The sequence below is a fragment of the Sulfuricurvum sp. genome (assembly GCF_023229695.1).
GTDB lineage: Bacteria > Campylobacterota > Campylobacteria > Campylobacterales > Sulfurimonadaceae > Sulfuricurvum.
In genome coordinates this window covers 1-115,343 of record NZ_JALNYS010000002.1, presented here as the reverse complement: position 1 = coordinate 115,343, position 115,343 = coordinate 1, and the positions used below count along the sequence as shown (strand labels likewise).

Below are 115,343 nucleotides of genomic sequence, written 5' to 3'. Positions count from 1 at the left end.
TTTAGCATAGGGTATCCTTTTCGTTATACATAGTAACTGATGTTACGCACTTTCTGGGCGAAGCCCAGAAAGTGGCAGGGACAAATGTCCCTACAACCCCCTAAAGCTTCCCGTATCTTTCGGATACGGGAGAGTAACTTCCCTTGAAGTAGCTGTTAAGGCAAGGTGCGTAAGGTCAGATAATAAAGATTAAAAGCAAAAAACATTCCAAAAACTACCGATGCATCTGTAACGCTTTTTGGATCATCTCATCCACGGTCGTAATGGTTTTGGCATTGGCCTGATAGGCTCTTTGCATGACGATCATATCGGTGAGCCCGACATCCACACGGGCATTGGACGCTTCGAGATTACCGCTTCGGACGATTGCTCCGGTAACGGTATTGCCGTTTGCATCTCTCCAAAAGAGGGGCTTTCCGCTATTGCTGGTTTCTGTAAAATAGCTTCCCCCATCGCGATTCAACCCTTGATCGTTTTGAAAATGGTAGACGGCGACCCGCCCGATGGCACTTTCCCGTCCGTTTGAAAATCCAGCGAGAATGACGCCGTCGCTATTGATGCTGTAGCCGGTCATTATTCCACCGGCCAATCCATTACTTTGTGCCCCGCCACTGATCGGGAGTGCTCCGGTGGCAACGACGCCGGCGAATCCGTCTCCCAAACTGATGGATACAGGAGAACCGTTATTGTCAATCGGGGGGATAGTCAAACTGGTCAACCCCCCCGCCCCGTCAAAAATGGCTTGTCCATTTTGGGTGTCGTAAACAGTGGCACCGTCTTTGGACTCGGCGGTAGCGACAATGTCCCATGAGCTCCCTGTGGCCGGTTGCGTCGCACTGAGGGTATAGACCAGATGGATCCGGTTGGTTTCATTTTTGGCATTGATCACTTGGCCGTTCATCGCTCTGACGCTATTATCGCTCCCCAGGTTACCTAAAAAATTGATTTGGGTCGTCGGTTCTGCCGGGTACGATAAACGGGCCGGAAACTCCAGTGCCGTTTGTGCCGCGACGTCGCTTAACGAGAGGCTGGATGCCGGTTGATTGATCACATACGCTCCGCTGGTTCCGTTGGATGCCAAATCACCGTAATCGAATGCGGGATCAAAGGTAAAATTATTCAGCATCGTACCGGTCACGATCATTCCGTCTGCCGTCACCAACCGGGAAGTTGCGGAGGTGGGATCGCCGGGGATACGCTGATAGGCGTCGAAGGTAAAATGGCCGTCTCGGGTAAAATAGGTTTTCTCTTTGTCGACGGTGCCGAACCAGCCGTTTCCGTCCAGAGCGAGATCGGTATAGCGATCCGTTTGCATCAGATCCCCCTGGGCAAAACTGTAGCTGGTCGTTTGCAATTTGACACCCAACCCGATATCGTCCGTTGTCGGGGTATTTTCGGTACTGGACAAAGTAGCGCTCAGGAGATCGGAAAATTCGGTGGAACCGCTTCTGAATCCGGTGGTCCCCGTATTGGCTAAATTATCGGCGATAACATCCAATGCGTATTGATGGGTCTGAATTCCCGAGATTCCTGCATAATATCCCTGCATCATTTTTGTGCTCCTTCTGGGTCGATTTTAGTGGGTTGTGATCTCTTTGATCGTGCTCAAATCGACATAACTCGATCCGAGCTTGGCATAGGTTTTACCGTTGTCGAATTTGATGGATTCGATCGGATAGCGCCCCAACCGTGTTGATTCGCTGGTGCCGTCGGTTTTGGTGTAGGTGGATTCGATATAGTAGATTCCGTCTTTGAGATTGGCTCCGGTAGTGTCTTTACCGTCCCAGCTGTATTTGGCGACACCTGCATCGGTAGCACCGATTTGGAGGGTACGGAGTACTTTACCGTTGCCATCCATAATATTGATCTCCCCTTTTTGGGCGGCATTGGGCAAATAGAGTTCAAAATCGATCCCTTTCCCCTCCGTCAAACTCACTCCGTTACTCCCGGTATCGGCGATTTTACCGATAGCGGAGATACTTGAAAACTGCATGGATGCGGCGAGTGAGGATGCCAGCGTCGAGAGCGCTTTATTGGTATTTTCGCTGGACTCTAGTGTCGCGAGCTGAGACGTTTGCGCCAGAATTTTCTCGCTGTCCATGGGCGAGGTAGGGTCTTGGTATTTGAGTTCCAGCAAAAGAAGTTTTAAAAAGTCGTCTTTTCCTAAAACGCTTTTCGGATTGGTTGTACTGGTTGCGGTGGTCGTAGTGGCGGTTGTGGTGCCGGTTGCGTCGATTGCCATGATAGTCTCCTTAGTAGATTATGCGTAATGGGGTAGAATGATTTCAAGAGCGCTAAGCTGCTCATTGTTCAGCTCAAGCTGTTCGAGCGACTGGTACGATTTAAAAACATTTTGGTGCTGCTGCTGCTGATGGTGCTGCTGCGGGTTTTGGGATTGCCCTTCGCCGCCGGACATGAAATTCATCGTGGTGTTGGTGATCCCCTGATGGGCCAACTGCGCTTTGAGCTCAGTCGCATTTTGGGCTAGAAATGCGACACTGCTGATGGTATTGGATTGGATATTGACATGAACGTTGTTCCCCCTCTGAACGAGAGTAACCTCGACTTCACCGAGCTTTTCCGGATTCAGCTTCATGGTAAGACGGGTAAAGGGGGATTTGTAATTCTCGACCCCCTCTTTAAGATCGGCGGCGAAATGGCGCAACCCCTGGAGCGCTTCTTTTGCTTTGACTTCCAGCGCGTCGGCTTTTAGGGGTTGGCTGATTTTGGAGAGGTCGATATCGTTTTTGGTGAGGGATTCACCCTTTACCTCTTCCTCTTTCTTGGGTTCCCCCTGTAACAGAGCCATAAGGGCGTCGGTTTTAGAGGCCGTCTCCCCTTTTGATTCCACAGGCGGCTGCAGGGGCATCTGGGCAGAGGTGTTCTCCGGAGCGTGCAGGAGCGAGGAGAGAGATTGCATCGGCGCTCCCTCTTTTTTACCTTTATCTTTATTCGGTGTCGTGCCGGATACGCTCTCTAACCCCTGAAGCAAAGAGGAGAGGGGCTGATCGGGCTGGATTATTGTTTTGAGATCGTTTTTAACCGATGGATCTTTAAGAAGGCCGTTTTTGGAGGGGGCATCCAACCCTTTAAGGAGAGAGGAGAGGGTTGGTTCAGTCTCTCCCCGGCCGCTTTCGGTTTTGACGCTACTGTCGGATCCGGCCGCTTTTGATGTGTTCAAAAGGTGCGCGATACGTTCAAAAGGGGAGGCGATAGATGAGAATACCGGTGCCGACGAAGGTTCGGCATGCAACCGTTTTACCTCCAACAGGGGTTTGGTAAGGAGTGCCGGAGCTACAGCCGCTTTCTCTTCTTGTTCCGTCAGTACGGTGGAGAGGGTAAGGCTCTGAGGGTTAAGCCCCATTTTATCGGCAAGCTGTACCAATCCTCCCAACGTTTTCGGCAACCCTTTCGAAGGGAGAGAAATTTCGGGAGATGCTGCGGTGATCTCTTGTTTAAGATACTCTTTAGCCCGGTGCATCAATGTCCGGATCTGATCGTTGCCGAGGGATTCCAAGATCTCCTTGGAGAAGAGGTGCCGGGGGTCCTCATTGCCGGAGAGGAGTTGTTGCAAGGTAGTGCTTTTCTCCGTTTTTTTAGGATCGACAATCACATTGAAAGGGGTGGCGGTTTTTTCATCGGAGCTGCTTTTTTCACTTTTCATCCCTTCAGCGAGTGAGGCGAGAAGATTGGAAAAAAGATCAGAGGATTTGCTCTTTTGTTGGCTCTGCGTTCCGGTAAGCAGCTCTTGAAGAGCGGCTTTCGGATCGATATTGTTATTCTGCACCACCATAACGTGATCCTTAATGCGATAGGTAAATAGTAGAAAGCAATATGTATTCCATCTCTTAAATAGGTGATTTGTGGGTAATGGTGACATCGCTTAAACCATCCTTAAAATAAAAAAAGGTATAATTCGCGAAAATCATTGCCTACCTACAAGGATAATCAGTGCAAAAAATTCGTAACATCGCCGTCATCGCGCACGTTGACCACGGTAAAACCACGTTAGTTGACGGATTGCTCAAGCAATCCGGTACATATGGCAGCCACGAACAGGTGAATGAAAGAGCTATGGACTCTAACGCCCTTGAAAAAGAGCGCGGGATTACCATTCTTTCTAAAAATACAGCGATTCGCTTTGGCGATCATAAAATTAACGTTATCGACACTCCGGGCCACGCCGATTTCGGTGGAGAAGTTGAGCGCGTATTAAAAATGGTTGACGGGGCTTTGATCCTTGTTGATGCGTATGAGGGTGTTATGCCTCAAACGAAATTTGTTGTTAAAAAAATGTTGGCTCTTGGACTCAAGCCGATCGTTGTTATCAACAAAATCGACAAACCTTCCGCTGATCCTGAGCGTGTAGTCGACGAAGTATTCGACCTTTTCGTAGCGATGGATGCGACCGAAGATCAACTCGATTTCCCAATCATCTATGCAGCAGCTCGTGATGGTATGGCGAAACTCAATATGTCTGACCCTGATGGTGACTTCACGTGTTTGTTCAACACTATCCTAGAAAAAGTGCCTGAGCCTACCGGTGATCCTGAGAACCCAACACAATTACAAGTTTTCACATTGGACTACGATAACTACGTCGGGAAAATCGGTATCGCCCGTATTTTCAACGGACGCATTTCAAAAGGGGATAACATCCTCCTTGCAAAAGCGGACGGAGAAATGGTTAAAGGTAAAATTTCTAAATTGATCGGATTCATGGGTCTTAACCGTATGGAGATCCAAACGGCAGAAGCGGGTGATATCGTTGCCGTTGCCGGTATCGAAACCGTAGACGTCGGAGATACCATTTGTGATCCTAACAATCCGATGCCGCTTGACCCGATGCACATCGAAGAGCCTACGTTGACCGTTGTTTTCTCGGTTAATGACTCTCCGCTTGCAGGACAAGAGGGTAAACACGTTACATCAAACAAAATCCGTGAGCGTCTCGATTCTGAGATGAACACGAACGTTGCGATGCGTTACGAAACCATCGGTGAAGGTAAATTCCAGGTTTCAGGACGTGGAGAGCTTCAAATTACGATTTTGGCAGAAAATATGCGTCGTGAAGGTTTCGAGTTCGGTATCGGCCGTCCGGAAGTTATCGTACGTGAAATCGAAGGGGTCAAATGTGAGCCGTTCGAGCACCTCGTAGTCGACCTTCCTGCGGATTTTGCCGGAACGATCATCGAGCGTCTTGGCCGTCGTAAAGCGGAAATGACGGCGATGGTACCGATGGGTGAGGGCTTTACTCGCGTAGAGTTCGAAATCCCTGCACGTGGATTGATCGGTTTCCGTGGTCAGTTCCTGACCGATACCAAAGGTGAAGGGGTTATGAACCACTCATTCCTCGAATTCCGCCCTTATACCGGTTCTGTTGAGAGCCGCCAGTACGGAGCGCTTATCTCTATGGAAGACGGTGTTGCGTTAGCGTACTCATTGTTCAACCTTCAAGATCGCGGTGTATTGTTCGTCAACCCGCAAACAAAAGTGTACAAAGGGATGATCATCGGCGAACACAGCCGTACGAACGACCTTGACGTCAACCCGATCAAAGGGAAAGCACAATCAAACGTCCGTTCTTCCGGAGCGGATGAAGCGATTAAATTGGTACCACCACGCGATATGAACCTTGAGCGTGCATTAGAGTGGATCGAAGACGATGAGCTTCTCGAAGTAACACCGCTTTCAATCCGTATGCGTAAACGTTGGTTGGATCCAACCGATCGTAAACGTTACGCGAAAAAGTAATCTCCTCTCTGTCATACCGAACTTGATTCGGTATCCATCTTTTGTGTGGATTCCGTGTCATAGCACGGAATGACGGAAAAACTACTTCACTATCTCGTTTTCCTACCATCCTTTATTCTATCTCCTGTTCTACTTGCTTTTGTTATAATATTCAAAGTTATAAACGTAAGGTTTTAAAGGGATTGCAAATGGAAAAAGAGATAATACTCAGCCTCACAGCTAATTTTGAAGATTTCGTACAGCGGACGGAAGATGGTGTCGAATTTTGGTTGGCTAGAGATTTGCAAGAGCTTCTTGGTTATTCAAAATGGAGCAACTTTGTTAATGTAATCGCAAAAGCAAAAATAGCATGTGAAGTATCAAACCAGAATGTTTCCGATCATTTTGCCGACGTCGGTAAAACGATCGAAATGCCAAAATCTGCGGTCAAAGAGATAGACGATATTATGCTAACTCGTTATGCTTGCTATCTCATTGCACAAAATGGAGATAGTAAAAAGCAGGAGATCGCGTTTGCTCAAACCTATTTTGCGATGCAAACAAGAAAAGCCGAACTCATAGAACAGCAGATGTTGGAATCTGAAAGGGTACAGGCGCGTGCCAAGTTAGCACTAACAGAAAAAGAACTTTCACAAGTTATCTATGAACAAACAGGAAGAAATGATAATTTTGCCCTCATTCGAAGTAAGGGAGATCAAGCACTTTTTGGTCGGACTACTGCACAAATGAAAGAACGTTGGGGAATAAAAGAGACAAAACCTTTGGCGGATTTTATGCCTACGATTTTACTAAAAGCAAAAGATTTTGCCTCTGAGATTACCATCTACAATGCAAAAGAAAAACGGATGCACAATGAGCGGGAAATATCCAATGAACATATTACAAATAACGAAGCGGTAAGACAGACTTGCTGAGCAGAGGAATAGTACCTGAAAATATAGCACCGCAAGAAGACATCAAAAAAGTAGAAAGAAAGCTCAACACACAAAATAAAAAAGTACTTGCGACTAATGATACGCTAAATAAACAATAACCCTTTGATAGGCTCAGGGCGAAGAGAAAATACAAAGCTTATTTCGCCATCTCTTTCCCCGCAATCATCCCGCTGGCCCATGCAAAATTAAAGTTATACCCTCCGCGTTTCCCTACGACATCGAGTACTTCTCCCGCGAAATAAAGACCCTCTACGCGTTTTGATTCCATCGTTTTGTTATTGACCTGCGCTGTACTTACCCCGCCGCCGCTCACTTCGGCGTGTTTGAATCCGTGGGTATCGCTCACCTCAAACTTCCATTCACCGATCAGGTGGGCTATTTTTTTGATCTCTTTGGGATTTAGGGAGGATACGGCGGTAGAGAGCGCAATGGCGGCATCTTCAAGGAGGTAGGTCGCTATTTTGGCCGGGATCACTCCGCACAGGGCGGTATGGACGTCGTGCCTCGGGACGGAGGCGAACAGTTTTTCGATGATGTTTACAAGGCTCGCTCTGTCAAAGCGCGGGAGGAGATTGAGCGTTATACTAACGCGTTGTTTGTTAGTGAGGGCATAGGAAGCTTTCTGAGAGATGTCGAGGATAGCCAGACCCGAAATCCCGTAATTGGCAAAGAGGATATCCCCTTGGACTTTCTCTCTGGATTTTCCGTCGATGAAAAGGGTCACTTCGGCCGTTGTCTTGACCCCTGCCATTTTGTGGTGATTTTTGGAATCCAAATGGAGCTGTACCAAAGAGGGGTAGGTCGGGAGGATCTCATGCCCGAAACTTTTAGCGAATCGATACCCATCGGCGGATGAACCCAGCTGAGGCGCGGCTTCGGAGCCGGTCGCAATCAGTACTTTGTCAAAACGGTTTTTATCCACAGCGGTTTCGACGATAAAGCGGTTCTCTATTTTAGAGAGGGCCGTTACCGATACATCGGTGAGGATGTGCACTCCCGCTTCACTGACCGCGCTTTTAAATGCGATCAATACCGATTTGGCTTCATTGGAGAGGGGATAGCATCGCCCGTCCTCCTTGATGTCGAGAATGAGCCCTATGGAGTGGCAGAATTTTTCAAAATAGCCGAAATTGAGCTGTTTGAGAGGATAGGTGACGAATGAAGGGTCGGCTCCGGCGTAGTCGTCGGCTGAGGCGGCGGTATTGATGATATTGCATCGCCCGTTTCCCGAGGCTAATATCTTTTTCCCGACGCCGTTGTTATGCTCATAGAGGGTGACATCGGATCCGGCACGGGCTGCGGTCAGCGCTGCCATCAAACCGGCAGCCCCTCCGCCGATAATGGCGATGGTATTCATGGCCGTATTGTACCTGTTTTAGCGGGAAAATTTTAGGATTTCAGCCATTTGAAACGGGTGCAATGTTCCATGGGGCTTTTGGATTACAGCGTTATAAAATTGAAGGAGACGTTTACGAGATCTTCTTTGAAATCTTGTCCGAACTCTTCGGCCGTATCGTCTTCTTCGTAATGTTTCCAGTTGACGGTGACGGAGTTCATCTCGGTTACGTCTTCAAGGAGATTGAACAGATTGAAGAACACTTTGGTGCTTGCGCTGTTGAAATAGGTCAGAAAGAAATCAAATTCGAACGCTTTGCCTTCGGCATTTTTCAGATACGTTTCCAGCGGTTTGATGATCGGATCGTAAAACGCGTTCACGTCTTCCGGATACGATTCCCCTTCAAAACTGAAATAATTTTTGGTGGGGTCCAGGGTGATTTTCGGCGTTACCGCTGTTGCTTCGACGATTTGGGTAGTCATGGGGTGTCCTTTTTTAGTTTAGATTACTGACCTTACGCACCTTGCTTTAGCACGTGCGACAAGGGGAATTTTTCTCCCGTATCCGAAAGATACGGGTAGCTTTAGGGGGTTGTAGGGACTTTAGTCCCTGCCACTTTACGGGCTTTGCCCGAAAAGTGCCTAACATCAATTAAATTATTACTTTGAGTGCAAAACAGTCATAGGTATCGTCATCGTGGATGAAATCAAATTCAAAAGGCTCGCTTGATTTGCGCGCCATTTCGATGAATCCGATACTTGCCCCTTTGCTCCCCTGATCCGATTCGGACCGGATTTTCTCTTTGTAGAGCATCTTGAGATCCTCCTGCGACATGGATGAAAGTTCCGTCAGTTTCTCATGCAGCGCCGGAACTTTTGATTTTTCGATCCGGTTGGAACACATAATGTAAAATTTCTCATTTTCCGTTCCGATGACGATCGAGCCGTAACTGAGATTGGTGTCGTTGGTTTGGCTCAGCTGGTCGGCAGAGTAGCGGGTGATGTTTTGGGCCTGTTCGACAAACATGTACAACACTTTCTGGCTGACACCCATTTTGGTGTTTTCTGCCGTTAGCTTCTCTTTGATCATGGAGCTGATGGATACGATAATATCCTGTGACAAATATCCGTTGTAGCAAAATATCAGCTTATAGCCGTCAAACAGCGTTTTTAAATTTCGAAATTCGTTTAAGGTCATTGATTCTCCGGTAGTGTTAAATTTGAAACGCGATCATCGTGTTGTCGTCCCGCTGTGATTCATCTCCCTTGTAGCTGTAATAGCGTTCCAGAATGATCTCTTGCTGCTGCTGCATCGGTAATTGATGCACTTCCTGAATCGTCTCCATCAACCTTTTCTTGCCGTAGGCAATCCGTTTCGGACCGCCGATCTGATCGATCATCCCGTCGGTTGTCAGGTAAAAACGCATCCCTTTTTTTAGCTTCAAGGTATGATTGGTGAACGTCAGATTCATATCGCTGTGAACGTATCCCAGACTGTGTTTATCGGGCCGGATATGGTGCAGGTGCCCCTCCTCTGTGTAGAGAAGCGGGGTGTTCGCCCCCGCAAAGGTGATTTGGTCGTTTTCCAGATCAATATAACAAAAAGCTCCGTCCATGCCGTCGTTGGATTCGCTGGATGAATCGTATTGACCGAGGGTCTCTTTGACCAGCCGATTCATCTGGCTGAGCAGCGATGCGGGATCTTCGAGATGGCGGTGGTGGGAGAGGAGACGATCGAGTATCGAGATGACGACAAACGTCATCAGCGCACCGGGAACACCATGCCCCGTACAGTCGATGATGGCGACAAAAAAACCTTTGTCGGTCTTGTCTACCCAGTAGCAGTCCCCGCCGATGACGTCTTTCGGATTCCAGATGATAAACGCATCATTGGAAAAATGGTTCAGCATTCGGGGATCGGGGAGGAAGGAGCGTTGGATCCGGCTGGCATAATTGATACTGCTGCGGACCAGCGTGTTGATCTGTTCGAGTTCCAGATTGTTTTTCCGGATCAATTCGAAAGAGTGGTGAAGCGCTTGACGGGAGAGCTCGAAACTTTTTCCCACTTGTCCGATCTCATCGCTCCGCGTCCAAATGAAGGGTTCATCGAGTTTCTGGTTCGCCAGTGCATTGGACTGGGAGATGAGATCGCTGAAGGGATGAGTGATATCCTGTACGACCCGCTGCACCATTTTTTTGACGATCATCGCCCCCGCGATACTGATCGAAATAATCAGAAATAAAATGACTAAAAATTGGATTTGGGTCGTTGAGTAAAGATGTTGCGCGTTGACGATTTGGGTCTGCATCAGTTTGTTGAGCATCGGGGTCAGCTCTGAGACCGTGTAGGGGGCGTCGTCGGTTGTCCATGAGATAACCTCCATCAGCTGTTTATTATGGATGGCCAGAGTCAGCCGGTCCAGACTGCGAATCGATAGGGTGAGATATTTGTCGGTATCGGCTAAAAGCTCCCGCTCCTCTTGCGTCAGCTGCCCCGACGTATAGATTTTCCATGCCGTATTGATTTTTTCTCGTTCAAGAACGAGTTCGTTTTCAACTTTTTTATAGTCGGTTATTTTTCCCTCCGCAATGTCGCGTGCGGAAACCAGAACTTTCTGCTCAAACGACTCTTTGATGAGTCTCAGCTGCCCCAGCGGTTCGAGAGAATTTTCATTCAGCGAACGGATCGAAAAGTTGGAGATGAGCATTCCGATGACCCCGGCGATGATGGCACTGATGGCGAGTAGCTGCGTGAGCTTTACCAGATAATTGACTTTGTCGTTGAGTCGGGTGTTTTCGAGAGCGGTCGGGTCGAAACGGTGCATGAAGCGCATGGTAACCTTTGCCGGGTAAATGAATTTCAGCAAGATTCTATTGGTTTAGGATTACAAAAATGAAACAAAAATATAATAAATTGTTACGAAATTGAAATAATAATAGGGCATCTCTCCCCTCCGGATGGAGGAGCGTGATGATAAGATTACGAGATTTTTTGAGGGAAACGCAGAGCGGGTGCGCGCTTGGGTTACTCTCTCCCGTAGAGTTCGTTATAGAGTTTCATCGCGTAGCGGTCGGACATGCTGGCGATGTAGTCGCTGATGACGCGGTGCGGGTTTCGTCGGTCGCATTGTTCGAGATAATAGTGCGGAAGCATCTTGGGCTCTTCGCTAAGGGCATTGAAGAGGCCGATAATCGCCTGTTTTCCCGCAAACATTTTTCGAACGATGAGTTTGTGTTGGTAGAGCTCTTGATGCAGTGTTTTTTTGAGTTTTTTGATCTGCGTCTCCAGCGCCGGGTCAAATCCGATTCCGATCGGCTGCGCTGAGGGGAGCACGGAGGCTAACACACGGCTGTTATCGATTTTATCCCGCGAGTAGGCGAGGAGCGAATAGACCAGATGGTTGATGAGATGGGAACTAAAACGGTAACGGAACATTTCGTCTTCCTCTTCGCGGATCCCCTCTTCGTAGACTTTATCGAGGATTGTCCGGATCAGTTCGCTGGAGCGAAGGGTATCAAAGGAGATAAGTCCCGATGCAATGCCATCATCAATATCGTGGCTGATGTAGGCGATCTCATCGGCACGGTCGACGATCATTGCCTCGATACTGGGGTGGGTCCCCAGATCAAACACGTCGCTCACGGATGGGGGGAGAAAGGATTTGGCATAGGGGTAGGAGTGTTTGAGTATCCCCTCGAGTGTCGCGTAGGTGAGGTTCAACCCTAAAAAAGCTTTATACCGCTGTTCCAACAGCGTTACGACCCGGAAACTCTGGAAATTATGTTCAAAGCCGTGGGTGAACCCCCTTTTTTTCAAACACTCATCGAGGGTATCACCGCCGATGTGTCCGAACGGGGTGTGCCCCAGATCGTGGGCGAGGGCGATGCTTTCGGCCAGTGATTCTTGTAATCCGAGATGAGAACAGATGGAACGGGCGATTTGGCTCACTTCGATGCTGTGGGTGAGGCGGGTGCGGAAAAAATCCCCCTGCGAATTGAGAAACACCTGTGTTTTGTACTCAAGTCGGCGAAAGCTTCCGGAGTGGATGATCCGGTCGCGGTCACGGGCATAGGGGGAGCGAAAATCGTCGCTGATGGGATGAAAACGTTCTTCCGGGCGCATGGCTCTCTCTTGTAATGGTATACGATGATTATACCCTGCCTTCTGCCTCAAAGAGGCAAGATTTAGTGCCATAGCGGCCAGCGTAGTGCTTTGGGCTTTACTCAAAGCACGTTTGAGAGTTCCGCATGAACTCTCATAGGAATAGTTCGGGGGGATATTTGAATAACGGACCTTATGCACCTTGCCCTAGCAAGTGCGTCAAGGGGAACTAATACCAAACTTTATGAACTAGGCATACTCTCGTCAATCCGTGCTACGACACAAAATCCAATGCAAGAAATGGATCCCGTATCAAGTACGGGATGACAAAATGCGCATGTACAGTTAAAGATAGACGGTATTACAGGGGAGTTAATCTCCCGCATCCGAAAGATGCGGGTAGCTTTAGGGGGGGTGCAGGGGACATATTGTCCCCTGCCACTTTACGGGCTTTGCCCGAAAAGTGCATAATATCAGTGTTTAATAGAATATTGAGATTAGATTGACTATAATTCCGTCTCCACTTATTTATGGACAGTTGGCCGAGTGGTCGAAGGCGCACGCCTGGAACGCGTGTATAGGGCAACCTATCTAGGGTTCGAACCCCTAACTGTCCGCCATACCCCCCTAATATCCCCTATCGATCTATTTCCAAGAGACAATTTTTATGACTGCGACCGAAATGTGTCCTATTTAATCCGATACGGTACTCCTCGATACAATAAAATGACACAAATGTCACGATACGTGATTATTTATTAGATTATTTTTAAATAAAAATGTTAAAATAAAAAGTATAGATAAAAGGAAAAATCGGATAATGTTTAATAAAAAGAAAGAGTGGCTGGAAGAGATTGATGCATTGAAATCTCAAGTTGCAGAGCTTGAGAAACAACGCGAAAAGCTTTTTGAAGAGAACAGACGGCTTGAAAGCGACGTAAAGAAAGCCGAGGATGAAAAAGGATTATTCTATCTCATCCATAATCTAACGCAAAATCTTGTGGATGGTTCAGAAAATGATATGTCGCTGTTACAACAGGATCTAATCGAGAATGTCAAAGAGCTTGAAGAAATCGCACAATTAAATCAATGTAATCGTACCGCATCCAATGAGATTAATGAAGAGATTGTTGATTTATTAAAGACGCAGCAAGATTTGGTTATTAACATTAATAATAACTACACGTCAGTGTCTCAACTCAATGACAGCGTAGGGTCCATCAGTTCCGTTATTAATCTGATCAAAGACATTTCCGATCAAACCAATCTTCTCGCACTCAATGCCGCTATCGAAGCAGCACGAGCCGGTGAACACGGACGAGGCTTTGCCGTCGTTGCCGATGAAGTTCGAAAACTGGCGGAACGTACACAAAAAGCGACCCAAGAGGTTGCGATGAGCGTTCAAAGTCTGAAACAAAATGCGACAGAAATTTATGAACGTTCCAGCTCTATGGAGAGTATCTCCTCCTCCTCGACAGAGAAGCTGAGCCGTTTTCAATCCTCATTGAATGAACTTCAGAATCGTACCATTGATATTGACAATGATTCTTTGGATGTTTTATACTCAGTGTTTATCATTTTGGTCAAACTTGACCATTTTCTCTTTAAATCACGTGGGTACAAAGCCGTTTTCTTAAATCGTATTGACGGTCAGTTTGCGGATCATCACGGATGCAGACTCGGTCAATGGTACGATACCGGCAAAGGGAAGGAAATTTTTGGAAAAGTCCCGAGCTATTCTAAGCTTGATAGCCCGCATAAAATAGTACATGATCGTATCCATAGTGCCATTCGTTGTGTTGAAACCGGCACCTGTATACCGGAAGCAAAAAATGTAATGACCTATTTCAAAGAGGCAGAAACGGCGAGCAAAGATGTCTTTGCCCTCTTGACAACGTTATTAAAAGAAGAGCGTCAAAAACGAAAAGAATAGTAGCGCTATTGCTTATGCCCGCATCTTATCGGGCAGCGTCTAAGGGAAGGTAGGTCGCTACAAACGTTTTAAACAGATCGGCTTTGATCGGTTTGCTGAAATAGTACCCTTGTATCTCGTCGCACCCCTGTTCGCGAAGGTAGCGGAGCTGTTCGAGGGTCTCTACCCCCTCGGCGATCGTTTGGAGACCGAGGCTGTGGGCCATATTAATCACGGCACTGACGATCGCTTTATCGTCGGCGTCGGTCGTGATGTCGCGGACGAACGATTGATCGATCTTGAGTTTATAGATTTTGAATTGTTTGAGGTAGCTCAGCGACGAGTATCCGGTTCCGAAATCATCGATCGACATCCGGATGCCGCGCGCGTGAAAGTTGTTCATGATCGTGATGGCCGAGTGGGGGTTGTGTGTGGCCATGCTTTCGGTCAGTTCGAGTTCGAGATACTCTGCGGGGACGTTGTTCTCATGCAAAATGCGCGAAACGAGGTTGGGGAGATCGTGATGACGAAACTGGACGGTTGAGAGGTTGACCGACATGACGATCGGAGATTGCCCCCCCTCCATCCACTCTCTCACCTGCGCTATGGCGGTGCGCAATACCCACTCTCCGATCGGCAAAATGAGTCCGTTCTCTTCGGCTACGGGGATGAACTCGGCGGGAGAGACGTTGCCCAGCTCCGGATGATTCCAGCGGATCAGCGCTTCGGCCCCGATCACTTTCCCCGCTTGTATGGAAATCTGGGGCTGGTAGAGGAGATGAAACTCGTTGTTTTTTAAAGCGTTACGGAGGGCATTGTTCAATCGGAGATTGCGTAACGATGAGGTCTGCATCTCTTCGGTAAAAAATCGGTAGCCGTTGCGCCCCTCCTGCTTGGCACGGTACATTGCCGTATCGGCGTTTTTGGAGAGGGTTTCGATATCTTTGCCGTCGGTCGGGTAGATGGCGATACCGACGGAAGCCGATATGTTTAAGCCGTACTGTTCGATGTGATAGGGGTGGCTGATGGCTTCGAAGAGCTTTTGGAGGAGCCGCTCGGCTCCGTGGGCATCGGTATCGGAAAGGACAATGATAAATTCGTCTCCCCCCAACCGGGCGACGATATCGACGTCGCTGATCAGCGATCTAAACCGTTTGGCGGATTCGACCAGCATCCTGTCTCCGATCGTATGGCCGAGGGTATCGTTGATCTCTTTGAAATGATCAAGGTCCAGAAACATGACGACAAAAGGGGTGTTGTTTCGCTTGGAGAGGTTCAGGGTATGGTTAAAATAATTTTGGAGCTGGGCACGGTTGGGCAATCCGGTGAGCGAATCGAAATTGGCCAGATGGTAGATTTGCTCTTCGGAACGTTTTTTTTCGGTGATATCCTCTTCGATCGCCATATAGTGGGTAATCTTGCCGTCGGGTTGAAAAATGGGGGAGATATTGACCGATTGGATGTATTCGGTTCCGTCTTTGCTGCGGTTGATGAACTCGCCGTGCCATTTTTCGTGTCGGCGGAGGTGGTTCCATAAACTTTCATAGGTGGATCGGGGTGTTTTTCCCGATTGAAACAATCGGGGATTTTGGCCGATCACCTCGTCGGGAGAGTAGCCGTTGATAGTGTAAAAATTGGTATTGGCATACTCGATGTTTCCCATGAGATCGGTAATAATGATGGAGGCGGGGCTTTGCTCCACCGCTTGGGAGAGTTTGAAAAACTCGTTTTCCGCTCTCTTGCGCTCGGTAATGTCGATAAAGCTGCCGATGATCCCGACCACCTCCTCCTTTTCGTTGCAATAGGCCCGTTTGTAAAAAATACCGTCACGCATCTCATCGGTTATTTGATTCTGGAGTTGATATTCATACACCTGCGTACTCTGCGGACAGGCCAGAAGCTCCTGATCTTTGGCGGAGCAGGTGAGTGCAAATTCGGGGAGGGCGATATCAAAAACATTTTTACCGATAAACTCGTTTTTATCCAGACCGATGATATCGGCGAAGGCACTGTTGCACCCCAGATAGATCCCCTCTATGCTTTTATGATAGATCGGTATGGGGGAGTTTTCGAGGAGTGTTTCCAAAAAGATGTGCTGAGAGCGGAGATTTTTGTTGCTTTCGATCAACTCTTCTTCGAGTTTGGCTTTTTCCTCATTCATGATGAGATCGTCTCCGGTGAGATGGATACGGTGGAGGGTGATCTGATCGAATGTGCAGAGGGAGATGAGAATCTGTTTCTTCGGGGTCTCTCCCCTGAAAATCTCCCCGGATGTCGTTGTTCCGATAATGGTGGCATTGGGAAAGAATTCATAGATCGTCGCCGTGATCCGGCGTAAAAGTTCCGGATCGGCAAGGGTGTTGAAAATTTGGATTAATTGCGATTCAGAGGGGGTGAGAGAACACGATTCAAGCCAGCGGACGAGTGTCGCGTTATTCGCATAGTGCAGTGTAAAGTGACGCATTTTTCCCCTTGGTGATGGCGTAGTGTTCTGTGATAAAAAGTAGGGGTATTTTAACTCTTTTTCTGGGCAAAGTCCTCTGTTTTTGTGATATTTTTCCCCAAAAACAGAGGATCTTTCGGTATTTTTAACGTTAAACAACGTTGATGATGCATTGGGTGTTTTTATGCGGAGAGTATGTGATTAGATTGTGATTTATGCCGATGGAGACCGGATTTCAGGCGGGATGATAAAATCAGTTTTGATTGCCCCCTTCGGCTTTGGTGCATCCGCCCGCATGCGAATTTCGTCCCGGTTTGAAGGATGCATCGATAAAGTGAAATAGAAGATCAAATAAAATAGCCATATTAACCACAAACATTAAAAAGTCATCATTGCCGTTATCGAAAAGGTGCCGATTGAGATAAGGTAGTAGGTGAATACAAAACGAAACAGCGTTGCATTCCCCAAAAAAAGGACCAGAGCCGTTTTGGCAAGGGTATTGGTAATGATGGCAATGATAATCGCATAATGGGCGGTGGTTGCATCCAGAGAGTTTTTGGCTAAAGAGGAGAGGGAGAGGATGATCGCATCGACATCGGCAACCCCCGAGAGGGAGGCAACGGCGTAAACACCCATATCCCCGGCATATTGATTGGCGACTTTGATCAAAGCGAGGGTGATCCCGAAAATCACCCCCATCAATAAAGCCTCTTTGAGATCGAAAGGGTTTTTAAAGATGATATTCTGGGTAATCGGTTCGCGTTTGGTCGTGAGGTAAAGCATCCCGATATAAACGAATCCCATAACCGAACCGGCGGTAATGGGGAGGATAAAGGGGGTGATCAGAGGAGGATTGATGATCCACATCTCGAAGCCGGCACGAATCAGCATCATGGAGGAGGCCAATGCGATTCCGATGGCGAGATTTTTGGCTAAAAAACCGTTTTCATGGACCCGTCGGGCCATACTCATCGCCACGGCGGTCGAAGAGACAAGCCCGCCCATCAGACCTGCGGCAACGATCCCGTGGGTCGCTCCGAAAAAGCGGATGGCGATATAGCCGAAAAAGGAGATTCCCGCCACGAGAACGACCATGATCCAGATACGGTAGAGGTTGACGAATCCTCCCGCATCGATCGCTCTGTCGGGGATGATCGGGAGGATCGCAAAGGTCATGATCATAAACAAGATCGCGGCACTGAGATCTTTTTTGGTGAGAGTTTGTTCGTATTCCTGGATTTTGTCTTTGAGATTGAGGATGAGCAAAACGACCATGGTCAAAAACACGGGAAAAATGGTGGGGACGTAGGGGAGCATCGCTCCGATGATAAAGGTGACAAGTGCCGAAAATTCGGTCGTCGCCCCCTTGTCGGGCGCCGAAAAACTGTTAATGAGATACGCCGCAATGAGCAGTAATCCCGTAATGGCAGTCGCAACGGCAAGAAAATAGGGGGAATAGGATGAAAACCAGGAGGCAAGATAGCCAAAAAGGGCAATCATCGAAAAGGTACGGGCCCCTCCGAAATCTTTGGTTTTGTTGGCGTAAATGACATGCATTTCGCGCTGTAAGCCGATCAAAAATCCCAGTACCAACGAAAGGACGCTGTTTTGAATCACTATCGGTTCCATACTGTTATACCCCTTTTCGGTCCGCCTAAAACGAATCGGGAATCATTATAGCGTTTGGAGAATAAATTGTCCGACGGATTCGCTACAATGATGTGAATGAGTGAAAAAGGGGGATCCGTGACGATATTATTGACGGGGGCAACGGGTTATATCGGTAGACGGCTGAAGCATCGTTTGTTGAACGATGGGGATGTTACCCTGCGGTTGTTTGTCAAACAAGGACAGAGTGTTACCCAGCGAGAAAAAGTGGAGGTGGTCGAGGGGAATACCTTTGATCGTGAGAGTCTGGATAAAGCACTCAGGGGAATTGATTGTGCCTATTATCTGATCCATTCGATGGGGTCGGATAATTACCGGGAACTGGATCAGAAAAGTGCCCGCAATTTTCTCGACGCATGTATCCAAAACAAGGTGAAACGGATCATTTATCTGGGCGGTCTCGGGGAAAAAGAGAGTGCGAGTGAACATCTGCTTAGCCGTATCGAGACGGGGGAAATTCTCAGCTCTCGACCCGAGAGTATTCAGACACTATGGTTCCGTGCCGGGGTTATCATCGGATCGGGATCGGCGAGTTTCGAGATCATCCGAAATCTGGTCGAGAAGCTCCCGTTTATGATCACCCCCCAATGGGTCAACACCCTGTGCCAACCGAGTGCAGAACGTGATGTGATCGAATATTTGGCGCAGGCATCGAAGTTGAATACGGAGGAGAGTTGTGTGATCGATATCGGAAGCGAGATGATGAGTTACAAAAATCTTCTCCTCGGATACGCACGCGCCGTGGGATTGAAACGGACATTGATCCCCGTGCCGTTTTTTTCACCGAAACTCTCTTCGTACTGGCTCACGCTGATGACTCCTGTCCCCTACTCGGTCGCTTCGGCGCTGATCGAGGGGCTGAAGAGCGAAGTATTGGTGAAAAACGATCACGCTTCAACGCTCTTTTCGACGATCATACCGATGCGGTATGACGAAGCGGTCAAAGCCGCCGTCGAAGAGATTAAACATACCCAGATCATCAGCCGATGGTCGGACGCATCGGGTGAAGCGTGGGAGGTTAATCACTCCGATTTGGCGGACGCCGTGTTTACCGATCGGCAGATCATCCCTTTGGAAGGGATACCCGAAGAGAAGCTGTTCGCCACGATCTGCTCCGTCGGCGGTAATAACGGATGGTTTGGGTATGAGCTGTTATGGAAGGTGCGCGGCGTCATCGACAAGCTGTTTGGCGGATATGGCCTTTCGCGCGGCAGACGGGACCCCAAAATCCTTCGTCTCGGTGACAGTGTCGATTTTTGGAAGGTGGTCGATTTTCAAGAGAACAAGAGGCTTTTGTTGTTTGCCCAGATGAAGCTGCCGGGAAAAGCGTGGCTCGAATTTCTTATTAAAGAAAATAAACTCTACCAAACCGCCTATTTTTATCCCCACGGTCTGTTGGGGAGGCTTTATTGGTACAGTATGTTTCCGTTTCATTTGTTTATCTTTCGGGGGATGGCAAAGAATTTGATACGCAAAGCGCATAATAATCTCCCGCATCCGAAAGATGCGGGTAGCTTTAGGGCGTAACATCAGATAATTAAAGGGGTGATTATGAATAAATGGGGATGGAGGATGAGCGTGTTTTTGTTGCCGGTATTGGCGGAGGCGATGACTATCGGTCTGAATGTCCAAGTATCGGCGCTTCTGAAACCGGACGTTTTGCGAGGAGGCCTCAGTTTTGAGGAGGAGGGGAAAAACCAAAACACGATCAAAGATCATCTCAACATCATCGTCGCTGAAATGAAACGGATCGATCCGAGCGGACGCTATTGTCATGGGGGAGGGTATACCCTCTCTCCCCGTTACCGGTATAAAGAGAATACTCAGGAATTTATCGGCTACAGCGGGTATCTTACCTTCGGATGCGAATTTTTGAGTATCGATCAGTACAATGAGGTGAACACCGCGATTGATAAGGTCCGTTCCTCTACCGTCCGAAAGAATCAGGGGGCATTGAGTTGGGGCGTGAGTGCACTGCTGGAACGGGAAACGCAAAATAAGCTTCGTCTGGAGCTTTTACGCCGGGCGGAAACGCAGGGGAGAGTGTTTTCCAAAGAGACGGGGATGGTGTGCGAAACGGCATCCATCCATTTCGGCGCTGTACCGCGAGTCGTACCGATGCAGGTACGGGGGATGGCCCTGATGGACGCAACTCCTACCGAAAGCCCGATGGAGAGTGAGGCGGAGTCGGCGGTGGAAGCTTTTGTTGATTACAACTGCTCAAAGCGGGTTCCGTGAGTGAGGGTGCGGTGATAGAGACGCCGTGCGCCGAGAAGGTTTGCCAGTAGCAAAGTGAACATCATGGCTCCAAAGCCTCCAGAGACGCTCAAGGCGAGAGGATAAAGCGGCGAGATGACGGCGAAAGCGGCGGTAATGAGAAAGAGCCAAAAAACCCCTTTCGAACGATTTTGAGGGATAACATTGGACATGATGGGGGCATCCATGAACCCTTGTGCGCTAAGATGAAACCAGACTAAAAATGGGACGATTTTACTCATCATCCCTAAAATGATGGAGAGGGCAAAGAGGGAGAATGCGATCAGGGCGATCGATTCGGCGAGGAGGTTACCGCTCCACAGATAGCCGATATGAAAAATCAGCGCGAGCTGAAGCAAGGCAATCCCCATCCCCCAAAACCAGATACTCACATCGCTAACACGCCGTTTGCGCATCCGTAGCCGGAGTGCTGTCGTGACAACAAATCCGGTGAACAATGCCGCTACCATCATGTCAAAGACCCAAAGATAAGGGAGTGTCAAAAAAAGAAAAAGTATCTTCAGCAGAAGTGACCCGGCGATGATCCGAAAAACGTTTTGTTTGCACCAGGGGCTATAGGGGGTTGTGACGTAAAACATTTCGACGACCTGAAACGCAACGGCGATGATCAAGGGAGCAATCCATCCGATCAGCCCGAGTGAATAGTGGGAAGTTCGGATCGTATCGTGCGAAGGGGAGAATGTGGCATTGGCATACGAGACCGCCATGATAATCCCCAAAATAGCCGTCAATGCGAGCGCGATCAGGGAGAGTCTCATCCCTCTGAGGGTATCGTGGGTGATGCCTCCGAAGAGGAGAGGGAGGACGAGGTTGGCGGCATAGAGGACGGCGGCTCCCAGCATTACTGCGGCAATGACAAACAAAGGGGGGAGATCAAAAACAAACGCCCCTGCCAGAGAGAGGACGCCGATCGTAAAAAGGGTGTGAATAATCCAGCCGTTTCCGACCGGATAGGGGATCGGACGCCCCCCCAAGACGCTTTGCATCTGAAACAGTGCACCGATCATACTCATTGTAATGATCCCCAGAAACATCAGATGGATGGCGGCAAGCGATAAGGGGTGGTTTGGGGTGAGGATTTCGATGGGGGCAAACCCCATCAATGCGCTCAGGAGTAGGCCGAATAAGGGGACGCTCATGAAAAAGCGCAAGACGACGGAGATCGGGGGGGCCTGATCGAGTGACAACCCTTGATTAAACACGGTAGGATTCCAAATCGAGGGCAAGATCCCGGGTGATGTAGATATGCCAGACTCCGTCCGCATCGTTGAATGAGCGGTATTTTCCGCCGTTTTGGGTGATGATGATATACAAAGGGAGGGGTTCGCGCCGGTTCACCATGTGGATCACCTCCGAACCGCTCAACCGTTTAAACGCATCGACCGCCATCTCTAGCGGCAGAGGATGATCCAGTTCGCGGGTATCGAGGAGGATCATTGATCCATCGCTTTGAGGGTTTGAACCATCAGCTGTGCATCACTCCCCAATGCGCGGTCGATCATCGGATAGAGCATCTGCTCCTCTTTCATGTTGTGCTGCTGAAGCATGATCATCATCGATTCTCCGATACCGAAAAAATCGTTGAAACGGTTTTCATTTAACGCTAATTTCATCGATTCAAGAAGGCTGCGCAGCTGCTGATGTTCATACCGCATCATCTGGGTCGGCCCCCCCATCATCCCCGTCCGTTTTTCGAAGGTGATAAAGAGCTCTCTCTCTTCCATGTCGAAATGGTGCAGGGTTGTTTCGGAAAATCGGGAAAAAAGGTCTCTCCCTTTTTCAACCTCTTTTGCCAGCAGCGCACTCTCGCAATCAGCATACAAACAATCACAGCTGCGGTGATCATCACGCATAAATTCCAAAATCATCAGGGCACCTCTTTTTTTAGGAGTATAGCACTATTCGGATCCGGTTGCCTTGATAAATATCAAGGTTTTTTAGGGGACGGCATTTCATGGTTATGGGGGAAAAAATCGCCGAAATCTTTTATATAGACCGCCTTGATCCCCTGCCCCAGCTCATGAACGTCGGCATCGAGGCGGAGCCAGCGGTTGAGGGTGTACTGGATCAAGACGCTGGAGACGGTATCATTTTTATAGAGTACCCGGAGATCCTTATTAAGCCGCGCACCCACCTCAATCCCCATCCCTCCGGTTTGGGTCGTGAGGATGTTCATCGTATCGATCTGTATTTTGGTCGCACCGTTGATCAGCCCTTTGATCCCCGCACCCAGCATGAAATTGGTGGCGTCGGCACGGATCGTCTGGGTTCCGGTATCGCCGGTTCGGTTGGCCGTGTTCACGGTAGAGGTGCCGGTGTTTGCCGGACCGCCGAAAAGGATGTAGCTCATAATGTCGTTTTGGCTCATGACCGGATCGGAGTTGAACAAAAAGATCGGCGAATCGAGGGTATGGGTGACGTATATGAAGATTTTTTTGTAATCCACCTCATGGCCGATCGTCAGATTGAGATACGGATTCAGCGGAACGCCGCCGCCGAAATAGATTTCACTCGGTTTGATCTCGAAAAGCTTTCCTCCGGTGGTCGCCGTTCCGGAGGGGAGGGTGACCATCCCCAAAAGTTCTACCGGGCCGAGAGGATCTTTCCACACGGTAATATCGGGAACAAAGGTAACGTCAAGCTCTTTGGTCCGGTAGCGGAGCGCTCGGCGTGAGATGACGTGGAGGTTGATCGCGAGTTTGGTCGTGGTCGGAGGGCGGACATCCTGAATGATGATGATGTCTTCGTCCATGACTTTCAGCTGCTGAATCGGGAGATTGGTGATCGCCCCATCCAAAAGGGTGAGCTCGCCAAAGAGGGTTTGGTTGGCATCGCGGTCGCGTTCGAAGGTGATATCGGCGGCCATGTGGGCTTCCCCTTCGGGCCCTTTGTAGCTGAATCGCTCAGATCGCAGCCGCAGGGAGGTGCGCAGATCCTCCAGATGGATGACCCCGGTGAGGAGGAGGGTATCGTAGATCCATATCTGATCGACGATCAATTCATTGGTGTCCCCAAGATGGAGTTTGGAGAGTTTTTGAGTCTCGACGGTGTGGTCCGCAACGTCGAAACGGTAGGAGCTGACGGTGATATTCCCTTCGCTATAGGCGAGATTCAAATGGCCGTCGGTTCCGCTGAAGGAGCGTTTGGAGTCCATAACCGCCGCGTACCACGGAACGGTGATTTCACTGTCGATTTTGAGAGTTTTGTCGAAAGAGAGGTGGGTTTTGCTCCGTACTTCCGCATCGTAATACTCTTTTTCGTGCAGCTCCAGCGGCATGATTTTGGAAATGGAGGCAAACAGTGAAGGGGTGAGTGCATCGATCCACAGATCGTATTTCTCATTTAGCACGGAGGCTTTGAGATCAAAATAGTTCCCCAGATAATTTCCCGACCCCTCCATGAACGTATCGTCTCCGTTGAGCGAGAGGGCCAGCGCGTCTCCCGAGAGCTGAACGGCGTTGCGCTCGTTCTCCTGACGGAGTGAAAAGAAGAAATGTTCCGGCGGTTTATGACCCCAATTTTTCCATGTCGGGGCATCGGGGAGGAGGGTGAGGTTGCCGTCGATATCGCGAAAATTCTCCTGAATGACAAATCTTCCGTCCGCAATTGCGTGGTTATGGGCTATATGGGCAGACCCCTCTAGCCGCGATGAGGAGAGGGTGTACTCTCCGTGCGCTTCAAGCTGCAACGGCGATTTTTGGAGCACTTCGGGGAGGAAGGGGAGAAAGGAGAGGGTCTCGTGTGCCGAATGGACCCTATAAACGAATCGGTCGTAGTCGCCGCTGGCAAACGCGATTGCTCCGCCGTCGATCGTGAGATTCCCTTTTATCCCTTCCGGTGTATCGGTGATCTCTCCATAGAGCAGATGGGCGGGGAGGGGATGGGCGGAGGTAATGGCCCCCTCAAAGAGGGTGGTGGTTGTCCCGTCGAAGCGGTAGCGCAGCTGCTGGCGGGTATCCATCGTATCGTTGTTGCGGCGCAAAAGGTAATCGATACTGCTGTCGAAATAGTCGTTGAGATAACGGTAATCGAAATGGAGTTTGATCCCCGTGGCATGGATAAGGGGATCTTGCTTGAGAAACAGGGTATCAAGCCGGGTAGAGAGATCGGCCCGTTTATCGGAGAGTTCATGGATCGTGACACGAAGGGATGGGGGCAGATCGGTAAATTTTCCCGAATAGGGTTCCAGCGCTTTGGCGTTGGGGTAGAGGAGCCCCGATCCCTGGATGGCGTTATCTTTCACAACCCCCTCCAGGGCAGCGTCAGCATAGAGCGATTGGCACGTTGCACGAATGGAGGAGAAATTGAGCGACTTCCCGTCATAGGTGCCGTTTTTTGCCTGTATGTTGAGAGTGATGGGATAGGGACTGATAATCTGGAGATTGGTAAGGTCCACCTTTTTGAGGGCAAAAACGGGGAACGGCCACGGTGCGGAGCTGTCGCTGAGAAAATCTTCCGTATGGATTCGAAGACCGTCGATGCGGATCGAATCGACGGTGTGTTTCCCCTGTAGAATCCGGGTTAGACTGTAGTGGAGCGTTAGGGATTTGATTTCCAGCTTTTGGGTTTTGACCTCATAGAGGGTAAAGCCCTCAAGCAAGCTCCCTTTGGCGGTTTTGTAGTGTACCCCGAGCGGTTCGAGAAGATAGGCATTGATGATGGCCAGCCCATCGGAACGAAAGAGGAGATAGAGGATCAACGCTCCGATAAGAATCGCACTGATCAGGAGAAAATGGAGTGCCACGAAGAGGTGTATGATCCATCGGAGCCATTTGCGTGAGGAGAACCGTTTTTCCGGCAGGGGGGGGACGTGCGGGTTCAAAACAGCTCTCCGATACGAAAATGGATCGCGTATTGGGAAAAGTTATAGGGGTCGGCTCCGACGTCGATAGCGATCGGCCCGATCGGCGTGACGTAGCGCAATCCCCCTCCCACTCCCCAATACCCTTTGGTGTAATCGGGGATCGTTACGTCTGAGACAAAGGTCAAATCGTTAAATAACACCCCTCTGAATTCTCCGTAAATAGGAAAACGGTACTCGACGCTCCCCTCCATTAACGAGGCAAATCCGATCGGGTCTCCGCTGGAGGTTTTGGGCCCCAAATCCCGGTAAAGATAGGCACGGTTGGAATTCATCCCCCCCGCATAGAACCGGTACGAGGAGGGGATACGCCCATCGAGCAGGTGAAGCGAACCCCATTTGAGCTTTGCCCCCACCACCTGAGTGTCGAAACTTTTGATGTAGGCTCCCGAGAGGATCGATTTTAAATAGGTCGCATCGGAGAAGACCGGAGTGAGGAGCGAACCGGTCATTTTTGCGTTCAGCCATACCCCTTTGGTCGGATCGAGCGGTTTGTTGCGGGTATCGTAGTTGAGCTCTCCCAGCGGAGAGGTGATAAAGAGGACATTGTTGGGAAAGGTGACGATATCGGTGGAATTATAGGTCTGAATTCGATCGAATAACACCCCGACGAGCGCCGCTGTCGGGGTTTCTTGGTATTTGGCGGTAATTTTTTCGTAGGTACTTTCGGTTTTGTATCCGTCGAACAATTCATTCCGGTATCCGATGGATGCCCCTAATCCCCCCCGATTGGCAAGGGGGTATCCGAAGGTTCCGGAGGCTTCTTGTATGATCTGCGAATAGCGGGCATCCAGAGAGAGGGTCTTGAGATTGCCGAAAATATTACGGTGTTTTACCCCTGTTTGGGCGGTTATACCCTGATCGCTGCTGTATCCCAAACCGGCGGTGAAGCGGATCGGGCGTTCGGCCTCTTCGATATCAAGCGCGATGGGGACGATACTGCCGTTGTGGTCGTTGTCATTGATTAAAACACGGGCAATCGCCTCCTGGGCGTAGAGGGTTTCGTAGCTGAGGCGGATCGCTTCGAGATCATAAGGGTCCCCCTCTTTGAACCGGAGCATCGAGGCGACGAGAGTGCCGTCGATATTGGGGGTCGATTCGACGCTGATCGCGCCGAAGGTGCACTTCTCATTGGGGATCGCTTCGAAGACGAGATAGGCCAGATCGGTTTCGATATCCACCCAGGCTTTGGAATTAAATTCCGCGTTGCAGTAGCCGGCTCCGCCGTACCGTTTTTTGATGCGGCTCTTGGAATCGGCAAACTTCTCCTGATCGAGGAGTGCACCGCTTTTGAGGAGGATGTCCGATTCAATAGTGACAGGGCTATTGATCTGGATATCGGCAATTTTGATCGGATTGTTCTCTTCGATTATGATGGTGATGGCGGTATCACTCACTTTAGAGGCCACTTTGTTGTGATAATACCCTTTGGAACGGTAGTAGGCGGAGATGGCGGTTGCACTCTGTGCTGCGGCAATCGGTTCGAGGGAGGGCTCTTTTTCCCATACTTCAATGACATAGGGTTTGCGTAGCCCTATGGCCGTGTAGAGCGCATCGGAAGAAATTTTTTCGTTACCGACAAACTGAAGGGGGAGGGGAGCGCTGAAAAGGAGGGGGGCAAGTACGGATAAAAACAGTGCGTGCCGCATTCGCGCTCCTTGGATTGAAGTCTATATTTTACCCTAAAAAATGGTGATCGAGATACCCCAATGGGGTGGAGGCCGGGGTGGTGTCGAGAAGCGAACGGATCATCCCGATGGTTCCGCCGTGCGAACAGATCAGAATGGTTTCGTCGTTGGGAAGCTCCTCCAAAAAACTCTGAACCCGTTCTCGAAACATTTCCAGCGGTTCGTCGCAGACATACGCGTGCCAGCTCTCCATGGACTCCAAGGCTCGGGGGTCGAAATTTTCCATCCGTTCGATCTGCTCAAAGCTTTTTCCCTCGATCAAGGGTTTGAACCGCACTTCGCGAAGGCGCGGGTCGGTCGTAAAGTGCTCCATCCCCATACGTCGGAGTGTTTCGGTGCATCGGCACAGGTCGGATGCGTAGATACGGTCGAATTTTTGGTGTGCGAGTGCGGCGATTTTGGTTTCGTCGAAGAGGGTCGGATCGATGGGGATATCGGTGTGGCCGTTGTATCGCCCGTGATACTCCGCAGCGGGAGGGGCGTGGCGAAGGAGAATTATACCCATAGCCGCACGACCACCAGAATCAAGATCAGTTCGACAAGTTCAAGCGCCATTCCCAGACCGTCACCGTTGAGAAATCCGAGCGATTTGCGGGTGAGCGTCGCGGTGGTTACGGCGATCACGACCCCCAGCAGCAAAAGTCCCGCAAACGGCCACGAGAGGGTGAAGAGTCCGAGGGCTCCGTACAGGGAAACCATGACTATCAGGGGGATTGGCGAAAGGCTTGCTTTGAGCTGCGACACAAACGAGGAGCGAAATTCAACCACCCGAATCACAACGATCAGCGCTAAACGGCTGATGGCGGCAATCGCGATAAAAGGGAGAAAGAGATGGTGCATCAGCAGGGTCGAGAGGGCGGCGATTTTGAGGAGGAGGAAGCTCACTCCATACAGCACCCCCATCGCTCCGACGGTGGGTTCTTTGATCACGGCATAGGGGTCTTTTCCGCTGTGGGCGGCGTAGAGGGCATCGGCGACGTCGATGATGGCTTCGGTGTGGATAAATCCGTACAGCGCCATGTAGAGGACCGAGGCGAGGATCGCCGCGAGCCACCCCAACGGTGCGAGGGCTTCGAATATCCCGATGCTGACCCCTGCTAGGAGAATCCCCACAAAGGGGAGGGCGTAGAGCATCGAAGAGAGGACGTGCGGGTGGGAGAGATCATCCCCCTCGCGAAACCGGATCGGAAGGACCGTGAAATAGCTCAGGGCAAATTTGATCCCCAGATAGAAGTTATTCACAGGGGACCTCTTTCATGATGGTGAGCCAGTTTCGATCGAACACTTTTTTTATGTAGCTCTCACGGTGAGGGACGATACACCCCGCACAGTTTTGGTGGATCGCCTTTTCGCTGACATAGCGATCTCCGTCGGGACTTTCGATGGAACAGGTGCTAAAGAGGGTTTTATTCTCGTCGATTGAAAATCCCGCGTCGTTAAAGCGGAAATTGGGACAGGCACAGAGGTAGCAGTTGAGCTCAGGGGTATCGTGGCACTTTTTATTCTCTGCATAGAGGGGGCAGAAATCGCTCTCGTGCTGAACCATGTTTTCGAATCGAAAATATTCGATCACCTCCTCATCGCTTAGGTGGGTGAGGCGGTTCATAATCGCTTTGTGTTTTTGGGCGTGGGCGTCGAACCATTGCTTATAGGACATTGGGGTTTCCTTGTGTCTTCTTCCGAAATTGAAGCCAACTTTTAAAAAAGCTTGATTGCGGGAAGTTTACTTTGGAAATATTCTTGGGTATTTCGGCGCATACTGTCTCTTTAACTAATTTATTCACTTTAATGAATTCGCAAGGAATGTATGTTATTATCTGGCTTGAATTCACTACCCATCGGTGGTTGAATCTATCGAGGTTTCGGTCGCAGAACCAGCGTAGCAAATCAGCGACCAGAATCACTCTCATTTCAAATAATCCAAACATTCTTTTTTATCCCATAGTGGTGAGCTTTTAATTTTGCTAATACTATTATCAGCTTCATAGCAAGTGACAAAATTTCCTTTTAGTACTCCACTCTTATTTAAGCTCAAGCGAATCACAACGACAAAATCGCCATACACAACGCTTACTCTTCCATCAGGCTTATATTGTTTAGTTTTAAAATCCCAACCTTGATATAAAACTGCATTTGGATTTTCAAGTGTATCTTTGATCCAATTAATCCGTTTAGCCCGTTCGTCTGAAAAGGTGTCCTTTGAGCCTCTTCGGTCACTGCTCTCGTAAAATGCATGTTCAAATTTATCTTTTCCAAAAAAGACGTTTATCCCGTCAAATGTCATAATCGGTCTTTGGCAATAGTTCACTTCATAGTGAGTTTTATATTCTACTGGTGTATCATACTGAACAAAAGGTGGCGCCATTACCAACCACCGTCAAGTCGAATATTGAAGACATTGAATTTATCCTCATTTTTAACAGTGGGTTGGATGGTATGTCCGAGGTGTTTCTCTAAATGTTCTATGACAGCTATCTTTGCAGAATTTTTATGCGTTATGTTGTTGATTTGACTGCTAGCTGCTCCCAAAAGAAAATCTGTCATTTGAATTAAAACTACTTCACGAGAAGGAAGAGCTTGAACCCGTTCAATATAAGCATTTAAGTTAACACGATCCAAAAAGTCACGTAAAGTATTTAAACGTGAAAGATCACGATTCACTTTTACGTCACAAAAAATAGAGTATTCATTAAAATCAAGAATCCATTTTTCGAGGAGAAAATAATAGAACTTGTAAAAACCGAGCTCCTTGTCATTTCCATGATACGCCCAGTTAACTTGTTTCGGATCAACCCCAATACACCGAAATCTCATTTGCATTCCGAATGAGAAAAATAAATCAATTAGATCGAGGTAAAATGCCTCTTGTGACGGTGATACTTTCGTCCATTTGATTTCGCCCCAACAATTGTACTTTTGGCGGAGTTCTTTGATATGTGTTTTGATACTCTCTTTGCTTTCAGCCTCAATCCATAGACTTCCTATCATGAGGCGCTTGTCTATGGGTTTAGTCGTTGTAAAGAGATCAGGTAATGTTTCATCGCAATAAACATTAAATTTCATATCCACACTCGCTTTCATGGACGACTAATGTCAAATCCAATACAATACTGATATTGTAGCCCAAGATCTCCTCTCCCGTCTTAGTGCGGTGAAGAGCTTGGGATTAATTCTTTCTTCTATAAAAACTCTCAAATCTGTAAGTTGCTTTTTTGAAAAAAAAAACAATTGCTAATTCCAATCCCTACTTTTCGACACCACAGAAAAAAGAAACTATGATAGTCAATTCTGTCTATACTTCCGCTAAAGTCGGGTTCTAAAACAACAAATGGACAAATGTCCCTTTGACATGCTCCTTTATATGGAGTCAATGAAACGACTGCAGTGATACTGAAGAACGGAGTTAAATGCAAAGTGGGGACAAAGCAAGGATAAACGTCTGCATAACTTTAGTTATGCAGACGTGCTCTGCTTATTGTAAATTTGCGGTGAGCGGAGTCGCTTGATTGTACGTGATGGAAGATATGGTATTGCAAAGCCCTACCAGCGTTTGCCAATCTTGATTGGCCATGTTTAAATCGGTTTGCAGCTGACCGAGATTTAAGGGGGTGGTATCGCCCTGGCAGTTTTGCAAATCGGTAAGAACGGTATTGATTTCAGACTCCAGCTCACTCCACACTTCTAAAATAAGATCCACCTGAGTCCCTGCCGCTTCCGACAAAACGATTAACGCGTCAAGCTGCGTGTTCAGGAGTTTTAAACTGGCCACTTGCTGGGTCAATGCATTCATTTCAGCGGTATCTTTATTGACCTCATTGGTGAGATTCGATATTTCGACGGAAGCGGCAATCATCGTGGCGATTCCGGCTATAGCGGATACAATACCAAAAGCCAATCCGAATCCAAATGTAAAAACCGCAATCACGGCACCGGCAAAAAATCCGATACCCGCCGCAAGTCCTGCCACGGTCATAACGGTTTGCCACGTTTTGATTTGTTCTTGTAATGAGGCGATATCGTCTTCCAGTTTTTGAATCTGCGCCTGATCAACGCCAATGGTTGATAAAGAGTCCGCAACCGCTTTCGACATGATGGCGGAATCCGCCGTTAAGTTGTTGCTAAAGTCGAGAATATTTTGTTGAAACGTAACGGCAGTTTGGGAATACCCTTTGATTTGACTGATCATGCCATTGAGAATTTTCTGAAGTTGAGCGATCGCTGCCGCATTGGTTGGATCGGCTAATAGCACACCTATCAACGAATTGATCGTAGACATGTTCGAATTGAAGGCAATCCCGTAGCCCGATATCGCATTGGGAATACTGACTAAGTTTGTCGCAATTGAGTACCAGCCGTTAGCGTGAATTTGAGCATTGCTGAAAGCCGTTTGAAAAGGGGGGTACCACGACGGTATCGGTGCGGGGATTGTAGGTAATGTCGTTTGGGTAATACCCAAAACATAACTCATTACATCGTTATTGGCATTAAAGGCATTCACAAGTTGCTGTTCAATGGGAATGGTATCCTCCACGTTATTAGCGGCAACCAAAGTAGCACTTGGTATGTGTTGCAAGGAGGCTAGACTGATGTTCTGTACGTTGGATGCTAAGGCAAACGGGAAAAAACGTTTTTTTTGAGCGCTCATAAAATAACTCCTTCGTTAAGTGCTATCCCTCCGGCGGGTTAAAAACCGTACCGATCCATTTCAAAAAAGAATCAGGGGATTGATAGCATTCGTCAGTTTTGCTATCGGAATAATCCGGCTCACAGCAAGCAGATCATGATAACGGACAAAATATACCGATATTTATGTTAAAAATAATATAAAAAACCAGCCATAGTTCGTAATAATTTGGTAATATTCTATGAATAGCTATTTTTTGTGTATTGTTGTTATAATATTGTGATAAAAAAAAGGTTATTCCAAAGCGTTGAGGATCCTCTCCCTATCGATCTCGCCTCGCATCGTCGTAATAAAGTTATCGAGGGTCGTTTTCTTATACGCTTCAAATTTTTCATCCTCGAAAAGTCCGTGGACAAACGTCCCTTTGATATGATCCTTATGATACGAGAGGGGATATTTCATACTCACTCCGTGATGGATTTCAAAACCGTTTATCGTGCGGCCGAAGAGGAGATATTCCCCTTTTTTGAGCACTTTTTCTTTTTTGAATACGATCACATCATCGATAAATCCGAGCGCGTCTTCGTGACTCGGTTCTGAGGTTTCGACACTCCCCTCGTCGATGATGGTTTCAAACATCATCTGATACCCGCCGCATATCCCCAGCATCTCTTTGTGTCGCTCTTTAAGTGCGTCGAATAACCCCGTTTTTTTGAGCCACCGTAGATCCTCGATCACCCGCTTGCTCCCGGGGAGGATGATGAGATCATAGTTCTCCAGCGCCACATTGGAGGTGATGAACTCGACAAAGACGGTCTCGTCGGCGATGAGGGGTTCGAAATCGTTGTAGTTGCTCATCGTCGGATAGTTGATGATCCCGATTTTTTGTGCGGGGTGAGGTTTGTTCTGGACGAAATTTTTGAGGCTCTGGGAATCTTCGAATCCGAGGTTGAGGCTAAGATAGGGAAGAACACCGAGAACGGGGATACCGAAACGCTCTTCGATGATCTTCACCCCCTCATCAAAAAGGGTTCGATCTCCGCGAAATTTGTTGACAATGACCCCGATCACATTGGCCCGCAGAGATTCGGGGAGGAGATTATAGACCCCCCAGATCGAGGCGAACACCCCCCCTTTTTCGATGTCGGCGACGAGGATGATCTTGGTATTGTACTTTTCGGCGATATAGATATTCGAGAGGTCTTTGTCCATCAGATTCAGCTCGACGGGACTCCCCGCCCCCTCGCAGACGAGACACTCATACCGTTCGCTCAAATATTCGAAGCACTCGTTTACGGCGGGTTTGAGGGTGTCGAGATCGCGGTAGTAGTCGCGAACCTCTTTATCGGTTACCACTTCCCCTTTGACGATGAGTGAGGCGCTATTTCCGTGCCCCGATTTGAGGAGGATCGGATTGAGGTGGTAGCTCGTCGGAAGTCCCAGCACTTCCGCTTGAAAATACTGAGCGATAGCGATTTCGGACCCGTCATCACAGACGCGGGAGTTATTGGAGACGTTTTGGGCTTTGAACACCCCGACGTTGATCCCCCTCTCTTGCAGAAGCCGCCCGATGACAAAGGTCAGAGTCGATTTCCCCGCATCGCTGGAGGTACCGAAAATGGAGATGGATTTCATGAAATGGCTCCTAATGCCAGAATGGTGATGAGAACGGTATCGATTCGGGGTCGGAGGGAGAGGGCGCGGCGAACATCGTCTGCACTGATCGCTTCGCGCCCCTCACCAAAAAAGGGTTTGGCTTTGAGAACTCCGAAATAGGAGGTTGGACCTCCCAGCGACACATCCAGCGACAATGCCATTGCCGCAATTGGGTATCCCGCGTTGGGACTCTCGTGCAATGCCCCGTAACGCCAAGTCTGTCTGAGCTTTCCGAGTTTGCCGAAAAGGGTCAGTATGATCATCGCCGTGATGCGGGAGGGGATATAGTTGGCGATATCGTCCAGCCGTGCGGCTGCTTTGCCGAATTTTTCGTATTTTTCGCTCCGATACCCCACCATCGAATCGAGGGTATTGACCGCTTTGTAGCAAAACAGCCCGACCAAACCGAAAACTAACAGATAAAACAGAGGGGCGATCACTCCGTCGCTCAGATTTTCAGCATAGGTCTCGATGGCGGCTTTGTTGATCTCGCTCTCACTGAGGTTTTCGGTGTCGCGGCTTACCAAATATCGGATACTTGAGGGGTCGTTTAATACCCCTTGCACACTCGTGTAGAGCATTTTCCCCGCGATCCCGCTCGAGGCTATGATCCCCAAAATCCACGGATTGTCGATCAGCAAGATCGGAGTGACGAGTGCTAACACGGTGGCTAACAACCAAAACACGAGCCAAAATCCACGCAGGATGCTGTCGCGGTAAAACCGCTTTTCAAAAGCAGTGATAAAATCCCCCATCAATACGACCGGATGGCGGATGAATGTGAACTCACCGAAGAGTCGGTCGGTGAGGTAGGCGATGAGGGCGATGTCAAAGAACATAATTGATCATCTTTTTAATTTCGATACGTTCACGGTGAGATGGAGAATTACTCACCCTCATCTTCCTCTAACAGTTTTTGGAGTTCTTCTTTATTGGGCAATACGGTCAGATATTTACTCGCATAAATTTGATTGTTGTCTTTTGGCAATGTCATTTCTACGAGAGCTTCACTCTTGTCTTTACACAAAATAATGCCTATTGTCAGATTTTCATCTTCTGTTTTCTCAAATCGGTCGAAATAATTGACATACATCATCATTTGACCGATGTCTTGATGTTTCAGCTCACCGATTTTCAAATCGATAACGACGAACGATTTTAACAACCGATTATAAAAAACTAAATCAACAGCAAAATGCTTTTCATCTATCGTGATTCTTTTTTGTCTTGCTACAAAGGTGAACCCTTTGCCCAGTTCCAATAAAAAGTGCTCCAGCTTATCGATCAGTCGAGTTTCTAGGTCGCTTTCGCTATACGATGAGTGCATTGGTAAACCGACAAATTCTAAAACATACGGATCTTTTATCATATCGTTTACCGATTCGATCACATAACCTTGTGTGGATAGCTCTTTGACTTTTGATTTATCCAAGCTGAGTTTCAGCCTCTCATAAAGTCCGCTGTCAAACTGCCGTTTCATCTCCCGCAATGTCCAACTGTTTTGAATAGCCTCTATCTCATAAAAATCTCTTTCCTCTTGATGATCGATACGCGTCAAAAAAAGGTAATGCGACCAACTGAGTTTGAATTTCGGAGACACTGTCTCGGATTTTTGAAATGCAAGATAAAATCGTCTCATATTTTCCAGATTATCAACCGAAAACCCTTTTCCGAATTCTCTGCCAAGCTCGTCCGAGAGAGTTTTTAAAATAGCTTTTCCGTACGCAGCTCGCAACGCACCATGTTGCTCTTCTTCAATAATCCGTTTTCCGATCTCCCAGTATGTTTGCGTCATCGTAGTGTTAATCGTACTGTAGATGTGTGATCTGGCGTGATGAAGCAGCGCTTTAATCTCGTCGTAAAAGTGATTTGATTTTTCGATATTTCTCATTTATTCCCCTCCACAATCTTCACGAGCACTTTTTTTGTCTGTTTTGCTTATTGTACCCTCTCTCATCTCAGAAGTAATATTTGTGATCGCTATTTCAAACCGTTTCAATTCCGAAACACTTTTCACCGCAATCCGCACATATCGCTCATCCAAAAAGTCAAAGTTAGAACAATCGCGCACCATGATACGATGCGGAATAAGCTTCTCCTGAAACTCTTTTGCATTCATATGAGCGAGACGGACAAGGAAAAAATTTGCATCGCTCTCAAACACCTCCTCAAACAGAGCGGAAAGATCGAGGAGAGTTTTCAGATACCTTTTCGCTTCGTCATTGAGCGCATGTGAACGTGCACGAAACGGCTCATCAGCCAAAGCCGTGATGAGAAAATGGCTATCAAGTGCCGAGATTTTCCATAGCGGCTCTTTTTCTCTGAGGGTGCGGATATTCTCACGCGAAGAGAGGACGATCCCGACCCTCACCCCCGCACATCCGTAAAATTTCGTCTGCGATTTTAAAACATAGAGTTTGTCGTAAGTTTGGAGGTAGCGGGTTGCCGATTCGCCCCCGCAAAACTCCAAAAACGACTCGTCGATGAGGATCGTGCAGTTTTTGACAATCCACATCTGTATCAGCGTCTCTATTTCGTAGTAGTGTCCGTCGGGGGTGGAGGGGTTGACGAAGATGACAAGGGAGTTCTCCTCGACCTCCGTATCCATAGCCTCAAAGCGGTTGATGAGACACACTTTTTTACCGTGAAGGTGTGAGGCTTTTTTGTATTCCAGATAGGCGGGGGAGTAAATCGTGCAGGTGAGGTTATCGAAAAATCGGAGCAATGTAAAAATCGCCGAAGAGCCGCCGTTGAAAAGCTCTACCTCTTCCGACGTGACACCGTAGTGCTCAGCTAACGTCTCCGTTAGCCTCTCATAGCTCGGATAGGCGTTGAGGGTCACACTGCTGAAATCGACATTCGGGGTGATGAAGTTGATGTTAGAGGAGAGATCAATCACCTCTTCAAGAGCGCAGCCGCAGTGCGCGGCAAAGCTGTTCACATCCCCGCCGTGTCCGTAGGTCGTCATTTAAGCCGCTTCTCCAATCCCAGTTTCACTTCGTAAACCTCATCACAAAACCTAGCCAATGTTTGACCGATAATACCGCTGAGATCGACGTATCGGCGGCTGATGGGATCATTAGGGATCACTCCACTGCCGACGTCGTTCAGGACAAACACGATGTTAGCTTCTATTCGTCCCAGCGCTTCGATCTCGCTGGTCAACTCCTCTTCGCTCTCATCGAGTCGGTTGAGTATCCACATCGAGATGCAGTCGACGAGGTAGGTTTGGTGCGGTTCGATCACACTTGCTAAATCGCGGCTCTCTTCGAGTGTGATAAAGTTTTCGCCTCGCGTTAAGCGGTGTTTATCGATCCGCTCTCCCATTTCGCTGTCACCGAAGTTATGGTCGTAGGTGGCGAGATAAATGGGTTTATCGGTCGCAACAGCGAGGGCCTTTGCCTCTGCGAGAGAGCTTTTCCCCGATTTTTGTCCGCCGAAGTAAAGTATTTTCATCTTAAAAAGCTCTCCACTTTGCGGGTGATCTGCTCTTTCGTGATACCGTTTAAGAGGGCATAGACCAGCGCACCCCCCGCGCCGACCCCCTCTTTCGCCTCCCCTTCGTCATAGAGTTTGAGGGCGGGATGAGCGGTGAGGGAGAAATCGAAATCGGCGTAATAGGCGTTGATACTAAAATCATTCATCTCCAACAGCCCTTTGATATCGCTGTGTGCATCTTCGGCGACCCATTTGGTCGTGCAAAGGGCGATTTTGGAGCTATCTAACTCCCCCTCCATCATTTGAAGGATACGGTTGACGACGAGGAGGACACACGCCATCTGCGTCCCCCCCGCCAAAACGATCGGGATGTCGCGGTTTTGGAGACCGAGGAGTAATCCGGCGTTGAAGATGAGCATATTATCCCCAACTTTGGCGAGGATTTCAAAAAGATCATCACTCTCATTCACATGGGAGAGGGCTTGATCAATAACACGTTGTTTGATCCCCTCGGGGGCATTTTTAAAACTGCTGCTGAATTTATCCCGTGCATCGTATCCCAATGCCAACGCCGTGGCAAGTGCCGTCGTCGTCCCTGCGGGAACCGATTCGGCTAAGATGATGTAGTCGCTTTGGAGTACGAGGTTTTGGGCAAACGCCACCCCTTTTTCAAACACCTCTGCGGCGGGGATAGAAGCCCCCTGCTCAATCGAACCGCTGGGTGCAATGCTGAACGTATGCACTTTAAAATGCTCCAGTTTCGGGGTGATCTCTAACCCGAGATTCAGAAGTTCAATTTCTCGAAACGGATGGAGCAGATGGACGGCGCGGGTGAGGAGGGCGGGGGTGGGAACCCCTTTGGGAGTTTCGGCGATGGTGCCGAGGCTCCGCACCTCTCCGATGCTAATAAACTCCGCATCGAGCGTCGGGGTGAGGTGTAGCATCCCGGGAATCCCCGCTTGGGTGATCCCCGGGGTATTTGCTGTTGCCGTGTTGCTCATACACAGGAGAAAACTGGCCCGTTTTCCCCGCAAACTCTCAATAAAATCTTTGTTTCCGGTAATCGTTTGTATCATACTAATTTCTCCAATAGTTCTTGATAGTTCCCGCCGTTAAGGTAGCGGTTGACGCTGTAAAACAGCGTTGCATACTCACGGTAAGGGCGAAATTCGTCCAATGTGAGCGTTGCGCCGTAGCTCTCCAGCAGCGCCTCCGTTTTTTCATCACTGTCGCACCACGAGAGAGCCGCGACGGCGAGATCGAAGAGAAAATCGCCGTTGCACGCCTGAGAAAAATCGATAACGCACGAGAGGCTTCCCCCCTCAAACAGGGCGTTATCCAAAAAAAGATCCCCGTGAATGATTCCGTCGTTGCGGAGGGTGAGATCGATTTTTTTGAACAGCGTATCGAAAATTTCAACATTTGTCTCACGAATCATCCCCTCCATCCGCGCCCTCTCAAACAGTTTTTCATTGGTACTTTGGAGCGTGGATGTTTTTGCATGAAACGCTTTTAAAAACGCACCGATTTGTTTTACGTCATCTACAGTGGCATTTTTGAGGCTCTCCCCGCAGCAACGGCGATAAATCAGGGCAGGTTTCGTATGAATGGTCAAAATATTTCCGACACTTGTGGCGATAGGGAGTGTTTTACACAGTGTAAGCAATCGTAGTTCTTCTTCGACGCTTTTCACACTGCTTTGCTCAAAGAGCTTTACGACCCACTTCTCGTCGATGAGATAGACGCTGTCCGTTACCCCATCTTGTGTGGGATGGATAGTTTTGGCGTCCAAAAATGGGGGTAAATCGTCTAGAAAAAGGGTTGTTTTAACTCCCATCATTTTCCTTTATTGCGCTGTACAATCAGATAGATAAAGAACGGCCCGCCTAAAAAGGAGGTAACGACGCCGATGGGGATGTCTGAAGCGGCTCCGAGATTGCGGGCGACGAGATCACACGCCACCAAAAAAATCCCGCCGTAAAAAAAGGTCGGGAGGATCAGAGTATCGCTGCTGCGACGGTAGAGGAGTTTGATGATATGGGGGACGATCAGCCCCACAAACCCGATAGGCCCCACGACGCTGACGCATACCGCTACGGCCAAAGAGGTGAGGAGTAAGAGGCTCATAATAAGCCGTGAGACGTGGACCCCTTTTAAAAACGCAAAATCAAGCGACGTCAACAGAAGCCTCAGCGGTTTGCGCTGTAAATGGATCGAAGCCAAAAACAGAAGCGATGCGATGAGTATCGGATAGACGGTCTCGAATCCGATAATATTCAGACTCCCCATCGTAAAGCGGACAATCGAATAGCTCTGTTCAAAATCGCTCAGGTAATAAAGAACCATAAGGGCGGCCGAATAGAAAAAAGACAACGCGATTCCCACGAGCAACAGCGAACCGGTCTGCGCCGATTTGAGGGAACGTGAGAGTAAAAAGAGGACGGCTACCGTCAATAACGCCCCGAAAAAGCTGAGTAGGTATTGCCAAAAGAGAATACCGCCAAAAAAAACAATCGCCAGTGCACTCCCCAATGTCGCACCGCTGGCAACGCCGAGGGTGAAGGGGGTGGTGAGGGGATTGCGAAAGACACTCTGAAAGACAAGCCCCGCGAGAGCGAGGATCGCACCGCTGCAAAAGGCGATAATCACTCTAGGAAAGCGGATCTCCCAAAAAAGCATCGACGAAGCGGATGCGGGGTTGAAAATCTCTTGGATATTCACAGCGATCTCTCCCAAAAATGGGGCAATGATAAGAACCGCTAGGGATAGAATAAGACTAACGTACTTCATCGTAATTCACCACAAAGTTTCCGCCGATATTTTGAACCGCGTTGCCGAAACAGCCCTCAAGATGGGAGGGATCGAAAAAATCACCGCACCCTCCGAAGAACCGGACACTCCCCTCTTCCAGATAGAGAACGTCATATCCGAGTTTGTAGGCCAAATTCAGATCATGGGTAATGATGATCGTGTTTTGAAAATAGGAGCCGTTTTTGAGGAGACGGTAGATTTTTACTTTTTTAGCCTGATCGAGATTGGCAGTCGGCTCATCGAGAATCGTGTATCGGGCACGGTGGAGGATCGCTCCGGCGATCAGGAGCAGGGAGGACTCCCCGCTGCTGAGGTTTTGGCAGGGGGAGTGTTTGAGATGCTCTATCTCCAACGCTTCGAGAATTTCCTCCCTTTTTCGAGGATCGGCAGACTCGAATTGATTGAGCTCTAAATAATCACTTACGCTCAGGTACTCATCGTAAATATCGAGGGTCGTGGGGACATAGTTGATCACCCGTGAACGGAGGTGGGGTGCGATTTCACCCATATTTTTCCCTTCCAGAAAAATATTTTGGGAGGGGAGGAGATGGCAAAGTGCTCTGGCCAACGTCGTTTTGCCGCTGCCGTTGTTGCCCAGAATTGTCAGATTCTCCCCCTCTCTCAGGGTGAAACGGATATTTTTTAAGATTTGAGCGGTGAGATTAGCGACGTGCAGCATCGATCATGTACCCCCTCATATCCTCTAAAAAAAGACCCAGACGGGGACTCGGATTACTGGAGTAGGGCTGATCTTCGACATAAATCTTCCCTTCTTTAGCCGCATTGATCGGGAGGTGGCGCCACGGAGCGATCAACGCCTCTTTGGTTAATCCCTGCTCCTTAGTATTCGGGGCGAGGAGGATAATCATGTCGGGGTTGAGGGCAATAATGTTTTCGAGATTGAGAACCGGTTGCCCCTTTCGGCGGCTTTGGAGGGCATTGGTGTTGCCGCTCTCTTTGATGAGGTCATCAAAATAGAGATTCTGCCCCGAGACATAGATGCTTTTAGAGAGATCGGTATTGTGTCCGAACACCATCAAAATTTTTTGGTTGCGGACAATCCCCCTCAGTGCGCGGAGTTTTTGATCGAGTTCGCTCACGATGGCGTGGGCTTTTCCCTCTTTGCGGACGATGCGGCCGATGGTGAGAATCGACCGGCGGATCGAGGGGTAGGTATCGATCCGGATCACCGCCGTGCGGATCCCCAGTCGGGTCAGTTTTTCGGCTAACGCGGCGTTATTTTCCTGCAAGATCACCGTCGTGGGGTTAAGCGAGAGGATTTTCTCCAGCGATGGGGAGAAATAACCCCCCACTTTGGGTTTGTTTTTGGCTTCGGGGGGATAGTTGCAGTACTCGGTATTGGCCACTACCTGATCCCCTGCCCCGAGGGCATAGAGGGTTTCATTGATGGAGGGGCTGAGGGCGATGATCCGCTCCTGTGCATAGACTGAGAGTGCCAGAATCAACCATAGAACTATTTTCAAAAGGAGACCTTCAACCCTGCATACCACGCACGCGAAGAGGTCGCATATCCGTGGACGCTCTGATAATATTTGTCGGTAATATTATCGATTTTGGTGTAAAGGCTCACCGTTTTTGAAAGATCATAATTGACGACGGCATTGGTAAGCGTGTAACGCCCCGTTTGTCTGGTTTGTTCTTTGTCATCATATCGGGAACCGACGTATTCTCCAAACACTCCGACATGAAGTTTTTCGATGCCGTAATAATCGATTCCGAATTTGAAGTTCTCGTTTGCCCGTCGTGCCAAGTCAAAGCCGTCTTTGTCTTTTGCGCTGAGCCGTGTATAGTTCAGGGAGAGGAGCGTTTTGGAAAGGAACTCTTTTTTATACTCGGCTTCAAATCCTTTGAACGTCGAGGTCCCCCGGATGTTATTGTATTTATAGGTGCTCATGTCAAAGTCGATCATATCCTCGATCGTATTGTAAAAATAGGTGAGCACCACCCCTTTGTACCCGACCGACGCGTCAAAGCTTTTGGTGCTTTCGGGTGTTATCGTCGTGCTGCCGTAGGGGCCGTAGAGATTGTAAACGGTCGGGATATTATACGCGGTTCCGTAATTGGAGGAGAGATAAAACCCGTTATCCAAAAAGTGTTTTACCCCGATCTTCCCGGTTGTTTTGTCATGAAAGGCGTCGTAGTTGTCCTGTCGCACCGATTCGGTGAGAGTGGTACGGCCGTTAAAGGTGTTGCTGTTGGTCATAAACAGGGCAGTATTGGTGTATTTTTTGTCGAAATCATTGCGATGTTCAAAGCTTTTCGTATCCGCGCCGATTAGAACGAAATCGTTTTTACTCCGATAAGGGATACGCGAAGAGAGGCCGTATTCGGTTACGACTCCGTCAAATGCTTTCGTATAAAGATCTTGCGGATAATCTCTTTCGAAAGAGGAGTGTTTTGCGTAGAGATTGATCTCGTTGAAGCTGTCAATGTGGTTGACGTTGAGAGAAGAGAAACTCTCTTCCACGATGCTGTTATAGATGCCGTTTGGGTTGTTATACGGGTCGCTTTCGGTTGTCGCATGGATAGCCGTATGCTTGAGGTCGATTTTATTCATTGAATCGAATTTATACCCTGCGCTGAGCGAGGTCGTTGTATTTCTGTATCCGTCATCCTCGAGGGTCGTGATATCAACCCCTTTGGGCGCCTGGGCGCTAAAGCCGTCGGTATCCACGGTCGTTGAGGCGGCTTTGACGTAATAGGTGTCGGTAGCATAGGATGCGGTTGCCCCGTATTTTTGGGTATTAAACGTGCCGTATTCGCCGGTAATGGCTCCGTGAAGTCCGTTTTGCGCGCTTTTGGTGAGGATATTGATAACGCCGGCACTGGCATCGGCACCCCAGACGCCGCTTTGAGCTCCCTTGATTATTTCGATCCGCTCAATATCGGTTACCATTAAATGCTCATACGGAGCACCGTTCAAACCGGTAGGATCGTTGTAGCGGATACCGTCGATCAGTACCAAAACCCGTTTGGAATCAAATCCCCGGACAAACACAGAGGTTGATTTTCCAACTCCTCCATTGCTGATGGTGCTGATTCCCGAAACAAGATTCAGCGCTTCAGCAACGGTTGCAATATGCTTTTCTTCCAGTTCTTCTGCCGTAATAACGGTGGCGTTGGCGGTAATGGTGCTTAATGATTGCTCTGTTTTAGAGGCGCTGACCATGATGGGATCGAGTGTGATATCATGTGCGCACAGCGGGCTCATCAGCAGGGATGCACCGATGAGGGAGAGAGTGTATTTGTCCATAAAAATCCTTGATTTATTTTTTAAAATGGTTGAGGCCATGAGAGGCATTTTGATGGACGGGCGGGGAGAGGGTTGAATAGGTATGAATCGGCGAGACGGTAAGTTTTTTAGCAGAGGTGTGATTGCGCAGACACAGGTGGCTGAGACGTGCAAAGCGGCAGTTACAGAGTCCCCCTTGGGAAGGGAGCGGTTGGATCGGGGTTAGGAGATCGGGCGGCGGATCGTCGATCGCATCGGCTTCTTCGGCAATCTGGAGACGGTTTTCACGGTGAAGACGGATACGCTGGGCATTCTGGCTCAGACGATGGGCGGAGGCATAGGCCTGAATCGCACTAAGGGTGAAATAGTTTTTGCCAAAACCGCGTGGTGAGCGCATCCGTCCGCCTCCTTTGAAAAGTGGGGCGCATTATAGCAGGAATTTTGGGGACGGCGGATCAGATCGGATTGATTTTGGTCGTTTTGTAGAGATCCAGCATAGTTTTAAACTCGGTGAGCTCTTTAAGGTTCAGAACGCTTTTGGAACTGTATTTTTGCTCTTTTCCGATCACCATGGTTGCCGTTACATCTCTGCCGTTTCCGAACATTTTTTTGGTCGTGTAGAGGGTCAGCTCAAAATCATCGGGTGTTTTAAAACTCAATTTGAAATCTTTATTCTCAACGGTACCGCTTGCAAGAGAGAGGATTTTAGAGAGGGCTTTCTGAAGCTTTTCGACCTTATTTTCATCCATATAGATTTCATTCTCTACGAGAATTTTGAAGTCTTTGCTGATTTCAAGTTTGTCCTCGGCGATAAAATGGAGTTTCACCCCGGTTTTTTCTCCGAGATCGTTTTTGAGATTCACTTTATAGAGATAAATCGTTTGCAGATCGGTTCCCAGTTTTCCCAGCGTCGCCGATGTTTCCACCGTCAAGAGATTGGTGGCGTCGTTTAAAAAGGAGAGCTCCCCCCTCTCTTTTTGGACGATTTCAACCGGTTCTATGAGACGGACGCGGATCGGATCGTCATTTTCCAATGATACGGCTTGGACCCCGACTGCCGGAAAATTGGCAACGGTAACGCTCAACGGCTCTTTATTGGCAACAGCGACATTGAGAGGCTCTTTATTGCTCAGCACAACTTCCTGAATAGCGGGGCGCTCTATCGCCTGTGGCTGCGTCGAAGCCGTTTCAACCGTCCCCTCCTCGCCCTGCAGAACGGCTGCCGTCATGCAGACGAAGAGTAAAATTTGAAATCTCATGGTGCTCCTTTTTAGGTAATTGACCTTATGCACCTTGTCTAAACACGTGCGAAAAGGTTGGTAATCTCCCGTATCCGAAAGATACGGGAAGCTTTTTAGCGAGGGGTTACGATTTAAATTGGGCCAATTGGTTGTTGAGACTGTCTGCGGCGGCATAGAGTTCGGTAGCGATCTGGGAGATTTGTTTGATGTCGTTTTGGTTGTTTTGAGAGAGTTCCGACATTTCGGAAACTTTGGTGATGATCTCTTTTATTTTGCGGGCCATCGCTTCGGACTCTTCGGCATTTTGCTGACTGGCGCTGACATTGGCCCGCAACGCACTGGAGGCTGAATCGATTTTCAGATCGATCTCCTGACTCCGTTCGGCAAGCCGCTCAATGTTGCTCCCGTTCGCACTCATCATATCGGATGAATCGGAGATCGACTGGATCACTACGGAGATGATGGAGTTGATTTCGGTCAAACTTTTTTGGGTCCGTTCCGCCAGTTTGCGTACTTCGTCGGCGACGACGGCAAATCCTCGCCCGTGCTCACCCGCCCGCGCCGCTTCGATGGCGGCATTGAGGGCAAGGAGGTTTGTCTGATCCGCAATGTCGGAGATAATGCTGAGCACGCCGTTAACGCTGGCCGCTTCACTGGAGAGCTGGGCAAACCGTTCGGCCAGATCGTTGCTCATTTGCGTCGTATCGTAAATTTCACGGGTAATGATGTTGGCGATTTGGCGGACACTGGCGAGCTCTTTCTCGGTTGAATGGCTGTTTTCCAGAGAGGCTTTGGCCATAGAAACACTCGATTCGAGCGTTTGTCCGATCTCTGCGGCGGTAGTATTGGTCGTACGGGCGATCATATTGGTTTTTTCCGATTGGGTGGAGAGGCTGGTCGCGGCAGTTCTCAGGGATGCGGTGGAATAGACCGCCGATGAGGTGATTTTTTTGGTATCGTTGATGGTCGTTTGAATCTTATCGATGAAGCTGTTAAGGTAGCGGCTGGCGATCCCGATTTCATCATTTTGATTCATGATCGGAAGCCGTTTGGTCAGATCGCCGTTCCCGTGTGCCAAATCCGAAGAGACCTGATCGAGCTCCTCGATCGGTTTGAGGATACTGTTGCCGGTAATGTAATTGATGGTCACCAGCATTGCGGTCAGAATCGTCCCCAGCAGAAGGAACCATTTGATAAAGCCCGCTTTGAGCTCATCAAAATAGTCGGCTTTGTTGATCCCCGGGATGACCCACATATCCCATGCGGGAATATAGCGATAGGCGGAAATTTTATCCTGTCCGGTTGTGGCCGATACGTATTCGTAAATCCCTCCCGCTTTGTCGTGGCGGATATGGTCAATGTAATCGTGTCCCGCCTTGTTTTGCCCCTCGTCTTTGGGATGAATGGTCATAACCCCCTCGGCGTTAATAAAATAGACATAACCGCTTTTACCGATTTTGATGCTCTTGATCTCCTTTTTAAACCCTTCGTCCTGATACCCCATCGGTTCTATTTTGGCAATGTAATTTACATTTTTTTCAAGTGCGTCGGCTACCGTATTGAGATCACTGGTCATAATGGTTTTGATCGAGCTCATGGCGATGAAGTATGCTACAATGACACTAATCAAGATAGCCCCTACCGCAGCGATAAAATTAGAGATAAATTTTGATTTGATGGTGTTTAACAGTTGCATCGGGTGGGCCTTATGATAAAAATGTGATAAGTACGCCACTATTGTAGGCCTCTTTTCATAAAGCTCTTCTGAAAGTAAGGATATAGCAACGTGAGATTGTCACACTTAGAGCAAATTGTACATTATATGCAGCCGTTTAATCAAATCAATGCCGCCTATCGCCTCAGTGATACCTGCATACGAATCGTATTCGATCACAATCGGAGTATGAATTTCGAAATGCGTCGCGCGGATGCAACCATCTATCTCGATGATTCGGCTTCGCGGGGGAAAATGTATCAGGCCCCTTTTGACGTTTTACTGGCCAAGCGTCTGAATCGTTCGACGATTCAATCGATCACGCTCCATAACCGTGACAAAATTATCCGGATTTTGACAACAACCAGCGGCGCGTATAAGAGCGAATCGACGATGATACAGTTTGAATTTACCGGTAAACACACCAATGTGATTCTTTTGGATAAAGAGGAATATGTGTTGGAAGCGTTACGTCATATCGACGGTGAATTCTCGACCCGAAGCGTCCGCGTCGGTCAGCTTCTGATCGATCCGCCGCCGCCGCCGTATACTCCGAAGCCGTATCCGATTGAGGATGTGGAATCGTTTTTGAGGGAAGAGTACCGTCGATGCGCCGGGGAGAAGCTGGGCCGGTTAAAACACGAGAAAACTCTCCTTTTGCGAAAACGTCTGGAACAGCTCCAACGTAACCGGGGATCTCTTGAAGACGAAGCCTCTTTGATGGCTGAATCCGAACGCTCCCGCCACTTCGGTCATCTGATCCTTGCAAATCTGGATCGGATCAAACCGTATGAAAGGGGAGTGGATATCGCGGATTTTGACGGTACCCTCCTCCATATCACCCTTCCGGAAGGGTGCTTGAGTGCGGCAATGACGGCGGAACATTTTTTTAAACGCTCCAAAAAACTGAAACAAAAAGGGGTGGGGGTCTACAAAGAGCGCCACAATCTTGATGAGAAGATCCGCTATATTGAATTGTTTATCCAAACGGTGCAGGAAGCGGCGACACCCGAAGATATCGCCCTCCTTTTCCCCCAAAAAACAGCAGGGGCAAAAAATAAGGGTTCCGATCTGATCGCCGAATTCTGGATCGAAGGGGTCAAAGTATCGTTGGGAAAAAGCGAAAAAGGGAACATTGAACTTTTGCGCAACGCCAAATCGCGTGACATCTGGATGCATTTGAAAGACCGCCCTTCGGCCCATCTCATTATTACGACCGATAAACAGCAGCTCCCCCAAAAATTAATCGAGGCAGCGGCAAAACTGTGCGTCGATTTTTCGGTATTTGAAAAAGGGCGCTATTTGGTCGATTATACTCCCCGAAGAGAAGTTAAAATTGTAGAAGGGGCAAATGTCCTGTATACGAATTACAAAACCATGAGTGTTGAAAAAACGGGTCTTTCATAAAGTCAGAGAAAGGATTTGTCATGGCAGAGATCGGACCGATCGGCAGCGTCATTTATGCAAATCAGCAGATGGCAGGTGTCGCAAGTGAAAAAAGTGCTCTATTAAACCGGTTTGAGTTACAAGCGTTGGCAGCGGCTGCGCTCTCGCAGGAAAAAGAGCGGGAAGTGGTTACCATTCGTCCGATGGAAGAGAGCCATTCGGTTGATCCGGATCGTGAACATGCAAAGGAAGGATCCGAACAGGAGCAGCGAAGGCCTTCCCACCATGAGGAGAAACCGCCGGTTAAAAAAGTAAAATCGTTTCATCTTCTGGACATAAAAGTGTAATCTTTCTGTTCAAAAGGGAAAGCGGTGATTTAAACTTATGCTATAATCGCGTTACTTTAAAACCATTGGTTAATCATATGCAAATCGTAAAAAATTCAACAAAAGATCGTATTGTTACGGCAATCGTCCTTGTGGGTGCAGCCCTTGTCGTAGGGCTCATTAATAACTTTTGGCTTATGTGGCTGGTGATGGGGATTATTTATATCCTTGCATTTTACGAAGCGACACAGCTGTTCGGGATCAGTAACAATTCCCTCTATGCCTATGCGGCGATCCTCTGGCTGGCGGCAGCCGTTTATCCCTACGGAGATGATCTTCTGATTATCGCGGGGCTTGTGTTCGCGGCCGCTGTCGCGTACACCCAAAACCTTCCGTGGAAAAACTTTCTCCCCTTTATTTACCCCAGCGCCGGGATGCTGTATATGCTCGGGATGTATCAAGAATACGGGATTAGCGCACTCTTATGGCTTTTGGTCGTTGTGGCGTCGGCCGATATCGGTGCGTATGTTGTCGGGCGCAGCATCGGAAAAACCCCTTTTAGCCTCTCTTCTCCGAGCAAAACCCGCGAAGGGGTATACGGCGGTATTATCATCGCGACGGCGGCCGGTTTCTTTATCGGTATCACGATCGTTGATATGGATAAAGCGATCATTATTTCGATGATGGCGGCAATCGGTGCGGTATTCGGGGATCTTTTTGAGAGCTATCTCAAGCGCAAGGCCGGGGTAAAAGACAGCGGATCGATCTTGCCGGGGCACGGCGGTGTCCTTGACCGGATTGACGGTTATCTGTTTGCCTCCATCGTTATGCTGGTATTGCTGCGGGGTCTTAATTGATCCTTTTAGGATCTACCGGTTCTATCGGCGTGAATACTCTGCGCATCGCGGAGCAATTCGGGCTGAATGTCGATACTCTGGTTGCGGGACGCAACATTGAACGTTTAAACTCCCAAATCCGTCAACACTCTCCAAGGCAGGTTATTGTCATGCGCGAAGAGGATTGTTCTCGTGTCGAGCATCCTAATGTCCGTTCCGGTGAAGCGGCTATTTTGGACGCGATTGAAAATTCGGCGTCGGAAAGCGTTATTAACGCATTGGTTGGATTTGCGGGATTTCGACCAACCTTGAAAGCACTTGAATGCGGTAAAAAAGTGGCATTGGCGAACAAAGAGTCCTTGGTCGTCGGCGGTGCCTTTGTCGATACGTCCCGTATTATCCCCATCGATAGCGAACATTTCGGTTTATGGTATCTGAACCAGACATCACGGCCGGTGAGTCGGATGGTGATTACCGCCAGCGGCGGAGCGTTCCGTGATTGGCCCCTTGAAGCGCTTAAAAATGCTACCCTTGAAGATGCCCTGAAGCACCCGAATTGGTCGATGGGTCAGAAAATTACGATTGACAGTGCCTCGATGATGAATAAGCTTTTTGAACTGCTTGAGGCCCGTTGGCTTTTCGGAGAAGGGGAATATGATGCCCTGATCGAGACGAAATCGCTTATCCATGCCCTCATTGATTATCAAGACGGTTCTACGACCGCCCATTTTGCCCACGCCGATATGCGCCTTCCTATCGCTTATGCATTGATGGGAAAAGTGGATACCCCGATCGTGGAGCGTATTGATCTGAGCCGTATCGCATCGCTTGAATTTCGCCCTATCGAACCGGAGCGCTACCCGCTTTGGTCGATTAAAGAGGAGATGCTGCGCGATCCCCGTTCCGGAGTCGTTTTGAATGCTGCCAATGAAGCCTCAATTGAGCTTTTTGTTGCCGGCAAGATTGGATTCGTAGAGATTTCGCGTCGTATCTTAATGGCGTACGACCATTTTCCAGACCGACCCGATTCGGTAGACGAGGTCTTTGATATCGATGCACGGGTTCGTGCGTATATCCGGAGTTTGGCATGTTAAAGGTATTGATTCTGCATGGATGGCACGGGAGCGATCTGCCCCATTGGCAAGGATGGCTGGCACAACAACTCGTCCTTGAAAACTGTATTGTCGCATTCCCGCAGTTTTCCGACAAAATGAATCCCGACAAGGGTGTATGGATACAGGAGGCCCTTGACGCCATCGAAACCCTCTCCCCGGATGTTGTTGTATGCCATTCACTCGGCAATACGTTGTGGTTTCATTTAGCTAAGCTATTGAATCAGCCGGTAAAAAAACTCCTTTTGTGTGCTCCTCCGAGAGATTTGAACGATTATCGTGAGGTTTCATCGTTTTTTCCGGTAGAACTCCCTTCCGATCTTCATGCAACGCAGGTATTGATGGTCGTTTCCGACAATGATCCCTATATGAGCCAAGAAGAGTCCATATCGCTTGCCTTCAAATTAAATGTCCCGTTAAAAATAATCAAATCGGCGGGTCATATTAATACTCTTTCGGGTTATGGTGCATGGCCGTGGGTCAAAGAGTGGGTAGTTTCATGAGAGTGAATGATCAAAGCGCGGCTTGCTGCGCGCGGGCGTCACTCCGAGGGAAACACAGCGTTAGCGTAGCCAATCGGGGTTTTGCTCCGATGGCGTATCAAAAGCGAGGGATCGTATGATACTGAGCATAGAAAGTAGCTGCGATGACAGTTCGATCGCCATTACCGACATTGCGACGAAGAGATTGATTTTTCATAAAAAAATTTCCCAAGAGCTTGAACACTCTAAATACGGCGGCGTTGTCCCTGAGCTTGCCAGCCGGTTGCACGCCGAGACGTTGCCAAAAATTTTAAGCGAATGCGCGCCGTGGTTTAAGGAGCTTAAAGCCGTTGCCGTGACCAATGAACCGGGGCTGGGTGTTACCCTGATAGAGGGGGTGACAATGGCCAAGGCGTTGAGCATTACGCTGGGAATACCGTTAATCCCGATTAACCATCTTATCGGCCACATCTACTCTTTGTTTATAGAGAAAGAGGCTCTCTTTCCTATGACGGTACTTCTGGTTTCGGGCGGTCACACGCAGCTGATTGAAGTTGAATCGCATGAGTCGGTTCATACGGTAGCGACGACAATGGATGACAGTTACGGCGAAAGTTTTGACAAGGTAGCCAAAATGATGGGATTAGGATATCCAGGAGGTCCGGTCGTTGAGCGGTTGGCACAAAGCGGTGACGCTGGCCGTTTTGATTTCACCGTCCCCTTGTGGCAATCTCCTTTGATCGCGTTTAGCTACTCGGGATTAAAAAATCAGATCCGCTTGGCGGTTGAGAGGGGAGTGCCGGAGGATTATCCCCACATTGCCGCCTCTTTTCAGCGGGTTGCGACCGAGCACCTTATCCAAAAGGTGAAAAAGTATTGCAAAACCCGACCTCCGAAACACTTTGCCATCGTCGGAGGCGCAAGTGCCAACATCTATCTCCGTCAGCGTCTTGAGTCTCTTCTGAAGGGTTTTAATACCCCCCTTTATGTGGCGGAACTTCGCTATTGTTCGGACAATGCCGCGATGATCGGGCGTGTCGCTATCGAAGAGTATGCCCGTGGCCGAAACCGTGATTATCGGAGTATCCCTATTAATCCTCGTTGTAAACTGTAGGTTTCCTTAAAGCAAAACAGCTCTTTTAGAATTCAGACTATAATTATCCGATTTATGTACAATTTCCCCATCAAATTAAAATACAGGAGCCTAAGATGGCAACGACAAAATTCAAAGGTACAGACGTAGAACTTCTAGGAAACACCGTAAACGTAGGGGACAAAGCGCCGGAAATTACCGTTGTTAATTCAGCTGGTTTGGGTGATGTTGTCGTAGGTGGCGCTCAAGGCAAAAAACAACTTATCATCGTTGTTCCTTCATTGGATACAGGTGTATGTGCTACTGAAACACGTAATTTTAATGCAAAAGCAGCAGGACTTAACGATGTAATCACTACAATCGTTTCGTTGGACCTACCGTTTGCGGCAGGCCGTTTTTGCCAGGCAGAAGGTATTGATAACCTAACGGTATGTTCAGACTTCCGTAATAAAGAGTTTGCAAATGCATACGGTGTATTGCTTGGCGGTTCAGTACTTGCGGGTGTAACGTGCCGTGCAATCTTCGCAGTAAACGAAGAAGGTATCGTAACCTACAAAGAGATCGTTCCTGAAATCACGGAAGAACCAAATTACGACGCTGCATTGGCTGCTGTAAGCTAAATTCTCTATCCCCTCCGGGGATATATCTTCTCGCCCTTTAATCAACCTCTACGTATCATTTGCAACTAATTGAAATTAACCCGCCGTTATTCTTTAAAACGTAATCGTAGCTTCCGTCAAGTATCAGCACCGCACGGATAAATTTTCCCTGATTTGAAACGTTGACCGAAACATAAGGGGGCGCATTGAGATTTTTTTCTTTTGTCGTAAAAATATCTTTGCGCTTAAAATCAATAACAATACGATTAGGTTCCGTGAGGGCAAAATGGCGTATCATGGGATCGTTGGATTTCAGGGTTAAAATCTTCCCCTTTGTATCAATGCGGATAAATCCAAAATCGGCGGAAGAGCTGCTTTTGGAGGGGGCAGAACACGTTTCGGCAGCATCAACGGGCCGATTGGGATGTGCCGATTGCGAAACCGTGAGCGATGTATGCCAGTCAATGCTTTTATCGACGCTCAGCGTATGCGTTTCGATCGTTCCGTCGACATTTTGGACCGTAAAGCTGACTTCCTTGAGGGTTCGTGCCTGATTGGGAAGATTGTAACGGAGTGCGGTGAGGGGGGGCAGTGTATCGGGAATATTGGAGGTAACGGGAAGCGTAAGGGCCTTTTCGGCAGGAAAAAAAGGATTTTCACGTGCCGCTGCCGCATTGATAAGTATGGCACACACCAAAAGTGTTTTTCTCACACTGTCCCTTTACATTCAACTAGAGTACGGATTTATGGATAATCCGAATCGAGCTCTTTGAGCTCAAAATATTGTTTTTGAAGGGCGGCATTTTCGCTCTTAAGCCTCTCAATATCGTTCATGAGATAATCTTGATGCTCTTCAAGATCAAGAAGAACCGAGAGAGAATTATTTCCGAAAAAAATAAACCCCAAATAGATCCCCAATAGAAGAACAAAACCCGAAGCGATAAAAAACTTTTTGGTAGAGAGACCGAAATAACGTTCGGTCAAACTTTCGGTATAGGTATCGCTATCGAAGAGTTGATCGGTTTGATCCATTATTGAAACAAGGATGTCCCAAGATATTCACCGTACATAACTTCGGTTTCAATTTCAAGAAGACGGTTGTATTTGGCGGTACGTTCGCCGCGCGCAGTTGAACCGGTCTTAATTTCTCCACAGTTAAGGGCCACCGCAAAATCGGCGATGAATGCATCTTCACTTTCGCCTGAGCGGTGTGACATGATACATTTGTAGCCGTTACGTTGCGCAAGACGTACGGTTAACATCGTTTCGGAGACGGAACCGATTTGATTGGGTTTGATCAAAATAGCGTTTCCGATCCCTTTTTCAATCCCTTCGGCAAGGATATTGGCATTGGTAACAAACAGATCATCTCCGACAAGCTGTACTTTTGAACCGAGACGCTCTGTGAGGATTTTCCATCCCGCCCAGTCATCTTCGCTCAAGCCGTCTTCGATTGAGACGATCGGATATTTGGCACACAGAGCATCATAATATCCGACGAGCTCTTCAGAGGTAACGGTTCGGTTTTCTGAATCGAGTCGGTAGCCCCCGTCGGTAACGAGTTCGGACGCAGCGACATCCAGCGCGATGGCAATCTGCTCACCCGCTTTGTATCCCGCTTTTTCGATTGCTTCCATGATCACCTGAATCGGCTCTTCGTTTGAGCTTAAATCCGGAGCAAAGCCCCCCTCATCTCCGAGTGCGGTATTCGCTCCGCGCTCTTTTAGAATTTTTTTGAGGTTATGATACACTTCTGCCGAAGCGCGAAGCCCTTCGCTGAAATCGGTGAACCCGATCGGCATAATCATGTATTCTTGGAAATCGACACTGTTATCGGCATGGCTTCCGCCGTTGATGATGTTGAGCATCGGTACCGGGATGACCATGGCGTTCGCGCCGCCAAGATAGCGATATAGCGGAATTCCAAGGCTTTTTGCCGCTGCACGGGCCACTGCCATCGATACCCCCAACACGGCATTGGCACCGAGATTGGAATAGTTTTCCGTCCCGTCTACCTCTTTCATGACCGCGTCTACCATCGCTTGATTATAGGGGCTGAGTCCCATAATTGCTTCGGCAATATCGGTATTCACATGCTCTACCGCTTTTAAAACCCCTTTGCCCATGTAACGTTCGTCGCCGTCGCGCAATTCCAACGCTTCACGTTTTCCCGTACTGGCACCGCTGGGAACAATTGCGCTTTCACGCGTACCGTCACTCAATTGGACCGTTGCTTTAACTGTAGGATTTCCGCGGGAATCCATAACTTCAATCGCACTTACTTCATCAATAAAAATCATTCGTCTACCTCACTTATATCAGATGCATCCATGATAATGATGTTGGCAACACCCATGGCTGTTTTAATCTTCTCTTCGATTCGGCGTGCCAATTCCGGATCGTCTTTAAATTTTTGTTTAACGTTTTCACGCCCTTGTCCGAGCTTTGTCTCTTCAAAACTGAACCAGGCACCGCTTTTATCAATGATATCGAGTTTGACGCCGTAATCGACAAGTTCTCCCTCTTTCGAGATCCCTTCGCCGAACATGATATCAAATTCTGCTTGACGAAAAGGGGGTGCCACTTTATTTTTGACCACTTTTGCTTTAACCCGGTTTCCGATTTGACTCTCCCCTTGTTTGAGGGTAGCAATTTTACGGACATCAATCCGGACCGATGCGTAAAATTTAAGGGCATTCCCTCCCGTTGTCGTTTCGGGCGAACCGTAGCCCATGGTTCCGATTTTCATACGAATCTGGTTGATAAAAATAATCGTACAGTTCATTTTGTGCATGATACCGGTGAGTTTACGCAACGCTTTTGACATTAAACGCGCTTGAACACCCACCTGCTGATCGTTCATCTCCCCTTCGATTTCCACTTTCGGGGTAAGAGCCGCGACCGAATCGATGACGATTAGATCCACTGCACCGCTGCGTACGATGGTCTCCACGATATCAAGAGCCTGTTCTCCGTAATCGGGTTGAGAGACAAGTAGATTTTCGACATCAACGCCGAGATTTTTTGCATAGCCGACATCCAACGCATGTTCGGCATCGATAAAGGCACATACGCCGCCGTTTTTTTGGCATTCAGCAGTAATCTGGAGGCTTAGGGTCGTTTTTCCCGAACTTTCCGGGCCGTATATTTCCACGACGCGCCCTTCGGGAACTCCGCCGATTCCAAGGGCGAGATCCAGACCGATAGAACCGGTACTGATGGCGTTGATGGGCTCAATCTCTTTATCTCCCAGTCGCATCAACGTCCCTTTTCCAAAGGTTTTATCGATCTGCTTCATCGCCAAGTCCAGCGATTTTTGTTTATTAGGATCCATCATGCTCCACGCTCCTGCGGTTAATATCTAAAAGTTGGTACAATAATATGACAATTTGAAATATAATTTAAAAATATTGCATTGTGCCATAATAGTGATTCGCACTTATGGAATAGGGATATTTTAGCGTTATTTGGTTAAAATTTAATTGAGACACAAATCTAAACGCCAAAAGAGATAAAATCCCTTTTGGCTACGCTAGCCGCTCTAGCGCTGAAGCTAGCCTCTTTGAGACAGAAAATTAAGCAAAATTATATGATGAAATAGTAGGATTCAATGTGAAAAAAATGGTTATTGCCCATTCTCCCGATGCCGATGATATTTTTATGTATTACGCGATCAAATTTGGTTGGGTCGGGAAAAAAAATACTGTTTTTGAGAACATCGCTCTGGATATCGAGACCCTGAATACGGAGGCGCTTAAAGGGACCTATGACATTAGCGCTATCAGCTTCGGATTGTATCCCCATATTCGAGACGATTATGCTCTCCTTAAAACGGCCGTGAGCTTCGGAAGCGGTTACGGACCCAAGTTGATTCGTAAAAAAGAAACGATTCTAAAGCGCCGTTTTAAGGTTGCTCTGAGTGGAAAATATACGACCAACGCACTCCTTTTCCGGATAGCGTATCCCGATGCAAAAATTGTTTACATGAATTTTTTAGAGATTGAACAGGCGGTTTTAAACGGTGTCGTGGATGCGGGTGTTTTGATCCACGAGAGTATTTTGGGATACGACGAATCGTTAGAAGTGGAGCGTGAGCTTTGGGATGTGTGGTGCAATTTGGCAGGGGATGCCCTCCCGCTTCCGCTGGGCGGGATGGCAATTCGCCGTTCCTTGCCGCTCACCTCCGCCATTGAGTATGAGAACATTTTAACCAAAGCGGTTCAAATCGCAAGGGACCATAAAGGGTCCCTCTCGAAAATGTTGATGGAGCGCTCGTTGGTACGGATCGACGCGCCAACCCTTGAGAAATATTTGGAACTGTATGCGAACGATGACTCTATTTCTCTGAGTGAGCTTCAGTATAAAGCGATCGAAACGCTGTTCAGTCTCGGTTATGAGCACGGATTTTTTGATGCACGGATTAATCCGCAGGATTTTACGATCCCCTCAGAGTATACGAAAATGAGATTTGCATAAAATGTTAGAAGAAGAACTGGTCGGATTAGGGGTTGAAACATTTAAGCTGGCAATGCTTCTGGCCCTCCCTTCACTGCTGGTGGGGATGTTTTTGGGATTGGCCGTCAGTATTTTTCAGGCAACCACCCAGATCAACGAACAAACCCTCAGTTTTATCCCGAAAATTGTTGGGATTGTTATCGTCATCGTTCTGACGATGCCGTGGATGATGAGCGAGATGGAGGATTTTACGATTCGGATGTTTAATCTGATACCGACTTTTATGCAATAATTGTTATACGCGATCATTGTCCGTTTAGTGCGGCAGAATCCCCATACCCGTTTGTCCCCTTTACTGATGTTACGCACTTTTCGGGCAAAGCCCGTAAAATGGCAGGGACAGATGTCCCTGCAACCCCCTGAAGCTACCCGCATCTTTCGGATGCGGGAGAGATAACCAATCTCTAAATTGCACTTTTGAAAAAAGTGCGTAAGGTCAGTCCTTTATATATCACTGTCGGGAGTAGTATCTACCATTATGCAGACTAAAATCATCGATTTTTCCAAATTCAGTTCCATACGGATCGGCCCGAAGGTCAATGTTGCCTTGATTCAACAGGATCAGATTCCGAAAGGTCACGTCATTATCGGATCGGCGAACAATATCCTGGTCTCTCCGACACCGCCGCCGCTGATGATCCTCTCGAAGGAATACGATTTTATCCGATCGGAAGGGGATCGCCTTGTTATCGGTGCCGCAACGCCGGGAGGACGAGTCGTATCGTATTGCAAAAAAAATGATATTGCCCATTTCGAATACCTTTCAAAGCTCCCCGGGACTCTCGGCGGAATGTTGAAAATGAATGCGGGGCTCAAAGAGTACGAAATTTTTAATTATTTGGTTGCGATTCGAACGAAAAACGGATGGATACCCAAAGAAGAGATTGAGTACGGATATCGTAAAACATCGATTGATGATGTTGTCTTCGAAGCTATTTTCATAGCGGAGAAAGGATTTTCTTTGGAACGTTTGGAGATGTTTGCCCAAATGCGTTCCAATCAGCCATCCGAGCCCAGTGCCGGAAGTTGTTTTAAAAATCCTCCCGGCGATTATGCGGGACGGCTGATTGAAGCGGTTGGGCTAAAGGGGCTACGGCAGGGGATGATGGCTTTTAGCGAAGTGCATGCCAATTTCCTTGTCAATTACGGGGGCGGTACTTTTGCCGATGCACTGACCCTGATTCGAGAAGCGCAATTGAGGGTTAAAGAAGCGTTCGGAATCGACCTGCAATGCGAAATTGTGATGATAGACGCAACAAAATGACGATAAAATAGATATTCATATTGACTTTTATCGTCAAAATGCGTTAGAATGACGATGAAAATCAAAAATAAGAAGGGTATGATCGTTAAATGATAGTCAGTTATATACGCCCTGATAAAGATTTCGATGGGATTTATGAGCAGCTGAAGTTGATTAATACCTATGTTGACCAAAAAAAATTTGGGGTGAACGAAGAGCTGATTGACCAAATCTCGCAAAATAAACGGATAACGGAACGCCATGAGGTGGTCAATTTTTTCCGTACGTTGAACGAGGATACCCTGATTGTTTATGATACGTGGACATTGAGCAGCCATATCGAAGATTTGGTGCAAATGTTAAGCTGTTTGCTCAAAAACGGCAATACGATCCATTTGGTAAAACAGGGGGTCGTGATTGACCGTAAAAGTGATACAATGGTCGTTTTGGGTCTGATAGATCAGCTCCGCCAGCAAATTCAGGAAGATGCAAAAAAGGGGATAGGGCGTCCGAAAGGATCCAAGTCTTCTTCGAAATTTGATATCTATCTGGATGAGATCCTTTTGCTGTTAAAAAACGGCAAAAGTGTGAGCGAAATTTCTCGGATTTTAGAGGTGAGCCGCAGTTCATTAAAAGATTATATTGAATCGCGTGAGCTGAAAGAGGTTGTCCGAGGTGTCTTGATAGGCAGTGATGAAGATGCGGAAGCAATGGTCGTCAGCACGATCAAGTGTCCGGTTGTTGGAATAATTTCAAAGGAGAATGAATGAGTGAGAAGAGAGTTTCAAACACAAAAGAGTATCTGGCCGGATGGATTCCGCTGCGGATTCGGCGGTATTGGGCATATGGGTTAATGACCCTCTTTTCGCTTATCGTTCCATGGATACAGGTGAATGGAAATCATCTGTTTTTATTGAGTTTTGACAAATTGAAACTTGAGTTGATGTTTGTTCAGTTTGATATGCAGGAGCTGTATCTGATGCCGTTTTTGCTGATGATCTTGTTTCTCGGGATCTTCGGATTAACGGTACTGGGTGGACGGGTATTTTGCGGATGGATGTGTCCTCAAACCATTTTTCGGGTTATCTATCGTGATCTGATTGAGACAAAACTTCTCGGTTTGCGTAAGCGGATTAAAAACAAGCAGCAAGAACCGGATTATTCAAAAATAGAGAATAAGATAAAACGGGTGCTTGCCATCGTGATATGGACCGGATTGTCTTTTATCGCAGCAGCGGATCTGATGTGGTTTTTCGTCCCGCCGGAAGATTTTATCGTGTACCTGCAAAATCCTGCAGATCACCCTGTTTTGTTCGGATCGATTCTCGGAATTGTCCTCTTTTTGATTTACGATGTCATTTTTTTGAAAGAAAACTTTTGTGTGTATGTCTGTCCCTATTCCCGTATTCAATCGGTCTTGTACGATGACGATACGATTATGGCCATTTATAATCCGAATCGGGGGGGAGATATCTACAATGAGAATAAAGAGAAGGTGTTTAGCACCCAAAAATCTCTCCTCTCCGTCAATCCGAATGCCGAGTGTACGGCGTGCGAGAGTTGTGTAACGGTCTGTCCGACCCATATTGATATCCGACAAGGGCTTCAGCTGGAGTGTATCAACTGTCTGGAATGTGTTGATGCGTGTACCGAAGTGATGGGCAAGCTCGGGAAACCCTCTCTGATCGAGTGGTCAAGTGAAAAAGAGACACTGTTTCAGAAAGGGAAAACCAATTATTTTCGTCCTAAGATTATCGGGTACGGCGTTATCTTGGTCATAACGGCGATTATTATGGTCATGATGGGAAGTAAAAAAGAGCATATGCTACTGAACATCAATAAAGAAAACCGTCTCTATTCGATCAATCATACCAATGACGGAAAAATCAGAGTCGATAATGCCTATACGTTTTTGCTCCAGAATACCTTGAATGAAGATCACAAGTACTATTTTGATGTAATCGCCCCAAAAGGGATGGAAGGGAAAATTAAAATTTCTGAACCGGAGGGACCGTTTAACGTCGTTCCGGGAATCAAAAAGAAAAAAGTGGTTATCCTCTCCACTACCGATATGTTGGTCAAGGATGAGCGAAAAGATACGATCATTCCGATTGTGATCCGTGCCTATGCCATTGACACGAAAGAGAAGGTGATTGTAACCCGTGAGTCAACGTTTACGTTTCCGCGCTCGGATTTATTACAATAATACGCCAATCGGAACGTCTCCCTATTGGCTACGCTGAGCCCACCTCGGCGGTGCGCCCACGCATGCTTGGATGTAATGTACGCTGACGCGTGATTACTTCTCTTCCGCCTCTTCTTTCCCGAATGTTTTTTCCAATCCGTTGATCAGCTCTTGCTTCTCTCCATCGGTGAGTCTTGCTTCCGGATGGGTCGGGAGATAAAACCATGGCGGCATTTCCCCCTCCCGTACCTCTTTTGCCCCATCTTCTCCTTCATTCTTTTTCTGCACTCCCCATGCCGAGACATTGAAGTGTTCACGCCCCTCATCCACATCCCGTTGGATGAGCCAGGAGATCGGGGCTATATGGGTATACCACGGATAGGTTGTCTGATGCGAATGACAATTGGCACACGCATTATCAAAAAGTTCTTTGGTGTGCGGCGAGTCCCATTTGGGCTCACTGATGATGGGGGGGTTGGTATGGTTTTTTCCGTAGGGGATAAATTGTATCACAATCGCGGCTATTGCAACGCCTGCAAGAATTTTTCCTTTCATGGGTATCTCCTTTAAGATAGGGTCGTAATAGGATTATACATCGAAAGAGGGAAAAGAGGAAAGAAAAAAGGGTAGGTCAAAGGATGAAAGGGCGATCGCCCTTTCGGGGATCCGATTTATACGAGGAGCGCTTCACGCGTCCCGGCTTCGAGGTGACCGATAACGTAACCGTCGGTAGAGGCAAGGACGTCAGTCACATCGGCTTCCTTGACGACGAGGATCATCCCGACCCCCATATTGAAGGCACGGAACATTTCGGCACGTTCGACATGTTGGCCGATCAATTCAAAAATAGGGAGAACCCGGATCGAAGATTCCGTGATGAGGGCACGCAGCCCTTCGGGCAATACACGCGGGAAGTTCTCGACAATCCCGCCACCCGTAATGTGGGCAAGCGCTTGAATTTTATCTTTTAACGCTTTGAATGTTTTGACATAGATGCGTGTTGGCGTAAGAAGGGTTTCGATAAGAGGTTTTCCTTCGAACTCATCCTCGAACTTCATCCCCATTTTTTCGAACAGTACTTTGCGGGCCAATGAGAATCCGTTGGAGTGCAATCCTGAGCTTGGAAGAGCGATGAGAATATCTCCTGCAGCGACTTTGTCGGTACGGTCGAGTTCGCTTTTCTCCCCGATCCCCACCGCAAACCCGGCAAGATCATAGTCATCGGCGTGGTACATCCCCGGCATTTCGGCGGTTTCACCGCCGATGAGGGCACACTCGGCTTGACGGCACCCTTCCGCGATACCGCTGACTACGGCAGTTGCTGCGGCAACATCAAGTTTGCCGGTGGCATAATAATCAAGGAAAAAAGAGGGGGTTCCGAAATTACAAATCAGGTCATTGACACACATCGCAACCAAATCGATACCGACGGTAGAGTGGATCCCCGAATCAATAGCCAGTTTGAGTTTGGTTCCGACACCGTCGGTTGCGGCGAGCATGACCGGTTCTTTGTACCCGGTCGGGAGTTCAAACGCCCCGGCAAACGAGCCGATACCGCCAAGGACACCGGGAATAGCCGTCGACTTGACGAGAGGTTTGATATTTTCGACAAAACTGTTACCTGCATCAATATCGACACCGGCATCTTTATAGCTGATTTGGCTCATGAAAGTCCTCACCTGTTTTAGTAGCGAAATTGTAACGAATCTTCCTTTTAAACGATATTAGAGAAACAATCGTCAAATCGTCAACCCGATCGTTCCTCAATTCTTTAATATTTAAGGGAGGGGCGGAATATTCAATACGCTTTAATCTCCGCGTGTTACAATCGCTCAAATATTCCACAAAAAAGAGATTAATCCATTTATGAAAACGTTTATTTATCCCGAAATGATGGTGCATGTTCCCCTGTGTACCCATAAAAATCCTCAATTGCTTCTCGTCATCAGCGATGATGCCGAATTGATAGAGGGTGAATTGGCACGCTACCTAGGAATTGAAACGGTTTTTGAGGGGACAGGAAATCTGCTGGAAACGCTCCGTAACAGTGCGGACAAAAGTGCCGATATCGTTTTACTCGATACGTTGTGCGATGACGGTGCGGTACTGGCCCATGTCAACCGTATTCTGAAAGAGGACGGATTGACGGTTCTGAAACATCCGGATCTGGACGATGTTGCGGCCAATACCAAGCTCATGCAGATTTTGGGGAATTATTTTAAAATCATCATGCCCTATTACAACGGCGCGGGGTCAACGCTACTGTTGTGCTCGAAAGAGTATCATCCGACGGCCGATCTGATTTTGCAGCGGAGTGATCTACTTGAAGGGCAACAGTTTTACAACTGCGACGTGCACATCGGCGTATTTGCGATGCCGCAGTACATCCGCAAAAATTACCTCGGCATTATCCGGAACTGATGCCCTACCGATACGCTATCGCACTGACCGGAGGGATTGCAACGGGGAAAAGCACCGTCGCTTCCCTGATGGGGCTAAACGGTCTTCGTATTATCGATGCCGATGCTATTTCCCACCGTATTCTGGATGAAAACAGTATGTGGGTAGCAGAACATTTCGGTCCGGAATATATCGATAAAGGTAAAGTTGTCCGAGCAGAATTGGGAAAACGGATCTTTTCCGATCCGGAGGCTAAAAAAGAGCTTGAATCGTTTCTTCACCCCAAAATTCGTACGGCCATCGAAGAAGAGAGTGAAAAACAAGACCGGCTTAAATACCCCTATCTTATCGATATACCCCTCTTTTTCGAGACCAATGCCTACCCGATAGAGCATTCGGTTGTGGTTTACACCCCTAAAGAGCTTCAGCTGGAGCGTTTTATGAAGCGTAACGGATTTTCGCAAGAAGAGTCGCTGCGCCGTATCGAGAGTCAGATGGATATCAATGAGAAACGTTCCCGTGCGACGTGGGTCATCGACAATTCTGCCAATCTGAAACATCTGCAAGCCGAATGTGAACGGTTTGTGGAAACTATTAAAGCGCTCTATCCCGCCCCTAAGGTATAATTACACCTATTTATCCGGAGGATCCACGATGTACCAAATCGCAAAATACTGCGCCAGCGGAAACGATTTCGTCATTTTTCATGCATTTGACAATCAAGACCGCTCGCTTTTGGCCCGTGAATTATGCGACCGGCAAAACGGGATCGGAGCAGACGGCTTGATCGTCTTGATCCCGCACGAGCAGTTTGACTTTGAATGGCAGTTTTACAATGCGGACGGCTCAACCGCTTCCATGTGCGGAAACGGCAGCCGTGCGTGTGCCCATTATGCCCACCGATTCGGTCTTGCAAAAGCTAAAATGGCCTTTTTGACCGGAGCCGGAGTGATCAAAGCTCAGGTGGATGGAGAGATGGTACAAAGCGATTTGACTCCTCCCCTTATTCTGGAAAAAGAGATTGACGAGGGGGGGATGCGGTGGTGGCTGATCGATACCGGCGTTCCCCATTTGATTACTTTTGATGCCGATATCGACCATTTTAATATCGATATGGCACGTGCACTTCGGCACCGTTACAATGCCAATGTTAATATCGCGAGTGTCAACCTTGATGGGACACTTCGCGTCCGTACCTATGAGCGCGGGGTTGAAGATGAGACATTGGCGTGCGGAACCGGGATGGCAGCTTCATTTTACCGAGCCAATCAAGAGGGAAAAGTGGGTGAAAAAACTCAAGTATTCCCGAAAAGCGGAGAGACGCTCTATCTCGGGCTTGACGAGGGGACGATTACGTTTAAAGGGGAAGTCAAAGGGGTTTTTGAGACCTACTGGAGATTGTAAACGCCATCGGAACACGTCCCGATTGGCTACGTTAACACTGGGTTTCCTTCGGCAGGAAGCCCAAAACAAGGGAACCGTTTTTCGCTGAAAACGAAAATGTTTCTCTGAAAATCGCAAGCGATTTTAATGAATTTATAATCCTGCTCTCTCCATGATTTTGGCTTGGGTGTCGGCAATCAAAGGTTCGATGATATCGTCCATCAACCCCCCCTGCATGATCTCTTCAAGGCGGTAGAGGGTGAGGGTGATGCGGTGGTCGGAGATACGGTTCTGAGGGTAGTTGTAGGTTCGGATACGCCCTGAACGGTCCCCGGTCCCCACTTGCTCCTTGCGCTCATTCATCTCTTTCTCTTTCGCCTCTTGGATCTGCATTTCGTACAGACGCGCTTTGAGGATTTTCATCGCTTTATCTTTGTTTTTGTGCTGCGATTTTTCATCCTGGTTGTTGACGACGATGCCGCTGGGGATATGGGTGATCCGGACAGCCGAATCGGTCGTATTGACACTTTGTCCGCCGCACCCGCTGGAGCGCATGACGTCGATTTTAAGATCGCTTTCGTTGATATTGATCTCGACATCATCCACTTCGGGCATGACGGCAACGGTAATGGCTGAGGTGTGGACCCGTCCCTGAGATTCTGTTGCAGGGACGCGCTGGACGCGGTGGGTTCGCGCTTCGGATTTGAGACGGGAGTAGACTTGCTCCCCTTTGATGAGGGCGATAATCTCTTTAAATCCTCCCGCATCGGAAGGGCTGGTGCTCATCAGCTCAATCTTCCACCCTTTGAGATCGGCATATCGGACATAGGCATTAAACAAATCGCCGACAAAGATCGCCGCTTCGTCCCCTCCCGTTCCGGCACGAAGCTCTATGTAGATATTGCGCTTGTCGTTGGGATCGGCGGGGATAAGGAGTTTCTTGATCTCCTCTTCAAGAGGTTCTACCAGCGGTTCGAGCGATTTTAACTCCTCTTTCGCGAGTTCGCCGAGTTCCGCATCAAATATCAGGGTTTTATTCTCTTCGATATCGGCGAGGAGTTTTTTGTATTCGGTCGCTTTGGTAACGATTGCCTGAAGGGAAGATTGCTCTTTGGAGAGGTCGGTCATACGTTTGATATCAGAACCGATATCCGGAGCACTGAGTAAATCACTGAGTTCGTTGTAACGGTTGATAAAAGGGGTGAGTTTATCGGATAACATGGTTGTGGTTCCCTAAAAAGGTATCAAGAGGAAAATTTGCCTCGATAGAGGCAAGATTCAGTGCCATAGCGGCGTAGACGAAAGAGTGAACGGTATTCGCTCCTTCGGCGTTTAAAATTTATAACGCGTTTACTGCAAGGTGAAGGCGGCTTACTTTACGTGCTGCGGTCTCTTTTTTCAAGACACCTTTGCTAACATATTTGTGAAGGTTTGCATTTGCAATAACAAGAGCTGCTTGTGCTTCTTCTTTGTTGCCTGCATCCAGTGCGGTGCGGACTGCTTTAACGATGTTTTTAATACGCGTACGATAGAACCGGTTGCGCTCTGTGCGCTTTTCAGTCTGACGGATACGTTTCAATGCTGACTTATGGTTTGCCATGGCATTTATCCTTGTCGAATTTTTTTTAGGGTAGAATACTACCTTAAAGATAATTAAATTTAAGTTAAATTTTATGGACGCATCGTCAAAAATCCTAAAATTTAGAGTAAAAAGGGAAAAAATTAGAATGAAACTTTTTGGAACAGATGGAGTACGCGGAGAAGCGGGATCGTTTTTAACGGCGGAATTGGCCATGCGTGTGGCAATGGCGGCAGGAATCTATTTTCGTGAGCGGGCCAGAACCAAGAAAATTTTAGTAGGAAAAGATACCCGTCGAAGCGGTTATATGATTGAGAATGCCATTGTCAGCGGTTTGACGGCAGTAGGGTATGATGTCGTTCAAATCGGTCCGATGCCGACTCCGGCCATCGCTTTTTTAACCGAAAATATGCGGTGTGATGCCGGAATTATGATCTCTGCCAGCCATAACTCGTTTGAAGACAACGGAATCAAGTTTTTTGATGCACACGGAAATAAATTGTCCGAGGAGATTGAAGCTCAGATCGAAGCGATTGCCAATGACCGGGAACGTTTGGTCGAGGGGTACGTGACCGGTAAAATGATCGGTTCAGCCAAACGGATTGACGATGTGATCGGCCGTTATATCATACAGCTGAAGAATTCATTTTCTCGTGATCTGACGCTGCAGGGGCTGCGTATCGTATTGGATACGGCGAATGGAGCCGGCTATCTCGTCGGTCCCACCGTCCTTGAAGAACTTGGAGCGGAAGTGATCGTTCTGCATGATAAGCCAAACGGCTTTAATATTAACGAAGCGTGCGGTGCGACCCATACCAAAGATCTCCGCCATGCGGTTAAAAAATATCGTGCCGATATCGGTTTGGCCCTTGATGGGGATGCCGATCGTCTTATTGTCGTGGATGAACACGGAGATGAGATAGACGGAGACCAGATATTGGGGGCACTGGCCCTTTATCTGCATAAAAACGGTCAGTTAAGAGGGGGCGGAATCGTTACTACCGTAATGAGCAATCAAGCGCTGGAAGATATGATGGAAGCGCATGGGCTAAAGCTGTATCGTGCCAATGTCGGGGATAAATATGTTTTGGAACAAATGCGTGAGCATGGGATCAATTTCGGCGGTGAACAAAGCGGTCATATCGTTATGAGCGATTTCGCTAAAACCGGGGACGGTTTGGTCAGTGCATTGCAAATTTTGGGATTGCTTCTTACCTCAGGGGGGAAAGCGAGTAAACTCCTCCGTCCGTTTGCCCTTTATCCGCAGAAATTGGTCAATATTAAAGTTGAAATCAAAAAACCGCTGAATCAGATTGAGGGACTGGAGGAGGAACTTCGGTTGGCAGAGGCGTCACACCTGCGTCATTTGATCCGCTATTCGGGAACGGAAAATAAACTGCGTATTTTATTGGAAGGGAAAGATGCCAAAGCCATGGAAAATTGTATGGAGCGTTTGGTCGATTTTTTCAAGAAGGCGCTGAATGGCTAAATCGTTTCTCCTTTTGATACTGGTGATGGGGGGAATCCTTACCGTTGACCAAACGATAAAAGCCCTTTTTGTGGATGGATTTCGCTATTACACGGAGTGTATTGATCTGATCTTGGTCTATAATAAAGGGGTCGCCTTTTCGATGTTCGCCTTTTTGGAAGAGGCCCTTAAATGGATACAGCTCACCCTTTTGGTCGGAGTGGTTGGATATACTTTGTGGCTTAAAAAATCGTGCTACCTGATTCCTGCCGGTATCATGACGGGGGCAGGGTTATCCAACGTTGCCGACCGTTTTATTCACGGCGGAGTGGTGGATTATGTCTATTGGCATTGCGGATTTAATTTTGCGGTCTTTAATTTTGCCGACGTCATGATTGATTTTGCGGTGATTTGGCTCTTGATTTTAAATATGAAGCCCAAGTTCTGTAAAAGTTGATTCATCTTTAAAGAAATATTAACCTCTGATTGGTTAATATTTCACTCTCACAAAGAAATGGTCTTATAGCTCAGTTGGTAGAGCACTACCTCGACAAGGTAGTGGTCACAGGTTCGAGTCCTGTTGGGACCACCATTTATCTGCAGTCAAACTCTAAATTTCTCCTATACTTTCAAGATTTAAACTCAAACCAATCAATAGTAACGTATAATCCGCGCAACTTTTATCAGATTCTTTTTACAAGGTTACCGTTATGGATATTATCGCGATCAAAAATAATGATCAGATTTTCGATTTGCAAACCGCGCAGGCTTTGGGGATTAGCGGAGAAGAGATTGCGTTTGACAATTCTCCCGATGCACTCGAAGTACTTCGCCATTCATGTGCTCATTTGATGGCAGAAGCGATCAAGGCACTTTATACCGATGCGGAATTTTTCGTAGGGCCGGTAGTCAAAGAGGGGTTTTATTACGATTTTAAAGTAAAAGAGACAATCGGAGAAGAGGACCTTAAAGCGATTGAGAAAAAGATGCTTGAGATTGCAAAAGGGAAACAGCCGATTGAGCGGTATGAAATCACCAAAGAGGAAGCGCGCGCTAAATTTGCCGATGATCATCTCAAGCAGGCGGTCATGGAAAGAATTCCGAGTGAAACCGTATCGATTTATAAGCAAGGCAATTTTGAAGACCTTTGTCGCGGACCGCATCTTCCGAACGTAGGATTGATCCGTTATTTTAAATTGACCAAAATTTCGGGTGCCTACCTCGGAGGTGATAGCAAAAATGAGATGCTGACCCGTATCTACGGTATCGCTTTTGCGGATAAAGAGACCCTTAAAACCCATTTGGAGATGGTTGCCGAAGCAGAGAAGCGTGACCATCGTAAGATCGGTGCCGAGATGAAGCTCTTTACTTTTCGTGAGGAGGTTGGACCGGGATTCCCGATCTGGCTCCCTGCCGGTGCACGGATGAGGTCGCGTTTGGAGCAGCTGCTTTTTAAAGCACACCGAAAGCGCGGCTATGAACCGGTACGCGGTCCGGAGATGCTCCGTTCGGATTTGTGGAAAGTGAGCGGGCACTATCAAAACTACGGTGAAAATATGTATTTCACCAATATTGATGAGATCGAATTCGGTGTCAAACCGATGAACTGTGTCGGACATATCAAAGTGTATGAGCATGATTTGCACTCCTACCGCGATCTCCCACTCAAATATTTCGAATACGGGATCGTTCATCGTCATGAGATGACGGGAGCCCTTCACGGCCTTTTCCGTGTACGTGAATTTACCCAAGACGATGCCCATATCTTTTGTACTGCCGATCAGATCGAAGAGCAGATTATCGAAGTGGTCGATTTTGTCGATAAAATTATGAGTACGTTCACGTTCAATTACAAAATGATGATCTCTACCAAGCCGGAAAAAGCGGTCGGCGACGATGCGGTTTGGGAGATTTCGACCAATGCCTTGAAATCGGCGATGGATAAGCATGCGCTGCCGTATGAAATCGATGAGGGGGGCGGAGCATTTTACGGTCCGAAAATCGATATCAAGATCACCGATGCGATCGGGCGTGAATGGCAGTGCGGAACAATTCAGCTTGATTTTAACCTGCCGGCACGTTTTGAGCTGGAATATAACGGCGAAGAGAACGCTAAAATTCAGCCGGTAATGATTCATCGGGCAATTTTAGGTTCATTTGAGCGTTTTATTGGTATATTGACGGAGCATTACGCTGGCGAATTTCCGATGTTTATCGCACCGACACAGGTTGCGATTGTTCCGATTGCGGAATCGCACGTTGCCTATGCGCGTGAACTGGGAGATAAGCTGATCGATATGGGTGCGGATTATGAGATTTTTGATAAAAACGACAGTCTTAATAAGCGGATCCGTACAGCGGAAAAAGGGCGTGTTCCGATGATCATCGTTTTGGGAGATGAAGAGGTAAACGCAAAAAGTGTCGCTGTGCGTGATCGACGCAAGCGTGAACAATACAATTTAAGTGAAGAGCAATTTCTCACTTTGATAAAAGAAAAAATTAATGAGGTGCATTTTTGATTAAAAAACAAGACCGAGTCCTGATGAACGATGATATCAGGGTCCCTGAAGTACGCTGTGTAGTTGACGGCGGAGAAGCATTAGGTATCGTTTCGATTCAGGAAGCGATGAGTAAAGCAAACGAACTGGGATTGGATTTGGTTCTTATCTCTCCAGATGCGAAACCCCCTGTTGCAAAAATCATGGACTACGGTAAGTTTCACTACCAAGAAGAGAAGAAGAAAAAAGAGGCACGTAAAAAGCAGACGAAAGTCGAAGTCAAAGAGATCAAGCTCTCGGTAAAAATTGCCGATAACGATATCGGCTATAAAGTAAAACATGCGCGTGAGTTCCTCGAAGAGGGGAAGCACGTCCATTTCCGCGTATTCTTGCGGGGGCGTGAAATGGCCCATCCGGAATCGGCTGTGGCGGTGCTACAACGTGTCTGGCCGATGGTTGAGGATGTCGGGACAATGTACAAAGCTCCGGCGATGGAAGGGCGTTATTGTAACATGATGATCCATCCGAAAAAAGACGACAAAAAATAGTTTCACCCTCTCGTCATTCCGTGCTCCGACACGGAATCCATCCCTTTGGCTACGCTAGCCGCTAAGGCACTGAAGCTTGCCTCGTTCGAGGCAGAATTCTATTTTCATTCTTCGCATTGCTCCTTTTAGTGTTTAACATCAAATAAAAAGCTTTTTTATGGTATAATTCGCGTCTCATTTAGAGAATTTTTGCGAAAGGATCAAGTCGATGCCAAAAATGAAATCGGTTAAAGGGGCGGTTAAACGCTTCAAAGTAAAGAAAAACGGCACAGTAAAACGTGGTAGCGCATTCCGCAGCCATATTTTAACAAAACAGGATGCAGGAACTCGTCGCAAGCAAAACACCCCTAAAGTGGTTGCTGCTGTCGATGTTAAAAACATCAAAAAGATGATCGTAGCCTAATTTAGCGCTACCGTTAAACTCTCCAGCCTAGCTGGGCAAGTCCGCAAAGCGGCACCCTGTCATTAAAATTGAAATGAACCGGGTCAAGAAAGGAAAAAAATGCCAAGAGTAAAAACAGGTGTCGTAAGACGCAGACGTCATAAGAAAGTCTTGAAACTAGCACGTGGTTTCTATAGTGCGCGTCACAAACATTTCCGTAAAGCGAAAGAGCAACTTGAGCGCAGTCTCGTGTATGCATTCCGTGACCGCAAACAGAAAAAACGTGAATTTCGTAAATTGTGGATTATCCGTATCAATGCGGCGTGCCGCCTAAACGGAATGAGCTATTCAGTATTCATGAACGGCCTTAAACGTGCCAACATCGACCTTGATCGCAAAATCCTTGCTGACATGGCTATGAACGATGCAGCGGCTTTTACAGCCCTCACCGCTCAAGCAAAAGCAGCCCTCTAAATAAAATCAAGACCTTTGCGGTCTTGACTCTCCTCTTCTTATCTTTTTTAACACCGATGACTTCGATTGATTTTTTTTGTTAGCAGCAATGTATGGAGTGTATGTGAAACTATTCCGCAGAGGGAATAGCGTTTATTGTTCGACTTTGTATCCCTTCTTTTCCAGGCAGGTTTTGCACTCGATCGTCAGCGGAGGCATTGATGCGTTGGTAGCAGCTTTCAAATCATAATAGCGGCACTCTCTAAAATCGGACTTGATAAGCTCCTCCGTGTGCCCTTGCGGGCATATCAGCCCGTTAATTACGAGTTGTTTTTGGGCACATCCGGCAGCCAATAGCGTCATTGTTATTGCAAACAGTAGACTTTTTTTCATCATTAATGGTCTCCTTTGAGAGAATTTTCAAACAGATAGCGATGCTCTTCAGGGAGTGTTTCGTAAACCGTATTTGCCAAATCCCGGATTTCCCATAAAGCGGCCTTATCGCTGCGTAGCGAGAGGAAGTTTTGAAGACTCCGCGCATTGATGCTCCAGGTGAGTTCCGTTTTGTAGCTTTCGGGGAGGCAGTATTTGGCTCGATCATTGCTGATCCCATCCGCCAAAACGATGCGGAGATTTTCAAGGGCTTTGAGGCTCATTTGATCGACGATATCGACACCGGTCATAACGAGATATTTTTCGGCACGCACTTTCTCCTCAAGGGTAAAGGGTGCTTCGTCTTTGAGTTCTTTTAAGGTATATCGGGTACTTTTAACCGAGAGACTTGCCATACGGTGGCGGGCAAGCTCTTGCAGAAGTGCACGGCTGACCCCTTCGATATAAAAGTTATAGACGATATGCTCCAATGTGGAGGCATGCTTGAATTTATTTCCGACGCGGTCTATGAGGGCGCGGTCTACATCACCGCCGTTATCGCTTTTGTCAAAGCTTTGCCAGCAGGTACGGATGGCATCGGAGCAAATTACAAGAGGAGTGTAATGATGCAGGGTTACTTTCATGATAAATCTTTGTTAGAGTTTAGGAGAGTATAGCGAAGAAGGGATTAAAAAAAGAATCATTCGTCATTCCCGCAAAGGGGGGAATCCAACTTTTTTGGATGGATCCCCGGATCAAGTCCGAGGATGACGGGGATTACATTACAAAAACGTGCGGAACGATAAGCGGATATTTTTTCATTTTGCGGTAGATATGTTTACGGACTACCTGACGCAGATCGTTTTCAAGCGCTTTGGGATTTTCGATGAGCCCCGGCTTGAGGTTGACAAGGAAGTGCTCGAGTACGTCTTCCATCTCTTGGGCAAACGCTTTGTCGTGACGGTCGGCTACGAGGCCGAAGCTCGTGACAAGGGGCTTGGAAAGCAGATGTGAATCTGCGGAGCTCACCTGTGCTACAAGGACGACCATCCCCTCAGAAGCCATTTTCTGACGATCGATAACGATGTCGTCTTCGATTTGATAATTATTTTGGTTATCAATGTAGGTTTTCCCGGTTTTGACCGTTTTGGCTTTGCGCATAAACTTGGTTCCCACTTCGATACTGTCTCCGTCGCTCATCAGGAGGATATTGCGCTCCGGGACGCCGCAGGTGATCGCGGTGTCTTTATGCTTCATGATATGGTTGTACTCGCCGTGTACCGGAAGGAAAAATTTCGGATTGGTGAGGCGGAGCATCAGTTTTTGCTCCTCCATGCTTGCGTGGCCCGATACGTGAATATCACGGTCGTTGGCGACGCGGGCACCGGCACGCTGTAGATAATTAAGCATCCCTGAGATCGATCCCTCGTTCCCCGGAATCGCACGGGCGGAGAGGACGATAAGATCGGTCGGTTTGATTTTAATGTGGCGATGCTCGCCGATTGCCATCCGGAAAAGGGCCGAACTCGGTTCTCCCTGACTTCCGGTGGTGACGATCAGGACGTCTTTATCGCTCATGCGATTGGCCTCTTCGGCATCGATGAAGATGTTTTTCGGAAGTTTGATGTAATCGTATTGCATACACACTTCGAGGTTACGCTCCATGGAACGTCCGATGACGCAGACTTTACGGTTGTATTTGAGGCCGTACTGGATAGCTTGATACACCCGGTGGATGTTTGAGCTGAACGTCGACATGATAATGCGCCCTTCCGCTTTCGAGAAAATGCGGTCAAAGCCCGGAGCAACGGTCAGTTCACTTGGCGTCCACTCTTTGTTGTACGAGTTGGTCGAATCGGAGAGGAGGCACAGAACCCCTTTTTCACCGTAATGGGCCAGACGGTGGAGGTCTGCCGTATATCCGTCAACCGGGGTATGGTCGATTTTGAAGTCACCGGTATGGATAATGGTCCCCGCTTTGGTGGTGATTGCCAACGACGAAGAGTCGATGATCGAGTGGGTCATATGCATCCATTCGATTTCAAATTCGTTACCGATTTTATAGGGTACCCGCTTGACGATCGGGTTGAAATAGCGGCGGAAATCGCGCATATGGTGTTCGTCAAATTTGTTACCGATCATGGCAAGAGGAAGCGGGGTTCCGTAAATCGGGAACTGCATCTCTTTGAAGAGATAGGGGACCCCTCCGATGTGGTCTTCATGGGCGTGGGTGATGATAACGGCTACAATTTTTTTGCGAATTTCGCGTAAATAGGTGAAATCCGGGACCAAAATATCGACGCCGTGCATCTCTTCATCCGGGAAACTCATCCCGATATCGATAACAATCGCTTCGTTTTCGGTTTCGATAACGGTGATGTTTCCGCCGATCTCGCCCAAACCGCCCAACGGCGTGATGCGGACTTTCTCGTTACTGTCCAGATTGAGTTTATAGTGCGGATTCAGCCGATTTCGGTGTGCTTCTTGGTTTTGATTGACAAAATCACGGAGGTTACTGTCAATCGGTGCACTTGGAGAGCCACGGCGTCCGCCACGGCCGCGATCGCGTGCAGGACGGGCGTCAACGGCTAGGGCATTATCCTCTGCAGGGCGTTCGGTACGTGCCGGGCGGTTGTCGTTGCGAGGCGGACGGTTGTCATTGCGAGGGGGACGGGTGTCGTTTGCCCCTCTGTTTTCACGCGGAGGTCGATTATTGTCACGCGCGGGACGGTTATCGTTGCGCGGAGGTCGATTGTCATTGCGCGGACGATCGGATGGAGCGCTCTCCCCTTCGTTTACGACAGCGCTATCGCCGACAGGGCGGTCGTTACGAGGCGGTCGATTGCGAAAAGGTCTGCGATTATTGGGACGTCGCGGGGCTTCTCCTTCCGGAGTTTGTGGTTGTGTGTCAGTTTTGTCGTCAGTCATAAGGATTTCCTTTGGATGCACAGTGCCTAAATCTCGGCAATAGTGTGCTGATTTTTAAAATAATGGTTCGATACTTTAACGGATAGTCTTGAAAGACTATTGTAAAATGGAATAGAGCCGGTGAAAGTCCAAAGTGCCGAGCTGATGAGGTCTCAGGGTACGTTCAAGTTCGAGTATGCGGTAAGCATTTTCGATCTCTTGTGACCCATAGCGTGAGGTGAGATTTTTGTGAAGGGTTTTGCGCGGCTGTGTAAAGGCGACGCGTAAAAAATCTTCAAACCCTTCATCGTTACGATTCGCACGTTTTGAAATGAGCAGTACGGCAGAATCGACTTTCGGGGCTGGCTCAAACGCACTGGGCGGCACATGCAGGACAATGCTGACATCTCCTACGCTTTGCGCTATGACGCTGAGGGCTCCGAAAGCTCTCTCGTTGGGAGCGGCGGAAAATTTTTCCGCCACTTCACGCTGAATCATGACAAGCAGATTTTTGCACGCCGGATCGGCGAGGGCTTTGAGGATAATATTCGTTGCAATATAGTAAGGCAAATTGGCCACTAAATCGTACGGTTCATCCAAAAGCTCACTCTTCCAAGTCTCTAACACATCTCCGCATCGGAGGGTCAGAGCTTCGGTAGCGATGGCATCGGCAAAATGGTGCTGTAAATGCTTGCACAAGTCGGTATCGACCTCAAAAGCGGTAACACTTTTGACATCAACTAAATACTTAGTTAAATCACCTAATCCAGGCCCGATTTCGGCGATACGGTGAGGCGTATCGGGCATCGATTGGATGATTTGTGCCAAAACAGTATGGTCACGTAAAAAATTTTGGCCAAATTTCTTTTTGGCGATGGCGGCACGATTTTGCATTGTCTGGAGTATACCGAACCAAGTGTTAATCCCCTATTAAACCAAAAAAAAAACTATTTTCTAACCTTTTTATTGAAGTTTGGCAAAATTTTCTTTTTATCGTTACTTTTGGTAATGGGGGGTATAATTTACCGAATGATTGCATCCAAGGTAGCCCATGAACACTAACTATTTTGCCAAACGAATTATCCCGTGCCTCGACGTTAAAGACGGCCGTGTCGTAAAAGGGGTCAACTTTGTCGGTCTCAAAGATGCGGGTGACCCGGTCGAGGTAGCCAAGCGATACAATGAAGAGGGGGCGGATGAGCTGACGTTTCTCGACATTACCGCATCGCATGAAGAGCGCGATACGATCGTCCATATCGTCGAACAGGTGGCAAAAGAGGTATTTATCCCCCTCACCGTCGGCGGCGGAATCCGCAAACTCAATGATATTTATCGACTCCTAGCGGTGGGATGCGATAAAGTAAGTATCAACTCCTCTGCTATCAAACGCCCTGAGTTTATCAATGAGGGGGCAAAGCGTTTCGGAAGCCAGTGTATCGTCGTCGCGATCGACGTCAAGCAAACCGGAGATCACTACAACGTCTATCTCAACGGCGGGCGGATCGATACGGGGATTAATGCGTTGGAATGGGCTAAAGAGGTGGTTGACCGCGGTGCGGGGGAGATTCTCCTCACCTCTATGGATGCCGATGGGACTAAAGCCGGATTTGATCTTTCCATTACCGAGCAGATTAGCCGAGCGGTGAATGTTCCGGTTATCGCCAGCGGCGGCGCGGGGACGATGGAACATATCCGCGAGGCGTTTGAGCACGGTGCCGATGCGGCACTTGCGGCGAGCATCTTTCATTACAAAGAGATCGACATCATGGATCTCAAGCGCTATTTGAATGCCAACGGTATTCCGGTCCGGTTATAAAGTTGAAAATCGGTTATAATTAAAGCAAGTAAATTTTGAAAAGGAGGGGGCAATGCAAACGTTGAGTTTAAAAATCGAAGACGATTTTTTTCCCCATTTCAAAGCGATAGTTGACAGTTTTGTGAAAGATAAAAAAGTACGGATCATAGAGAATGAATTACCCGTAAATGTGATCGTCAGCAGTGTCGAAGAGGTACACCGTCGTGTGGCGGAAGCTGAAAAACGGATTGCAAACGGAGAGTATTACACGCAGGAAGAATACGAAAGACTGATGGATGATTTTTTGGAAAACCAACTCGGCATTCAAAAATGACTATCCAAAAAGATAAGAAATATCTTGTCGCTCTCTTCTCTATCGTCCGATACATTGCCACAGACAAACCATCTGCCGCAAAAATTTTCACCAAAGAACTTGATAAACATATTTTAAATTTGGTTCAGTTCCCCTATAAATATCGCCAGTCCAATTATTATGAGGATGATCACTACCGCGATTTGACCTACAAAGGTTACACGGTGATCTATAAAATCACTGAGCATACGATACAAATTTTGGATATTTTTAAATGGGTGGAGAAATAAATGATATTATGTGCCGGCAATAACGAAACGTTTGATTTTGCGACCCCCATTGGGGTAGGGCTGATCGACGGTGCGATCAATCTCACCCGTCATTGTTTGGTTCACAAACCCGAATTTCTCCTCTTCGTCGGGAGTGCCGGAAGTTATGGCGAATACAAAATCCATGATATCGTCGAGTCTAAAACGGCGGCTAACATCGAGTTAGGGTTTTTGGATAAAAATGCCTATACTCCCATTGATAACGTCGTTTCGGCACAAACCGAAGCGATCAAAGATGTTATCGTCAACTCCTCGAATTACATCACGACATCAGAGCGGGCGATGGAGCAGATGAGAACGCTCGGGATGGGGATTGAAAACATGGAGTTTTTCAGCGTTATGCGTGTCGCACAAGTTTTTGGGATTCCTGCGGGGGGAGTTTTCTGCATCACGAATTATTGCGATGCCAATGCCCACCGCGATTTTATTGCCCATCACGGGTTTGCAAAGGTGTTATTGCGTGAACATCTAAAAGAGAAAGGACTCATCCGTGGATAAAAAGTGTATCCTCGACTACACCAAAGCGGAACTAGCTAATTTAGTGAAACCCTCGTTTCGTGCCAAGCAGATTTGGGGGTGGATTTATCACCAGTATGCGATGAGCTTTGATGAGATGGCAAATCTTCCCAAAGCGATGCGTGAAGAGTTGGCGTCCGGTTATGAAATTATGCCCCTCAAAATTGCCCGGAAAGAGTGTTCCAGTGATGGAACGATCAAGTATCTGTTTGAACTCAGCGACGGGAAGACGATCGAAACGGTATGGCTCAAGATGAAAGATGAATCCATCGACGAAGAGGGGAATATCGAACACGAAGCCCGCTTCACCGTCTGTGTCTCTACGCAGGTGGGGTGTAAGGTGGGGTGTTCGTTTTGTCTGACGGCGAAGGGGGGGTTTACCCGCGATCTGAGCGCCGGAGAGATCGTAGCGCAGGTATTAGCGGTGAAAATGGATAATAACCTCGCCGCCCACCGCCGTTTGAACATCGTCTACATGGGGATGGGGGAGCCGCTGGACAATCTCGATAACCTCGCCAAAGCGATCACAATCCTCAAAGACGAAGAGGGGCTCTCGATTTCGGGTAAACGGCAGACGGTATCGACCAGCGGTTTGAGCACCAAGATCGACAAGCTGGGGGCAATGGATTTGGGAGTCCATATTGCGATTTCCCTTCATGCCGTGGATGATGAGCTTCGCAGTGAACTGATTCCGATGAATAAAGCGTATAATATCGCCTCGATTATCGAAGCGGTAAAACGGTTTCCGATTGATATGCGAAAGAGGGTGATGTTTGAGTATCTTGTCATCAAAAATAAAAACGATGATTTGGGATCGGCGAAAAAATTGGTCAAGCTCTTAAGCGGGATCAAGGCCAAAGTCAATTTGATCTATTTTAATCCTTATCCGGGATCTGATTATCAACGTCCCAGCCGGGAAGATATGGTGAAATTTCAGGAGTATCTGATTAAACACGGCGTATTGTGCACGATTCGCGACTCGAAAGGGCTTGATATCAGTGCCGCATGCGGACAGCTCAAAGAGCAAGAGTTAAAAGGGGTATCGTGAGCGGAGCGGATTGGTTTCAAATTGTTTTTTTAGTAGTTTTCGTCAGCATCGGTTTAGGCGGTTTTGTTTGGGTCGCCCTTAAAAAAGATTAAAATGTATATTTGATCATGGCTTGAAACCGATCGTTCTCCTGATGGAATCTATTTTCATGGTAGTAATGCCACTCCGTCCCCAGATGAACTTTTCCCTTGACTATTCCCAGTACGGGAGAGAGATTGAATAAAAGTTGATTTTGGCTCAAAAAATCCCGTGTCGTCCAGTCCAAAAACCCTTCGATATGCCATTGATCGTTTAGGGGAAGCGTGTAGTTGGCGGAGAGTTGATAGGTGTCATCCCCGATATTTTGTATTTTTCGATAGAGGTTGAGACCGAAAACGCTAAATCCGGGGATGGAGAGATCCGATCCGGCCCCATACAGCCAGGCATGATAGGTATCGGAGCGGTTGTATTGAAACGCACCGTACCACTCTTTAACCAACCCTTGCGAGGAGGGTAGATGGGCCATTTTATTCAAACTGATGCGAGGTGAAATCTCACCGTAAAGATCATTTTTTTTATCGGTAAACCGGAGCCCTTCGGGTGCATAGAGATAATCACTAAAGGCATAAAGATCCCCGTACTCCCAGGTGCGGTAATGCTCTGCCGTTACCGTCTGTTTGCTTCCGCTTTGGGTATCCAGAAACGTCGGCCCTTCGAAATTTCCGTAAAGGTATTGGACGTTTGTGGTTGAAAAAGCGCTGAGCTGTGCGGCAATCAAAGGGGGTAAAAAGAGGAGTCGTTTCATAGGGGTCTCTTTGGTTCAGGGAACAGGGCATTGAGCTGAAGGAGGAGGTCAAGGGGATCGGCCTGTATCCCGTTTGCCATCATGCCAAAGTGCAGATGCGGCCCGGTGATCCGTCCGCTTGCCCCGGTAAGGGCGATGATCTGCCCCCGGGAAACGAGATCCCCGGGCTTGACGTCATAGCGGCTGAGGTGGAAGTAGCAGCTATAGAGCCCTTCTCCATGATCGATAATGACCGTCCCCCCCGAATAATAGCGATCTTGCGTCAGCACCACGATACCCGCATTGGATGCTTGCACCGGAGTCGGAGTGAGGGCTCGAAAATCGATCCCTCCGTGATAACTTTTAAGCGATCCGTTATAGGTACGCGCTGAGCCGTACGCGCTGGTCGTATTGGATTCGATCGGGCGGATGAAGGGTTTGTTCCAGTAGCGAATCGGGGTAAAGTGGCCGTAAATGGCTTTGGCTTGGGCACTTTCGGCCTCTATCCTCTCCATTGCTTCCGGAGGAGGGGTCACTTTTGCGGGATCGACGCTAAGGGTTTCGGTCGGATACGAGGCGATGGAGATATGCAGAGGCAAGGTCCGTGTTATCGCCGGGGTAGTCCAGGAGATGTTGTAATCACCGGCAGAAGCGTAATAGTCGATCGGAATAAGGGCCATTCCCCGTGTTCGATCAACGGGATGGGCCAAAACGCTGATATTTTTATCCTCCAGCGTGATAAAACCGCTAGGGGAATCGAGAATGATCAGGGATGTTTTTCCCGTGTATCCCTCAATCGCCGTCAGTGAGACGGCAAGGGAGAATAAGAGTAAAAAAAGATGCATAAAACCTCGTTGGCGAAAGTGGCGTATTGTAGCATGCTCTCCGAATTTTTGAAAGTAATTCTGAAAAATGTGATACACAAACAAAACCCGCAGAATAAAAATTTCCACAGAAGGAGAGGGCTGTCACCAATCGCTACACAAAGGGGCAACCCCCCTGCTTTTGGCCCGATAAGCGGATAAAAAAGTCGTAAAACTTCTCCTTTCAGTCCGATTTTATTAACCAAGCGATATGCTATCTTCAATTATAGTCTCTGTAAGGGGGGTACGTGATGAGCAAAAACAGTGATACGACAAAAATAGAGGGTTTGACCTTTTTGGAAGATGGGGAGGTGCTCTATGACGATCTTTATTTATTGTCCGAAACGGATGAAAAAGGGATTGTAACGTACGCCAGCGACTCCTTCTTGAAAGTTGCCGGATGGAAAGCTTCCGATTTGCTGGGTCAGCCGCATAACGTTGTCCGCCATTCCGATATGCCGCGTGCGGCTTTTAAATCGTTATGGGATGATGTCCAAAGCAAAGGTTTTTGGACGGGGTATGTCAAGAACTCCCGAAAAGGGGGAGGGTATTACTGGGTTTATGCGACGGTATTGCGTTCCACCGACAAAAACGGCAAGATTAAGTATGTTTCGATTCGGGTTAAACCTTCCCGTGACGAGATTAAAAAAGCTCAAGCACTCTATACGACGTTAGATTAAGGAGAAACGATTATGGCATTAGTAAAACGAGGCGATTTCACCCCTGTATCGAGTATTGCGGGAGGACCTGATAAGCGACGTCAGCGTACGTTGGCCAAGCAACAACAGATTTCTGAAAGTATTGCCGGCGTAGCAACAACGATTTTGGACAACGCTCAGGAGAGCGTCAGCGCGATTGAACAGCTTAAGAGCTCAATGGAGCAGATTGCGACGGCTGCGGAAGAGAATAGCGGAGCGAGCGAACAGGCCCTTAAAAATGTCCGTAGCATTAACGTAAATATCGGTCGGATGAGTTCGACGATTGATACGGTGATCTCATCAACCCTGGCAACCGGAGACAATATTATGAGTGCGGTGGGGACGATAAGTACCTCGGTAATGCGGATGACGGGTGCGGTCAATGTCGCCAAAACGTCATCCAAGAAATCCGAAGAGCTGAAAGCCTCCTCCGAAAACATCGGTGAGGCGGTCGGATTTATCGCTAAAATTGCCGATCAGACCAACCTTCTCGCCCTCAATGCCGCGATTGAAGCAAGCCGAGCCAAAGAGCACGGTAAAGGGTTTGCCGTTGTGGCGGATGAGACGCGTGCGTTGGCCGGTGAATCCGAAAAAAATGCCGAATTTATCTCCAAACTCGTGAATAAAATTCAAGAGAGCATTGATAATATTATCAAAAGCATCGTCAGCACGACGGATATCATCGAAACCACCGGAGGGCGCGGAACCGCATTAAGCCTGAAGATGGAAGAGCTGACGAAAATTGCCGTTTATTCGGTGGAAGCGGCCCGTAATATGAACGTCTACACCCAGAATCTGAGTCATTACGTCGCCCAGATCAATGACGGAAGCAAGGATATTGCCGATGCATCGGTCAATATTGCCCGTTCCGTCGAAAAAACGCTCAACGGGATCGAGATTCAGTCCAATTCGTTGGTTCAGACCGAAGAGGACATCAAAGAGCTCAATACCCTCTCCGAAGAGCTCAAATATTCGACCGATACGATGAAATCGGCCGAAGAGATCGCCGCATCCGCCGATGCCATCAGTTCGTCGATGGACGATATCCAAAGCTCTCTCAAAGAGGTGACTACGGCCCTGAATCAGATTGAGGCGGCCTCCCAGTCAACGAATCAGAGCGCGTTAATGAACAAAGAGCTCTTTGAAAACGGTCTTGCCGCATCCAAGGATATCAATAAGCTTATTGAAATCGCACGTCGCAATTTTGATTTGCTGAAAGTTTCGTTTACCGAAGTAAAAGCGGCAATGACCGGTATCAGTAACGATTTTTCCGCCTCTATCGCAGAGGGGAGCAGCGCGAGTAACGAACTCGATGTGATCGTCAAAGAGACCCGTAATGTTGATAAAACGGTCGGAAGCATCTCGAACAGCATTATTCAGCTCAACATGCTGGCGATCAGCGGCTCGATTGAAGCGGCACGTGCCGGGGATTTTGGAAAGGGGTTTGCCGTGGTAAGCGCCGATATCCGCAATCTCGCAAAAGATTCCGAAAGCAATACGGATAAGATCAATGATACGATTGAATCGATGAATGCCGAGATCGATACCGTACGGACCGATTGGCTTAAACTCCTTGGAAATCAGGAGGTGGAAAAGGATCAGATCACGGTTCTTATTCATGAAATCGATAAGATTACGACGATGCTGATCGATCTGTTGGACCGTTTTACCGGGCTCAAATCGATTAACGATCAAAACATTGAAGGGCTTAATCAGGGGTTGATCGGGGTGAGTGAAATCCAAAAAGCGGTTGAACTCTCTGCGCGCAATGCCATGGAATCGCGTAAAGCGAGTGAATTGATTATCGAGACGGTTCATCATATCGGAGAAGGGGTTGAAGAGCTCGCCGTAATGGCGGATGAGCTTCAACAAGGCTGAATCTGATGCCTATCGAAGAGATTTTAATCGTTTGCCGCGATAAAGTTTGCTTCGGCATCTCGACGGGATCCATCGGACAGATACTTCGCATTCCGGAGTTGACCCCGCTCTCCCTGAGCCCCGATACGGTACGTGGAGTATGTGCGGTCGGAGGCAATATTATGACCGCCGTAGACATGAATGCCGTATTGGGGATGGGGGAAGTGGATATCACCTCGGCGAAGGGGAGAGTCTTAAGTCTTCAGGAGCCGTATGCTTCATCGGCTTTGATCGTTCCGGAAGTGGTGGTGTCGATTACGATTGACCCTGCCAATATCGAGTACGTAGAGAACGCGGATGATCCGATCGTTGCGATTTATCATCATGAAGAGGCATTAATTCAGATCCTCGATGTCGGCCGAATCATAGGGGCGATACATCAAGATACGTTTGAAGCACAGAGTATCAACGAAAAAAACGGATGCGAAGGGATCTCCTTAAAGCACGATAGCACGACCGAACGCTATCTCCTCTTTCGAATGGGGGAAGAGACGTATGCTTTGGAGATCGATACTCTTCATGAGATACTCGGCGCCCATCACGATTTGACCGTATTGGCCGGAGCGGGTCCTGAAATCGCCGGTATGATGTCGTTGCGTGATGAACTTCTCGTCGTTGCGGATTTACGCCTCTATTGCGGATTTGAACCGATTCGCAGCGAAAAAAACCGGATCCTTGTTGCCCATCGAAACGGTAAAACGATCGGGCTGATTGTGGATGAGATTGTGGATATAAAAGAGTACGCCACCAAGCAGGTAGAACGATTTTCAAGCAGCAGTCAGCATGAAAGGGTTTCGGGGGTGATCCACGATCCGGAGTGCCTGATTTCATTATTGGGCGAACGGGTCATTGAGGAGATCATCCTTCAAAACGACGCGATCATTATCTCCTCCGATGTTTCCGATGAGAGACAACACAATGACATCGTCATGGAAGCGGTTGTGTTCAAGCTTGGGGGCGAAGAGTATGCTATCGCCATTGAAGAGGTGTCTGAAATTATTGATACGACGGTAGTGACTCCGGTGGTTCAGGCCCCCGCAATCGTCGAAGGGGTGATCAACATACGGGGGCAGATCGTCACGATCGGTTCACTCCATCGGCGATTGGGATTGCGGATGAAACCGGGGAACGAACAAAAAATTATCGTATGCCATACTCCGAAAGGGAGAATGGGCTTTTTTGTCGATGCTGTGAGTGATGTGATGCAGATACGCTCCAGTGAAATTCTCGACGATCCGGAACAGGGGTCATTGTTTTCACAGGTATTACGGTTTGAGGAAGGGAAGCGGTTGGTTTTGTTGTTTGATTTAAGGGCGCTGTATGCAGCAGAGGGGATACGATGAAGAGGGTGTTGATTGCGGATGATTCGGCATTGGTACGCAAACAGCTCACGGAGATCATATCCGAACTGGGATTCGAGATCGATACTGCCCGAAACGGTGCGGAAGCGGTTGAAAAAGCGACAGCACAGCAATACGATGTCATTACGATGGACATCAATATGCCGGTTATGGACGGGTTGAGCGCCGTTGATAAAATTATGGCACAGCGCCCGACACCGATTCTGATGATTAGTTCCCTCACGACCGAGAGTGCCAATATCACGATGGAAGCATTGGAGCTGGGGGCGGTGGATTATATCGCCAAACCCGGAACGATGAACATCGGCAAAGAGGAAAATCGCGCCGATATTTTGCAAAAAGTAAAATCCCTGAGCCGTATTCCCCCAAGACGTCTTCAAAAAGGGGTACGGCGTGAATCGGGACAGACGGGCGACGTACGTACGCGACGCCCGATACGGGAGAAACTCAAGGCGGAACCTTCCGGCAACGGGGGGGAGTTTGCCAAGATCGTTCTAATCGGCGCTTCAACGGGGGGGCCGGGGTTGATTGAGCAGATATGTACGGCTTTGCCGTCGAATTTCCCCTATCCGGTGTGCATCGTTCAGCACATGCCGGAGCAGTTTACGGCAGCATTCGCAACGCGGCTAGACCGCGCCAGTACCCTTCCGGTAGTGGAGAGCAAAAGCAATATGGAACTTCTCTCCGGGAGAATTTATGTGGCAAAGGGGGGGACCCATCTGCATTTCGCGAAAAAAGTGTCGGGGAAGGTTGTTTTGCGGGAAGAGCACAATAAAAACAACCAGTTTTTTCAGCCGAGCGTGAATGAGATGCTGATGAGTGCGCTGAAGGTATTTCGGGGAGATCAGATCATTGCGGTGCTGTTGACCGGGATCGGCGATGACGGAGCGGACGGGATGGTTGCCGTTAAAAAAGCGGGTGCATTTACGATCGGCGAGAGCGAAGAGACGGCAACCGTCTACGGAATGCCCAAAGAGGCGTATGAGCGCGGCGGAGTGGTACAACAGCTCCCTTTCCCAAAAATTGTAAAAGCCCTTGCGGTATTGCGTTAGGAGAATGTTATGGCATTAATCAAAAATCATTCGGCGCCGGTCGTTGAAGCGTTCCCCGAATTTTCCATCCTGGATGAGGCGGTAGAGTATTACCATGCGAATGAGGGGAATTTTGAGAAGCAAAGTTACGCCGTAGCGCAAATTGCCGAATTTGAGGGAGGGGGGAAAATGTTGATCCGCCTCCTTGTCGAGAGCCCCTTTATCCATAAAGACATGGCAAGTTATATCGCTTCGCTCCTCTGCGGAATGGATAAACGGCGGGCCCCTATCGAAGCGGTTATGGATTTGCTGAAAGTCAAAAACGCCTATATCCGAAATCTGGGGATTACGACGCTTCAAAGTTACGGCGATGCGATCAAGTACTATATTGTCAAATTTCTAATCGGCGATGACCGTGATCTGCGTATTTTTGCGATCAACGTATTGGGGGATGTCAATTTTGCCGAATCACGTGAAATGCTCGTGGAGCTGCTGGAACATGAAAAAGATGTCAATGTCGCGATGACGGCGGTCGATTATATGGGAGAGATCGGCCAGCCTGCCGATATCCCTCTCCTGGAGTCATTGAAAGGGCGTTTTGACGACCCTTATGTCATCTTTGCGATCGATAACGCAATCCGCTCGATTCGGGGGTAAAGGATGGGATATCTTCTTTCAACGGTTGATTTTCAAAAGATGGGTGAATTTATTTACCGAAAAACCGGAATTTTTCTGGAGGCGGAGAAACATTACGATAAATTGGCAAAATACATTGACGGGCGGTGCAAAACGATCGGGGCCGACTCGTTTCGAAAATATTTTTACGTTCTTCGGTTTGAAGACAAAGACGGAAACGAGTTCCAATCGCTGGTCAACGGCATCACCGTCAATGAGACCTACTTTTACCGTGAAAAAGAGCAGTTCGAGGTTGTCGTGGGGCGGATTTTGCCCGAACTGCACGCGAAGCGTCCGAAGCATCTGCCGATCCGGATTTTGTCGGCCCCCAGTTCGACGGGAGAAGAACCCTATTCCATCATCCTCCATATCCTCGAAGAGGGGAAAATCGTAGAGGAACGCGATATCGAAGTGGTCGGAATCGATATCGATTCGACCGTTATCAGTAAAGCCAAAGCGGGAAAATATACCGAACGTTCAATCCATGCCATCCCCAAGCCGGTGCTGAACCGGTGGTTTAAAGCGCGTCCGCTGGGGTATGACCTGATCGACGATCTGATCGGAACGGTGGATTTTAAAGTGGCCAATGTTTTTGATCGTTCACAGATGCGGCAACTGGGAAAATTCGATATCATTTTTTCGCGTAATATGCTGATTTATTTCGATGACGCCAGCCGTAAAGAGGTCGCCATGACCTTTTACGATATGTTGAATCCGGACGGATACGTATTGCTGGGACATGCGGAATATATGAGCCGTATCACGTCGGTGTACAAGGCCAAAAAAATTGATTCCACATTAATTTATCAAAAATAATCATAGAAAAAAAGGGGAAAATAATGCCATTAGTAATGTTTGTAGACGATAGTGAAACCGCCCTCGCTTCCACGCGAATGGTGACCGATACGATGCCGATTGAGGTCAAACAGTATTTAAGTGCGGTCGACGCGTTGCAAGATATCCGAAACGGAGTCACTCCGGATCTGGTGATTACCGATATGAACATGCCGGTAATGAACGGATTCGAATTTTTGCAAGAGCTACGTACGATAGCGGGAACGGCCCGTACTCCGGTATTGATGCTGACGACCGAGACGCGTGATGAGTTGAAACAGCAGGGGAAAGCGCTGGGTCTTACGGGATGGATTGTCAAACCGTTCAATCCGGCACAGTTGAAACAGGCCATCGGCCGCGTATTGCGATTGGCGTAGGGAAGTGCGGTTATGATGTTTCTGCATACCCTTGATACGCTCCTTGAGCATATTAAAAGCGTAGAGTCCGAAACAATCGATTTAACCAAAAAAGCGCAGCTTAAATTTGTACAATTGATTGAACGAAACGGAATTCTCCCCGATGATGAGACGTTGGAAACGATGCAGTACCAAGACATCATATCGCAGCAGCTGAGTGCGACCATTGAGGCGATCGAGAGTGTTCAGGAGAACATTAAACATTTTTTACGTTCATTGAGTGAAAGCGATGCGGATACGGCCGAAAGCATTGACAAGATGGAATCAAGGTTGACCGGTGCCCTTGAAAAGGCTAAAGAGAGACATTCCGCTTTTGGTGGCAAGTTGCATCAAGATGATAATGGCATAGAGTTTTTTTAGGAGCAAGCAATGGCGACGGTGATGGTAGTAGATGATTCAAAAACGGTACGGAGTTACCACGGTTCGATTTTACGCGAGTTTGGAATCGAAGTTCTGGAAGCTGAAAACGGGATGGAAGCACTCGAAAAAACTCTGGACAACACGATCGATTTGTATCTTGTGGATGTGAACATGCCGGTAATGGACGGCTATTCGTTTGTCAGCGAATTACGGCGTCAGCCTTTGCATCAGCGCACCCCGGTCATTATGATCACGACGCAGGAAGAACAAACCGATAAGATCGAAGCATTTCGGGTAGGGGCCAATCTGTTTGAAACCAAACCGATTAAACCCGATGCCCTCAAAGGGTACCTCCAGCTTCTCCTCAATATTCGGGTAAAGGGTAATGCATGAATCCGTTATTAGAACAGTTTTTAGTGGAAGCGAGAGAGAATCTCGCTTTTATTGATCAGCATATTGAGCAAATCGGGGGGGATGACCCGGAATTGCTCAATGCCGTTTTTCGCGCTGCCCATACCCTGAAGGGGGGATCGGGTATCGTCGGGTTTGATGCGGTTAAAAACATCACCCATCATGCCGAAGATCTTCTCGATATGCTCCGTGCCGGAAAGATACCGTTTCACCATTCGATGATCGAATCGCTGTACAACGCTTTTGATGAGGTGATGAACCTGATTGAAGCGGCGGAAGAGAGCGGCGATATTGTCGAAGCCGACGAAGCCCGTATCGAAGCTATTTCTCAGGAGTTGAGTACTCTGATGGGTAAAGAGGTTCAGAGCGTTGCCGTGTGGAACCGCCCGTTTGCCCTGATTGAGGATATCGAACGGATTGTGAACCTCCCTATGCCGTTTCTCTCCACCCTTCCCCCCCTTTTACCGTTTAAAATTGAAACCTTTGACGAAGCCGCGTGCAAGACTCCGCAGCTGTATGCGATTGTTTTTGATGTAGACGAGTCGTGCATGCTGTATGGCAACGATCCGCTGTATGCGCTGAGTCTGCTGGGCGAAGGGGTCGTCGGCATCCATTCGTGCATGGGAGAACAAAGTGTGATTTCGGTCCTCTCAGGGATGGATGATCCGGAGGGGCTTCTCCTGAGACTTCAGCTGAGCGCTTTTGTGTATGCAACGTACGATGAGATCAATGATGCGTTATTCAATTTCAGTGATGAGATTTCACTCTATCCTTTGGATGTCGCAACTTTGCTTGGGGTCAGCGAAGGAAAAGGGGAGCACGAGCTGGATGTCCTGAAAGAGCTCTATCATGAGGTCGCTTCCTCCTTGCGTTCAAGAAACAGAGAGGCGATCGCCGATAAAGTCTCCAAATCGCTTCAGCTGATCGGTAACGAAACGCTTCAGAGTACACAGCTGAAACGGTTATACACCCTCCTAGGGGCGATTGAAACGGAAGATTTGGGTCAGCTTGAGTCGTTTTTCGAACAGCTTCCGCAGGGTAAAATTTACCGTTATGCACAAAGGACGGGTTCAGACGAGGCGACACCGGAGGAGTGCGCGGAATCTTCGGTTGCCGAAGCACCGATCGATATCGTTATGGACGATCTCCTTCGCGCCCAACTGGAGGCGTTGCTGGCCCAACAGCTTATGGCGTTGGAACGTGTCGATGAGAGCAGTGTAACGGAACGGGTCGGGATGTTTTTGGAGGGCTATATCCGTCCGTTTGTTCCGACCATGCCGGGACGTTTTGAGAACCGTGAAACGATGATTCAGTGGATCCGTGGGGAGTTGGGATTGGAAGAATCAGAGGAAAAACCGACCGTGGCGGCAACGCTGCCTGAGCCGACGCTACCGCATACCCCTGCGGTTCCCGCACCGGCGAAAAAGGGTGAAGAAAAACCGCTGGAGAGCCTCTCTCTAGTGGTTACCCTCTCCCAAAGTTCCGAGGTGAGTGAACCGCAGGAGAGAAATGCGGCCGAGCTCACTAAAAAGAGTGTGATCGGGAAAACGGTCAAAATTGATCAGGAATCGATCGACAATCTGATGAATATCGTCGGTGAGCTGCTGGTCGCCAAAAACTCCCTCCCTTATCTTGCCGAGGGGGTCCATAGCATGAGCAGCGAGGGGATCCGCCGCGCGATTATGGAAAAATACACCTTTATCAACCGTCTTGCAGAGCAGCTGCAGGATCTTATCATGTCGATGCGGATGCTTCCGATTTCGTACGTATTTGACCGTTATCCGAAACTGGTCCGCGATATTTCGAAAAATCTGGGTAAAAAAGTCAATTTGACGATGGAGGGGGGAGAGACCAAACTCGATAAAAACATGATCGAAATGTTGGCCGATCCGATGATCCACATCATGCGAAATTCACTCGATCACGGAATCGAATCGCCTGAAATACGTGCCCAAAAAGGGAAAAATCCGGAAGGGCTGATTACCCTCAATGCGTATGCGCAGAGCGACAAGATCCTCATTGAGATCAAAGATGACGGAGCAGGGATCAATATCGATCGGGTTGTCCAAAAAGTTTTGGAGAAAAACCTCCTTACCCTCGATCAGATTGACGCATTGAGCGATGACGAGAAAGCCTCCCTCGTGATGCTTCCAGGCCTTTCGACGGCGGAGACGATCAGCGAATACAGCGGCCGGGGGGTTGGGATGGACGTTGTGAAAAAGTCGATCGAAAATTTCGGCGGGACCATTCGTATCAAAACGGTAGCCAATAAAGGGACGACGATTATCCTCTCTATCCCCGTATCTCTCGCTGTTACGTCTCTCCTTCACGTAACCATGAGCGGTGTTCATTACGGGTTCCCGATGGACAGTGTCTCCGAAACGGTGAAAATCGATCATGACGCTATCGAGTATTTGCAAAATGAACCTTTTGTCTATATTCGAGGGGAGGTGATTCCGTTGCTGTTTGTCAAATCGATGTTGAACGAAGCGGCTCTTATCGGCAAAGCGTTGCCGATCGTCGTTTTGAATATCAAAGGAAACCGCCTTGCGGTAGCGGTGAACGAATTGCTCGGTCAGTTGGATGTCGTCCAAAAACCGTTGGAAGGGATTATGGAGAATCACCCTATTTTCAGCGGAACGGCATTGCTGGGCAACGGACAAATCATTATGGCACTGGATCCCTTGGGGATGCTCGGAATTTCTCATGTCCTTAAGAGTGAGCGGAAAAAGGCGAGTTGATCATGAATACGGCCGATGCGTTTGAAAACGTCCATAAAAAATTAAGGGCGGGTTACTGCGCAAAGAGCGCATCCCTCCGAAGAGAGAGCGTATTACTCGGTTGGCGCATAAAGGGGTCTAAATGAAAGATTACATAGTATTTACGGTTGCCGGGAACCATTATGCGATTGAAGTGGCATCCATCGAACGGATCGTTCAAACACCCCCTATCACCGCCATACCGAACGCACATCCCTACATCGACGGGATGATGTCGTATGAGCGGCGGGTGACGAAAGTGGTTAATTTTCGTAAAATGACCGATCTTCCGACCCATGAAGCCGAACTGATCGCCGTCTTTACACAGGTGAAACAAGAGCATGAAGTGTGGGAGAAAGCCCTGAGGGATGCTATTATGAATGGGACGGAGTTCCATCTTACGACCGATCCGCACGGATGCCGATTGGGAAAATGGCTGGACCATTTCAGTACGCATGATAGCGATATACTGGCCATTTTAAAACAGCTGAGATCGGTCCATTCGCGGTTGCATGAACTGGGCAAAGAGCTTCTTCTTCTGTGTCAAAAAGATTCGGAAGCGGCGAAAGAGATGTTAAAACAAGAGATGGGAACGGTTTTTGAGAATACGATCCGGTCTCTGGATAAAATGATCAGTGCCTGCGGGACGATTTCGGGCCATTCCCAGAAGATGCTGATTTATCGAAACGGTGAGAATTTATTTGCCATCAAAGTTGATACGATCGAAGATATGACGAGTATCGACGCGTCAATGATGAAAGAGGTCGATTCAGCCAACCGTTTTGAGGAGTTTTTAGAGACGTCAGGGGTTGTGGAGATGGATGAAAAATTGGTTAATGTCATCAAATCGGTATCTTTACCGGTACGTAAGGGGCTATAATGGGTGCAGAATTTCAAGGTGATACGGTCGTGTTTGAGGGGATTGTTTATGAAGAGGAGGTAGGGGTGCTTCGTGATTTTTTACAAGAAATTGCCCCCTCCCCGGTGCTCTTCGATTTTTGCGAATGCGCGGATATCCATCTGGCACCGCTGCAAGTGGTGTTGGCCTATGTAAAACAATACGCGGGGGAGTGCCGCTACGGAAGTGAAGTCAAAATGTATCAAAAAGTGTGTGAAGGGTTTGAACGCGGGGAGGAGCACTGTGCGTGATTACATTATCTTCACGATCAAGAAGAGCAGTTACGCCATTGCCGTCGATCAGATCGAGCGGATCAGCATGATCTCCCACCTCACCCCGATCCCGAACAGCCACCCTTTTGTAGACGGGATGATGCTGTACCGGAATCAGACGATAAAAGTGGTTAATTTCCGAAAAATGATCGGGATGGAAGGGGACGAAGAGGGATCGGGACAAGAGGGGATCGGTGCCCATCAGCAAAAGATGCTGATTTACCAGAGCAAAGAGGGGTTTTTAGGGGTTAAGGTGGACGCTATTCAGGATATCGCGCAGATTGATGAATCGGCACTCAAACACTATGCCCATACGGTTAATGTCGGAAACTATTTGGAGACGCTAGGGGTTATAGAGTATAAAAATCGGCTGGTCATCGTTATCGGTGCCTTAAAAATACCCTCAGAAGAGGTGGCATGAAACACAAAGGGTGTGTATGAAGACGATTGTTGTCAGCAATCGCAAGGGGGGATCGGCCAAAACGACGACGGCGGTCAATCTGGCCTGTGAACTTGCCAAATACGGTTCGGTACTGCTGATCGATTTTGATACGCAGGCACACGCGTCGATGGGGGTAGGATCGCAAGGGTCGAGAGAGAACGGTGTCCATTCGATTTTTTTGGGGAAGACGCTGAGCGAAACGTTTATCCCCTCGGTCCATGATCAGCTGACATTGGCTCCGGCCATGGAGTTTTTTGACGTCTACGAATACGGCGATTTGCGCGGGGTACTCAAAAACCGTTTTCGCCGGGAGATGATTGAGGACTTTTTCGATTATTGTATCATCGATACCCCGCCGACGTTTGATGCGCTGCTGAAAAACTCCCTTGAGGTGGCGGATGCCGTAGTGATCCCTTTCGTCCCCCACTATTTAGGGACGGTTGCGGTGGGGCAGATGGTCCGTGCCATTTACCAAAATGCCCTTCAGATAGGGAGAAATATCGCTGAAGTGGGGATTTTACCGGTAATGTTTAACCCCCATATCCCCGAACATCGGGAAGCACTGGATAAAATCAAAACGCAGTTCGGAGAGGAGAAACTCTTCTCCCCCATCGGAGTCGATATCAAACTGGCCAAACAGTTTGAACTCTCTTCCCCCGTTGTATTAGGGGAGACCCGTTCCAAAGGACTCGAAGACTATCGGCGATTTACGCAAGAGTTATTAGAAAGATTAGGATAGAACATGCAAAAGATTTTAATCGTAGATGATAATCAAAACAACCGTATGCTTCTTCGGGCATTGCTGGAAGATTATGAAGAGGAGAACACGATCCCCCTCTTTATTGATGAAGCGGTAAACGGCGTCGAGGCGGTTGCCATGGCTGCCGAAACCGAATACGATATGATTTTGATGGATATTATGATGCCGGAGATGGATGGGATCGAAGCGACCCGGCAGATCAGGGCTAACAATTCCAAGGTGATGATCGTTGCCGTCTCAGCCGTGGATGATTCGGCGCGGCAAAAAGAGATTCTCGGGTGCGGCGCGGAGGATTATATCTCCAAACCGATCAAAGCCGATGTGTTTCGTGCCCGCTTGGGGAACTATTTTACCCTGATCCATTCGCGTCATACGGTTCCGAAACGGTTTAACCCCAGCCCGGCAAACCTGTTCTCTTCCGAAATATTCAGCCGAAAACTCCTCTTTTATATTCAAAACGATGATGAACTGAGTGAGTATTGGGAGTATTATCTTCTGAATCCGGAAGTGGGGTATGAAGAGCTGAGCGCTGCGGTGCGGACCCTCTTCTCGATCGGATCGATCGGGAACAAACTGAAGTTGAAATTACAGCTGATTACCGAAGAGGGGGACGATTTTTTCTATATGACGATGGTCGGGATCGACCAGATCGATGAGAAAATCGTTAAGCTGATTCTGATTAAAAACTCCGATGTGAGAGACTATAAAATAGAAGGGGCAAAAATATCGGTTCGGATTCCGAAGGTCGTCAAAACCGCCCCGACGACGGTGCCGCTGAAGGATGGCATGCCCGAACCGGTAGCGGCCAATGTTCCGGTTGCCGCTTACGTGGCGCAAGATCAGGTGGTACAGGTGTACACCTATATGGATAAAGAGGACCTCGAAAACATCAAAGAGCATCTCTCGGATCTGGATTCATTGCTGCTTCTCGTCGGCAACGGCGATATTCAGTACGAAGAGGTGGAGGGGATTGTTTCAAATCTCATGCGGATCGGGAAAGTGGCCAAATTGTATACCGAAAGTTATACCATCGGTCATGCTCTGAGCGATCTTGCTTTGGCGATTACGCCGCATATCGATACGTTTATCCACAAATCCCGTGAGCTGGGGCCGTTGTGTGCCGCCTTTAGCCGCGATTTGGGAAGCTGGCTGCGTCTTATCTTTCACGAAGGGGCATCGGCGTTAATTTTATGGATGATACGATTTCGGCCAATGCCCGGATGATCAGCTCTTTCTTGCTGAGCGATTCGGCTTCGGAGGAAGCGGTGGATCTGGACGATATTTTTGATTTTTAAAAGGGGGAGAGGATGACGTACAGGGTTGAAGTCAAAAATCCGTGCCGCTGTTTTTTACGCAGCGGTATGGCGGAAAATGAGAGCTTTGAAACGGCGGATACGGCTAAAGCCGCTGCGGAAGCGATGGTGGAGCAGATGGAACGTGATTTTTGCAAAAAACATGATTTTGTCCTGACCCGGAGCACATTTGCCTACACGATTACTATCGTCCCCGGCCGTTAACGAGCAGCTAGTATGGGAAAAAGTGAACCAATTTGACGGGTAATGCCCCTTTTTTGGGTAAGATAACGATATGCAACACACCTATGTCAGTATTACAAAAATCGATCAGCTTACTTTTTCGAATTGCGAAGGGTGCAGTTTCTCGTGCTGTGACGGTTCCCGTTTCCTTTTTGCCCCGTTGATTCTGGAGGATTTTGAAGAGGTGTCCCCCTATTTTCCGATCGTTTTTGGAAAAATCAACGAGGAGTGGCGTGCCCTTATCCTCTATACCCTGAGCAGCGGCGGATGCCGGTATCATAAAGAGGGGAAGTGCGAGATTTACGACTCCCGCCCCCCGGCCTGCCGGATTTACCCCCTGAGCCCCTATTACGAAGATATTCTGGTGGATACCAGCTGTCATGCCATCCGTACGGAGGGGGGAGAGTTTTTTGCCTCCAAAGGGAAGATCAGCAGCAGTTTTTACCATAAACGGCTGGAGGGATTCGAAACGAAACGTCAGGCAACGCAGGGGTATCTGAAAACGCTGGAAGAGGGGTTCAAACCGCTGGGAGAGATCGGCGGAGTCACACTCTTTCGGTATTCGGGAGAGGGGGATGATCCCTATTTGCAGATGCATTACGACTCCCTCCGATTGTTGCCGGAGCTCACCGCATAATCTAGCGAAGAGGGGGCGGGCATGATCAAAACCCGCCGTTTCCCCCCGCTCTCAAGATTTTCTCATAGACAATCTCTATAATATCCTCCATAATAATAATTTTAGCGTTAAGGGCTACCATGAAAAGAGGTTCCTTCGTGAAGCAAAGTTGGGTATGCGGAGTGTTGATGATCCCGCTCCTGAGCAGCGCCATGAGTTTTCAAGCCGCATCCGAACAGGCGTACGGTGCGTCGGGAGAGATGATCCGTCTTTCGGGAAAGGTCCAGTCAAACGGCTATGAGAGAGATGCCGTGCTGAGCGCTGAGCCTCTCTCGTTAGAGGGGTCTGCCCGCCGTATCCGGGCCGACGATGCACGAGGTGAGGGGATAGAGTATGGGATGATGGTCGGTTTTTCGATGAAGCCTGCCGGCATCAAGCATGCACAGCAACGCCAATACGCGGTGCGATCGAAAACGTTTCAGTATGAGCAGCTGCAGCAGCAAGGGTGGATCCAAGTCTCTCTGAAACGCGATTGGCTCCTTTTTTTGCTGAGCGGTGAGCGGATGAAGATCCTCGCGGACAAAGTGGAAGTTTCGGAAAAAGGGTATGCCATGGGATCCAAAAAATTCCAGGCGGGGCGGATGTCGCAGATGGAACTCCTTCGGCTGGATACCGAGCGGCAAAACGCTTCGCGTGAATATGCCCTCGCCGCGATGGAGTCGGAACACGCGCAGCTACGACTTCAGGAGATAACGATGAACAAAGGGGCGCTGGTCATCGATGATCTTGCTTTTTCGTTTATCCGTGATGACAACGGCACCGAAAACCGAATAGACAATGCCGCTGTACTCGGCGTATTTCGGGGGCGTGAAGAGGAGCTCAATGCCGAGATCGATCTGCTGCGCCGTTCCCGGGTCGAGAGAATCAATCTGGGGGTGGGGATGACGCAGGAGCCGACGCAAAATTCTCTGGACATGAAGCTGACCGTTCCGTTGGTATGGAATGATCGAAATGAAAAAAAGATCGCGGCATTGATGAGCGAACGCAGTGCCCTCATCGCTCAGCGCGAGGCGCTGAAGGATAAGCTGAGGCTGCGGACCTACGGAGCGCTGGAACATCTTGCCGAGAGGGAGAAACGGATTAAAGAGCTCAGGAACAATGAAAAGAGTTATGAAACCCTTTTTCATATGGCGTACAAAGGGTTTGAGGGGGGAGTTGTCCCGCAGTTTGAATATCTTGCCGCCAAAAATGCTTTTTACGACGCACGGCTGCGCAGTGTGGGGCTGAAAAACGATTATGTTGAAGAGATGAGTACACTGGAAGAGAAACTGGGAGGAGTATGGAAATGAGATGGAGCCTGATTTTACTGGCCATTGCGACGGCGGCAATGGGGCAGATTACCATGAGCGATGCACAGATCAAAAAAATGGGGATTGTGACCGATGAGGTCCATCTGATCAAAAATGAGTCGGTCGGGCCGTTCGTCGGTTTTTTCGAATACAGTGACCGGGGGGCGAAAAGTTATACCCTCAGTTCCGAAGCGACGGTGGCGGAATTGATGAAACAGACGGGGGATACGGTTCGAAAAGGGGACGCGATTTGTAAAATCGCTTCGGCGGAACTGCTTGCCCAAAGCTTTGAACTCAGAGATATTAAAAATCGGCTCAAACTGGCCAAAGCGTATGCCAAAAAAGATGCCCTTTTGTACAAAGAGGGGGTCATCTCCCAGCGCGAATCGGAAAAGGGGCTCCTCGAAGTGTTAAGCCTTCAGACGAAAGCCGGTGAAATTGAGAGCCGTTTTAGATTCGCCGGAGCCGATACGGAGCCAAAAGAGGGGATGATGTTTACGATACGCTCCCGCTTGAACGGTGTGATTGCCCAAGCCCCGTTCAAGGCGGGTGAAAAAATCGACCCTTTTGTCCCCTATTTAAAGATTGCCGATCCGAAGGCATTTAGCGTTTACCTTAAAATTCCTCCGAAAATGATCAGCTCCATTCGCAAAGGGGCGCTGATCAAAGACAAAACGGGAAATGAGATCGGAAAAATCAGTGCAATCTCCTCTTCGGTAGACAAAATGAGCAATTCGGCGACGGCGGTGGCGACCCTTAAAAATTCAGGCGCAGAGTACCGTGCGGGGACATCCGGCGAATTTTACATCCTTTCCAAAGAGAACGAAAAATGGGTCCTCCTGCCGAGAGTGGCGGTTACGAAATACAAAAATAAAGAGATCTGTTTTGTCAAAACAGCCGGCGGCTTTGCCCCCAAAACAGTTGAAATCCAAAAAAATTACAAGGAGCACGTCGCCGTAAAACCGGAGGGGTTTACCCCGCACATGCGGGTTGTGACCGAGGGGATTATCAATCTCAAGGGCGCATTGAGCGGTATGGGGTTTGAATAATGTTGAACGCTATTATTGAATTTTCGCTTAAACAGCGGCTGGTGGTGATTCTCCTCTCTCTGGCGCTGTTTAGCTATGGGGTCTACTCTTTTTTTAAAATTCCGATTGACGCATTCCCGGATATTTCGTCGACGCAGGTGAAAATCATTATGAAAGCGCCGGGGATGACCCCTGAAGAGGTTGAAAATCGGGTCGTTAAGCCGATGGAGGCGGAATTGCTGGGGCTTGAAAACGAAAGGCTCCTCAAAAGCACCTCCAAATATGCGATAGCCGATATTACCCTCGATTTTAACGACGGCTCCGATATCTACCGCGCCCGGGCACAGGTTGCCGAGAAGCTTTCTGCGCTCCTCCCTTCGCTCCCCAAAGGGGTGAGCGGGGGGATGGCTCCGATCACGACGCCGCTGGGTGAAGCGTTTATGTTTACGATTGAGGGGAACATTAGCCAAAAAGAGAAGCGGGAGTTACTGGACTTTACGATCCGGCCGGCATTGAGGGGGGCCAAAGGGGTTGCCGATGTGAACGCGCTTGGGGGGGAAGCGCGAGCGATTGTGATTCATCCCGATTATCTGGCGATGCGTCATCTGGGGATACCGTTGAGCGCTCTTCAGGAGACGTTGGAGAAAAATCTCAAAAATGACGGTGCCGGAAGAATCGATGAGCACGAAGAGAGTTTCCTCGTCAAGGTGGAAAGCGGTGTAAAAGATCCCGATGAGATTGCCAATATCACGATCCACTCGCACAACGGACCGATCCGGATCGGTGATTTTTGCGAAGTGCGTGATGACTCCCGAACACGGATGGGTTTTGTCACGAAAGACGGGGTAGGGGAAGCGACCGAGGGGCTGGTGCTGACGCTCAAAGGGGCCAATGCCAAAGAGACGATCGAGCTGATTAAAGATCGTCTCCGGAAGCTGGAACCGCAGCTTCCCGCAGGGGTCACCATCGTCCCTTTTTACGATCGGAGCAGTCTGATCGACAAAGCGGTCGGGACGGTCTCCAAAGCTTTGGTCGAAGCGATCGTTTTGGTTGTCCTCCTTTTATTGCTGTTTTTGGGAGATATCCGGGCGGCAATCGCGGTGAGCGTTATTTTGCCGTTTTCTCTGGCCATCGCCTTTTTGATGATGAAGTACTTCGGACTCAGCGCCAATCTGATGAGTTTGGGGGGATTGGCCATTGCGATCGGGATATTGGTCGATTCGGCCGTCGTCGTCGTCGAGAATATCTTTGCCCAATTGAGCAAAAATGACCCCTCGCTTCCGAAACTTCATCAGGTCTACCGTGCGACCAAAGAGGTTAGCGTTGCGGTATTTAGCGGTATCTTGATCATTGCGGTCGTATTTTTGCCGCTGTTGACGCTGGAGGGGCTGGAGGGGAAACTGTTTGCCCCCGTAGCGATGACGATCGTATTTGCACTGTTCGGCTCTCTGATCCTGTCACTGACTCTGATCCCCGTCGTCGCGTCATTGATTCTGAAAAGTACTCCGCATGAAGAGACCCGCTTGGGCGCTTTGTTTACCCGAATCTATGCGCCGATGCTGACGTTCGCGTTGACACGGACGAAACTCCTCTTTGGCGGAGCGATCCTTTTTCTGATTATCAGTTTTACCCTGTTTGGCTTTGTCGGGAAGAGTTTTATGCCGACTCTGGACGAGGGGGATATTATTTTGGGGGTCGAAACCCCCCCCTCCATTTCGCTGGACGAATCCAAAGAGCTTAATCTTGAGATACAGCGGGCTATTTTGGCCCATGTCCCGGAAGTGAAGACGATTATCGCCCGTACCGGATCGGATGAGCTGGGACTCGATCCGATGGGGCTTAATCAGACCGACACATTTATCATCCTCAAACCGATAGAGGAGTGGAAAGCCAAAAATAAAGAGGAGATTAAAGCAAAAATCAAAGAGGCACTCCGGGATTTCCCCGGAATCAGTTTCGGATTTACTCAGCCCATCGAGATGCGGGTATCGGAGATGCTGACCGGTTCGAGGGGGGATCTGGCCGTTAAGATTTACGGAAACGATATCGAAATACTGAACCGTCTGAGTGAGGAGATAGCCGCTACCCTTGAGGGGATTCAGGGCTCTTCCGAAGTGTTCACGACACTGAACGAAGGGGTGAACTATCTGAGCATCAAGCCCAACCGTACCGAATCGGCCAAAACCGGTGTCGACACGGCGGAGCTGGGGCTTTTTTTGAAAACGGCACTGGAGGGGATTACCATTACGGAATTGCCGATCAACAATTCGCGTATCCCGGTAGTGGTCCGTTTTGACAGCGAAGTGGCTCAGGACCGAGAGCTGTTTAAATCCCTCGAACTTCCGTTGAGCGACGGGTTTTCCGTCCCGATTTCCAGTATTGCCGAGATTAAATCGGTGGAGGGGGCATTGAAGGTGGATCGGGAGAATGCGGAGCGTCTGAGTACGGTACGAGCAAACGTCGAAGGGCGTGATCTGGTCGGATTCGTGGATGAGGCAAAACGTCAAATCGCGCAAAAGGTGCCGTTGCCCAAGGGATACCATCTGGTTTACGGCGGACAATTTGAGAATCAGCAGCGCGCGGCTGCCAAACTGATGGCGGTGATTCCCGTCAGTATCGGCGTGATATTTCTGATTTTGTTTTTTACCTTCCGTTCGGTCAGTTCGACGCTGCTGATCTTGCTCAATATCCCTTTTGCCGTGACGGGGGGGATTATCTCCCTCTTTATCAGCGGTGAATACCTCTCCGTCCCCGCATCGGTGGGATTCATCGCTTTGTTCGGGATCGCGGTCTTAAACGGTGTCGTGATGGTCAGTTATTTCAACACGCTGCTGAAAAACGGGAGTTCCATCGATGAAGCGGTGCGGGAGGGGGCGACCCGGCGGTTGCGTCCGGTTTTGATGACGGCCTACATTGCGGCATTGGGATTGTTGCCGCTTCTTTTTGCATCGGGAGTCGGCAGCGAAGTTCAAAAACCGTTGGCAATCGTGGTCTTGGGGGGATTGGTCACCTCGACGATCCTGACCCTGATGATTTTGCCTCCGGCCTTTAAAATGGTTTACAAAAGGGGGGCAAAATGAGTCTGAAAGGGATGGAGATCTATTTCGAGATGGGGCATAAAGATACGTTGGTCGATTTTTTATTGGCGCAAGGGTATGATGGTTTTTATTTTTTTCCCTGCGATCGCTATGGGGCGGGGGCATTTTTGATCAGTGCTCAGGAGCAGGTGAGTGCGCGACGGGAGTTCGGAATGTTTCGCCTTTTCGTCAGCGCAGAGACCATCGGTTCGCTTTCTCTGGCCATCCGTAGCGAATTAAAAGAGGATACGATTACGATCGTCACGTATGAGGTTCATGAAGCCTGATGCGTATTTTGATTGCGGACGATGAAGAAGAACTTCTGGAACTTTTAAAGCTCTCACTAGAGGGGGAATGGATCATCGATACCGCCTCTACGATCGATGACGCGCAGGGGCATTTGGATGCGTATACGTATCAGGTGGCTATTTTTGACCGTACCTTCAGCGGAAAAGACCGGATTCAGGAGCTGATCCGCTATGCCAAATATAAAAATCCGCAGCAGGCCGTTTTGGTTTTGAGCGCTTTGGGGAGCGTCGATGATAAGGTCGAGGGGCTGGAGTACGGAGCGGATGATTATCGTGAAAAACCGTTTGATATCAAAGAGTTGCGGGCCCGTATTCTGGCTCTGAGCCGCCGTTTTGCTCCGCAGACGAAGGAGATAGAGGGGATTGTGGTCGATCAAAAATCGCAGACCCTCTTCAAAAACGGCGAATGGGTCGCTTTGAGTAAAAATGAGCATACCCTCTTTTTTTATCTGCTTTCGAGAGATTCGGTCGCAACGCGTGAAGAGATCATGGACGCGATGTACGACAATCCCCAAAATGTCACCCCCAATGCCATCGATGAACTGGTCGCACGATTGCGTAAAAAATTGACCCCTTCGATAATTAAAACGATCAAAACGCGAGGATATCGGATTGAAAGCTAGATGGGCCGGATCGCTGAAGATCAAGATAGCGCTTCTGTTTTCCCTTTTGATCGCGATTGCATTCAGTATCAACTGGAAGGTGGCGACGGGGACGATCGAGGGGGAGAAGCGGGAGGATTTGGAAAAAGTGCTCCACCATCTTCTTGCCGAGAGTGTGGATGAGTACATAACCGTCTCGTTGACCGAAGAGAGCAATCTCTCATTTTTGTATTCGATCCCCCACAACCGGATGATTCTTCACGATTCGGAAGCGAGCCATTTGCGTTTTCGTATCTCAAAAAAACCGATTCTCCCCCGGCGAGATGAGATCAGTGCCGCGATTTTGCTCTCTAACACTCTTTATCTCAATGCCATCAGCGATGACCATAAACTCCGATCTTCCGTAAACAAGTATGCCGAGAAACTTTTGATCCGTTACGGATACTCTTTGCTGGTTATTTTGATCATCAGTATCCTTTTTCTGGAGTACTTCATGCGGCCGCTGGGGGCATTGGCCCATAAAACACGAAACTGGAAGAACGGCGATCCGTTCGCCTTTTCACTCGATAACCCGTGCACGGAGATCGAAGAGGTATCGGATGCCTTCAGCGCACTGATCCGCCGATTGGAAGGGTTTCGGGCCAAAGAGAAAGCGCTGTTCAAAGAGGCGGCGCATGAACTGAAAACGCCGTTGGCTCTGATGCGTTCGCGGTTGGATGTGTATGAGAAGAGCGAAGGGTACGCAAAGGGTAAATTTGTCGCCGATTTGGGGCACGATGTCGAGCGGTTGACGGCCGAACTGAAAAACGTCCTTTTTCTGGAGAGCTCCGATTTTGAAGATCCGGTTTCGGTCGATATCAACCGCTCCCTGAGGGCTATTCTCAAAAAAGTTGATATCCTTGCCCACCAAAAAGAGCTGAAAATTCATCTCTCTCTCCGGAGTTTTACCGTACAGGCATCGGAAAAACTGCTGAACAAAGTTCTGATGGCATTGATCGACAATGCGATGACCTATGCCGCACAGGGGAGTCTGATCGAGATTGTGATTGACCCCGAGTGCCGAACCCTTTCGGTGATCAATGTTATCGGGGAAGAAAAGTATCTTTTCAGCTCAAAAATAGGGGAAAAAATGTTGCGAAGAATCAGCGAAGATCTCCAATTTACCTATGCCATCATCAACGAAGGGTCTGTTTACCGGATCAATCTCACCTTCGTGTGATTCTTCGATACAATTCGTCCCCGCCACTTTCCGGGCTATGAGCGGAAAGTGCATATTTGTATAAAAATAAAAAGGTTTACACTATGAGCATTAAAATAGTAGTCGCACTCTCTTTGGTGATCAGTTCGTTATTCGGAGGATGGGAGAGTATCGATCACAGGGTTGCGAAAGATGAATCCGGGATATGGGCGGCACAGGATAAATTGCCGTTTTATCTGGCTGCTGCGGTCGGTGTCGGAGCACTGATGGAGGGAAATCAAACCCGTATGGGGCGTACTCTGTGGCAAAGTATCGACAGCAGTGTGCTGAGCTATGCGGTGACGATGGCGGGTAAAGAGGTTTTCAGCCGTCAGCGTCCTGCCGATACCGATAATCCGAACCGATGGTTTTCAGGGGGGGAGAGTATGCCCAGCGGCCATACGGCGATTACAACCGCATTGATTACCCCTTTTATTTTAGAATATTCGGAGGAAAATCCGTGGCTCCATTTGCTCTGGGGAGTTCCGCTGTATCAGGCGATAGGGCGTATCAAGGCACAGGAACACTGGCAAAGCGACGTGATCGCCGGATTCGGTGTGGGGGTCGGTTCTGCACTGGCGGCACGGCACTACGGCCCCTGGGTAGTACGGTTGATGCCCGGCGGGGTGTATGCCGGTATCTCTTTGAATTGGTAAAAGAGATTTGAAAAAAAATTAAACAAAAGATAGTGTATCCGGCGTTAAGATAAATGGTTTATAATTGAATCTAAAATTAAAAAGGCGGTAAATGCCAAAAAATAAAGCTTCATACGCAGTACGGATTTTGCTCCTTGAAGATGATCCGACCCTCTCGGATATCATTGATGAATTCTTGAGCGAACAAGGGTGCGAAGTGACGTGTGTGTATGACGGAGAGGCAGCCTTGGACGCGGGATACGAAAAATCGTTTGATCTTTTTTTATTCGATGTTAAAGTTCCTTACACCAATGGATTTGATGTCCTTCGAACCCTTAGAGAAGACAATAAGCAGGCTCCCGCCATTTTTATGACATCACTGGGAAGTATCGAAGACCTCTCTGCCGCGTATGATGCCGGTTGTGACGATTACCTCAAAAAACCGTTCGAGCTTAAAGAGCTGGAACTGCGGATCAAAGCACTTATTAAGCGCTCACCCGGACTCAATCTGTATGAACCGATCGTGATCACAGAGGATCTTTTGTTTGATTTCAAGCAAGGTCGTCTCATCCATGAGGGGATTGAGATACCGCTCGCCCGCAAAGAGGCAAAAATTCTCAAAATGCTGCTGTCCCATCCCAACGAAATCATCAGTACCCAAATCCTTATCGAATCGGCATGGGATTTTCATGAAGAGGCTACCGAAGAGAGCCTCCGCACTCACATCAAGAATTTACGCAAACACCTCGGCAAAGAGACGATTCTAAATATTCGGGGACAAGGGTACTCCATTGCACGGACCTGAACGCAAATCCCTGATCCGCTTTGTCTCTTTATTTGTCGTTCTCAATACGATATTTCTTTTAATCATCTCAACGATGTATTACTACTACCAAAAAAACATTTTTTTGGAAGCGCGCCATAACTCCATGATGTATTACTCCGGGAATCTGCTGCATCATATCTATTCAAGCAAAAATCTGACCGAACTTAAATCCCATCTGAGCAAAGATCCCCGATTTGATATCGGGTTCCTGACCAAGAACCACGAGATACTCTATACCTCTGCTCCGAATCTTGTGATCCCCCTCGGGACCGATTTCTTCGAGTATCAAAATCACTTTTTTTATATCGATACGGTTGAATTAGAACATTTAAAAGAAATTCACTATATTGTGATTCGGGCCAGAACCATCGAGACTGAATTGGAGCAGACCCGTAAGAGTATTTATCTCTTTCTCCTTTTTTCCATTGTATTTTTATCGATTGTGATTTATGCCCTCTCCAAACTTTTTTTGCATCCTTTGCGGGATACGATTGCGAAGCTGGACCGTTTTATCCGCGATACGACCCATGAACTCAACACCCCTCTTTCCGTCATAACCATGAGCATTGAACAGCTGAATAAAGAGCATCTGGATGCCAAACAGCTGAAGCAGATTAATCGTATCCATGTGGCTTCACGAACCATCTCCAACCTCTACAATGATCTTACTTTTCTGATGATGTACGAGCAAAATCAAAATCATAATATAGCGATCGATATGCCGCTTTTGGTCGAAGAGCGGCTTGAATATTTTCGTCCCCTCGCGGATGCTAAGAGAATTACCGTTCATGCCCATCTTGAGCCGAGCACCCTTATAATGGATCGCGATAAAATGATCCGGATTATCGACAATCTCCTCTCCAATGCAATCAAATACAATAAACCCTCCGGAGCGATAGATATTTCTCTTACGGCCAAATTTCTGCGGATCAGCGACACCGGTATCGGCATATCGGGTGATAAACTCGATGAAATTTTCAATCGCTATACCCGTTTTGACGAGGCCAACGGCGGATTCGGAATCGGCTTGAATCTGATTCAGATGATATGTCAGGAATACCGTTTTGCCATAGCGGTAGATTCCGAGATTGCCAAAGGGACTGCATTTACGATTACGTGGGAATCCGCTTCACGCTAACCTTATCTTATCTCGTACAAAGACGGGCTAGTATTGCTTATGTTTGACAAACCGCAAAAGAGGCGGCATGAGCAATAGCAAGATGAAGGTTCCGATGAGCATCCCCCCTACGACAACGATGGCAAGAGGTTTTTGAACCTGGCTTCCGACTCCGGTAGAGAGCATGGCCGGAAGCAGTCCGATCGATGCGGTGAGCCCGGTCATTAGGATGGCTCTGAATTTATCCGAAGCGGTTTGTGCGATGGCTTCATCGGTATCCATTCCATCCCGGTACAGCTGCATGTAGTGAATGACGAGGATGGAGGCATTGAGAATGCTGACCCCCAAAATCGAGATAAAACCGACCGATGCCGATACGCTTAACGACTGTCCCAAAAGGAGCAAGAAAGAGAGCCCTCCGAATACCGAAAACAGGGCTGCACTTAGAATGATGACGGTATTTTTTATCGATCCAAAATAGATGAATAAGACCAATGTGATTAAAAACATTGCCGAAGGGGTCATGATTTTCAGCCGTCCGAAGGCGCTTTGCATCTGCTCAAAGCGTCCTGAAAGATTCGTCAGATACCCTTCGGGCATCTTGACCGTATCGATAGCGGCTTGAACCTGGGCTACGGTTCCGGCCAAATCATTCGAAGCGACCGAAAATTTAATCGGGATAAACCGTTTGAAGTTTTCGCGATAGACGAAGGATGCTCCGGTATCGTAATAGATTTTGGTAATTTTAGAGAGGGGGATGATGCCGCCGTTATCCAAAATGATCGGGATCTCTTTGATGTTTTCGATACTCTTTCGATAGGTATCGGGAAAACGGACGACCAGATCAAAACGCTTATCCTGCTCGATAATTTTGGTGATCGCGCGGCCGTCGAGGGAGGAGGATACAATGTCCATCAAATCCTCGACATTCACCCCGTACAGTGCCGCTTGTTCCCGGTCTGCTTCGACAATCAGGCTCGGCTGTCCGGTCTCTTTGAAAATGCCGACGTCGGTTACACCGTCAATTTTTTTGATTTTAGACTCGATCTCTTTGGCGAGCCGGTCGAGTACATACAGATCATCTCCGAAAATTTTGACGGAGTTTTCCCCTTTGACCCCCGACATCGCTTCGGCCAGATTGTCTTCGATGTATTGGGAGACGCTCACATCGGCATTGGGGAATGCGGCGCGGAGAGCATGGCGCACTTCATTTTCGAGCTCTTCTTTGGTGATGCTGCGGTGCCACTCGGAATAGCCTTTGAGCTTTACGAAATATTCGCTGTTAAACGGTCCTGTCGGATCGGTCCCGTCTTCGGGGCGTCCGGCTTGAAATTCGATGGTCTGTACTTCCGGGTATTGTGCCAGAATATCACGGATTTTTTTCGAGTTTTCATAGCTTTTGTTGAGACTGATGGAGTAGGGGAAAATGGCACGGATGTAGAGATTTCCCTCGTCCATTTTCGGTAAAAACTCCGCCCCCAGAATGGTTGTGATAAAGAGGGTTAAAACGATAATCACTCCGGTTGCTATCAATGCCATCTTGCTGGTGATACGAGAGATGGTGAGCATGTATTGTGCTTTTACCCAATCCAAAAACGGCAGTACTTTTTCGTGCGAGTGGAGCAAAAAAGTGTATTTGCTCGCCAGCAGAAAGCTGAAAGTGAGGATAAACGCAAAAGTGATGGCGTATACATAGGTTTTAGCCATTGGGAGGAAAATTTGCGATTCAGCCCCTTTCATGGCGAAGAGGGGGATGAAGGCGAGAAAAATAATAAGAATGGAAAACATAATCGGCTTGCCCACTTCACTTGCCGTCTCCTGGATAGCCTGAATGTGCTGACGCCCCTGGTGTTTGAGGCGGAAATAGTTTTCGATAACGATCAGAGGGATATCGACGATGATCCCAAAGTCGATGGCTCCCAGAGAGAGGAGATTGGCCGATTCATGCTGATTGGCCATCAGGGCAAGGGTATAGAGGAGCGACATCGGGATGATGGCGGCAACAATCACTGCCGCCCGCAGATCTCCCAAAAAGAGGAGAATAATGACAAACACCAAAATCATCCCGATGGAGGCGGTCTCTTTGAGTTTGTCGACAACGGTGTGAAGGAGGTCTTGGCGGTCGTAAAACGGGACGACTTTGATGTCTTTGGGAAGGATGCCGTTATTGAGCTCATCGATTTTTGTGTGGAGTTCTTCCATCGCGGAGACGCTCGGGGCATTTTTGCGTAATACAACAACCCCCATAACGATGTCATTGGCCTGATTTAGCCCTGCAATCCCCGTTCGCGGCATGGTAGAGATGGAGGCATCCGCAAGATTTTTGACATAAATCGGACGGCCGTTTTTCGTAGCGACAATGGTATTTTCAATATCGCTGATTGATTTGATCAGACCGACCCCGCGAATCGTATAGTATTGGTCCCCAAATTCCAGTACGCGCCCCCCGACGTTGACGTTGCTTTTGGAGAGGGAAGCGATGACGTCGCTGAGAGGGATTTTGTATTTGATAAGATCCTCAGGGTGGACGACAACCGAGTACGCTTTGATCGTCCCGCCGTAGCTTCCGATATCGGCGATGTTCGGGACCGTTTTAAGATAGCGTGAGATCACCCAGTCTTGGTAGGTGCGCAGTTCGCTCATGCTGCGATTGCCCACCACGCGATAGCGCATGATTTCGCCGATTGCATTGGGGATGATCTGAGGCGTCACTTCGGCGGGGATATCCGCCTGAGCGAGACGGTTTAACACTTCTTGGCGGGCATCTTTGTAGGCGACATCGTAGGAGAATTTGCATTTGATATCGGAGAGGCCATAAAGTGAGACGCTATTGATGTTTTCAAGCCCCGGCATACCGGCGAGGGCAATCTCCATAGGGGTGGTAATCTGTTTCTCGATCTCCTCGGCAGAGTGTCCTTCATCGGTCGTTACGATTTCGAGGATCGGAGGTGCCGGATCAGGAAAAGCTTCGATATTGAGATCGCGTACGACGACGATGCTGACGACAACCGTAATGGCCGTAAATAACAATACCGCAAGAAAGTTATCGATAAAAAAATTGGCAAGTCGTCGCATATTATTGTTTCTCCAGCGTGATCGCTTCAAGTGCGATTTGGCTGTTTTGCGGAAGCCCTTTTACCAGTGAAAAATTATCCTGCGGATCGTCACTGATCAGTGTGACGTTGAGAGGGGAGAATTGATCCCCCTTTTTGATAAAGACGATGAATTTCCCTTCTTTGAACAAGAGTGATTTTTTAGGGATGCGGAAGACCTCTTTCTGCTCAGCTCCCGTCGAGATATTGGCGAACATATTGATGCGCAGATCAGGCGAATCGACTGAGGGCTTGATGTAAACCTGGGTTGTTTTATTTTCCGGATCCAGAACATCGCTCACATAGGTCACCGTCCCTTTGATCGGTCCGACTTCACGATTCTCAATTGTTATATCGACTTCTTTGCCTACAAAAAAGGCCGAAATATCTTTTTCATACACCGCTGCCACCACCATTTTTTTATGAGGATTGGCTATTTTGATGAGGGGCTGGGCCGCATCGTTAGCTACTTTTTCTCCCAAATGGGTTCCGATTTCATACACGACACCATTGATAGGAGCGCGTAATGTCAGCGTTTGCCCTGACGACGCTCCGAAGTAGTTCAGCTTTTGGGAAAAACCATTGAGAAGCGCTTCGGCTTGCTGCAGATTGCTCTGGGACGCGGCAAGATCATTGGCGGTTACGGCACCGAGTTTGAAAAGCTCTTTATTCATATCGTGCAGGTGCTTTGCCTGTGCAAGATTGGCTTTGGCGGAGAGACGGTCATTTTGGACATCGCTGACCTCTGAGGAACGGATCGTGACCAGAGGAGCATTTTGGGAGATTTTATCTCCGATCGAAACGTGCAGTTTATCGACCGTACCGGTAACCGGGGCGCTGATGGATACGATCCCGTCCGGGGAGGGCTGAATGGACGCTGTTGTGGAGATTAAAGCACTGAAAGTACCGTATTGGGGGGCAACGGTGGCAATGGCAGGCTGAGATGAAGCAGCTATTTCCTGGACTGCAGGTATTTTTTGTTCTTGGTTACAGCCGGTGAGCAAAACAAAAGCAACGGCATAGGATAAGATCAAGAGAGGAAAACGCATTAATGTCCTTTTGGATCGATAAGAGATGAGCCGGAGTTGAGCTTTAGACGGACGGCGGCACTATGCAGATCAATAGCTGCATGGGTTAGATTTTTTTGATAGTCGCGGTAGCTTTTTTGGGCATCGAGGAGTTCGAGTATCGAAATTCCTTTGAGGGCAAAAATTTTCTCCTGCTTCTCTTTGAGTTCTTTGGCGGCAATAAACCCTTTCTCCATAATCCGATACAGCGTCTCTCGAGATTTTGCAGTCTCATAGCTTTGGATGACATCGGTTCTGGCCATATGAAGGGTTTTGTTATATAGATTTACGGCTTGAAGGGTACCGATACGGCTTCTTTCGATATCCCCTTCGTTTCGGTCGTATACCGGAAGGGGAACTGAGAAGTTTACCCCTGCAAGCGGTTGATAATCAGGACCGAAACTGGCATATTCGGCACCAACGGTTATATTGGGGAGAGCATTGGCTTTTTCAAGTTTCAGTGCAGCTTCAGCGACCGCAAGGTTCTCTTTGGCCGCTTTGCAGTCGGGACGTTCGGCAATGTTGGCCAGGAATTCATCCAAAGGGGCAATGGCAGCAATGGGACTGACGGGTTCTGTTACGCTTATATCGGATGAAGGGAGAGCCAGTAATAAAGCCAGATTTTCTCGCTCTTGGCCTAAGGTGCGTCGGTTATTTTCAATTTCTCGGATATAGTCGATTTGCTGAAGGGAGATTTTTTGATACTCCATTTGGGAGAGGAATCCGCTATCGAGTTTTACTTTGGCAATCACCATAACACGCGCGTAGGCTCTGGCATTTTCCTCGGCATTGGCGAGGTCGGACTGAGAACTTAAAACGGCATAATAGGTATCGATCAAGCTGCTTAGAGACTCTCTGAGTGTCTCATCATAGATAAAATCGTTAAACGTGATCGAGTGTACAGCCAGATCAATCCGCCGGTCCCGCTTGCCGCCTGTCTCAATCGGATGGGCCAATATAATCGTCGCTTGCGCATTCGATCCGGTAGAGGTGTCGCTAAAATGGTTTTTGATGTTCATGAATTCGTAGGAGCCATTCAAAACCGGGTTAGGACGCTCTTTAGCGGTGATCAGGTTGGCATAGGATTTCTGGGCTTCCTGCCGTGCAATCAGCAGATCATAATTGTGTTGAGTAAATTGGGCAACCGCCGCATCAAAGTTCATGGCTGATCCAAATAGCGGAGAAGCCAAGAGAAGCAGCAGTGTGCTATAGTAAGAAATACGCAAATAAGCCCTTTGATTATGTATAAGTTAAGCGCGAAGTATAGGAAAGGAGTGTGAAGTTAGTGTGAAGTGGTGGGACATTACAAATGGTTGGATTACAAGGATGGGAAGGTGTAGCGTATCCAGACATCTGTCGGGATCACGGGGAGTGACGTATTGACAACTCCGCTGGATATTTATACCGTCTCAAATATAGAGCTTTATCAGGCTAAAAACAGTCAGAAAAACCGTATATTCCTAGGATAGCCGCTTATCATTAATCCATTCCTCATTACGGATAAAGTAAAATACAGCTAAGAGTTGTTTTTTTGGGTATCGCTATATCTTTTAAAATGATTGATCTAAGAACCGGTGCATTTATGAATCAATCCATACGAATCGTTCTTCTTTGCGTGTTACTCCTCTCTTCCGTATCTGCAAGCCCCCCCATGCAAAAAATACGACTTAAGCTTAAATGGTTCAGCTCTTTTCAGTTCGCGGGTTATTATATGGCATTGGAAAAAGGGTTTTACAAAGAGGCCGGGCTGGATGTCACCATCATGGAACGCGATCCCCAAAAAAACAACATAGTGCAGGTGGTTGAGGGAGAAGCCGAATACGGTGTAGCCGATTCGGCATTGCTCCTCTATCGTGCAGAGGGGAAACCGGTTCGGATTATGGCCTCCATTTTTCAGCACAGCCCGCTTATCTTTATCGCCCATAAAGATTCGGGTATTGTAAGCCCGTATGAGCTGAAGGGGAAAAAGGTTTCGTATCAAAAAGGGATTGATGACGCCCCTTTGCTTGCGATGCTTGATCAAGCCAATCTGGGAGCGACGGATTATACCTATTCGCCTCTCGATTTTACGGGGAGGGCATTTATGAACCGTGAAGTTGATGTGATGAGTGCCTATTCCAGCGATCAGCCTTTTTTAATGAGAGAAAAAAATATCCCCATTACGATTATCAATCCGCTCAACTACGGCATCGATTTTTACGGAGACAACCTCTTTTCGACCGAAAAAGAGCTTTCGGAACATCCGGAGCGTGCACAACAATTTTTGGAAGCCTCTATCCGGGGCTGGCACTATGCGCTGGCCAATAAAGAGGAGACCATTGCCCTTCTTCGCAGCAAATACAATGCCCAAAGCTCCGTGGAACATTTGCGCTATGAAGCGCAAATCAGTGAAGATATGATGCTGCCGTCGATGGTGGATGTCGGATATACCAATCCGCAACGCTTTTATCGCATCGCCGAAATTTACAGAGCCATGAATAAAGCCAACAAGGGCGATTTGGACCGGGCACTGGACGGACTGATCTGGAACCCTTACGAGAAGCATCAAATCGACGTGCGCTATTTTTACCTATCGTTGGGGTTGCTGGGATTGATCTTCCTGATCGCCGTGATCCTCGTCGCCATCAGCCGCAAATTAAGAAGCATGGTCATTAAGCGTACCCGTGATTTGGAAGAACAGCAAATGATGACCGATAAATACGTCATCATTTCAGCGACCGATCTACAGGGGACGATGACCTATGTGAGTAAAGCGTTTTGCGAAATATCGGGCTATTCGCACGACGAGCTGATCGGGAAAACCCATACGGTTGTTCACCATCCCGATACCCCCTCCTCGGTGTATAAAGAGCTTTGGCAACATCTTCATACCAATCGAAGCTGGTCCGGCGAAATTAAAAATATCGATAAAAACGGAAACGTATACTGGGTCCTTACCTATATCGAACCCATCGTGAATGAGAGCGGAATAACAACAGGGTATCGAGGCATCCAACAAAACATTACCGATAAAAAATACGCGGAAGAGCTCTCCGTTACGGACCAATTGACTCAGCTGTACAACCGGAGCTACCTCGATAAAACGTTACACCGGGAGGTAACGCGTTTTCAACGGTACGGGACACCTTTGAGCATTATCATGATTGATCTTGACTATTTTAAAGAGGTGAATGACGTGTACGGACATCTCTCCGGGGATGCAGTCCTTGTTGAAATTGCGCGAATTTTGAAAACCAATATCCGTGTAACCGATATCCTAGGGCGCTGGGGCGGTGAAGAGTTTATGATTATTTGCGTACAAAATAGCGGTGACGAAGCGGTCCGGCTCGCCGAAAAATTGCGTTTGACGATTGCATTGCACCCATTTTCGGACGTGGGAACAAAAACAGCCAGTTTTGGCGTAACGTCCATCGAGGAGAACGACAATGAACTCTCTTTGGTTCAACGGGTGGACACTGCTTTGTACCGGGCAAAAAAATTAGGCCGTAATAGGGTTGTTGAGAGTAAAACGATTCAATGAATTGGCGGATGTTGAACTACGAAAATTGTTTTCAAAGCTATTGAAGTCTATTCGTACATAAATCGCCTATCATCACGGACCGGCTTACGGCGCTTTCGGGTATCTTAATCCGACTAATTTCAAAACGACATCCGAATTTTACGAAAATGTAATGTTCGCTATCAGAGAGGAAACAGGGCGTTCGAGCGAAACGTTTATCTCCCATTTCAGGGACAAATACGGCACTACCGATCTCCCGATCTGGGCGATGGTCGAAGTGGTCTCGATGAGCACCCTCTCTAAAATCTATGCGATACTCAAAACCACAGAATTTAACTCCACGTTTGACAGCTGTTATTCCCCAAAGATTTGACATTATTAAATAAAATACTGTTACCCAATAGTTACCCATTCAATTTTATGCTTACAGTCGAGTAAGAAATTTTCTTGCTACACCTGATAAGGAGTTTACCATGACAGTTAGTTCTAACTACAGTGCGTATTCGTCTAATAGTACCTCCGGTGTCTCATCTGCTTCACAAAAAGGAAAACCCGATTTTGAAAAGATGGCTCAGGAACTACTGAATTCGCTGGATACGGATAAAAGCGGTTCAATCGATAAAGCCGAATTTAGTGCGGCAGCGCAAGCACTCGCCTCCAGTTCAAGCAGTAGCACTACTGACAGTTCATCTGCAAATGATATTTTTTCTACTCTCGATACCGACAGCAGCGGCAGTATGAGTACTGAAGAGTTTGTAACGGCACTTAAAAACATGAAGCCGCCTGAACACGCTCAGGGGGAGCGTGAAGGGGGAATGCCACCTCCACCGCCGGGCGGAATGCCACCTCCACCCCCCCCGAGTGAATCATCCTCCTCGGAGAGTGAAAGCGCGACTGAGATTTTCTCCGCACTGGATACCAATCAAGACGGAACGATCAGTTCTGAGGAGTTTATGGCACTGTTTGAAGAGAAATCTTCCGAGAGTACAACCGCTTCTACAGAAACGACCGCAACCGCCTCGACAGAGACAGAAACCGATGACGCATTTAAAACGATGCGCAACGATATGCTTCAAAAAATTCTCTCTTATTATGGCAGTAATGCCTCTTCCAGCAACTCCACCTCCCTCTTAAGCATCAGTGCTTAAGCAAACATGCCCTTTTGGGCGTGTTACTTTTTATTTACTTACTCCCCGATATAATCGATTTATGATACAGGTTTTAATGATCGAAGATGATGTTGAACTGGCGCAGCTGTTGCAATCACGCCTCTATAAAGATGAGATTGAGGTGACCATCGCCCCCACTCCGCTGGAGGGGCTCACCCTTTTCCAAACGAAGCAGTTTGATCTTTTGGTACTTGATCTCTCACTCCCTCAGATGGACGGGATGGAGATTTGCCGCCTGATCCGCCAAGAGAGTGCCATCCCTATAATCATCTCCTCCGCACGCTCCGATATACGGGATAAAATGATGGGATACTCGCGCGGTGCGGATGATTATCTCCCCAAACCTTACGATCCGCAAGAGCTTATATTTCGGATCGATGCCATTATGCGGCGTCTTCACCCCACACTCCCTCAAAAGTTTACCCCTTTCGAAGTGGATGAAAACAGACACGAGATTAGCCGCCACGGCACACTCTTGCGCCTGACACAAGCGGAGTACGATATCGTTTTATATATGATTAAAAAAGATCGCTACGCTATTTCACGCGAAGAGCTGCTGATGAATATCGGCTCGATTAAATTTGAGAGCAGTCTCAAAAGTATCGATGTCATTATGGGACGTATCCGACAAAAAATCGGTGATGATCCAAAAAATCCCCATTACATCGTCTCGGTACGGGGTGTAGGATATAAATTTGTCAATGAATAATCACTCCATTATACTGTTAATTACCCTCTTCTTTCTCCTCATTTTTGCCTTGATAAACGGGTTGTTTTGGATGGCAGAGCAACATTTCTCCAAAGAGCAGGAGGGGGATCGGATGAGACGTTTTGCTTTGGCGGAGCGGCTTATCCATCATAGAAGCGGAAATTTTGATGCGGAACTACGTCAGTTAATGATCACCCCCTCTTCACTCTCACCCGATTTCCTCCGATCTCACGGAAAGAATATGGCAGAATTTCCTTTCGGTCAAATGCTCCGCTATAACGGTAAAGTCTATTTTGTGAAATACCTGCCGCCGAGATTTCCTTTTCCCCCTCCTCCGCCGATGTTCGATCACGTTTTACCGCCTTCTATGGGTGATTTTTCTCCTATCGTCTTAGAAGACTTAAAAAAAGAATCGTCGATCAGTGTCTGGAGCGTTATGATCACTATTGATATTCTTGTTTTGCTCTTTTTCGCTTTCATACTCAAAAAACTCACCCCCCTGCACCGTCTCAAAAATGCTATTATCAATTTTAAAGAGGGGGATACCCATCTGGATGTGCCGATAGAGGGGAAAGACGAAATATCTCAAATCACCCATGAGTTCAACCATGCATTAGAAAAAATTGCGTCGATGAAAGAGGCGCGCTCCCTTTTTCTACGCAATATTTTACATGAACTTAAAACACCGATTATGAAAGGTTCCCTCACTAGCGACTGTCTTGAGCCCTCAAAGGATCAGGAGAGACTCAAGAGGATATTTAATCGTATGGATTATCTGCTGGGTGAGTTTTCGAAAATGGAGCGCTTTAGCAGCGGAGAGATCAACATCAACGCCCGAGAGTACCGCTTCGTCGATATCCTCGATCATACCTGCGATATTTTAATGTGCGACAAAAAAAATATTACGATCAAAGGGGAAGAATCCGCCCTCATTATCAACGTCGATTTTGAACTGTTTGCGATTGCATTGAAAAATCTTCTCGATAACGCCCTTAAATATTCCAACACTAAACCGACTTTGATTATATTGTCCAAAGCTATCGAAATATGCAGTGTCGGAGAACCTCTAAGTGAAGAAAACCGTCACTTTAGCAAACCGTTTAATCGCACCTATGAGAGTTCTATGACAGGGCTTGGGTTGGGTCTGTATATCACCGATTCCATCCTTCAAAAGCATGGGTACGCACTCGAATATCACTACGCGTCGGGAGTTAACTGTTTTAGGATAGTGTTAAACTAACGCCAGAATGATGTAGACGTATCGCCGTATAAATGGGATCGGTATGACGGGATCTTTGAGCAATGGAACTTTATTGCTGAATGGATGATAGTAAGGTAGTTTTGTTAATTGGGGATGGTATTAGATGCCAAAACGGAGAGAATCGTACGCTAAGGGCTAAAGATGACTAACTGATGTTACGCACCTTGTCTCAACAAGTGCGAAAAGGTTAGTAATCTCCCGTATCCGAAAGATACGGGTAGCTTCAGGGGGGTGCAGGGGACAAATTGTCCCTGCCACTTTACGGGCTTTGCCCGG

At 48.2% G+C, this 115,343-nt stretch carries 116 protein-coding genes, 2 tRNA genes and 1 pseudogene (1 of these 119 running past the window's edge); 65 read left to right on the top strand and 54 right to left on the bottom strand.

The window, feature by feature from the left end:
• The 4 genes from M0P91_RS01955 to M0P91_RS01940 form a co-directional block, all read right to left on the bottom strand.
• Positions 1-8 carry the beginning of a flagellar hook-basal body complex protein gene (locus tag M0P91_RS01955; protein WP_295063727.1) on the bottom strand. It extends 1,792 nt beyond the left edge of the window, so 8 of the gene's 1,800 nt are visible here — the first part of the coding sequence; the start codon lies at positions 6-8; the stop codon falls past the left edge of the window.
• 206 nt (positions 9-214) lie between these two features.
• Positions 215-1,552, bottom strand: coding sequence for a flagellar hook protein FlgE (locus M0P91_RS01950; RefSeq protein WP_295063725.1), 1,338 nt, complete (start codon positions 1,550-1,552; stop codon positions 215-217).
• 24 nt (positions 1,553-1,576) lie between these two features.
• Entirely contained in the window at positions 1,577-2,242 is a 666-nt protein-coding gene (locus tag M0P91_RS01945; protein ID WP_295063722.1) for a flagellar hook capping FlgD N-terminal domain-containing protein, read from the bottom strand.
• 18 nt (positions 2,243-2,260) lie between these two features.
• On the bottom strand, positions 2,261-3,793 hold the full coding sequence (locus tag M0P91_RS01940; protein WP_295063719.1) for a flagellar hook-length control protein FliK: 1,533 nt from the start codon (positions 3,791-3,793) through the stop codon (positions 2,261-2,263).
• 158 nt (positions 3,794-3,951) lie between these two features.
• On the opposite strand from M0P91_RS01940, the gene typA reads away from it, so the two are divergent.
• Together typA and dinD are read left to right on the top strand one after the other, a co-directional pair.
• Positions 3,952-5,754 (top strand): translational GTPase TypA, encoded by a 1,803-nt coding sequence (gene typA / locus M0P91_RS01935; RefSeq protein ID WP_295063716.1) that lies wholly within the window; start codon positions 3,952-3,954, stop codon positions 5,752-5,754.
• Between the two features lie 188 nt (positions 5,755-5,942).
• The gene (dinD, locus tag M0P91_RS01930; protein WP_295063713.1) at positions 5,943-6,668 is read left to right on the top strand and encodes a DNA damage-inducible protein D; all 726 of its coding nucleotides are present in this window, start codon (positions 5,943-5,945) and stop codon (positions 6,666-6,668) included.
• Between the two features lie 157 nt (positions 6,669-6,825).
• Here dinD and M0P91_RS01925 read toward each other — a convergent pair whose 3' ends face one another.
• From M0P91_RS01925 to dgt, 5 genes are all read right to left on the bottom strand, one after another.
• The gene (locus M0P91_RS01925) at positions 6,826-8,046 is read right to left on the bottom strand and encodes an NAD(P)/FAD-dependent oxidoreductase (RefSeq protein WP_295063710.1); all 1,221 of its coding nucleotides are present in this window, start codon (positions 8,044-8,046) and stop codon (positions 6,826-6,828) included.
• A gap of 83 nt (positions 8,047-8,129) precedes the next feature.
• On the bottom strand, positions 8,130-8,507 hold the full coding sequence (locus M0P91_RS01920; RefSeq protein WP_295063707.1) for a DUF1987 domain-containing protein: 378 nt from the start codon (positions 8,505-8,507) through the stop codon (positions 8,130-8,132).
• Positions 8,508-8,676: 169 nt separating this feature from the next.
• Positions 8,677-9,222: a SiaB family protein kinase gene (locus M0P91_RS01915; protein ID WP_295063704.1), complete on the bottom strand. Its 546-nt coding sequence runs from the start codon at positions 9,220-9,222 to the stop codon at positions 8,677-8,679.
• Positions 9,223-9,238: 16 nt separating this feature from the next.
• Positions 9,239-10,849: a SpoIIE family protein phosphatase gene (locus tag M0P91_RS01910; RefSeq protein ID WP_295063701.1), complete on the bottom strand. Its 1,611-nt coding sequence runs from the start codon at positions 10,847-10,849 to the stop codon at positions 9,239-9,241.
• A gap of 200 nt (positions 10,850-11,049) precedes the next feature.
• The gene (gene dgt, locus M0P91_RS01905; protein ID WP_295063698.1) at positions 11,050-12,147 is read right to left on the bottom strand and encodes a dGTP triphosphohydrolase; all 1,098 of its coding nucleotides are present in this window, start codon (positions 12,145-12,147) and stop codon (positions 11,050-11,052) included.
• 511 nt (positions 12,148-12,658) lie between these two features.
• Between dgt and M0P91_RS01900 the strand changes: the two genes are divergently transcribed.
• From M0P91_RS01900 to M0P91_RS01890, 3 genes and pseudogenes are all read left to right on the top strand, one after another.
• Positions 12,659-12,746: transfer RNA gene (locus M0P91_RS01900), tRNA-Ser, on the top strand.
• Between the two features lie 200 nt (positions 12,747-12,946).
• Positions 12,947-13,657: pseudogene (locus tag M0P91_RS01895) on the top strand (methyl-accepting chemotaxis protein); the annotation flags it as partial.
• Between the two features lie 36 nt (positions 13,658-13,693).
• Positions 13,694-14,059, top strand: coding sequence for a CZB domain-containing protein (locus M0P91_RS01890; RefSeq protein ID WP_295063982.1), 366 nt, complete (start codon positions 13,694-13,696; stop codon positions 14,057-14,059).
• Positions 14,060-14,084: 25 nt separating this feature from the next.
• Here the strand turns inward: M0P91_RS01890 and M0P91_RS01885 are convergent, their stop codons facing one another.
• The 3 genes from M0P91_RS01885 to M0P91_RS01875 form a co-directional block, all read right to left on the bottom strand.
• Positions 14,085-16,502 carry an EAL domain-containing protein gene (locus M0P91_RS01885; protein ID WP_295063695.1) on the bottom strand — a complete coding sequence of 806 codons (2,418 nt, stop codon included), beginning with the start codon at positions 16,500-16,502 and terminating at the stop codon, positions 14,085-14,087.
• Positions 16,503-16,734: 232 nt separating this feature from the next.
• Positions 16,735-16,860: a hypothetical protein gene (locus M0P91_RS01880; RefSeq protein WP_295063693.1), complete on the bottom strand. Its 126-nt coding sequence runs from the start codon at positions 16,858-16,860 to the stop codon at positions 16,735-16,737.
• A complete protein-coding gene (locus M0P91_RS01875; protein WP_295063691.1) occupies positions 16,860-18,110 on the bottom strand; it encodes an MgtC/SapB family protein in 1,251 nt (416 codons plus the stop codon). The genes M0P91_RS01880 and M0P91_RS01875 overlap by 1 nt, the downstream gene beginning before the upstream one ends.
• Positions 18,111-18,227: 117 nt before the next feature.
• Here M0P91_RS01875 and M0P91_RS01870 point away from each other — a divergent pair, with 117 nt between their 5' ends.
• Positions 18,228-19,676, top strand: a complete 1,449-nt coding sequence (locus M0P91_RS01870) for an SDR family oxidoreductase (protein ID WP_295063689.1) — start codon at positions 18,228-18,230, stop codon at positions 19,674-19,676.
• A 24-nt stretch (positions 19,677-19,700) separates the two neighbouring features.
• Positions 19,701-20,387, top strand: coding sequence for an SIMPL domain-containing protein (locus M0P91_RS01865; RefSeq protein WP_295063686.1), 687 nt, complete (start codon positions 19,701-19,703; stop codon positions 20,385-20,387).
• Here M0P91_RS01865 and M0P91_RS01860 read toward each other — a convergent pair.
• The 25 genes from M0P91_RS01860 to M0P91_RS01740 form a co-directional block, all read right to left on the bottom strand.
• A complete protein-coding gene (locus M0P91_RS01860; protein WP_295063683.1) occupies positions 20,360-21,628 on the bottom strand; it encodes a hypothetical protein in 1,269 nt (422 codons plus the stop codon). The genes M0P91_RS01865 and M0P91_RS01860 overlap by 28 nt on opposite strands.
• The gene (locus M0P91_RS01855) at positions 21,621-21,863 is read right to left on the bottom strand and encodes a DUF2249 domain-containing protein (RefSeq protein ID WP_295063680.1); all 243 of its coding nucleotides are present in this window, start codon (positions 21,861-21,863) and stop codon (positions 21,621-21,623) included. Before M0P91_RS01855 ends, M0P91_RS01860 begins: the two co-directional genes overlap by 8 nt.
• Positions 21,860-22,294: a hemerythrin domain-containing protein gene (locus tag M0P91_RS01850; RefSeq protein ID WP_295063677.1), complete on the bottom strand. Its 435-nt coding sequence runs from the start codon at positions 22,292-22,294 to the stop codon at positions 21,860-21,862. Before M0P91_RS01850 ends, M0P91_RS01855 begins: the two co-directional genes overlap by 4 nt.
• Before the next feature lie 59 nt (positions 22,295-22,353).
• Positions 22,354-25,248, bottom strand: a complete 2,895-nt coding sequence (locus M0P91_RS01845; RefSeq protein WP_295063674.1) for a translocation/assembly module TamB domain-containing protein — start codon at positions 25,246-25,248, stop codon at positions 22,354-22,356.
• Complete coding sequence (locus tag M0P91_RS01840; protein WP_295063670.1) at positions 25,245-26,936, bottom strand: BamA/TamA family outer membrane protein; 1,692 nt, start codon at positions 26,934-26,936, stop codon at positions 25,245-25,247. The genes M0P91_RS01845 and M0P91_RS01840 overlap by 4 nt, the downstream gene beginning before the upstream one ends.
• Positions 26,937-26,964: 28 nt before the next feature.
• Entirely contained in the window at positions 26,965-27,480 is a 516-nt protein-coding gene (locus M0P91_RS01835; protein ID WP_295063667.1) for a histidine phosphatase family protein, read from the bottom strand.
• Positions 27,471-28,217 carry an adenosylcobinamide-GDP ribazoletransferase gene (locus tag M0P91_RS01830; protein WP_295063666.1) on the bottom strand — a complete coding sequence of 249 codons (747 nt, stop codon included), beginning with the start codon at positions 28,215-28,217 and terminating at the stop codon, positions 27,471-27,473. The genes M0P91_RS01835 and M0P91_RS01830 overlap by 10 nt, the downstream gene beginning before the upstream one ends.
• Positions 28,210-28,632, bottom strand: a complete 423-nt coding sequence (locus M0P91_RS01825) for a hypothetical protein (protein ID WP_295063663.1) — start codon at positions 28,630-28,632, stop codon at positions 28,210-28,212. Before M0P91_RS01825 ends, M0P91_RS01830 begins: the two co-directional genes overlap by 8 nt.
• 249 nt (positions 28,633-28,881) lie before the next feature.
• Positions 28,882-29,340 carry a hypothetical protein gene (locus M0P91_RS01820; protein ID WP_295063660.1) on the bottom strand — a complete coding sequence of 153 codons (459 nt, stop codon included), beginning with the start codon at positions 29,338-29,340 and terminating at the stop codon, positions 28,882-28,884.
• Positions 29,340-30,056 (bottom strand): DUF3800 domain-containing protein, encoded by a 717-nt coding sequence (locus M0P91_RS01815; RefSeq protein WP_295063658.1) that lies wholly within the window; start codon positions 30,054-30,056, stop codon positions 29,340-29,342. Before M0P91_RS01815 ends, M0P91_RS01820 begins: the two co-directional genes overlap by 1 nt.
• 391 nt (positions 30,057-30,447) lie before the next feature.
• The gene (locus tag M0P91_RS01810) at positions 30,448-31,620 is read right to left on the bottom strand and encodes an HBL/NHE enterotoxin family protein (protein WP_295063655.1); all 1,173 of its coding nucleotides are present in this window, start codon (positions 31,618-31,620) and stop codon (positions 30,448-30,450) included.
• 273 nt (positions 31,621-31,893) lie between these two features.
• Positions 31,894-33,234, bottom strand: a complete 1,341-nt coding sequence (locus M0P91_RS01805) for a cobyric acid synthase (RefSeq protein ID WP_295063652.1) — start codon at positions 33,232-33,234, stop codon at positions 31,894-31,896.
• The gene (gene cbiB / locus M0P91_RS01800) at positions 33,231-34,094 is read right to left on the bottom strand and encodes an adenosylcobinamide-phosphate synthase CbiB (RefSeq protein ID WP_295063650.1); all 864 of its coding nucleotides are present in this window, start codon (positions 34,092-34,094) and stop codon (positions 33,231-33,233) included. Before cbiB ends, M0P91_RS01805 begins: the two co-directional genes overlap by 4 nt.
• Positions 34,095-34,141: 47 nt before the next feature.
• On the bottom strand, positions 34,142-35,146 hold the full coding sequence (locus M0P91_RS01795; RefSeq protein ID WP_295063647.1) for a PDDEXK nuclease domain-containing protein: 1,005 nt from the start codon (positions 35,144-35,146) through the stop codon (positions 34,142-34,144).
• Entirely contained in the window at positions 35,147-36,223 is a 1,077-nt protein-coding gene (locus tag M0P91_RS01790) for an aminotransferase class I/II-fold pyridoxal phosphate-dependent enzyme (protein WP_295063645.1), read from the bottom strand.
• Complete coding sequence (locus M0P91_RS01785; RefSeq protein WP_295063642.1) at positions 36,220-36,711, bottom strand: bifunctional adenosylcobinamide kinase/adenosylcobinamide-phosphate guanylyltransferase; 492 nt, start codon at positions 36,709-36,711, stop codon at positions 36,220-36,222. Before M0P91_RS01785 ends, M0P91_RS01790 begins: the two co-directional genes overlap by 4 nt.
• Positions 36,708-37,769 carry a nicotinate mononucleotide-dependent phosphoribosyltransferase CobT gene (gene cobT, locus M0P91_RS01780; RefSeq protein WP_295063639.1) on the bottom strand — a complete coding sequence of 354 codons (1,062 nt, stop codon included), beginning with the start codon at positions 37,767-37,769 and terminating at the stop codon, positions 36,708-36,710. The genes M0P91_RS01785 and cobT overlap by 4 nt, the downstream gene beginning before the upstream one ends.
• Entirely contained in the window at positions 37,766-38,530 is a 765-nt protein-coding gene (locus M0P91_RS01775) for a phosphotransferase (RefSeq protein WP_295063636.1), read from the bottom strand. Before M0P91_RS01775 ends, cobT begins: the two co-directional genes overlap by 4 nt.
• On the bottom strand, positions 38,530-39,483 hold the full coding sequence (locus tag M0P91_RS01770) for an iron ABC transporter permease (protein WP_295063633.1): 954 nt from the start codon (positions 39,481-39,483) through the stop codon (positions 38,530-38,532). Before M0P91_RS01770 ends, M0P91_RS01775 begins: the two co-directional genes overlap by 1 nt.
• Entirely contained in the window at positions 39,470-40,183 is a 714-nt protein-coding gene (locus M0P91_RS01765; protein WP_295063630.1) for an ABC transporter ATP-binding protein, read from the bottom strand. Before M0P91_RS01765 ends, M0P91_RS01770 begins: the two co-directional genes overlap by 14 nt.
• Positions 40,167-40,988: an ABC transporter substrate-binding protein gene (locus M0P91_RS01760; protein ID WP_295063628.1), complete on the bottom strand. Its 822-nt coding sequence runs from the start codon at positions 40,986-40,988 to the stop codon at positions 40,167-40,169. The genes M0P91_RS01765 and M0P91_RS01760 overlap by 17 nt, the downstream gene beginning before the upstream one ends.
• Positions 40,985-42,778, bottom strand: coding sequence for a TonB-dependent siderophore receptor (locus M0P91_RS01755; protein ID WP_295063626.1), 1,794 nt, complete (start codon positions 42,776-42,778; stop codon positions 40,985-40,987). Before M0P91_RS01755 ends, M0P91_RS01760 begins: the two co-directional genes overlap by 4 nt.
• A gap of 13 nt (positions 42,779-42,791) precedes the next feature.
• Positions 42,792-43,154, bottom strand: a complete 363-nt coding sequence (locus M0P91_RS01750; protein ID WP_295063625.1) for a hypothetical protein — start codon at positions 43,152-43,154, stop codon at positions 42,792-42,794.
• A gap of 58 nt (positions 43,155-43,212) precedes the next feature.
• Entirely contained in the window at positions 43,213-44,016 is an 804-nt protein-coding gene (locus M0P91_RS01745) for a hypothetical protein (RefSeq protein WP_295063623.1), read from the bottom strand.
• A gap of 106 nt (positions 44,017-44,122) precedes the next feature.
• On the bottom strand, positions 44,123-45,694 hold the full coding sequence (locus M0P91_RS01740; protein ID WP_295063621.1) for a methyl-accepting chemotaxis protein: 1,572 nt from the start codon (positions 45,692-45,694) through the stop codon (positions 44,123-44,125).
• Between the two features lie 126 nt (positions 45,695-45,820).
• On the opposite strand from M0P91_RS01740, the gene M0P91_RS01735 reads away from it, so the two are divergent.
• The 7 genes from M0P91_RS01735 (at position 45,821) to tpx (ending at position 51,567) form a co-directional block, all read left to right on the top strand.
• Positions 45,821-47,119, top strand: coding sequence for an NFACT family protein (locus M0P91_RS01735; protein WP_295063618.1), 1,299 nt, complete (start codon positions 45,821-45,823; stop codon positions 47,117-47,119).
• Between the two features lie 20 nt (positions 47,120-47,139).
• On the top strand, positions 47,140-47,445 hold the full coding sequence (locus M0P91_RS01730; RefSeq protein WP_295063616.1) for a hypothetical protein: 306 nt from the start codon (positions 47,140-47,142) through the stop codon (positions 47,443-47,445).
• 77 nt (positions 47,446-47,522) lie between these two features.
• Positions 47,523-48,281 carry a phosphatidate cytidylyltransferase gene (locus M0P91_RS01725; RefSeq protein ID WP_295063615.1) on the top strand — a complete coding sequence of 253 codons (759 nt, stop codon included), beginning with the start codon at positions 47,523-47,525 and terminating at the stop codon, positions 48,279-48,281.
• On the top strand, positions 48,278-49,354 hold the full coding sequence (gene dxr / locus M0P91_RS01720; RefSeq protein WP_295063613.1) for a 1-deoxy-D-xylulose-5-phosphate reductoisomerase: 1,077 nt from the start codon (positions 48,278-48,280) through the stop codon (positions 49,352-49,354). The genes M0P91_RS01725 and dxr overlap by 4 nt, the downstream gene beginning before the upstream one ends.
• Entirely contained in the window at positions 49,348-49,875 is a 528-nt protein-coding gene (locus M0P91_RS01715; protein ID WP_295063611.1) for an alpha/beta hydrolase, read from the top strand. The genes dxr and M0P91_RS01715 overlap by 7 nt, the downstream gene beginning before the upstream one ends.
• Positions 49,876-49,990: 115 nt before the next feature.
• Positions 49,991-50,968 carry a tRNA (adenosine(37)-N6)-threonylcarbamoyltransferase complex transferase subunit TsaD gene (gene tsaD / locus M0P91_RS01710; protein ID WP_295063609.1) on the top strand — a complete coding sequence of 326 codons (978 nt, stop codon included), beginning with the start codon at positions 49,991-49,993 and terminating at the stop codon, positions 50,966-50,968.
• Between the two features lie 95 nt (positions 50,969-51,063).
• On the top strand, positions 51,064-51,567 hold the full coding sequence (gene tpx, locus M0P91_RS01705; protein WP_295063606.1) for a thiol peroxidase: 504 nt from the start codon (positions 51,064-51,066) through the stop codon (positions 51,565-51,567).
• A gap of 55 nt (positions 51,568-51,622) precedes the next feature.
• Here the strand turns inward: tpx and M0P91_RS01700 are convergent, their stop codons facing one another.
• From M0P91_RS01700 to recA, 4 genes are read right to left on the bottom strand one after another with little or no spacing between them, the layout of a single operon-like run.
• A complete protein-coding gene (locus M0P91_RS01700) occupies positions 51,623-52,258 on the bottom strand; it encodes an AMIN domain-containing protein (protein WP_295063603.1) in 636 nt (211 codons plus the stop codon).
• A gap of 32 nt (positions 52,259-52,290) precedes the next feature.
• Positions 52,291-52,578, bottom strand: a complete 288-nt coding sequence (locus M0P91_RS01695; RefSeq protein WP_295063600.1) for a hypothetical protein — start codon at positions 52,576-52,578, stop codon at positions 52,291-52,293.
• Positions 52,578-53,846, bottom strand: a complete 1,269-nt coding sequence (gene eno, locus M0P91_RS01690) for a phosphopyruvate hydratase (RefSeq protein WP_295063597.1) — start codon at positions 53,844-53,846, stop codon at positions 52,578-52,580. Before eno ends, M0P91_RS01695 begins: the two co-directional genes overlap by 1 nt.
• Positions 53,843-54,880 carry a recombinase RecA gene (gene recA / locus M0P91_RS01685; protein WP_295063979.1) on the bottom strand — a complete coding sequence of 346 codons (1,038 nt, stop codon included), beginning with the start codon at positions 54,878-54,880 and terminating at the stop codon, positions 53,843-53,845. The genes eno and recA overlap by 4 nt, the downstream gene beginning before the upstream one ends.
• A 278-nt stretch (positions 54,881-55,158) precedes the next feature.
• On the opposite strand from recA, the gene M0P91_RS01680 reads away from it, so the two are divergent.
• The 5 genes from M0P91_RS01680 (at position 55,159) to ccoG (ending at position 59,510) form a co-directional block, all read left to right on the top strand.
• A complete protein-coding gene (locus M0P91_RS01680; protein ID WP_295063594.1) occupies positions 55,159-56,022 on the top strand; it encodes a menaquinone biosynthesis family protein in 864 nt (287 codons plus the stop codon).
• A gap of 1 nt (position 56,023) precedes the next feature.
• Positions 56,024-56,293, top strand: coding sequence for a flagellar biosynthesis protein FliQ (fliQ, locus tag M0P91_RS01675; protein ID WP_295063591.1), 270 nt, complete (start codon positions 56,024-56,026; stop codon positions 56,291-56,293).
• Between the two features lie 246 nt (positions 56,294-56,539).
• Positions 56,540-57,325, top strand: a complete 786-nt coding sequence (locus M0P91_RS01670; RefSeq protein ID WP_295063589.1) for a UDP-N-acetylmuramate dehydrogenase — start codon at positions 56,540-56,542, stop codon at positions 57,323-57,325.
• 89 nt (positions 57,326-57,414) lie between these two features.
• Complete coding sequence (locus tag M0P91_RS01665) at positions 57,415-58,074, top strand: recombinase family protein (RefSeq protein WP_295063587.1); 660 nt, start codon at positions 57,415-57,417, stop codon at positions 58,072-58,074.
• Positions 58,071-59,510, top strand: a complete 1,440-nt coding sequence (gene ccoG / locus M0P91_RS01660; protein WP_295063584.1) for a cytochrome c oxidase accessory protein CcoG — start codon at positions 58,071-58,073, stop codon at positions 59,508-59,510. Before M0P91_RS01665 ends, ccoG begins: the two co-directional genes overlap by 4 nt.
• Positions 59,511-59,603: 93 nt before the next feature.
• Here the strand turns inward: ccoG and M0P91_RS01655 are convergent, their stop codons facing one another.
• On the bottom strand, positions 59,604-60,044 hold the full coding sequence (locus M0P91_RS01655; protein WP_295063581.1) for a heme-binding domain-containing protein: 441 nt from the start codon (positions 60,042-60,044) through the stop codon (positions 59,604-59,606).
• A gap of 116 nt (positions 60,045-60,160) precedes the next feature.
• Positions 60,161-61,156, bottom strand: coding sequence for a phosphoribosylformylglycinamidine cyclo-ligase (purM, locus tag M0P91_RS01650; protein ID WP_295063577.1), 996 nt, complete (start codon positions 61,154-61,156; stop codon positions 60,161-60,163).
• Between the two features lie 199 nt (positions 61,157-61,355).
• On the opposite strand from purM, the gene M0P91_RS01645 reads away from it, so the two are divergent.
• Genes M0P91_RS01645 through dapF form a run of 3 tightly spaced genes read left to right on the top strand, consistent with a single transcriptional unit; the run spans position 61,356 to position 63,293 of the window.
• Positions 61,356-61,910 (top strand): spermidine synthase, encoded by a 555-nt coding sequence (locus M0P91_RS01645; protein WP_295063574.1) that lies wholly within the window; start codon positions 61,356-61,358, stop codon positions 61,908-61,910.
• Complete coding sequence (gene coaE, locus M0P91_RS01640; RefSeq protein ID WP_295063571.1) at positions 61,910-62,515, top strand: dephospho-CoA kinase; 606 nt, start codon at positions 61,910-61,912, stop codon at positions 62,513-62,515. The genes M0P91_RS01645 and coaE overlap by 1 nt, the downstream gene beginning before the upstream one ends.
• Positions 62,516-62,543: 28 nt before the next feature.
• Positions 62,544-63,293 (top strand): diaminopimelate epimerase, encoded by a 750-nt coding sequence (gene dapF / locus M0P91_RS01635; protein ID WP_295063568.1) that lies wholly within the window; start codon positions 62,544-62,546, stop codon positions 63,291-63,293.
• Between the two features lie 132 nt (positions 63,294-63,425).
• On the opposite strand, the gene prfA is transcribed toward dapF, so the two are convergent.
• Together prfA and rpsT are read right to left on the bottom strand one after the other, a co-directional pair.
• Positions 63,426-64,493, bottom strand: a complete 1,068-nt coding sequence (gene prfA / locus M0P91_RS01630; RefSeq protein ID WP_295063565.1) for a peptide chain release factor 1 — start codon at positions 64,491-64,493, stop codon at positions 63,426-63,428.
• A gap of 118 nt (positions 64,494-64,611) precedes the next feature.
• A complete protein-coding gene (gene rpsT, locus M0P91_RS01625; protein ID WP_295063562.1) occupies positions 64,612-64,872 on the bottom strand; it encodes a 30S ribosomal protein S20 in 261 nt (86 codons plus the stop codon).
• A gap of 127 nt (positions 64,873-64,999) precedes the next feature.
• On the opposite strand from rpsT, the gene glmM reads away from it, so the two are divergent.
• From glmM to rplT, 7 genes are all read left to right on the top strand, one after another.
• Positions 65,000-66,340, top strand: coding sequence for a phosphoglucosamine mutase (gene glmM, locus M0P91_RS01620; RefSeq protein ID WP_295063559.1), 1,341 nt, complete (start codon positions 65,000-65,002; stop codon positions 66,338-66,340).
• Positions 66,333-66,776 (top strand): signal peptidase II, encoded by a 444-nt coding sequence (gene lspA / locus M0P91_RS01615; protein WP_295063556.1) that lies wholly within the window; start codon positions 66,333-66,335, stop codon positions 66,774-66,776. Before glmM ends, lspA begins: the two co-directional genes overlap by 8 nt.
• Positions 66,777-66,835: 59 nt before the next feature.
• Positions 66,836-66,911 (top strand) — tRNA-Val (locus tag M0P91_RS01610).
• A gap of 118 nt (positions 66,912-67,029) precedes the next feature.
• A complete protein-coding gene (gene thrS, locus M0P91_RS01605) occupies positions 67,030-68,838 on the top strand; it encodes a threonine--tRNA ligase (protein WP_295063553.1) in 1,809 nt (602 codons plus the stop codon).
• Positions 68,838-69,365 carry a translation initiation factor IF-3 gene (gene infC / locus M0P91_RS01600; protein WP_295063976.1) on the top strand — a complete coding sequence of 176 codons (528 nt, stop codon included), beginning with the start codon at positions 68,838-68,840 and terminating at the stop codon, positions 69,363-69,365. Before thrS ends, infC begins: the two co-directional genes overlap by 1 nt.
• 208 nt (positions 69,366-69,573) lie before the next feature.
• Positions 69,574-69,768: a 50S ribosomal protein L35 gene (gene rpmI / locus M0P91_RS01595; protein WP_295063550.1), complete on the top strand. Its 195-nt coding sequence runs from the start codon at positions 69,574-69,576 to the stop codon at positions 69,766-69,768.
• 99 nt (positions 69,769-69,867) lie between these two features.
• Positions 69,868-70,221 carry a 50S ribosomal protein L20 gene (rplT, locus tag M0P91_RS01590; RefSeq protein ID WP_295063547.1) on the top strand — a complete coding sequence of 118 codons (354 nt, stop codon included), beginning with the start codon at positions 69,868-69,870 and terminating at the stop codon, positions 70,219-70,221.
• A 132-nt stretch (positions 70,222-70,353) separates the two neighbouring features.
• On the opposite strand, the gene M0P91_RS01585 is transcribed toward rplT, so the two are convergent.
• From M0P91_RS01585 to rsmA, 4 genes are all read right to left on the bottom strand, one after another.
• Positions 70,354-70,593: a hypothetical protein gene (locus M0P91_RS01585; RefSeq protein ID WP_295063545.1), complete on the bottom strand. Its 240-nt coding sequence runs from the start codon at positions 70,591-70,593 to the stop codon at positions 70,354-70,356.
• A 2-nt stretch (positions 70,594-70,595) separates the two neighbouring features.
• Positions 70,596-71,216 (bottom strand): FAD-dependent thymidylate synthase, encoded by a 621-nt coding sequence (thyX, locus tag M0P91_RS01580; RefSeq protein WP_295063542.1) that lies wholly within the window; start codon positions 71,214-71,216, stop codon positions 70,596-70,598.
• A gap of 133 nt (positions 71,217-71,349) precedes the next feature.
• Complete coding sequence (locus M0P91_RS01575) at positions 71,350-73,500, bottom strand: ribonuclease J (protein WP_295063539.1); 2,151 nt, start codon at positions 73,498-73,500, stop codon at positions 71,350-71,352.
• Positions 73,501-73,596: 96 nt separating this feature from the next.
• Positions 73,597-74,373, bottom strand: a complete 777-nt coding sequence (gene rsmA, locus M0P91_RS01570) for a 16S rRNA (adenine(1518)-N(6)/adenine(1519)-N(6))-dimethyltransferase RsmA (RefSeq protein ID WP_295063535.1) — start codon at positions 74,371-74,373, stop codon at positions 73,597-73,599.
• Between the two features lie 157 nt (positions 74,374-74,530).
• On the opposite strand from rsmA, the gene hisF reads away from it, so the two are divergent.
• The 5 genes from hisF to rlmN are packed head-to-tail and all read left to right on the top strand — an operon-like array spanning position 74,531 to position 77,480.
• Positions 74,531-75,295 carry an imidazole glycerol phosphate synthase subunit HisF gene (hisF, locus tag M0P91_RS01565; protein ID WP_295063532.1) on the top strand — a complete coding sequence of 255 codons (765 nt, stop codon included), beginning with the start codon at positions 74,531-74,533 and terminating at the stop codon, positions 75,293-75,295.
• 52 nt (positions 75,296-75,347) lie between these two features.
• Positions 75,348-75,608, top strand: a complete 261-nt coding sequence (locus M0P91_RS01560) for a hypothetical protein (RefSeq protein WP_295063530.1) — start codon at positions 75,348-75,350, stop codon at positions 75,606-75,608.
• Positions 75,605-75,877, top strand: a complete 273-nt coding sequence (locus tag M0P91_RS01555; RefSeq protein WP_295063527.1) for a type II toxin-antitoxin system RelE/ParE family toxin — start codon at positions 75,605-75,607, stop codon at positions 75,875-75,877. The genes M0P91_RS01560 and M0P91_RS01555 overlap by 4 nt, the downstream gene beginning before the upstream one ends.
• Positions 75,878-76,414 carry a purine-nucleoside phosphorylase gene (locus M0P91_RS01550; protein ID WP_295063524.1) on the top strand — a complete coding sequence of 179 codons (537 nt, stop codon included), beginning with the start codon at positions 75,878-75,880 and terminating at the stop codon, positions 76,412-76,414.
• Entirely contained in the window at positions 76,407-77,480 is a 1,074-nt protein-coding gene (gene rlmN, locus M0P91_RS01545) for a 23S rRNA (adenine(2503)-C(2))-methyltransferase RlmN (protein ID WP_295063521.1), read from the top strand. The genes M0P91_RS01550 and rlmN overlap by 8 nt, the downstream gene beginning before the upstream one ends.
• Positions 77,481-77,568: 88 nt before the next feature.
• Here rlmN and M0P91_RS01540 read toward each other — a convergent pair whose 3' ends face one another.
• Together M0P91_RS01540 and M0P91_RS01535 are read right to left on the bottom strand one after the other, a co-directional pair.
• Positions 77,569-78,264, bottom strand: coding sequence for an outer membrane protein OmpK (locus M0P91_RS01540; protein WP_295063518.1), 696 nt, complete (start codon positions 78,262-78,264; stop codon positions 77,569-77,571).
• The gene (locus M0P91_RS01535; protein WP_295063515.1) at positions 78,261-79,088 is read right to left on the bottom strand and encodes a M23 family metallopeptidase; all 828 of its coding nucleotides are present in this window, start codon (positions 79,086-79,088) and stop codon (positions 78,261-78,263) included. Before M0P91_RS01535 ends, M0P91_RS01540 begins: the two co-directional genes overlap by 4 nt.
• A 269-nt stretch (positions 79,089-79,357) precedes the next feature.
• On the opposite strand from M0P91_RS01535, the gene M0P91_RS01530 reads away from it, so the two are divergent.
• The 26 genes from M0P91_RS01530 (at position 79,358) to M0P91_RS01405 (ending at position 104,291) form a co-directional block, all read left to right on the top strand.
• Positions 79,358-79,786 carry a PAS domain-containing protein gene (locus M0P91_RS01530; protein ID WP_295063512.1) on the top strand — a complete coding sequence of 143 codons (429 nt, stop codon included), beginning with the start codon at positions 79,358-79,360 and terminating at the stop codon, positions 79,784-79,786.
• A gap of 12 nt (positions 79,787-79,798) precedes the next feature.
• Complete coding sequence (locus M0P91_RS01525) at positions 79,799-81,682, top strand: methyl-accepting chemotaxis protein (RefSeq protein ID WP_295063510.1); 1,884 nt, start codon at positions 79,799-79,801, stop codon at positions 81,680-81,682.
• A gap of 5 nt (positions 81,683-81,687) precedes the next feature.
• Positions 81,688-83,064 (top strand): chemotaxis protein CheW, encoded by a 1,377-nt coding sequence (locus M0P91_RS01520; RefSeq protein WP_295063508.1) that lies wholly within the window; start codon positions 81,688-81,690, stop codon positions 83,062-83,064.
• Complete coding sequence (gene cheB, locus M0P91_RS01515) at positions 83,061-84,134, top strand: chemotaxis-specific protein-glutamate methyltransferase CheB (protein ID WP_295063505.1); 1,074 nt, start codon at positions 83,061-83,063, stop codon at positions 84,132-84,134. The genes M0P91_RS01520 and cheB overlap by 4 nt, the downstream gene beginning before the upstream one ends.
• Positions 84,135-84,143: 9 nt before the next feature.
• Positions 84,144-84,770: a HEAT repeat domain-containing protein gene (locus M0P91_RS01510; protein ID WP_295063501.1), complete on the top strand. Its 627-nt coding sequence runs from the start codon at positions 84,144-84,146 to the stop codon at positions 84,768-84,770.
• Between the two features lie 3 nt (positions 84,771-84,773).
• Positions 84,774-85,604, top strand: coding sequence for a protein-glutamate O-methyltransferase CheR (locus M0P91_RS01505; protein WP_295063498.1), 831 nt, complete (start codon positions 84,774-84,776; stop codon positions 85,602-85,604).
• A gap of 23 nt (positions 85,605-85,627) precedes the next feature.
• Positions 85,628-85,999, top strand: a complete 372-nt coding sequence (locus tag M0P91_RS01500) for a response regulator (RefSeq protein ID WP_295063495.1) — start codon at positions 85,628-85,630, stop codon at positions 85,997-85,999.
• Between the two features lie 12 nt (positions 86,000-86,011).
• Complete coding sequence (locus M0P91_RS01495) at positions 86,012-86,398, top strand: hypothetical protein (RefSeq protein ID WP_295063492.1); 387 nt, start codon at positions 86,012-86,014, stop codon at positions 86,396-86,398.
• Between the two features lie 9 nt (positions 86,399-86,407).
• On the top strand, positions 86,408-86,791 hold the full coding sequence (locus M0P91_RS01490; protein ID WP_295063489.1) for a response regulator: 384 nt from the start codon (positions 86,408-86,410) through the stop codon (positions 86,789-86,791).
• The gene (locus M0P91_RS01485) at positions 86,788-89,550 is read left to right on the top strand and encodes a chemotaxis protein CheA (RefSeq protein ID WP_295063486.1); all 2,763 of its coding nucleotides are present in this window, start codon (positions 86,788-86,790) and stop codon (positions 89,548-89,550) included. The genes M0P91_RS01490 and M0P91_RS01485 overlap by 4 nt, the downstream gene beginning before the upstream one ends.
• Positions 89,551-89,671: 121 nt before the next feature.
• Complete coding sequence (locus tag M0P91_RS01480; RefSeq protein WP_295063483.1) at positions 89,672-90,448, top strand: chemotaxis protein CheW; 777 nt, start codon at positions 89,672-89,674, stop codon at positions 90,446-90,448.
• On the top strand, positions 90,448-90,717 hold the full coding sequence (locus tag M0P91_RS01475; RefSeq protein WP_295063480.1) for a hypothetical protein: 270 nt from the start codon (positions 90,448-90,450) through the stop codon (positions 90,715-90,717). Before M0P91_RS01480 ends, M0P91_RS01475 begins: the two co-directional genes overlap by 1 nt.
• Entirely contained in the window at positions 90,710-91,159 is a 450-nt protein-coding gene (locus M0P91_RS01470) for a chemotaxis protein CheW (protein WP_295063478.1), read from the top strand. Before M0P91_RS01475 ends, M0P91_RS01470 begins: the two co-directional genes overlap by 8 nt.
• Positions 91,160-91,175: 16 nt before the next feature.
• Positions 91,176-91,919: a ParA family protein gene (locus M0P91_RS01465; RefSeq protein WP_295063475.1), complete on the top strand. Its 744-nt coding sequence runs from the start codon at positions 91,176-91,178 to the stop codon at positions 91,917-91,919.
• Between the two features lie 3 nt (positions 91,920-91,922).
• Positions 91,923-93,164, top strand: a complete 1,242-nt coding sequence (locus tag M0P91_RS01460; RefSeq protein ID WP_295063473.1) for a response regulator — start codon at positions 91,923-91,925, stop codon at positions 93,162-93,164.
• An 83-nt stretch (positions 93,165-93,247) separates the two neighbouring features.
• On the top strand, positions 93,248-93,457 hold the full coding sequence (locus M0P91_RS01455; protein WP_295063470.1) for a hypothetical protein: 210 nt from the start codon (positions 93,248-93,250) through the stop codon (positions 93,455-93,457).
• Positions 93,458-93,527: 70 nt separating this feature from the next.
• Positions 93,528-94,112 (top strand): SapC family protein, encoded by a 585-nt coding sequence (locus M0P91_RS01450; protein ID WP_295063467.1) that lies wholly within the window; start codon positions 93,528-93,530, stop codon positions 94,110-94,112.
• A 137-nt stretch (positions 94,113-94,249) separates the two neighbouring features.
• On the top strand, positions 94,250-95,440 hold the full coding sequence (locus M0P91_RS01445; RefSeq protein ID WP_295063464.1) for a TolC family protein: 1,191 nt from the start codon (positions 94,250-94,252) through the stop codon (positions 95,438-95,440).
• Complete coding sequence (locus M0P91_RS01440; protein WP_295063461.1) at positions 95,431-96,489, top strand: efflux RND transporter periplasmic adaptor subunit; 1,059 nt, start codon at positions 95,431-95,433, stop codon at positions 96,487-96,489. Before M0P91_RS01445 ends, M0P91_RS01440 begins: the two co-directional genes overlap by 10 nt.
• Positions 96,489-99,548: an efflux RND transporter permease subunit gene (locus tag M0P91_RS01435; protein ID WP_295063458.1), complete on the top strand. Its 3,060-nt coding sequence runs from the start codon at positions 96,489-96,491 to the stop codon at positions 99,546-99,548. The genes M0P91_RS01440 and M0P91_RS01435 overlap by 1 nt, the downstream gene beginning before the upstream one ends.
• On the top strand, positions 99,545-99,832 hold the full coding sequence (locus M0P91_RS01430) for a DUF3240 family protein (RefSeq protein WP_295063455.1): 288 nt from the start codon (positions 99,545-99,547) through the stop codon (positions 99,830-99,832). Before M0P91_RS01435 ends, M0P91_RS01430 begins: the two co-directional genes overlap by 4 nt.
• Positions 99,832-100,476, top strand: a complete 645-nt coding sequence (locus tag M0P91_RS01425; protein ID WP_295063452.1) for a response regulator transcription factor — start codon at positions 99,832-99,834, stop codon at positions 100,474-100,476. Before M0P91_RS01430 ends, M0P91_RS01425 begins: the two co-directional genes overlap by 1 nt.
• Positions 100,466-101,674, top strand: coding sequence for a HAMP domain-containing sensor histidine kinase (locus tag M0P91_RS01420; RefSeq protein ID WP_295063449.1), 1,209 nt, complete (start codon positions 100,466-100,468; stop codon positions 101,672-101,674). Before M0P91_RS01425 ends, M0P91_RS01420 begins: the two co-directional genes overlap by 11 nt.
• An 83-nt stretch (positions 101,675-101,757) precedes the next feature.
• Positions 101,758-102,348, top strand: a complete 591-nt coding sequence (locus tag M0P91_RS01415; RefSeq protein ID WP_295063445.1) for a phosphatase PAP2 family protein — start codon at positions 101,758-101,760, stop codon at positions 102,346-102,348.
• Between the two features lie 91 nt (positions 102,349-102,439).
• Positions 102,440-103,132, top strand: a complete 693-nt coding sequence (locus M0P91_RS01410; RefSeq protein ID WP_295063442.1) for a response regulator transcription factor — start codon at positions 102,440-102,442, stop codon at positions 103,130-103,132.
• Positions 103,119-104,291 carry a HAMP domain-containing sensor histidine kinase gene (locus tag M0P91_RS01405; protein WP_295063440.1) on the top strand — a complete coding sequence of 391 codons (1,173 nt, stop codon included), beginning with the start codon at positions 103,119-103,121 and terminating at the stop codon, positions 104,289-104,291. Before M0P91_RS01410 ends, M0P91_RS01405 begins: the two co-directional genes overlap by 14 nt.
• Before the next feature lie 27 nt (positions 104,292-104,318).
• Here the strand turns inward: M0P91_RS01405 and M0P91_RS01400 are convergent, their stop codons facing one another.
• From M0P91_RS01400 to M0P91_RS01390, 3 genes are read right to left on the bottom strand one after another with little or no spacing between them, the layout of a single operon-like run.
• The gene (locus M0P91_RS01400) at positions 104,319-107,345 is read right to left on the bottom strand and encodes a CusA/CzcA family heavy metal efflux RND transporter (protein WP_295063438.1); all 3,027 of its coding nucleotides are present in this window, start codon (positions 107,343-107,345) and stop codon (positions 104,319-104,321) included.
• Position 107,346: 1 nt separating this feature from the next.
• Positions 107,347-108,411 carry an efflux RND transporter periplasmic adaptor subunit gene (locus M0P91_RS01395; RefSeq protein ID WP_295063435.1) on the bottom strand — a complete coding sequence of 355 codons (1,065 nt, stop codon included), beginning with the start codon at positions 108,409-108,411 and terminating at the stop codon, positions 107,347-107,349.
• Positions 108,411-109,592, bottom strand: a complete 1,182-nt coding sequence (locus tag M0P91_RS01390; protein WP_295063432.1) for a TolC family protein — start codon at positions 109,590-109,592, stop codon at positions 108,411-108,413. The genes M0P91_RS01395 and M0P91_RS01390 overlap by 1 nt, the downstream gene beginning before the upstream one ends.
• Positions 109,593-109,984: 392 nt before the next feature.
• Here M0P91_RS01390 and M0P91_RS01385 point away from each other — a divergent pair, with 392 nt between their 5' ends.
• The 5 genes from M0P91_RS01385 (at position 109,985) to M0P91_RS01365 (ending at position 115,046) form a co-directional block, all read left to right on the top strand.
• Entirely contained in the window at positions 109,985-111,949 is a 1,965-nt protein-coding gene (locus tag M0P91_RS01385; protein ID WP_295063429.1) for a diguanylate cyclase, read from the top strand.
• Positions 111,950-112,010: 61 nt separating this feature from the next.
• Positions 112,011-112,301 (top strand): Abi family protein, encoded by a 291-nt coding sequence (locus M0P91_RS01380; protein ID WP_295063973.1) that lies wholly within the window; start codon positions 112,011-112,013, stop codon positions 112,299-112,301.
• Between the two features lie 100 nt (positions 112,302-112,401).
• A complete protein-coding gene (locus M0P91_RS01375) occupies positions 112,402-113,076 on the top strand; it encodes an EF-hand domain-containing protein (RefSeq protein WP_295063426.1) in 675 nt (224 codons plus the stop codon).
• A 61-nt stretch (positions 113,077-113,137) separates the two neighbouring features.
• On the top strand, positions 113,138-113,806 hold the full coding sequence (locus M0P91_RS01370) for a response regulator transcription factor (protein ID WP_295063423.1): 669 nt from the start codon (positions 113,138-113,140) through the stop codon (positions 113,804-113,806).
• Positions 113,799-115,046 (top strand): ArsS family sensor histidine kinase, encoded by a 1,248-nt coding sequence (locus M0P91_RS01365; RefSeq protein ID WP_295063420.1) that lies wholly within the window; start codon positions 113,799-113,801, stop codon positions 115,044-115,046. The genes M0P91_RS01370 and M0P91_RS01365 overlap by 8 nt, the downstream gene beginning before the upstream one ends.
• Positions 115,047-115,343: the final 297 nt, after the last annotated feature.

Coding starts and splice junctions, on each gene's coding strand:
- M0P91_RS01945 (WP_295063722.1), bottom strand. CDS start 2,242: ATGGCAATCGACGCAACCGGCACCACAACCGCCACTACGACCACCGCA.
- M0P91_RS01920 (WP_295063707.1), bottom strand. CDS start 8,507: ATGACTACCCAAATCGTCGAAGCAACAGCGGTAACGCCGAAAATCACC.
- M0P91_RS01925 (WP_295063710.1), bottom strand. CDS start 8,046: ATGAATACCATCGCCATTATCGGCGGAGGGGCTGCCGGTTTGATGGCA.
- fliQ (WP_295063591.1), top strand. CDS start 56,024: ATGTTAGAAGAAGAACTGGTCGGATTAGGGGTTGAAACATTTAAGCTG.
- M0P91_RS01865 (WP_295063686.1), top strand. CDS start 19,701: ATGAATAAATGGGGATGGAGGATGAGCGTGTTTTTGTTGCCGGTATTG.
- M0P91_RS01805 (WP_295063652.1), bottom strand. CDS start 33,234: ATGAAATCCATCTCCATTTTCGGTACCTCCAGCGATGCGGGGAAATCG.
- M0P91_RS01475 (WP_295063480.1), top strand. CDS start 90,448: ATGGGTGCAGAATTTCAAGGTGATACGGTCGTGTTTGAGGGGATTGTT.
- M0P91_RS01575 (WP_295063539.1), bottom strand. CDS start 73,500: ATGACTGACGACAAAACTGACACACAACCACAAACTCCGGAAGGAGAA.
- rpmI (WP_295063550.1), top strand. CDS start 69,574: ATGCCAAAAATGAAATCGGTTAAAGGGGCGGTTAAACGCTTCAAAGTA.
- M0P91_RS01835 (WP_295063667.1), bottom strand. CDS start 27,480: ATGGGTATAATTCTCCTTCGCCACGCCCCTCCCGCTGCGGAGTATCAC.
- hisF (WP_295063532.1), top strand. CDS start 74,531: ATGAACACTAACTATTTTGCCAAACGAATTATCCCGTGCCTCGACGTT.
- M0P91_RS01525 (WP_295063510.1), top strand. CDS start 79,799: ATGGCATTAGTAAAACGAGGCGATTTCACCCCTGTATCGAGTATTGCG.
- M0P91_RS01815 (WP_295063658.1), bottom strand. CDS start 30,056: ATGAAAGCGAGTGTGGATATGAAATTTAATGTTTATTGCGATGAAACA.
- dinD (WP_295063713.1), top strand. CDS start 5,943: ATGGAAAAAGAGATAATACTCAGCCTCACAGCTAATTTTGAAGATTTC.
- rplT (WP_295063547.1), top strand. CDS start 69,868: ATGCCAAGAGTAAAAACAGGTGTCGTAAGACGCAGACGTCATAAGAAA.
- M0P91_RS01500 (WP_295063495.1), top strand. CDS start 85,628: ATGCCATTAGTAATGTTTGTAGACGATAGTGAAACCGCCCTCGCTTCC.
- glmM (WP_295063559.1), top strand. CDS start 65,000: ATGAAACTTTTTGGAACAGATGGAGTACGCGGAGAAGCGGGATCGTTT.
- M0P91_RS01385 (WP_295063429.1), top strand. CDS start 109,985: ATGATTGATCTAAGAACCGGTGCATTTATGAATCAATCCATACGAATC.
- M0P91_RS01735 (WP_295063618.1), top strand. CDS start 45,821: ATGCAGCCGTTTAATCAAATCAATGCCGCCTATCGCCTCAGTGATACC.
- thyX (WP_295063542.1), bottom strand. CDS start 71,216: ATGAAAGTAACCCTGCATCATTACACTCCTCTTGTAATTTGCTCCGAT.
- M0P91_RS01910 (WP_295063701.1), bottom strand. CDS start 10,849: ATGCACCGTTTCGACCCGACCGCTCTCGAAAACACCCGACTCAACGAC.
- M0P91_RS01415 (WP_295063445.1), top strand. CDS start 101,758: ATGAGCATTAAAATAGTAGTCGCACTCTCTTTGGTGATCAGTTCGTTA.
- M0P91_RS01455 (WP_295063470.1), top strand. CDS start 93,248: ATGACGTACAGGGTTGAAGTCAAAAATCCGTGCCGCTGTTTTTTACGC.
- M0P91_RS01465 (WP_295063475.1), top strand. CDS start 91,176: ATGAAGACGATTGTTGTCAGCAATCGCAAGGGGGGATCGGCCAAAACG.
- M0P91_RS01855 (WP_295063680.1), bottom strand. CDS start 21,863: ATGATCCTCCTCGATACCCGCGAACTGGATCATCCTCTGCCGCTAGAG.
- M0P91_RS01880 (WP_295063693.1), bottom strand. CDS start 16,860: ATGTTTGTGGTTAATATGGCTATTTTATTTGATCTTCTATTTCACTTT.
- tpx (WP_295063606.1), top strand. CDS start 51,064: ATGGCAACGACAAAATTCAAAGGTACAGACGTAGAACTTCTAGGAAAC.
- M0P91_RS01370 (WP_295063423.1), top strand. CDS start 113,138: ATGATACAGGTTTTAATGATCGAAGATGATGTTGAACTGGCGCAGCTG.
- M0P91_RS01460 (WP_295063473.1), top strand. CDS start 91,923: ATGCAAAAGATTTTAATCGTAGATGATAATCAAAACAACCGTATGCTT.
- M0P91_RS01450 (WP_295063467.1), top strand. CDS start 93,528: ATGCAACACACCTATGTCAGTATTACAAAAATCGATCAGCTTACTTTT.
- purM (WP_295063577.1), bottom strand. CDS start 61,156: ATGAGCCAAATCAGCTATAAAGATGCCGGTGTCGATATTGATGCAGGT.
- M0P91_RS01550 (WP_295063524.1), top strand. CDS start 75,878: ATGATATTATGTGCCGGCAATAACGAAACGTTTGATTTTGCGACCCCC.
- M0P91_RS01495 (WP_295063492.1), top strand. CDS start 86,012: ATGATGTTTCTGCATACCCTTGATACGCTCCTTGAGCATATTAAAAGC.
- M0P91_RS01510 (WP_295063501.1), top strand. CDS start 84,144: ATGGCATTAATCAAAAATCATTCGGCGCCGGTCGTTGAAGCGTTCCCC.
- ccoG (WP_295063584.1), top strand. CDS start 58,071: ATGAGTGAGAAGAGAGTTTCAAACACAAAAGAGTATCTGGCCGGATGG.
- eno (WP_295063597.1), bottom strand. CDS start 53,846: ATGATTTTTATTGATGAAGTAAGTGCGATTGAAGTTATGGATTCCCGC.
- M0P91_RS01740 (WP_295063621.1), bottom strand. CDS start 45,694: ATGCAACTGTTAAACACCATCAAATCAAAATTTATCTCTAATTTTATC.
- M0P91_RS01655 (WP_295063581.1), bottom strand. CDS start 60,044: ATGAAAGGAAAAATTCTTGCAGGCGTTGCAATAGCCGCGATTGTGATA.
- M0P91_RS01750 (WP_295063625.1), bottom strand. CDS start 43,154: ATGCGCTCACCACGCGGTTTTGGCAAAAACTATTTCACCCTTAGTGCG.
- M0P91_RS01530 (WP_295063512.1), top strand. CDS start 79,358: ATGAGCAAAAACAGTGATACGACAAAAATAGAGGGTTTGACCTTTTTG.
- M0P91_RS01520 (WP_295063508.1), top strand. CDS start 81,688: ATGCCTATCGAAGAGATTTTAATCGTTTGCCGCGATAAAGTTTGCTTC.
- M0P91_RS01490 (WP_295063489.1), top strand. CDS start 86,408: ATGGCGACGGTGATGGTAGTAGATGATTCAAAAACGGTACGGAGTTAC.
- M0P91_RS01810 (WP_295063655.1), bottom strand. CDS start 31,620: ATGAGCGCTCAAAAAAAACGTTTTTTCCCGTTTGCCTTAGCATCCAAC.
- cheB (WP_295063505.1), top strand. CDS start 83,061: ATGAAGAGGGTGTTGATTGCGGATGATTCGGCATTGGTACGCAAACAG.
- M0P91_RS01795 (WP_295063647.1), bottom strand. CDS start 35,146: ATGAGAAATATCGAAAAATCAAATCACTTTTACGACGAGATTAAAGCG.
- M0P91_RS01915 (WP_295063704.1), bottom strand. CDS start 9,222: ATGACCTTAAACGAATTTCGAAATTTAAAAACGCTGTTTGACGGCTAT.
- cbiB (WP_295063650.1), bottom strand. CDS start 34,094: ATGTTCTTTGACATCGCCCTCATCGCCTACCTCACCGACCGACTCTTC.
- M0P91_RS01715 (WP_295063611.1), top strand. CDS start 49,348: ATGTTAAAGGTATTGATTCTGCATGGATGGCACGGGAGCGATCTGCCC.
- M0P91_RS01665 (WP_295063587.1), top strand. CDS start 57,415: ATGATAGTCAGTTATATACGCCCTGATAAAGATTTCGATGGGATTTAT.
- M0P91_RS01765 (WP_295063630.1), bottom strand. CDS start 40,183: ATGCTGCACGTCGCTAATCTCACCGCTCAAATCTTAAAAAATATCCGT.
- M0P91_RS01645 (WP_295063574.1), top strand. CDS start 61,356: ATGAAAACGTTTATTTATCCCGAAATGATGGTGCATGTTCCCCTGTGT.
- M0P91_RS01555 (WP_295063527.1), top strand. CDS start 75,605: ATGACTATCCAAAAAGATAAGAAATATCTTGTCGCTCTCTTCTCTATC.
- dgt (WP_295063698.1), bottom strand. CDS start 12,147: ATGCGCCCGGAAGAACGTTTTCATCCCATCAGCGACGATTTTCGCTCC.
- M0P91_RS01745 (WP_295063623.1), bottom strand. CDS start 44,016: ATGAGATTTCAAATTTTACTCTTCGTCTGCATGACGGCAGCCGTTCTG.
- M0P91_RS01410 (WP_295063442.1), top strand. CDS start 102,440: ATGCCAAAAAATAAAGCTTCATACGCAGTACGGATTTTGCTCCTTGAA.
- M0P91_RS01430 (WP_295063455.1), top strand. CDS start 99,545: ATGAGTCTGAAAGGGATGGAGATCTATTTCGAGATGGGGCATAAAGAT.
- M0P91_RS01435 (WP_295063458.1), top strand. CDS start 96,489: ATGTTGAACGCTATTATTGAATTTTCGCTTAAACAGCGGCTGGTGGTG.
- lspA (WP_295063556.1), top strand. CDS start 66,333: ATGGCTAAATCGTTTCTCCTTTTGATACTGGTGATGGGGGGAATCCTT.
- rpsT (WP_295063562.1), bottom strand. CDS start 64,872: ATGGCAAACCATAAGTCAGCATTGAAACGTATCCGTCAGACTGAAAAG.
- M0P91_RS01375 (WP_295063426.1), top strand. CDS start 112,402: ATGACAGTTAGTTCTAACTACAGTGCGTATTCGTCTAATAGTACCTCC.
- M0P91_RS01425 (WP_295063452.1), top strand. CDS start 99,832: ATGCGTATTTTGATTGCGGACGATGAAGAAGAACTTCTGGAACTTTTA.
- M0P91_RS01390 (WP_295063432.1), bottom strand. CDS start 109,592: ATGAACTTTGATGCGGCGGTTGCCCAATTTACTCAACACAATTATGAT.
- M0P91_RS01850 (WP_295063677.1), bottom strand. CDS start 22,294: ATGATTTTGGAATTTATGCGTGATGATCACCGCAGCTGTGATTGTTTG.
- M0P91_RS01885 (WP_295063695.1), bottom strand. CDS start 16,502: ATGCGTCACTTTACACTGCACTATGCGAATAACGCGACACTCGTCCGC.
- M0P91_RS01825 (WP_295063663.1), bottom strand. CDS start 28,632: ATGTCCTATAAGCAATGGTTCGACGCCCACGCCCAAAAACACAAAGCG.
- tsaD (WP_295063609.1), top strand. CDS start 49,991: ATGATACTGAGCATAGAAAGTAGCTGCGATGACAGTTCGATCGCCATT.
- M0P91_RS01440 (WP_295063461.1), top strand. CDS start 95,431: ATGGAAATGAGATGGAGCCTGATTTTACTGGCCATTGCGACGGCGGCA.
- dapF (WP_295063568.1), top strand. CDS start 62,544: ATGTACCAAATCGCAAAATACTGCGCCAGCGGAAACGATTTCGTCATT.
- M0P91_RS01670 (WP_295063589.1), top strand. CDS start 56,540: ATGCAGACTAAAATCATCGATTTTTCCAAATTCAGTTCCATACGGATC.
- thrS (WP_295063553.1), top strand. CDS start 67,030: ATGGATATTATCGCGATCAAAAATAATGATCAGATTTTCGATTTGCAA.
- M0P91_RS01540 (WP_295063518.1), bottom strand. CDS start 78,264: ATGAAACGACTCCTCTTTTTACCCCCTTTGATTGCCGCACAGCTCAGC.
- M0P91_RS01400 (WP_295063438.1), bottom strand. CDS start 107,345: ATGCGACGACTTGCCAATTTTTTTATCGATAACTTTCTTGCGGTATTG.
- M0P91_RS01725 (WP_295063615.1), top strand. CDS start 47,523: ATGCAAATCGTAAAAAATTCAACAAAAGATCGTATTGTTACGGCAATC.
- M0P91_RS01560 (WP_295063530.1), top strand. CDS start 75,348: ATGCAAACGTTGAGTTTAAAAATCGAAGACGATTTTTTTCCCCATTTC.
- prfA (WP_295063565.1), bottom strand. CDS start 64,493: ATGTTATCCGATAAACTCACCCCTTTTATCAACCGTTACAACGAACTC.
- M0P91_RS01785 (WP_295063642.1), bottom strand. CDS start 36,711: ATGAAAATACTTTACTTCGGCGGACAAAAATCGGGGAAAAGCTCTCTC.
- M0P91_RS01535 (WP_295063515.1), bottom strand. CDS start 79,088: ATGCATCTTTTTTTACTCTTATTCTCCCTTGCCGTCTCACTGACGGCG.
- M0P91_RS01775 (WP_295063636.1), bottom strand. CDS start 38,530: ATGGGAGTTAAAACAACCCTTTTTCTAGACGATTTACCCCCATTTTTG.
- M0P91_RS01770 (WP_295063633.1), bottom strand. CDS start 39,483: ATGAAGTACGTTAGTCTTATTCTATCCCTAGCGGTTCTTATCATTGCC.
- M0P91_RS01875 (WP_295063691.1), bottom strand. CDS start 18,110: ATGGAACCGATAGTGATTCAAAACAGCGTCCTTTCGTTGGTACTGGGA.
- M0P91_RS01755 (WP_295063626.1), bottom strand. CDS start 42,778: ATGGACAAATACACTCTCTCCCTCATCGGTGCATCCCTGCTGATGAGC.
- M0P91_RS01940 (WP_295063719.1), bottom strand. CDS start 3,793: ATGGTGGTGCAGAATAACAATATCGATCCGAAAGCCGCTCTTCAAGAG.
- coaE (WP_295063571.1), top strand. CDS start 61,910: ATGCCCTACCGATACGCTATCGCACTGACCGGAGGGATTGCAACGGGG.
- rsmA (WP_295063535.1), bottom strand. CDS start 74,373: ATGCAAAATCGTGCCGCCATCGCCAAAAAGAAATTTGGCCAAAATTTT.
- recA (WP_295063979.1), bottom strand. CDS start 54,880: ATGGATCCTAATAAACAAAAATCGCTGGACTTGGCGATGAAGCAGATC.
- M0P91_RS01395 (WP_295063435.1), bottom strand. CDS start 108,411: ATGCGTTTTCCTCTCTTGATCTTATCCTATGCCGTTGCTTTTGTTTTG.
- M0P91_RS01820 (WP_295063660.1), bottom strand. CDS start 29,340: ATGGCGCCACCTTTTGTTCAGTATGATACACCAGTAGAATATAAAACT.
- M0P91_RS01790 (WP_295063645.1), bottom strand. CDS start 36,223: ATGACGACCTACGGACACGGCGGGGATGTGAACAGCTTTGCCGCGCAC.
- M0P91_RS01840 (WP_295063670.1), bottom strand. CDS start 26,936: ATGCGGCACGCACTGTTTTTATCCGTACTTGCCCCCCTCCTTTTCAGC.
- M0P91_RS01950 (WP_295063725.1), bottom strand. CDS start 1,552: ATGATGCAGGGATATTATGCAGGAATCTCGGGAATTCAGACCCATCAA.
- M0P91_RS01505 (WP_295063498.1), top strand. CDS start 84,774: ATGGGATATCTTCTTTCAACGGTTGATTTTCAAAAGATGGGTGAATTT.
- M0P91_RS01365 (WP_295063420.1), top strand. CDS start 113,799: ATGAATAATCACTCCATTATACTGTTAATTACCCTCTTCTTTCTCCTC.
- M0P91_RS01485 (WP_295063486.1), top strand. CDS start 86,788: ATGAATCCGTTATTAGAACAGTTTTTAGTGGAAGCGAGAGAGAATCTC.
- cobT (WP_295063639.1), bottom strand. CDS start 37,769: ATGATACAAACGATTACCGGAAACAAAGATTTTATTGAGAGTTTGCGG.
- M0P91_RS01730 (WP_295063616.1), top strand. CDS start 47,140: ATGGCAGAGATCGGACCGATCGGCAGCGTCATTTATGCAAATCAGCAG.
- M0P91_RS01585 (WP_295063545.1), bottom strand. CDS start 70,593: ATGAAAAAAAGTCTACTGTTTGCAATAACAATGACGCTATTGGCTGCC.
- M0P91_RS01695 (WP_295063600.1), bottom strand. CDS start 52,578: ATGGATCAAACCGATCAACTCTTCGATAGCGATACCTATACCGAAAGT.
- M0P91_RS01480 (WP_295063483.1), top strand. CDS start 89,672: ATGAAAGATTACATAGTATTTACGGTTGCCGGGAACCATTATGCGATT.